Here is a 115343-nt window from a genome sequence, read left to right on the forward strand (position 1 = left end):
GCAGCGGCAGGTCCGGGTCCTTGTTCATGTCGACCAGATAGAACTCGAGCTCGGGCGCAATAACCGGCTTCCAGCCTTTGGCCTTGTAGAGTTCGAGCACGCGGCGCAGCACGCGGCGCGGCGAGATCGCGACGGGCGTGCCATCGAAGTGAACGCAATCGTGGATCACCTGGGCGGTCGGGTCGACTGCCCACGGAATCATGCGGATGGTGCTGGCGTCGGGAACGCAGACCATGTCCGGGTCGGTGACGCCGGTGAGCGTGCCGTCTTCCGGATAGTCGCCTGTGACGGTCTGGATCATCACCGCCTGCGGCAAGCGCATCGATTCGCCGGATTCGAACTTGCTGCGCGGAATGATCTTGCCGCGTGCGATCCCGGCCATATCCGGAATGATCGCTTCGATTTCGGTGACGCGGTTCTTCTTCAGGAAGTCGTCGATTTCGTTCATGGCTCTTTATCCGTCCTCCACCCACCGGCGCGACGCACAACGTCTCCTGTGCGCGCGGCTCTTGCAACATGGCGTTCCTGGTCCCGCAAAACCTCCAGATACAAGGGCTTTACGGCGAACGATGGATGGAGCGTAGCATCGCCCATTTATTGAATAAAAATAGTTTTCCTACCTTATGGATAGTTTTTTAAGATGCAAAAACGCGTCGCAGCTTTCCGCCTATTAGTAGCCGGTTCACAATCTGTTCCGGCATTTGCACAACGAAACCGTGAAAGAAATCAGCAAGGAATGCAACTTTGAAAATGGATAGGAAAAACAGATGCAATGGAGAGCAAATTTGTTCTTTCCGGTCCCTTTTTGTTGGTCGACAGTACGGTGTCAGAACAGTAGCTGTCGCAATCATTGATATAGGAGAGGGGCAGATACGCCTGCCTGTCTCCAGACCGGAGTCAAGCCTTGAGTCATTCTTCATCTGATATCCACACCCATGCGGACTGGCGGCGACTGGCCGCAGACGTTCTCCCGCGCGCGCAGGCACACATTGACGGCCGGTTCACGGACGCTCAGGACGGCAAGACCTTTCAGGCGATCAATCCGGCCACCGAGACGGTGATTGCCAACGTTGCATCCTGTGGCGTTGCCGAGGTTGACGATGCCGTTCGTGCTGCCCGTGTTTCGTTCGATGCTGGGCACTGGTCGCGCTGTCCGCCGGCGGAACGCAAGCGCGTCTTGAGCCGCCTGGGTGCATTGATTGCGTCGCACGGCGCGGAGCTCGCCCTGCTCGACTCGCTCAATATGGGCAAACGCGTGGCCGACGCCTTCGACATCGACGTGCCGGCCGCCAGCAGCCTGTTCTGCTGGTATGGCGAAGCGATCGATAAGGTGAACGGCGAAGTCGCGTCGACCGATCCAGGCAATCTCGCCGTTGTCACGCGCGAGCCGCTCGGCGTGGTGGGTGCAGTCGTGCCGTGGAATTTCCCGCTCGATATGGTGGCCTGGAAAATTGCCCCGGCCCTTGCGGCAGGCAATAGCGTCGTGCTGAAGCCCGCGGAACAGTCCCCGCTATCCGCCTTGCGTCTTGCGGAACTCGCGCTCGAAGCCGGACTGCCGCCAGGCGTGCTGAACGTCGTACCCGGCTTCGGCGAGACGGCGGGGCGCGCGCTCGGCTTGCATCCGGACGTCGATGTCCTGGCGTTTACGGGGTCGACGGCCGTCGGCAAGAAGTTTCTCGAATATGCCGCGCAATCGAATATGAAGCAGGTCTGGCTCGAATGCGGCGGCAAGAGCCCGAATCTGGTTTTCGAAGACGCAGACGATCTCGATCTCGCAGCCCGCAAAGCGTGCTTCGGTATTTTCTTCAATCAGGGCGAAGTCTGCTCGGCCAATTCACGACTGCTGGTGCATCGCTCGATCCACGATGAATTTGTCGATCGCCTGATCGCGCAGTCGCGCGACTTCATGCCGGGCGATCCGCTTGATCCTGCCAGCGGCATGGGCGCAATCGTCGACCGCACTCAGTTCGAGCGGGTTAAAGAATGGATCGCACGAGGGCGCACGAACGCGACGCTGGCAACCGGCGGCGGAACCCGGCTTGTCGACGGCAAGGGGTATTTCATCGAGCCGACCATTTTCGTCGACGTGAACGCAAACGATCCGATTGCGCGTGAAGAAATCTTTGGACCGGTGCTGTCGGTTCTCAAATTCGATACCGAGGACGAGGCGATCGCGCTCGCCAACGATTCGATTTATGGACTCGCTGCTTCGGTCTGGACGGGCGGTCTATCACGCGCACATCGCGTGGCGTCACGCTTGCGGGCCGGCACGGTTTCCGTCAACACCGTCGACGCACTCAGCGCGCAAACTCCGTTTGGGGGTTTCCGTCAATCGGGATTCGGCCGCGATCTGTCCTTGCATGCACTCGACAAATACACCGGGCTAAAAACGACGTGGATCAGCTATTGATCCGTCGCGCCGCTGCCAAAACAAATCTGCAATAAGCCTGAGCGTAAAGCCTGGGTGCGGACGACTCGCCGCACCGGGACGTGAAAAAAGAAAGCCGTCCGTTACACAACTGGAACCTTGAACATGAATGCTCCTAATTTCCCGCACCGCGCCACCCGCGATTACCAACAAAGCGATGCAGCCCACCATCTGCATGCCTTCGTCGATCAGAAAGCCCTGAACAACGAAGGGCCGCGTGTGATGGTTCGGGGCGAAGGTGTCTATCTGTGGGATAACGATGGAAACCGTTACATCGACGGCATGTCTGGCCTCTGGTGCACCAACGTCGGTTACGGCCGTCAGGAGCTGATCGACGCAGCGTCACGGCAGATGAAGGAACTGTCGTACTACAACATGTTCTTTCACACCACGCATCCCGCAGTGATCGAATTGTCGGAACGGCTGTTCTCGCTGCTGGGCGATCGTTTTAGTCACGTCGTGTACACGAACTCAGGCTCCGAGGCGAATGAAGTCCTCATTCGTACGGTGCGCCGGTACTGGGACATCATGGGCAAGCCCGGCAAAAAGGTATTGATCGGGCGAATCAATGGCTACCACGGGTCGACCGTCGGCAGCGCGTCGCTGGGCGGCATGGCCTTCATGCATGAGATGGGCGACCTGCCGATTCCCAATGTGACACACGTCGATGAACCCTACTGGTACGCGAACGGTGGCGATCTGAGCCCTGAAGCGTTCGGCAAGCAGGCCGCGTTGTCGCTCGAAAAGAAGATTCTCGAACTGGGCGCGGACCGGGTCGGCGCCTTTATCGCCGAACCGTTCCAGGGGGCGGGCGGCATGATCTTTCCGCCGGACGGCTACTGGCAGGAGATCCAGCGCATTTGCCGTCAGTACGACGTGCTGTTGTGTGCGGACGAAGTGATCGGCGGTTTCGGGCGAACCGGCGAGTGGTTCGCGCACCGGCATTTCGGCTTCGAGCCGGATCTGATCTGTATTGCCAAGGGTCTGACGTCGGGCTACGTGCCGATGGGCGGTCTGGTGATGAGCCGGCAAGTTGGCGAGGCGCTGGTCGAGAAAGGCGGTGTCTATGCGCACGGATTGACCTACTCAGGTCACCCGGTTGCGGCGGCGGTTGCGCTGGCCAATCTCGATGTCCTTCAGAACGAGCATCTGGTCGAGCGCACGAAGAGCGATACGGGTCCGTATCTGCAGAAGGCGTTGCGTGACGCATTCGCCGATCACCCGTTGATCGGTGAGATCCAGGGCGTGGGGGCGGTGGCCGCAATACAGTTCGCGAAAAACAAGGCCACGCGTGAGCGCTTTAGCGACGAAGCCGAGTTGACCTGGCATAGCCGGTCTGTCGGCTTCGAACTGGGCGCCATCGTACGCTCGACGAACGGCCGGCTGATCGTCGCCCCGCCGCTGGTGATCGACCACGCGCAGATCGACGAACTGGTCGACAAGATGCGGCAGGCCGTCGATGCGACTGCACAGAAGGTACTCGGCAATAGCCGTTGATCCTGCTTTGACGCGTGTGCCGTTTCAGCCCGGCGCGGGTAGCTGAACGGCACACGCCACATATCAAAGCGGACGCAAGCTCATCAACCGACGCATGCCGTCGTGCCCGGCAATATCCTCCAGGACCAATCGCGCCGCCGCGCGCGATTCTCGCCATCCGCTTCGCCAGATCCCGTTCGAATTGCACACGGCAATATGTATCCGCCGTTACGTTTTGTCACCAGAGCATCGTCAACTGCTGTCTTCCGGCCAACGTTAAACCGGCAGCGCTGAAACATTTCAGCCGCGACACAAAGAACAACCGGTTTAACCAGGAGTTACATCATGAAGACGCTTTTCGCTGCTCTCGCTTCCGCTCTGGTCGTGTCGACTGCATTTGCCCAAACTGCAGCACCGGCGGCCGCGCAACCGGCGCAAACGCAACCTGCCGGTCAAGCGAATCTGAAGGCGAGCACCGCCGTGCAAACCGGCGCCACGGATGAAGGCGCCGCCACGACAAAAGCGCCGACCAAGGCGGCGACGAAGGCGCACGTGAAAAAGGCTTCCACCAGCCACACGGCAAAGGCCCATAAGGCCGTCAAGAAGACCGCCGTTGAAGCAAGCGCGGACAAGACCAAAACGGAGAGTGCGAAAGAGGCCAGCAATGTCCCGGCAAAAGCCGACGGCGCAAAGACCGACGCGACGAAAACGCAATAACACGTGATCGGTTTTCGGCACACACCGGCCACGCATCTGTAGTTAATCGAAGCCGAACGCTGCCGTTCAGGGAGGGCGAGTCTCACGACTCGCCTTTTTTTATGGGCATGTCGAATGAACGGGTTTGAAGTCCGCGCAACGTTAAATTGCCAGCGCGGCGCCTGATTCAATTCGAGCACCACGTCGAACCCGCATGATTTTTTCAGCGGATACCCCAATTTTTGCACTGCGTTTACTCGTACACGTCTAATCTCGAACTGTCCTGATCAACCATGGCGTCAACGAACGCCGCATCAAATGGCACTCACGCAATCCATCGACAACGTCGAAACGCAGCCGCTCAGCGCGCCGCCGGTCCAGCGCAACAATGTTCTTTCCTTCCCCGTTGGTCGCGCCCGCTTGCAGGTCACCCTGCCTCATCCCCCGCACGATCTTCCCGGCACCCAACTCAGCACGCTGCTTCATTCTCCGCTCGGCGTATATGTGGTCAGCACGGAGGCCGTGCGTGAAGAAGTGCGCGTGCAACTCGACATCGCGCTCGACGACCTCGATTTCACCTTGCATACGCTGATTTCGACACTCCCTGCTGCACTGATCGGACCATTGAAGCGCCGCCATGCCGTCGCAAAGGCATGCTAATCATGTTCTCCGGAATCTGGTTGCCCATCGTTACGCCGTTCCGGAATGGTGAGGTCGACGTCGACGCGTTACAGCGTCTCGCGAACTACTATCTCCGCACGGAGATCAGCGGTTTTGTCGCGCTGAGCACGACCGGCGAAGCCGCTTTGTTACAGGAATCCGAACGCCTCACCGTCTTGCAAGCGCTAACCGATGTGATCGGTTCCCGTCTGCCGATGCTGATCGGCGTTGGGGGCGCCAATACACGCGACGTCCTGCACGATATTCAGCGCTATGAGCGCTGGGACTGCGCGGGCTACCTGGTATCTCCGCCGTCATACGTATGTCCGGATCAAGCCGGCGTGCAATGGCATTTCGAACAGGCCGCACTCGCCACCGAACGCCCTATCGTTCTGTACGACGTGCCGCACCGCACCGGCGTGACGATCGCGCCGGACACGGTTGCCCGTCTGGTCGAATGCAGCAATATCGTCGCGATCAAGGAATGCGTAAAGGATCATTTCAGCAAGCTGCGCGGCCTGCCGATCAATGTGCTGTGCGGCACCGATGAAGCCTTGGACGACTGCCTGCACAACGGCGGCACAGGTGGCATTCTGGCAAGCGCACATGTCTGCGCGGACTTGCTGGTCGCAGTACAGGAATTGATCCGCACCGGCCGCGACCCGGACGAACGCAATCTGTTCGCGAGTTTGTTGCCCGTGTTGCGCCTGCTGTTCGCCGCGCCCAATCCGTCCGCGATCAAGGCGATGCTGGCATTCGATCATGCAATGACCGACGAAACGCGCATGCCGATCACGCGCGCGTCGGCACAACTCGTCGAGCGATTGAGCACCGCGCGCGACAGGTTGCAGGACCTGCGCGCCGAGTTTGCTGAAGCGATGAGCTAAAGCAGCCACAAGAAGGTTCGAGGTGGAATGCGCCGCGAATGAGTTCATCATCGCGAATCGCTAAAGAAATAGAAGTGCGCCGTAAGATGCTTATAAAGATGCAGCGGCGCGTGAGTAGACGTGTAGGGGAGACAAAGATTGAGCTTTGCGTGTAGATCGAGGCGATCAATCCGCGGACGGATTCAGATCGGCTAGCGCCCTGAGCTTTTGCACATCGGTAATGTCGATTTCCGCATAGCCCAGCTTCAACGCGCCCTGCGCTTCGAACTGCTTGAGCACCTGATTGATCGTCTGCCGCGACAACGCCAGCATCATCGCCAGGTCCTCCTGCGGCACCTTGAGGACGCGCCGCAATGCGCCGGGTTCGCCGTAGCCGCCTGCCATCAACAGCAAACGGCGCGCCACGCGCTGCGCGGCGGGCAGCAAGGCGGCTTCTTCAATGGCGTCGAAAGCGAGGCGCAGCTTTTGCGTCAACAGCAAACCGAAGGCATGCCAATATTCGGGCATACGTTCGAGCAGTTCGGCAAGCGCGGTGCGTGGCACATGAAACAGCTCCGAATCGCGTTCGGCATACGCGTTATGGGTTCGCGGCCGGTTATCGAACAGCGCGATCTCGCCGAACCAGTTGACCGGCTCGATAACTGCAAGCAATGCCTCTTTGCCGGCCGAACTCGCCGCGCCGATTCTCACGAGACCGTCGAGCACGCAATAGAGGCCGTCGTCGGAATCGCCGCGCGTGAAGAGCCGCTCGCCGGCCGCGAGGCGCTCCACACGCCCCGCTTCGATCAGCCGCGCCCGCATGGCAGCGGGCGCCGAGCGAAACCACGCGCTGCGTTCAAGCAGCGCGGCAAGCTCATTCGATGAAAAACTCGCAGTCATAGGACGGTGTCCGTGCCCGATTGTCGGCTACCCGATGGTTTCAAATTCCGCTGCCCGCGATTATGCTGACTTTGATTGAGGAGCGGCATCCATGAGAACGCTGACGCAACAGCTGACGCAATACGCGGCCTACCACCGCGACCGGCGCAATATCGCCACGCATTTCGTCGGCATTCCGATGATCGTGCTGGCGCTGGCGGTATTGTTGAGCCGGCCTGCTTTCAGCTTCGGCGCGCTACCGTACACCTTATCGCCCGCTTGGGTATTGTTCGCCGCGGCGACCCTCTACTACCTGGTACTCGACGTGCCGCTCGGCGCGATGATGGCCGTGGTATCGGTAGTGTGCATCGCTTGCGGGCAGTGGCTCGCCGCGCAAACTACCCTCGTCTGGCTCGCCTCGGGTATCGGACTCTTTGTGATCGGCTGGGTGTTTCAATTCATCGGCCACGTGGCCTACGAACATCGCAAGCCGGCCTTTGTCGACGATGTGATCGGTTTGCTGATCGGGCCGCTATTCGTTCTCGCTGAGGCGTTGTTTGGGTTTGGCTGGCGGCCGGCGTTGCGCGAAGCGATCGAGGCACAGGTCGGCGCAACGCGCATCAATACGGATCGCACGGCAGCGCACCGCTGAATTGCGCTGCCTGATTCAGCGGGCCAAGCTCAACGCTGCGTGCAGTCCCAGCTCAACCACCCGCCGCGTTTCAACCAATGCAGCTCAATCCACGCGCCTCAACGCGGCGCTAACCGAACGAGCCGCACGCTATGCAAAGCCGTCAGCGCAACCGCCATCCAGATCGGAATATACGTGGCTAACTGTCCGGCGCTGAGCGTCTCGCCGAGCAACGTGATCGAGACAAATACAAGCAATACCGGCTCGACATAGCCGAGAATGCCGAACAAGGCGACCGGCAATAGGCGGCTCGCCTTCAGATACGAAGCCAGCGCAACCGTGCTGAGCGCGCCGAGCCCCGGCAACAGCAAGCACCACATGTCGATCCGTCCGCCGATCATGGTCAACGAACCGCCTATGATGATGAACACGGCCGCCGCAGGCAGCAGCAGCGCCATTTCCACGGTGAACATGGCGAGCGAATCCTGGTTGATTTTGCGGCGCAGCACAAAATACGGCGGATAACCGAGCGAGACGAGCAAGGTAGGCCACGAAAAGGCACCCGTCATCCACAGTTCATGCACGACGCCCAATACAGCGCAAATCACCGCGAGCCATTGCAGACCGTCGAGGCGCTCGTAATAGTAGAAGCGCCCCACCAGCACCATCACGAGCGGCAGCAGAAAATAGCCGAGCGAGACTTCGAGCATGCGTCCATGCAGCGGCGCCCATAGAAACACCCATAGCTGCACACCCAGCAAGGCCGCGCTGACAACCATCGCTGCGCCGAGCTTCGGCTCTGTCACCATGCGGCAAAGAAGTTGCCGGAGAATCGGCAGGCGTTTGCGCAACATGATCAGCAATAGCGCCCCGGGAACAGTCCACACGACCCGCCACGCGAAAATGTCGAGACCGCTCAACGGCTCGAGCAGCTTGGCGTAAGCGGACAGTAAAGCAAACAGCGCCGACGCGCCGACTGACAACGCGATACCGCGCTTTGGGTCATACTGGTTCATTGCGCGGCCCGTGGCGCTATCACTTCGACGTGCGGTGCAGGTACGCGAGCGGAGCGGGATGCAGATGTGTGCGGCGCAGCATAAGGCTGTGCGCCTCGATTTGTTGTCATTAGAGGTGAAGTCTCACAAGCAGGCAGTGCGGCTGATAGTGCGTATCAAGCGCCGCATTTTTATCTTCGATAGGCGATGCAAGCGGGCATTCTAGACGGGTTCCTCGCCAGCGTGTCCGCGCGGTCCTTTCAGCAAGCTGCAATTTTTCCCGTGCGCATCGCGCGCCGATGCACTAGAACATAACTTCACGCGCGATAGGCGAATTCGCAACTGCAACGCCGGCAACTGCCCATGCCGTTGCTCAAGCGCGAATCTTGCTACGAAGTCGGGTGGCACCGTTGGCAAGGTCTTCCAGGACGTTCTGGAGATCCGTCGCAACCGTCAATCGTCATTTGCAACCGTCATCTGCAGCACCAATGAGCCGGGCCAATCAAGGCAGTCCACGCGGACCGGGCCCGTCCGTCTTCCCGCTGCATGCATCACTTGTGTTTCGTTGCACCTGCCACCATCCGGCCAGCCATCCCACTCATCGAATGTGACTACTGGAGCCAGCATGACCCAGCCAGCCCTCTCACACGACACATCGCCCGACCTGCTACGCGCGGCCTTCGCCGCCGACGTTCGCGCTGGACTCACGCACACGCCACAAAAAGAGTTGCCGTCCAAGTACCTGTATGACGAAGTGGGCTCAGCGCTGTTTGAAGTGATCACCGTATTGCCCGAATACGGTGTGACACGCGCCGAGGAGCGGCTGCTCGCTAAGCATGCCGCGGACATCGTCGCGCATTTGCCGCACGACGTGACGGTCGCCGAACTGGGCAGCGGCAGCGGCCGCAAAACGCGGCGCATTCTGGAAGCGCTGTGTAAAAAGCGCCCCACTTCTTACTGCCCGATTGAAATTTCGCGCAGCGCGTTGCAGCTGTGCAGGCGCGAACTCGGTGACATCGAACGGATTTCGATCGTCGGCTATGAACGCGATTATCTGGCCGGACTGGCCGAGGTGAGCAAGAACCGCGCGGCAGACGAGCGCTTACTCGTCCTGTTTCTTGGCAGTACGATCGGCAATTTCGGCCGGCTCGCGGCGACGCGTTTTCTGCGCGATATCCGCAACATGCTCGCGCCCGGCGACGCGCTGCTGCTCGGCACGGATCTGATCAAGCCGACGCCGGTGCTCGTGGCCGCGTATGACGATTCGATCGGCGTCACCGCATCGTTCAACCTGAATCTGCTGGCGCGCATCAATCGCGAACTCGACGGCGATTTTCCGCTCGATGCGTTCGAACACGTCGCCCGCTTCAATCCGGACGCGCGCAGCATCGAGATGCATCTGCGTGCGAAGCGCGATGTCACCGCGCATGTGGGCGCCGCGCAATTGACGGTCGCGCTCAAGGCAGGCGAAACGATCTGGACCGAGAGCAGCCACAAATATCGCGCGGACGAGATGCCCGCGATCGCCGACGACGCAGGCTTCGTGTGCAGCCATCAGTGGATCGAAGACGGGTGGGGGTTCGCTGAGAGTTTGCTGGTGGCGCGATAAGGGTTCAGTGCTGCTCGAACCGCTCGTAACGCTTTTCGGTCGCGCGCTCTTCGCCGGTCACTTCGGTGACGCGCGCCGCCGGCGGCCCGTGACGCAGCCACGACAGCATCCGGTCGACCTGGTTGGCCGAACCCTGCAACATGGCTTCGACGGAACCGTCGTCGAGATTCGCCACCCATCCCTTGATACCGAGCGCATGGGCCTGCCGTACGGTGGCGTGGCGAAAGCCCACGCCCTGCACGGTGCCGCGCACCCGCACGTAATACGTTTCGATCCGTTGATCCAGATCCGGGGCCATGCCGTCCTCTCTCACAATCTTTCAAGCCGGCATTCTAGCCGCGTCGCGACGAGAATGCTCGGCGTCTCTTGAACTCGCCCGCACGCCGAGGCCGCCCGGCGCGACACACGGCACGCGCGACACGTACAATCCGTCGACTGTCACGCAGGGAAAGAAAGAGAATGACCGAACAGAATCGCGATCTCGTGCTCGTGACCGGCGCATCCGGCTTCGTCGGCTCGTCGGTGGCGCGCATCGCGCAGCAGAAGGGTTTCAAGGTGCGCGTGCTGGTGCGCGCCACCAGTCCGCGCAAAAACGTCGAGGCGCTGGATGCGGAAATCGTCGTCGGCGATATGCGCGACGAAGCGTCGATGCGCAGCGCGCTGCGCGGCGTGCGCTATCTGCTGCACGTCGCTGCCGACTATCGCCTGTGGGCGCCGGACCCGAGCGAAATCGAGCGCTCGAACCTCGAAGGCACCGAGGCGACCATGCGCGCGGCGTTGAAGGAAGGCGTCGAACGCATCGTGTACACGAGCAGCGTGGCCACGCTGAAAGTCACCAGTTCCGGCCAGTCCGCTGACGAAACGTCGCCGCTGAAAGCCGATCAGGCGATCGGCGTGTACAAGCGCAGCAAGGTGCTGGCCGAACGCGCGGTGGAGCGCATGATCGCCGAAGACGGCCTGCCGGCTGTAATCGTCAATCCGTCCACGCCAATCGGTCCGCGCGACGTCAAGCCGACGCCGACCGGGCGCATTATCGTCGAAGCGGCGCTCGGCAAAATTCCCGCATTCGTCGATACGGGGCTGAACCTCGTGCACGTGGACGACGTGGCTGCCGGCCATTTTCTTGCGCTCGAACGCGGCAAGATTGGCGAGCGCTATATTCTCGGCGGCGAGAATCTGCCGCTGCAGCAAATGCTCGCGGATATCGCCGCGCTGACCGGCCGCAAGGCGCCGACGCTGAGTTTGCCGCGCTGGCCGCTCTATCCGCTCGCCGCAGGCGCCGAAGCGGTCGCCAAGATCACGAAGCGCGAACCGTTCCTCACTGTCGACGGCTTGAAGATGTCGAAGAACAAGATGTACTTCACGTCGGCGAAGGCCGAACGCGAACTCGGCTATCGCGCGCGGCCCTATCGGGAAGGGTTGAGCGATGCGCTCGATTGGTTCAGACAGGCCGGGTATTTGAAGCCCTGAATGAAGCCCTGAAGTGAGGCCGAATCCAAGGCTGTACTTTTCGCCCGCACGAACGACCTGACGCGTGCGGGTCCATCAGGTCAGGCCGCTCAAGTCGCGGCATGCAAGCCACGCCGGGCGATCCAGCGCGGCCTGCACGCACTTTGTTACAACGTCACTGTGTTTGCGACAGGTAAAAGCCTACGCGCAGCAGGTAAAATCGTGGGTCTTACCAGAGAAACCTCGCATGAATCTTCATGAACAGCTCGGCGCGCTGGAAATGGGCGTCGATCAGCTCATCCAGGCTGTCGTGGCCCCGCGGGCCGAAAACATTCCCGAGACACCCGCATTAACCGCAGCGCAGGAAGCGCCGGTGGCGGATCACGTCGCGTCCAGATCGAAAGCAGAAGACGTTGCGCCTGAAGCAGCGGCGGCCGTGGTAGAAGCGGCGGAGACGACGGAAACGACGGAAACGGCATCTGCGCCCGCGCCTGGTGAAGAACCAGCCGCCCAGGCGCTGCCCACCCTCGAAATCAACCGCCCGGCGCAGAACGAAATCACGATGACGATCGGCGGCCAGACGGTCGCGCTGCGTGCCGAGCAGATCGGCCAGCTGATCGAGGAATTGTCGAACGCCCGTGCCTCGATGACGCCGGAACCGCCGCCCGGAATCCCGCCGGGTTGGCGCTTCGTATCGACGAAAAATCCCGTCATGGCCGTGCAGAAACAGTCGAACGGCGACCGCCTGCTGGTCATGCGCCACACCGGCCACGGCTGGGTGCCGTTCACGTTCTCGCCCGATATGGTGATTCAGATGTACATGATGCTCACCAACGCCTGATGTCCCCGTCGACGTAAAAAAAGCGGCACCCGAGCGCCGCTTTTTTTCGTCCGACACATTGCGGGACAGGCGCGTCTCAGCGCTCCTGCACGGGCGCCTGCACCCGCGCCTTCCATTGGCCACCCTTGCCGCGCCAGTAGCGCACCGCCGACGCAAACGTCGCGCCGACATAGAACAACGCAACCAGCGGCAGAAACGGCGCCCACAGCGGCGAGCGGCGGTAATAGCTGAGCATCGGCGCATAAGCGCAGCACATGAGCGCCCAGGCAAGCCACGCGGGCCAGCCCAGGGGACCGAGCACCAGTGCGGCGGCCGGCGGCACCAGGTAGATGATCGTCATACCCAGCAGCGTACCGGCCAGCAACAGCGGCGAGTAATGCAGCTGCGTAAAAGCCGTACGCGCGATCATGTTCCAGATCTCACGCCAGCTATCGTACGGACGCAGCGACACGCTGCGCGCCGCCACATCCAGACGGATCGGGTGACGCCCCGTGCCGCGATGCTTGATTCGCGCGGCGAGGCTGCAATCGTCGATCAGCTCGGCGCGAATCGACTCGATGCCGCCCGCTTCTTCGAGCGCGCTGCGCCGCACCAGCATGCAGCCGCCCGCCGCCGCTGCCGTGCGGTTGCGCGGATTGTTGACCCACGAGAACGGATACAGCTTGGCGAAGAAGAACACGAAGGCCGGAATCAGCGCCTTCTCCCAGAACGAATCGCAGCGCAGACGGACCATCAGCGAGACAAGGTCGCGCTTTTCCGCATCCGCACGGGCGACGAGTTGCGCGACGGCGTCGGCGGGATGGCCGATGTCGGCATCGGTTAATAACAGGAAATCGGCGGGCAGGCCGAGCGTGCGCACCGCCTCGATACCTTGCGACTGCGCCCACACCTTGCCCGACCAGCCCGGCGGCAGCGGCTTTGCGCTCAGCACCGTCAGGCGATCGGGGCATTGCAGTTGCAACGCGGCGGCACGAGCGGCGTCGGCGGTGCCGTCGGTGCTGTGGTCGTCGACGACGATCACGTGGAAGGCGCCCGGATAGTCCTGCTCGAGCAAGGTGGTGACCGCTTCTGCGATCACATCGACTTCATTGCGTGCCGGCACCACGGCGGCAACCGCCGGCCACGTTTCGCGCGGTTCAAGCGTGAGCGGCGCGGCGGGCCGCGCCCGCCAGAAACCGCCGCGCGCAAACAGCAACACGCACCAGATCAACAGGGACAGACAGGACAGAAGAAACAGAACCACCACCATTAAGCATTTCCCTCAAGTGAACCCGCTGGCACGCCGACGCGCCGCGACAGGCGCATCACCAGCGTGCGTATCGCGACGACACACCAGTCAAATGTGTTGAGCACCGGCCGCTGGCGAAACACGTCGTAGCCGGCCTTTTCGATCCGCTCGAGGATGCGCAGGCCGCCGTGGATGGCGCCGCACAGTTCGATCCCCAAGCGCCCGGGAATGCGCAGCGCGAGCGGCGCGCCACGGACCAGCGTGGTCCGCACGAACGAAATTTCGTAGGCCATCAGCTTCGTCCAGGCGTCGTCGACAACGCCTCTCGCAATCTGCGCCTCGGTCACGTTGAAGCGCCGCAGATCCGCGAGCGGCAGATAGACACGGTCTTTTTCCCAATCGGCCGCGACGTCCTGCCAGAAGCTGATCAGTTGCGAGGCTGTGCAGATCGCATCGGCGTCGGCGAGATTCTCCGGCGTGGCTGCGCACACCAGATGCAGCATCAGATGCCCGATCGGGCTAGCCGAGTGGCGGCAATAGTCGAGCAAGGCGGACCGGTCGGCGTAACGGCGGGTGTCGATGTCCTGACCGCAGGCGTGGAGCAGGTCGTAGAACGGCGCGAGCGGCAGTTTATACTGCGCGATCACGCCGGCGAGCTTGCCGAACAGCAGCGGGTGTACCGGCGCCGCGCGCCGCTCCGCCACCGCGTCGAGGCCGGCGCGGAAGTCGGCCAGGCGGGCATGCCGCTCGGCCGGGCTCCAGTCGCCTTCCTCGGCAATGTCAGCAGCGGTGCGGACAACCTGATAGATAATGCCGACTGGCGCGCGCAGCGCCTTTGGCAGCAACACGCTCGCGACCGGAAAATTTTCGTATTGATCGACGTCCATCCAGCGAGCCTCGAAACCTTTTTGTAATGCGGCCGCCAACGTGCGCCGCAGGACCATGTAGTTTAAGGGTTCCGCCAAACCGGTGCAGCGTGTAATCATTGCCGCATGCGCCATAGGAGCGGCGCCGGGCGGCGAGCCCGCAGCGCGGCGGCGTACCAACACCCTGACGGGCCCGCCAAAGCAAAGCCGGCCTGATAGCGTTAGAATGCGCGTTTGGTTTTGCTGTACCGGCTGGTCGCCGGGGCTCAAGACGTCAACTAAATAGATGATCGCGGCGATAAAGTCATAGTTACCGGCTTCTTCGAAACCCGCGTCAGTCGGAGTTCGCCCATTTATGCGAGTCATCCTTGCTCAACCCCGCGGTTTTTGTGCGGGTGTTGTACGTGCAATTGAGATCGTCGATCGCGCGTTACAGCAACACGGTGCGCCCGTGTATGTTCGCCACGAGATTGTTCACAATCGGCACGTGGTGGATAACCTGCGCCAGAAAGGGGCGCGCTTTGTCGAAGAACTCGATGAGGTGCCGCATGGCGCCGTGGCAATTTTCAGCGCGCACGGTGTCGCACAGACCGTCGAGCGCGACGCGGAGCAGCGCGGCCTCGACGTGCTCGACGCGACCTGCCCGCTCGTGACCAAGGTCCACGTGCAAGGGCGCCAATATGTGGCCGCGGGTCGTACCCTGATTCTGATCGGCCACGCGGGCCATCCGGAAGTGGAAGGCACGATCGGCCAGATTCCCGGCAAGGTGCTGCTGGTGCAGAGCGAGGCTGAAGTCGCGCATCTGGACCTGCCGCTCGATACGCCGCTTGCGTACGTCACGCAGACCACGCTATCGGTGGACGACACACGTGGCATCATCGATGCCCTGCTGCAGCGTTTTACCGACATCGTCGGTCCCGACACGCGCGACATCTGCTACGCCACGCAAAACCGTCAGGCGGCGGTGCGTGAACTGAGCAAAGAGGTCGAGGTACTGCTGGTGGTAGGTGCAACCAACAGTTCGAACTCGAACCGGCTGCGCGAGATCGGCAGCGAAAGCGGCGTGGCGAGTTATCTCGTCGCCGACGGTTCGGAAGTGAAGCCGGAGTGGTTTGCGAACGCGCAAACCGTCGGCATCACGGCCGGTGCTTCAGCGCCGGAAGAAATGGTAAAGAACGTAATCGATGCGCTGCGCGCATTGGGGCCTGTCGATGTCACGACGATGGCGGGCCGTGAAGAGAAAGTCGAATTCAAGTTGCCATCGAAACTGATGCAACCACTCGCTGCACGCGAAGTTTAAGGAGGACGTCTTGTCTATTCCGCTGCTACAGAAAGTCCGGGTCGGCGCATACATCATGCGTCAGCATCTCTCTGGCAACAAACGCTACCCGCTCGCCTTGATGCTGGAGCCGCTGTTCCGCTGCAATCTTGCCTGCAATGGCTGCGGCAAGATCGATTATCCGGATCCCATCCTGAATCAGCGTCTGTCGCTCGAAGAATGCCTTGGCGCAGTCGACGAATGCGGCGCACCGGTTGTTTCGATTGCAGGCGGCGAGCCGCTCCTGCACAAGGAAATGCCGCAGATCGTGAAGGGCATCATCGCGCGCAAGAAATTCGTGTACCTGTGCACGAACGCGCTGCTGATGGAAAAGAAGATGGACGACTACGAGCCGAATCCGTACTTCGTCTGGTCGGTTCACCTGGACGGCGACGAACAGGCGCACGATCACTCGGTGTCGCAGGAAGGCGTGTACGTCAAGGCCGTCGCAGCCATCAAGGAAGCGAAGCGCCGTGGTTTCCGCGTGAACATCAACTGCACGCTGTTCAACGACGCCGTGCCGGAACGCGTTGCCGCGTTCTTCGACACGCTCGGCCCGATGGGCGTGGACGGCATCACCGTCTCGCCGGGTTACGCGTACGAACGCGCGCCGGATCAGCAACACTTCCTGAACCGCGACAAGACCAAGCAACTGTTCCGCGAGATTTTCAAGCGTGGCAACAACGGCAAGAACTGGTCGTTCAGCCAGTCGGGCATGTTCCTCGACTTCCTGGCCGGCAATCAGACGTACGAGTGCACGCCTTGGGGCAACCCGGCGCGTACGGTGTTCGGCTGGCAGAAGCCGTGCTACCTGGTCGGCGAAGGCTACGTGAAGACCTTCAAGGAATTGATGGAAACCACGGAGTGGGAAAAGTACGGTACGGGCAACTACGAGAAGTGCGCGGATTGCATGGTGCACTGCGGCTTCGAAGCGACTGCCGTGATGGATACGGTGGCGCACCCGTTGAAGGCGTTGAAGGTTAGCCTGCGCGGCCCGAAGACTTCCGGCGCCTTCACCAAGGATATTGCTTTGGATAAGCAGCGTCCGGCTGAGTACGTGTTCTCGCGGCACGTCGAGATCAAGCTCGAAGAAATCGGGCGTGCCGGCAAGGGCAAGAAGGTGCAGACGGCTGCGTCCGCGCACTGAGACTTTCAGGGGCGTTTTGCGCGCCCCGGGTCGTGCATCTTATAGAAGCGCGGTGGCTGGATGGCCACCGCGCTTTTTCTTTGGGTCATCGGCGTGCGCAGCGCGTTTGCTATGCACAGCCGAACGTGCGGTGCCGCTGCGAAGCGGCAGAAAATCTTAGCCCGCGCTCCGCGCGTTATGCGCGGTCAGGAACTTGATCAGTCCATCCACGCCGCCCTTGGAAATCTGATCGGCAAACTGCGTCTGATACACCTGAATCAACCAGGCGCCCATCATGTTGATGTCGTAAATCTTCCAGCCGTTGGCGCCCTTGGTCATCCGGTAATCGATGGCGTCATCGCCGCCATTGCTGATCACGTGCGACTGCACCACCAGGTCCTTGGAGCCAGCCGCCGCGTCGACAGGTAAAAATTTGAACTTCACATCCTGATCCCGCAACTGCGACAGCGAGGCGGCGTAGGTCCGCACCAGCAGCAGCGTAAACTGGTCATAGAGCTGCTTTTGCTGCTCAGGGGTCGCCGTACTCCATGCCTTCCCTACCGCGATCCGCGTGGTCCGCTGAAAATCGGTAGCCGGTACGAATCGCGTTTGAACCAGCTCCGTAATTTTGGCCATATCGCCGCCGCGCGCCTGCGGATCGGCCTTCATCGCGGCCACCGTGCCTTCGACGGCGCTCTTCACCACCGCATCAGGCGCGCTTTGCGCATAGGCCGCCGTGGACACCACAGCCGCAGCCAGAAAAGCAGACAGATAACGTTTCATACGCTCGCCAAAACCCCAGGAAGTAAGTGCCGGCAGGCTCGCAAGCCCGCAGCGAAAGCAGGATAGACCAGTATACCGATATTGCGTTCCCGCCCCAGCCGCGCCGCCCGGGTGTCGTCCTTGCTACCGAAGTGGAGCCGAGTCGCTCCGGCTCTGTATACTTGTGCACTTTCGTCAAAAACGCCACTCGTGATAAGGCCACCTCCGCCTACATGCTGAAGTCATCTATTGTCCGTCTCGTTGCCTATTCGGTGCGCCATCCGTCACGGATCATCGCGCTGTCGCTCGTGCTCGCCGTTTTGAGCGGCTTCTACGTTGCCCACAATTTCAAGATCAACACCGATATCAGCAAGCTCGTCGAGACCGACAAACGCTGGACGTCGCTCGAACATGCCATGGACGAGGCCTTCCCGGATCGCGGTCAAACCGTGCTGGTGGTGGTCGAAGCGCGCGCCCCGGAGTTTGCCGATGCCGCCGCCAATGCCCTGACCGCCGCGCTCAAAGCCGATCCGAAGGAGTTCGTCGCGGTCTCGCAGCCCGCCGGCGGGCCGTTCTTCGAACACAATGGTCTGTTGTTCCCGTCAACCGATGAGGTGTTGTCGACCACTTCGCAGCTCGTTCAGTCCCGCCCGCTCGTCAATGCGCTCGCGCACGATCCGAGCCTGACCGGCCTCGCCGGCACGCTCACCACGAGTCTGCTGCTGCCGCTGCAACTGGGTCAGGTGAAACTGGCCGACATGAGCCATTTGCTGTCGCAAAGCGCAACCACGCTCGACCGCGTGCTGGCCGGCCAGCCGGCCGCGTTCTCATGGCGCGCACTGGTCGACAAGAGCACGGCCACGGATCCGGCGCGCGCCTTCGTCACGGTACAGCCGGTCGTGAACTACGACGCGCTGGAGCCGGGCGCAACCGCGTCGAAAGCGATCCGCGACACCGCCGCTTCGCTGCACCTCGACGCGCGTTATGGCGCCACGATCCGCCTGACCGGCGAACAGCCTCTCGCGGACGAAGAATTCGCGTCGGTCCAGGACGGCGCCGTGCTCAACGGTATCGGCACATTCATCGTCGTGCTGATCATTCTGTGGCTGGCGCTGCGTTCGGGCCGCATGATCCTCGCGGTGTTCATTACGCTGTTTGTCGGGCTCGCCATCACCGCGGCGCTCGGCCTGCTGATGGTCGGCGCGCTCAACATGATTTCGGTCGCCTTCATGGTGCTGTTCGTCGGGCTCGGGGTCGATTTTGGGGTGCAGTTCGGCGTCAAATATCGTGAGGAGCGTAATCGCGACAACCGTCTTTCGGCCGCCCTCATGCATACCGCGCACAGCATCGGCGTGCCGCTGACGCTCGCGGCCGTGGCGGTCGCGCTGAGCTTCTTCTCGTTCCTGCCGACCGCTTACCGCGGCGTGTCGGAATTGGGCGAGATCGCCGGCGTCGGCATGTTCGTCGCCTACTTCACCAACATGACGCTGCTGCCGGCGCTGCTGAAAGTCTTCAACCCGCCGGGCGAAGCCGCTTCGCCCGGCTTCAAGCAACTCGCCCCCGTCGACGATTTCCTCGACCATCACCGCAAGCCGGTGCTGATCGGCACGCTCATCGTCGTGATCGGCGCGTCGCCTTTGCTGACGCATTTGCGCTTCGACTTCAACCCGCTGCATCTGAAAGATCCGCATACGGAATCCATGGCCACGCTGCTGTCGCTGAAGGATTCGCCGGAAGCGGCGGTCAACAACGTGCATGTGCTCGCGCCTACGCTGGCCGACGCGGACCAGAAAGCCGCGCGCCTGCGCGCGCTGCCGGAAGTGGGCCGCGTCACCACGCTAACCACCTTCATTCCGACCGAGCAGCAGCAAAAGCTGATGCTGATTGCCAGCGCCGCGCAGCAACTGCTGCCCGCGCTGCAGCAACCGCCCTCGCCTCAAGCCACGGATGCGGTACGCGTCGCCGCGTTGAAGCGCGCGTCGAACCAGCTCTCGCTCGCCGCCGACGACCACCCGGGCCCGGGCGCCGCCGAAGCCAAGCACCTGTCCACGACGCTGCAAAAGCTGGCCGCCGCCGACGCCGCCACGCGCGACCGCGCCGAAACCGCGATGTCCGAGCCGCTGCGCATCGCGCTGAAGCAACTGGCGGATCTGCTGCAACCGACCGAAATTACGCGTGACAACCTGCCCAAAGAGATTTCCACGAGCTGGGTCTCGAAGGACGGCCGCGCGCTGGTCGACATTGCGCCGAAGGTCAAAGCCGGCACTGATCCGAATGACGACGCCATGCTTGCCCGTTTCGTTCATTCGGTGAAGAAGGCGGAGCCGGACGCGATCGGCGGCCCGATTTCGATCCTGAATTCGGCGGACACGATCATCAAGGCGTTCCTGCAGGCTGCCGGCTATGCCTTGCTGTCGATTGCGATTCTGCTGTGGATTGCACTGCGGCGGGTCAGCGATATGCTGCGCACCCTGGTTCCGCTGCTGGTATCGGCGCTGGTGACATTGGAGTTGTGCGTGGTATTCGGCATGCCGCTGAACTTCGCGAACATCATTGCGTTGCCGCTGATGCTCGGTGTCGGCGTAGCATTCAAGATTTACTTCGTGATGGCGTGGCGCAACGGGCAGACTGGCCTTTTGCAGTCGAGCCTCACGCATGCCGTGTTGTTCAGCGCGGCGACCACGGCGACGGCGTTCGGCAGCCTCTGGCTGTCGCACCATCCGGGCACGTCGAGCATGGGGCGCTTGCTGGCACTCTCGTTGTTTTGCACGCTGATCGGCGCGGTGGTGTTCCAACCCGTGCTGATGGGCAAGCCGCGCCAACGTCGCGCGAAGCGTAAAGGAATATAAGCATGAAGCTGCGAACCACGGTGCTGGCGCTGGCCGCCACCGGTCTGATTTCTGGCTGCGCGACCGGCCCCGACCGCAAGCCTGGCGACCCGTTCGAACCGGCGAACCGCGTGATTTTCAATTTCAACGACGGCGTGGACCGCTTCGTCGCCGTCCCGGTCGCCAAGGGCTACCAGAAGGTGACCCCGCAGCCGTTGCGCACGGCGGTGAGCAATTTCTTCTCGAATCTGGGCGACCTGACCAACGCCGCCAACAACCTGTTGCAGCTCAAGATCACGGACGCGACCGAAGACCTCGTACGTTTCGCGTTCAACTCGACCTTTGGACTCGGCGGCCTGCTTGACTGGGCGACGCCGGCCGGCTTGCCGAAACACCACCAGGACTTCGGCCTGACGCTGGGCCACTGGGGCATTCCCTCGGGCCCGTACCTGGTCCTGCCGCTATTTGGTCCGAGCACGGTACGCGACAGCATGGGTCTGATCGTGGATGTGAAGTTCAACCCGCTGAACTACATCGAACCAGCGGTACGCAACCCGCTCTACGTGCTGCAGTTCGTGAGTGTGCGTTCCGACCTGCTGGGCGCATCCAACCTGCTGCAACAGGCCGCGCTCGACAAATATTCGTTCGTGCGCGACGCCTACACCCAGCAGCGCAAGGCGCGCCTGCGCGGCACCAGCGACAACGCCGCCCCGCTCCCGAACTACGACGACCAGGACGACTCCGGCGCCGCCGCGCCCGCCAAGGGCGCTTCGGGGGCGGCCGCAGGCGCTCCGGCGGGCTTACCCAACTATGCGGACCCGGGCGACGCCGCGGAAGCCCCGAACGCGGCCTCCGGAAGCGCCACAGGCGCCCCGGCAGGCGTACCGAACTACACCGACCCAGGCGAGACGCCGAGCGCCCCAGCGGCAGCGCCTGCTGCGGCGTCGAGCGCAACGACGCCGACGCAGCAAACCGCGCCGACGGACAAGCAACCGCAGGAAGCCGTACCGGCAGCCCAATAAAAGGGATATGAGTAAGAGACCGGCGCGCGTGGAGCGCGCCGCGGGCAGCCCGAAGAGCACCGAACGATACGCGCAAGCAAACCAGACGGTTTTAAGAAGTACGCTTCGGCGCGCGCAGCGCCGCCGGAAGAATGATGCCTTTGTCACTGGCGCCGAATGTGCGGGAACACAGATTCCAGATGCACCACTACCGTAGCTGCGCGGGAGACCCACTTAAGAATTAGCGGTGTGAGCCGCTTTCTCTTGCTTACTTCTCTTTGCGGCGGCAAAGAGAAGTAAGTGCCGCCCCGCACAGGGGCAACACTAATAAACCACTAACAATTCAAGAAAAGGCCAACACCCCACCCTCCCCCATCGCATGCCGCGCCTGCACCAGCGAAGTCCGCGCCGCCCGCGCATCGACAGCAACCTGAATCAACCCCGCAAGCTGTGAAGGCTGCCGCACCAACTCCCGCAAAATCGGCCCCACCGCAGTAGTCCCATCATCCCGCAACCCAGCAATTGCAGCAGAAGGCAACGTCCGCCAGGCCGGATCAACAACCGCCCGGCAAACCGCAAACGGCAACCCATGCGCGGCAGCCGTCGCCCCGGCAATATGCGATTCCATATCGACAGCCAAAGCGCCCGTAGAACGATGCAACACACGCTTATCGTCAGCCGTAACCAAAGGCGCAGTCACCGCAGCTATCAGCCCGCGCCGCAGACGCGCCGCCAACGGCCCTGTCGCCAGCGCGGCGGCGAGCCGGTCAGCCCATGACCGATCGGTCTCAAGCCGCCCAAACGGCCCCACGACAGCGTCCCCGACAATCAGCGCGCCCGGTTCGAGATCAGGCGCCAACCCACCCGCCGTGCCGAAACTGACGATCCCCGAGCAGCCACGCGCGACTGCCGCGCTCAAGGCCCGCTCAAGCAGATCCGCGCGGGCCGCGTAGACCACCTCGACGCCCTTGCCGCGCGCGATGCGCGCTTCGAACGCCATGCCCGTCACCACGACCACCGGCAAAGTGCCGCGACCGGTGTCGGCTGACGCCGTTGTCGAAAGCGGCATCCGTTACATCCCGACCGCGACGCGCGTCAGCCCGTTGCGCTTCAGATGACGGAAGCGCGCCAACGCCCACAACGGGAAGAACTTGCGATAACCGTGATAGCGCAGATAGAACACCCGCGGGAAACCGGTCGCCGTGAAGCGCGTTTCGTCCCACAGACCGTGCTCGCGCTGTTCGCGTTGCAAATACTCGACACCGCGCGCCACCGCCTCGTGATTCACCTCGCCCGCCGCCATCAGGCCCATCAGCGCCCACGCAGTTTGCGAAGCCGTGCTCGGCGCGCGCTCGTAGCCGCGATAGTCGAGCTTGTAGCTCTCGCCGCCCTCGCCCCAGCCGCCGTCTTCGTTCTGGATCGACAGGAGCCACTGCGCGGCGCGCTTCATGCGCGGGTCGTCGTGCGGCAGGCCTGCGGCGTTCAGCGAACACAGCGCGGTCCACGTGCCGTAGATGTAGTTCAGACCCCAGCGGCCATACCAGCTGCCATCCGATTCCTGTTCCTTCAGCATGTAGTCGAATGCGCGTTGCGCCGGCTCGCTGCCCTGCGGAAACTCGCCGAGTTGCGCAAGCATCGACAGGCAGCGGCCCGACACGTCCGCGGTCGGCGGATCGAGCAAGGCGCCGTGGTCGGAGAACGGAATGTTGTTCAGGTAGTACTGGGTGTTTTCCGGCTCGAACGCACCCCAGCCGCCGTCGCTGCTCTGCATGCCGACCACCCATTCGCGCGCCCGCGCAATGGCGTCACGATCGACATCCGATTGCGTCAACGCCGCCGAGCGTTGCATCGCCATCGCAACCACCGCCGTATCGTCGACGTCCGGATAGTGCGCGTTGTTGTACTGGAACGCCCAGCCGCCAGGCCGCACGTTCGGACGGCGCGAGATCCAGTCGCCGCGCACGTCGAGAATCTGCAGCGGACGCAGCCAGGCGAGCCCGCGCTCGGCCGCCTGTTCGGCATGCGCCTCGCCGGTTTCGAGCAGCGCATGCGCCACCAGCGAGGTGTCCCACACCGGCGACAGGCACGGCTGGCAATATGCTTCGTCATCCTTGATGACGAGCAGCTTTTCGATCGACTGACGCGCGATTGCGCGATTCGGATGATCGGCCGGATAGCCGAGCACGTCGTACATCATCACCGAGTTGGCCATCGCCGGGAAAATCGCGCCGAGGCCGTCTTCGCCATTCAGCCGTTCGTCGACAAAGCGCACCGCCTCGCGCACCGCGTGGTCGCGCATCGCCTTGGGGAACAGCCCGTCGACCATGCGCAACATCACGTCCACACCGCTGAAAAAGCGGAACCAGCCCTGATGCTGATGCGGCGCCCGCTCGCGCATGCCGGTGTTGACCGGCGCGCCGCGGAACAGCTCGTCGATCCGCACGCGGCGCGGGTTGCGCGCCACCGGCCGCTTCGCGTTCAGCGCCAGCAACGGCACGATCACGGTACGCGCCCAGTACGACACCTTCGACAGATGGAACGGGAACCATTGGGGCAGCAGCATGATTTCCACGGGCATCATCGGCACGGCACGCCACGACACCACGCCGAACAGCGCGAGCAGAATCCGCGTGAACACGTTCACCGTTTCCGCGCCGCCGTTCGCCAGAATCGCTTCGCGCGCACGGACCATGTGCTCGGCATCCGGTGCGTCGCCGATCATCTTCAGGGCGAAGTACGCCTTCACGCTGGCGCTGATATCGAGCGCGCCGTCGGTGAAGAGCGGCCAGCCACCGTCCGCGAGCTGGATGCGGCGCAAATAGCGGCCGATCTTCTGCTCCAGTTCCACGTTCGGCGTTTCGCCGAGATAGTGGACCAGCAGCACGTATTCGGCGGGAATCGTCGCGTCGGCTTCGAGTTCGTAGACCCAGTGGCCGTCCGGATTCTGTGCGCCGAGGATCGCGTCGGTGGCACGCGTGATCGCGGCGTCGAGCGGCGTTGCGGACGCTTGCGGCGCAGCGCTCGACTCAGTCGGCACCGCATCGGCGATTTCGGGCAGGACGGCGTCCAGCGGCTGGGCTTGAGATAAGTCGTTCATCGGCGTTCCATCGGTTGATTCAGCAGCGTGTCCGCGGCCTTCTGGCCGGAGCGGATCGCGCCTTCAATCGTCGCGGGCAGGCCGGTGGCCGTCCAGTCGCCCGCGAGCATCAAGTTGTTCCAGCGAGTGCGCGTGCCGGGGCGCAGTGTTTCCTGATCCGGCAACGCGGCAAACGTCGCGCGTTTTTCCGTGACGACCTGCCAGACCGGCATCGGCTCGGCGGGCAAATTGGCAGCCTGAGCCACTTCGGCCCAGATGGTTTTCGCCAGCGCTTCATGCGGTGTGTCGAGTAAGCGCTCGGCGGCGTTGACCGTAACCGACACGCGACCTTCGAAGGCGAACAGCCAATCGGCCGTAGCATTCAGCAGCCCCGTGATCGGCGCCATGCCGAACGGCGGCTCGACCGCGAAATGCACGTTGATAGTCGCGGCGAAGCGATTCGGCGAGCGCAAGCCGGGCACGAGCGTCCGTGCAATGTCCGGCGGTACCGCGAGCACCACGGCCTGATTGGCTTCGATCGCGATGCTTTCGTCCGCGAAATTCAGCGCCGAGACACGGCTGGGGCCGGTGTCGGCAAACACCATGTCCGTCAGGCGCGAGCCGAGCCGGATCGCCGCGCCGCCATGTTGCAGCAGACGCAGCGCAGGGTCGACAAAGGCGCTGCCCAGACCGTTCTTCGCCACCAGAGGCCGGCACGCCAGACCGCCGGCGAGCAGCGTCTCCCGGACCATCGCGGCCGTGAGTTCCGCCGACGCTTCACGCGGCTCGACGTTGAGCAGCGCGAGAAACAGCGGCCGTAGCAGCCGGTCCCACAGCGGGCCATTGCAGAGCATGGTTTGCGCCACACTGCGCCCGGGCTTGGCGAACAGCAGCGGCACGAGCGCCAGATAATCGCCCGGGCCGGTATTCGGCACACGCGCGTTCGGGTCGAAGATCCACCAGGGCAAGCGGCCAGGCGACATGCGCACGGTCCAGCGTGCCCGCGTCGCCAGATCCACAAACGGATACTCGGGCTGAGCCGGGCCGACCAGCTCGTCGGCGGCGCCGATCACACGCACATAGTTGAGCGTGGCGACATTGCCGGACAGCACCATGTGATTGCCGCTATCGATAGTGGCGCCCAGCTTCGGATCGTAATACGACCGGCAACGACCGCCGGCCTGGGGCGCGGCTTCATGCAACACGACTTGTGCGCCGCGCCGCTGCAATTGCACCGCGGCGGCCAGGCCGGCGAGGCCGGCGCCAATCACATGGACGAGCTTCGGCATCAGCTCAGAAGAGCGCGTAACGCGCGACGATCCACAGCATGCGCAGTTTCGGCTTGCTGACCTTCGTACGCGGAATGTCGAAACCGCGCTCGAGCGTGCGTTCGAGCAGCACGCGATAGACGCCCGACATGATGCGCGGCGCACGCACGTGGCTACGCGGCTCACGGTCCATGATCGCGTCGGAGGCGGCGAAATGCTCCTTGGCGCGCTCGGCAAGCGTGGCGCAGACACGCGGCAGCGACGGATCGTCGGCGATCTGCGCCGGGCTCTTCACCGCGATGCCTTCGCGCGCCAGCAATTCGTGCGGCAGGTAGCAACGGTTGATGCCGGCGTCTTCGTCGATATCGCGCAGGATGTTGGTCAGTTGCAGCGCGCGGCCGAGATGGTGCGCCAGCAAACGGCCCGGCTCCTCCTGCATCCCGAATATCCTCACCGATAGACGGCCCGCCGCACTCGCGACACGGTCGCAGTACAGGTCGAGCGTGGCTTCGTCGGGGGCGCAGATGTCGGCGGCGGCGTCCATCGCCATGCCGTCGATCATCGCGTGAAAATCTTCGCGTTGCAGTTGAAACGTATGAATGTGCCGCGTCAGCGCGCGCAAGGAGGCGCGCGGTGCGCCGGCGTAGCACGCGTCGATGTCGGCGCGCCAGCGCTCGAGCCCCGCGGCGCGTTCGGCGCGCGGCATGTCGCTGTCGGCGATATCGTCGACGGCGCGGCAGAAAGCGTAGACCTGATACATCGCATCGCGCTGCGCGGCCGGCAGGATGCGCATCGCGAGATAAAACGAGCTGCCGGAGGTGGCGGCAGCGGCGTCGATTTCTGTATCGTCCACGACAAGATTGGAAACAGCCAAGACGATCTCCGCTGGAGGCGCCCGCTGAAAGGCGTTCAAGAAGTTTTAAGACCTACCCGCTGGGTAAGCGGCCCGCGCGCGCGGACACGCGCGAAACACCCGGCCAGGAGGCCGGAAACGGCGAAAAGTATAACAATCTTTGTGAGATGCCGCAGTTTAGGGGTGAATAAGGGGCCGGAAGAAGGACCCTGCACGAGGCACGCCGCGGGTCGGCTTTCGGGAAATCGTCCGACAATACATGAGGAAGGACCTGCCTGCGCCATACGGCGGCCGGGCGGAAATCTCAGGAAAAAGCCACCGAGCGGTTGCGTCCCTGCCGCTTGGCGCTGTACAGCGCCGCGTCGGCTTCGTTGATGAGCACGTCGTACGCGGGCACCCCCACGCGCGCTGCCGCACCGCCGACGCTGGCGGTCACCGGCACGCTCGTGCCCTGCACTTCGATCGGCGTGTCGGCGATCGTGCAGCGAATTTTTTCCGCGACCCGCATGGCGTCTTCGAGCGGCGTGCACGGCAACAACAAGGCAAACTCCTCGCCACCGAAACGCCCGAAAGTATCCTGCGCCCGCACCACCCCGGCGACTCGCTGCGCCATCACGCGCAACACCGTATCGCCGACGCCATGGCCGAACTGGTCGTTGATTTTCTTGAAGTGATCGAGATCGAACAGCAGCACGGACATCTCGCCGCCGTAGCGCTGCCAGCGCGTGTATTCATCGCGCAGGCACGCTTCGAAATAACGCCGGTTGGCGATGCCCGTCAAACCGTCGCGATCCGCGTATTCCTGCAACTTGGCAACCGCCTCTTCACGCTCGCGCTGCACGATGCTGACGTGCGTGACATCCGAGATGGTCACGCACACGGCCACCACTTCGCGATCGCGCATCAGCGGCATGAACGTGCAGTCCTGCTGCATGAAATCGACGCCACCGGTAATCGGCCGGTCGTGATCGAACTTGAAGAGATAGGGGCGCTGCTCCCACGAACTGAACGCGAAACTGCCGAGCTGGAACACGCTTTCGATCTTGCGCGACAACCACACGCGCGGCAATTCCGGAAAGTGCGTGAAGAGCGATTTGCCGACCACCTGTTCCGGCAACAAGCCGCTGTGATCCTGCATGAAGCGATTCCACATGAGCACGTTCATATTGCGATCGAGCACGAAGATGCCGAAACCGACACGTTCGACCACCAGATCGCTCAACGAGTCCACGGGCACATTCATAGGCTGGACAACAGCTCGTCGAGCGCCTCGTTCATATGGCGGATCGACTCTTCAGCCATCAGCATCACGAGGTGCGCGCGGAAACTCTGATCCTCGAGCGCGAAATTGACTTCGACCAGCAGCGCGACTTCCCATTGCAGCACGTCCGGCTGGAACACTTCATCGAGCGTCATCGCTTCGCCGAGCAGGCCCGGCGCGGAGAAGACCGGCGTGCGGCCGAGCTGGTCGAGAATGCACGAGACACACGCGCCCGTCAGCACGTTCGCGACGTCGAACACGAGTTCTTTCTGGCTCACCGCCTCATAGCTCGAGCGCGAATACGGATCGCTCACGAGCGAACACAACTGGTCGATGCTGTCGCTGCGGCAGATCACCAGCGCTTCGCCCTTGATATCGGAACGAAAACCCTGGCGCACCGCGCTCACCGTGTCCTCGATCCCGGTCATTTCGCGCAGCGCCTGCGCCGCCTCGCTCACCGCCACCACCTTCACGCGCGGCACCGACAATTCGATGAACGCATCGAGCAGGCGCGCGAGGCGCGTCGCGGCCTGGCCCATCGCCAGATTGGCGACCTCTTGCAGCGCGTCGCGCCGGTCTTCGGTGAGGACTGGCTCAGACATACAACCCGTACTCCTTGAGGATGGGAAGTACCGCCTCGGGCGTCACGGGCTTGGCGATGAAGGCGGCGGCGCCGAGCGCGCGCACGCGCGACTGGGCCATCGGCTGAACATCGGCGGAGACGACAATGACGAAGGTGTTCAGATCCTCATGCTGCAAGGCTTCCAGCACCTGGTAGCCGGTCATGTCCGGCATCGTCAGGTCGAGGAACATCACCGACGCTTTGCCTTCGCGATACAGGCCAAGCGCTTCGCGGCCGTTGGTCGCGTAGGACACGTCGACATCCCAATCCGGCGGCAATGCCTTGGTGAGCACCTTGCGGGCAAGCAATGAATCGTCGGCGATCACAATGGGCAAGGGCATGGGCGGGTCAGTAAGCGGAATTAGCTCTTGCGCGTTAACGGCGGGTAGAGGTGGTTTCTTTAGCGCGCGGTCTGCCGACCGGCGGTGAAGCGGGCTGAAGCTTGCGAGAATGCAGCTTGCAAACGAGCGGGGGGCACGCGCAGCGAGGCGCTTGTGACGGAAGCCGTGGGCGCGCATGGATGCGCGCAAGCACGGTGGACGACGGCTATGACCGGCATGTTCGAAGCCTACCCCGTAGATGAATCCGCGCGGCTCCACGGATCGGGCTGGTCCCCTTGCCGCGCGCGCTGTTTCCGCGAGCGCCTTCGGTCACGCGTTGTGCGCGTTGTCAGGCGGTCCTCGCGGCAGATGCATCCGAACATGGCGGATGCATTATTTATGATGGCATTGATTTTCGAAGCAAACGGGCGGAAAGGCAACTCGCCAATTTCGCTTTGATTAAAGAGATTTTCCTGTTAAGTACTATTTTTGGAAATATTTCGGTAGATTTGGAAGGCATCCTTTTACATTTATACTTTTGTGTACGTTTGCGCTTCTCGATTTGTCACTGATTCAAACGGCCGGCAAATCAGCGGCCGATTTGTTTGCCACGGTAACCAGTCCCGCTGTTGCGTGTCTATGCTTTTCGTATGATCCCGGCTCCCGGCCCCTTCGCCCAGAACGACCTTAGCGTTATCGACCATGACATCAGAACGGTTCGACCCGCCCGAAGCGAGCCGCCCTCCCGCTAGCCGCCCGGACGAGGCACGGTTTCCAGCCGTACCGGAACAGAATTTCCACGTCCGGCGCATCACGCTGATCGCGCTGCTGATCGCAGCCATCGTGTTCCCGTGCGTGTACGTCGCGGCCACGGCGTTCAGCGATCTGCGCGGGCGCATGGCCGACGCGACCGACGTCACGCTGCGCACCGTGCGCGTGGCGGAAGAACACGCGCTAAAAGTGTTCGACATGAACGAAACGCTCGACGCGCGCATCGTCGATCTGACACAAGGTCTGGATGACGACGGCATTCGCGCCAGAGAGGGCGAGATCCACGAGAAGCTGCGCACCATGGGCGGCGGCTATCCTCAAGTGGCAGCCGTTTCGATCTTCGGCCATGCGGGCGATCTGCTCGCCACCAGCCGCTTCTATCCCGCGCCGGTGGTGTCGATTGCGGATCGCGAAGACTTCATCGGCATTCACGACGGCAAGGGTCTTGAACACGTTTCGAGGGTGATGACGGGGCATGTCGTGGGCGAGCAGGTATTCAACACGGGCGTGCAGCGGCTCGACGCCAATGGTTCGTTTGCCGGGGTCGTCTCGGTGGCCCTGCGGCCCAGCTATTTCGACGCGTTCTACCGGGAACTGCTCGGCGGCAGCAACAGCACGCCGATGACCATGAGCCTCGTGCGCACCGACGGCGCGATCCTCGCGCACTATCCGCGCCGGCCGCACGAGCCGCTGGCAATGGCGCCGACCTCGCCGCTGGCCGAAGCACTGGCGCAAGGGCGGCGAGCCGGCGTCGTCCGCATGCATTCCGACCTCGACGGCGACAACGTGATCCTCGCGTTCCGGCGTATCGGCGCCTATCCGGTGTACGCGCTGTGCAGCTATCGCACCTCCGCGATCTGGGCTGCGTGGTACCGGCACCTAAGCGTGCTGATCCTGTCGATGTTCACGCCGTCCATCGTACTGTGGTGCGTGATCTGGTTGTCGCTGCGGCGCCTCGGCGCGGAAGAGGAAGCATGGGAGCGCTGGCAGGCCGAAGCCTCGATGCGCCGCTCGATCGAATCCGCTTATCGTCAGTCGCGCAAGATGGAGGCCCTCGGCAATCTGGTCGGCAGCGTGGCGCACGATTTCAACAACCTGCTGATGATCGTCTCGGCCAACGTGCAAATCGTGCGACGGCGGGGCACACCGGGGCTCGACCGCGAATTGTCGGCGATGGAGCGGGCGCTCAAGGGCGGTCAGTCGCTCACCCGGCAATTGCTCGGCGTCGCGCGCAAGCAGCCGTTGCGCAACGAGACGCTTGCGCTCGAGCGCTGGCTGCCGGCGTGCCGCGAGCTGCTGCGCGCCTCGCTCGGCGCGAAGATTTCGCTGGTGATGGACATTGGCGTCGATATCTGGCCCATGCGTGTCGACGTCGCCGAGCTCGAACTGGCGCTGATCAACGTCGCGGTGAACGCGCGCGACGCCATGCCCAACGGCGGCCGTTTCACGGTTCGAGCCGCCAATATCAACTTCCGCCACCAGGACGGCTTTCCGCTGATGGGCGACTTCGTACAGTTGTCGCTCGAAGACACCGGCGGCGGCATGCCGCCCGAAGTGCTCGCGCGCGCCTTCGAACCGCTTTTTACGACGAAGCCGAAAGGCATGGGCACCGGTCTCGGGCTGCCGCAGGTTTTCGCTTTCTGCGAGCGCTCCGGCGGGCTTGCCGCGATCGACAGCGCGATCGGCGCGGGCACCTCGGTGCGCCTCTATCTGCCGCGCGCCACGGCCGCGCCAGAGGCCGAGTTGCCGGCTGAACCGGGCGTCGAGGAAAGCGGCGCGCCGCACGGTCTGCGCATCCTGCTGGTCGAGGATAACGACGAAGTCGCCGCCGGCACCGAGGCCCTGTTGCAGATGATGGGCCACCAGGTCACGTGGGTGTTCAATGCCGATACCGCGCTCCGCCTGTTCGACGACGCCCACGCGAGGCAGGCGCGCACCGGCGAGCCGCTGCCGTTCGATCTGGTGCTGTCGGACATCCACATGCCCGGCACGATGAACGGCATCGACCTGGCCGAAGCCGTGCAGGCTTTCGACACCCAACTGCCGGTCATTCTGGTCACCGGCTACGCGGAAGAACTCGACCGTGCGCGGCATGTGAACGTGCGGGTGCTGTCCAAACCCTTCGATATCGCATTGCTGGAAGCGCTCCTGCAGGCGATCCAGCGCGATCTGGCGCACACGGGCACCGATCCAGCTGCGGCGGCGCATCCGGCCGGCTGAAGCCGGCCTAGGCGGGCTTGGGCGGCCCTCCCTAATGGCGTCGTGGCCAATTACCCGCAGTTGTAAAAACGCGGCAGCCGCCGGCCACGGTAACTCGGTGACCCAATCGGCGCAGGCGGCCAGCAGCAGGCGAGGCGAGCCCATCACGCCGCTCCGGCACGATCGTTGCGGGGTTTTCGGGGAAAGAGACCGACGCGTTCTTGCGCGGTTCTATCCACCTAAAACCGTCGGGAGACAGCCATGCGACATACCGTGATTGGTTTATTCGACACCTATTCTCAAGCTGAGGCCGCGCGCGACACGCTGGTACAGACCGGTTTTGCACGCGACACGATCGAGTTGCAGGCGAATCCGGAACCCTCCGTCGGCTCCGCCACCGACGAGGTCGCCAGTTCCGGCGTGCTCGCCAACATCGAGCGTTTTCTCTCGAGCCTGTTTGCAACCGGCCCGCGCGCGCCCGAAACGGCTCGCTACGCTGAAGCCGTGCGCCGCGGCGCGGTGCTGGTCTGCGTGAGCGCGGCAAGCGAATCACACGCGGAACTCGCGCGCAATACCTTGACGCGGCTGGGCGCGACCGACATCGGCGAGCGCTCGCCCGAGTGGGATGCGCCGCCGGAATCGCGCCGCGATCATTCGATACTCGACGAACTCGGCATTGGCGCGGTAACGCCCGGCACGCCACATACTTCGAGCGTCGCGACGCCCGGCGCAGCGGCGCCCGCTTCAACCATACAGCCTGAAACGACAGCCGATTCACTCTATCCGCCACCCCTCATGGGCACCGACGCGGAGCCGTTCGTCCCGCCGCCGCTGGCTGAGCGGCCGGTGCGCGATCCATACAATGACCCACTGAACGATCCGGTCACCGACCCGCTGGTCGGTGATGCGGGACATACCGCGATCGCGGCCGGTTCGATGCCAGGCTCAGGCGCCGTCTTGCAACCGTCGTCGGAAATCGTCCCCGAAATGGGACAGCCGGCCGCCGGTTCAGGCGCCCAGATTCCAAACGAGTATCTGGAATACGAAGAGGATTTCCGCACGCACTACGACGAGCAATATGCCGCCGAGAACACGCGCTATGAAGATTACGTGCCGGCCTATCGCTATGGCGCGGAGATCGGTCAGGACGCGCGTTTTCGCGACAGGTCGTGGGACGACGTCGAGCCGGAAGCCCGGCGCCATTGGGAAACCACTTCGCAGGACAGCAGCACGTGGGAGCGCTTCAAGGTCGCCGTGCGCCACGGCTGGGAACGCGTGACGGGGCATCACCACGTCTAGGCGAACGCAGTGGCAGCGCCGATGTGCCGTAAAGCTGCGGCAACATCGGCGCTTTCAATCGGGTAGACGCTTGGATTGGTGGCCCGAATGAACCGTCAGACGGCGTTTTGACGCTTGACCCATGCGACATAGCGGTCGACGAAATTCTGCAAAAACTTGCGGGTGCTGTCGTTCACGATCTCGCCTTTTTCGTTGATGGCCGCCGGGTCGTGTTTGATGAACATTTCAGGCTGGCCAAGCGTAGCGACATCGAGGTAGGCCAAGACGTTACGCAGATGCTGTTGCGCCAGTGCCGTGCCGGTCGCGCCGACCGAAGTGCCGATCACCGCGCCGGGCTTGTTGCTCCACGAGTTGGTGCCCCACGGCCGCGAGCCCCAGTCGAGGGCGTTCTTCAGAACGCCCGGGATGGAGCGATTGTACTCGGGCGTGACGAACAGCAGGCCGTTGGCGGCTTCGACGCGCTGCTTCAGGTGTTTGGCGACTTCAGGGAAATCAGCGTCGTAGTCTTGGCTGTAGAGCGGCAAGGCGCCGATCTCGATGAACTCGAAGGTGAAATCCGCGGGCGCGAGTGAGATCACGGCTTGCGCCAGTTGGCGATTGAACGACTCGCGGCGCAGGCTGCCGACGACCACTGCGATGTGATAGGCCATGGTTCGCTTCCTTGAGGTAAGGCGCTGACGCGCAAAGGGTACGAACTGTCCATCATAGGCAATAGCCGCGCGGCATGGCGACATCACGTGCAAAAACTGCGGCGTCTGGCTGCGCAGGCCTCGGCCTCGAAAAGTAGCGAGCGGTGGATAACCCGGCAGCGACAAAAGTTATCCACAGATTCACTGAATAACCTTGTGGATAACTGGTACTTTTGCCTTGTCAATCAAGCATGCTTTCGGCCTAGTACGATTTGAGGCAACTGGACATTCTTCGCTGTCATTCCGGAACGGCGATGTCGCCATCCACAAGCTGCCAGCCGTACGTCTCGGCAAACACCTGAGCAGCATCCGCATTTTCAAAAAACGGCATGTCGGCATGGCCCTGGAAGGGATAGATCACGCGCTCGTCGCTCAACCGGATCACTTTCAGCGTCGGCACCGTCCCGCTGGAGGTTCGACGCGACGACACGGCGACCTGATAATTCGCCCGGCCGGTCAGCGGCGTGGAATTCGCGCCCTGCGAGCGCCTGGAAACGTGGCTTGCCATTGGTGCGCGCATCAGAGCCCAGCGATCGACTGGCCGGCAACCATGCCGTCGATCACCCGCTCCGCGTAACTCGCTGAGGCAATGCGTGCGTCGCCGGCCGCGCCAAATGGAGAACGGCTCGGCACCTGAAAGACCCGGCTGGTGGTCAAGGTGTCGTCGGTGCCGCGCCGGCAGATTCGCACGGCGGCGTCGAAGCCCGAATCGTAATGGCGGGCGCCATCGGCAGAACGCGGCTGATGCGGATAAACCAGTGGATAAATCTCGAGGCCCCGGTAACTTCTGATCGTATTGTTCATGGTGGTCGTCTCCTGTAGAGGATCTCGCTTGAAGCATGTCGCTGCGGATTCGGGGTAACGCCGGCGAGTCGCAGCGTTCAGCGAAAAACAAGTGTTGGTCGACGATGTGCGCGTGAAGAGCGGCTGCGTCTGTCAGGCCACGCTGACGACACCGTCAAGCGAAGTAGAAGGAAAGGACCCCGTTCAATTCAGGGCACTGAGATGAGAGGCTGATGCCTGAGGGACTGCGCAGGCCGCGCAGGAGAACTGCAAGCTGTTGGCTCACTGTAACACGTTAGAAGACTGAGCATTAGCCGCATTTGCGCGCCGGGCGCGGGTGTTGCTTCGGCGTGCCGTGTATTGCTTACCGCTTTCGGTTTCCCGGCACTCGCACGGCCCGCGGCCCTATGCCGTGGATACGCCAGTTGCATGTCAACCGTGCGGGATTAAATGAAAAAAGGCGCCTTTTATCAGCGCCTTTTTTGACTTCGAGAACCCACCTCATCGGCAGATTTGCGCCGGACAGATGTCCGGCTGCGTCCGCCAGACGATTAGTTGCCGAAGAACACGTTGCAGTACGATGCCGGACCATTGCATCGGGCCGGTGCTGCAGCCTCGGCTGCGCCCGAAGCAGCAGCAAACAGGGCGACGGAAGCGATCAGGGCGGTAAGAATGCGTTTCATGGTGTGACTCCTCTTCAGCGTTTGGTTCGCGATCGGGCTCGATCGATGGACTGAAGAATAGCGATTCAGTGTCCGCATAAAAACACTGAAGACAAGAAGACTTTTTCTCAGATAGTGAAATAATCCGGGCGCGTATTTCCGGCGAGCTTGGACTTGCCTGACTGTATGTGTGTTCTCGCTCATACGTCTAACGCTACAGCGCGCCGCCACAGCCCTGATTTCATTTTTTGCAACAATGCTTTTTGCTGTCATAAAGCCCGCTACCGCACGACTAAAGTCATCAGGTCATCGCTTGTCGGCGGGCACATGTTCAATACCGATTCGCTTGTGCTGCAACGTGCGGGAGAATGGCGCACCCGTCCAGGAACGGCGCGAGGAGACCGATCCGCCTATGAACCACAACGATTCACGAGAAAACGTGCGACAACCGCGAGCGCGGCGATGGAGCCTGCCATGGCACAAATAGGCGGCCCGGCGCTCGACGATCCCGTCTATCTGACGCAACTGCGGCGCGACCTGTTGCGCTTCGCCCGTTTGCAACTGCGCGACGCCGCTGCCGCCGAGGATGCCGTCCAGGAGGCACTGGCCGCCGCGTGGACACAAGCCGACCGGTTTGCCGCGCAATCGGAACACAAGACCTGGGTGTTCGGCATCCTGCGGCACAAGCTCGTCGACACCTTGCGCGCCCGGCAACGCACGGTGAACCTGTCGGCGCTCGAATCCGAAATCGACGGCGAAGCGCTGCTCGATCGCGAGCTCTTCAAGGACAACGGCCACTGGTCGCGCGAGACCAAGCCGCAACCTTGGCCGGCGCCGGAAACCGCGCTGCGTCAGCAGCAATTCTGGACTTTGTTCGAGATGTGTCTGGACCATCTGCCCGAGCACATCGGGCGCGTGTTCATGATGCGCGAATTTCTCGACCTCGACACCGAAGCAATCTGCGCCGAATTGCAGATGACCGCCAATCATTGCAGCGTACTGATCTACCGCGCGCGGCTGCGCCTTCGCACTTGCCTGAGCGAAAAAGGCCTATCCAGAGAGGATGCGAATGGGGAAGTGTAAGAACATCACGCGTCTGTTGTCGGACGCGCTCGACCGCCCCTTGAAAACCGGCGAATGGGTCGCGATCCGGCTGCATCTGCCGACTTGCAGCGGCTGCCGCAATTACCGCAAACAGATTCGTCTGCTGCGCGTGGCGGCGCAGACGGTGAGCGGGATTGCGACGCCAGGGGCGGGCGGCAGCGACGATTGACGCGGCGGCTGGGTATCTGGCCTTTGGCCTTGGGCGGCGCATCGAGCGCCGGCCCGGTAGGCGGCAATGGAAGGCGGCTGTCTTGAATGCCGCGTTGTGCTCGTGGCCTCGATTAGCGCTCGCCGGGTGGTGTGTTCCGGTAGCGCTCGAAGAAGCTTGCGTGCGACGCTTCGTCGATGGAGACGGGATGCGCTTCGGCGCCAGCCGGATGTTTCGCCAGCTGTGCGCGCGTACGGATAGGCCGATGCTGAAAATTGCCGCCGCAGTTCGGACACACGTTGCGCAGCGTGCTGAGCGCACACACCTCACAGAAAGTGCATTCGTACGTGCAGATCATCGCGTCGGGCGCGTTCGGCGGCAGGGATTTACCGCATCCTTCGCAGGACGGTCTCAGTTCAAGCATGGTGGCTCCGCGTCGGCAGGGAAACGAGGTACGGGACTGCACCTCGTCTGTATCGAAGCAGTGTAAGCGGACGGGGCTGTGCGGAATTGACAGCCCGGCGTCAATTTCTGCCACCGTTTGCGATCCCTACGCCGGCCTCAGGTCAACACCGTCCACAACGCGAACGTCAGGACGAGCCCGACGACGGAGACGATCGTCTGCAACACTGACCAGACCATCACCGTCTGCTTCAATTGCAACCCGAAGTACTCGCGCACCATCCAGAAGCCCGCATCGTTCACGTGGCAGAAAAATACGGAACCGGCGCCGATTGCGAGCGCCATCAGCGAGTTGTGTGTCGCGCTCAGACCCGCGACGACCGGGGCGACGATCCCCGCGGTCGTGGTCGTCGCAACCGTCGCGGAACCGGTGGCCTGCCGCAGCGCGACGGCAATCAGCCACGCCAGCAGAATCAGCGGCACGTGCGCGCCAACCGCGATCTTGCCGATCGTCGTGCTGATGCCCGCCACCACGAGCGCCTGCTTGAGGCCACCGCCCGCGCCGATGGTCAGCAGCAGCGCGGCGATCGGCGGCAGGCTCTTGCGCAGAATGCCGCCGACCCGATCGCGCGCCATGCCACGCGACCAGCCTAGCGCCACCACAGCAAACAGCACGGTGAGTCCAAGCGCGACCAACGGCTCACCGAGAAAATTAAGCGCGTTGAACAGGAAGGTCTCGGGCTGAAGCAGCAGTTTGGCGACCGTGCGGCCCAGCATCATCACTACCGGCAGCAGGATCGTGATGAGCGAGATCGCGAAACTCGGCGGCTCACCGGTGTTTGGCGACGCGGTGAAAAGCTTGCCCATCTCCTCCGGCTCGACCACGTGCATCCGTTTCGACAACCAGATACCGTAGACCGGGCCCGCGAGAATAACCGCGGGAATCGCGACGATCAGGCCAAGACCAAGCGTCAGGCCGAGATCGGCATGCAGCGCGCTCACCGCGATCAGCGGCCCCGGGTGCGGCGGCAGCAGAGCGTGCAGCGTGGTCATGCCAGCGAGCGCGGGAATCGCAATCCGCAGGATCGGCTGTTGAGAGCGGCGCGCCATCACGAAGATGATCGGCACCATCATCACCAGGCCGACCTCAAAGAAGAGCGGCAAGCCGACGATGATCGCCACCAGCGCCATCATCCACGGCAGCGTGCGCGGCGTGGAATGTTTGAGGATGGTCGAGACGAGCCGGTCGGCCGCGCCTGACTCCGCCATTAGCGCGCCGAGCATCGCGCCGAGCGCGATGATGATACCGACGTCTCCGAGCAGCGCGCCGGCGCCTTTGCTGAATGCGCTGGCCACCGCTTCCAGCGGCAGTCCGGCCGCAAAGCCCGCTGCGAACGTGCCGACCAGGATCGACAGAAACGGCGCGAGCTTCAGCACGCTGATGAAAATGATGATCAGTGCGAGCCCGAGCACGCACGACAGGATCAGTTGAGTGTCGTGGGATGACCACGGCGCGAGTGTTGTCGTCAGATGCACGATGTTCCTTTTTCCGATTGACGCAACCGCGACTGCATGCGGATGACGGATTGTAGCGGGGCGCGGTGACTGGACGCTGTCAGACGCGCAGATTGGGGCCACGACGGGCGCCCCGGACGCTTCGGCGTGATTTGCTTATGCGAATTTATCGGTTCGTCCAGGCTTGCAGACGAATTATCGTCAGAGCCAATCGGTCCGTTTTGCGTCCGTTTTTTAACGAGCACTTTTATGTCCCGTCATCCGCAGCTCAAGCGCCGCGCGTTTATCGCCGGCGTGGGCGCCTCGCTGGCCGCCTCGGTCTTGCCCATTGTCTCCACGTCGGTCTTCGCGGCGGATGCGCATGCGAAGGAACTTCGTATCGGCTATCAGAAAGCGGCCAACACGCTTGTGTTGCTGAAGGCGCACGGCACGCTAGAAAAGCGGCTTGCACCGCTTGGCGTTACGGTCAAGTGGACGGACTTTCCCGCCGGGCCGCAATTGCTCGAAGGATTGAATGTCGGCGCGATTGACTTCGGTTACGTCGGCGAGGCGCCGCCGGTGTTCGCGCAGGCGGCCGGCGCGAATTTCGTCTATACCGCGTATGAAATCCCGACGCCGCATGCCGAAGGGATCCTCGTCCATCAGGACGCGCCGATTAAAACGCTAGCCGATCTGAAGGGCAAAAAGATCGCGCTCAATAAAGGTTCGGACGTTCACTGGTTTCTGGTCGCCGCGTTGCAGAAGAGCGGTGTGAAGTACAGCGACATTCAACCCGTTTTTCTGGCGCCCGCCGATGCGCGCGCGGCCTTCGAACGCGGTGCGATCGACGCATGGGCGATCTGGGACCCGTTCCTCGAGGCGGCAAAACGCCAGCCGAATGCCCGCTTGCTCGCCGACGCTGAAGGTATCGTGAGCCACCATCAGTTTTTCCTGAGTGCGCGGCCGTTTGCGGAACAAAACGGCGACGTGCTCGCGATCGTGATGGACGAGGTGAGTAAAGAGGGCGCGTGGGTACGCGGTCACTACAGCGAAGCGGCTGCTCAGCTCGCGCCGATTCAGGGTCTCGACGCTGGTGTGATCGAAGCGGGCTTGCGGCACTATGCGCACATCTACAAACCCGTCGATGCGAACGTGCTGGCAGAACAGCAGCGTATCGCCGACACATTCAGCGAGCTGCGCATCATCCCGACAAAGATCGTGACGAAGGACGCGGCATTACCCTCCAAGGCCTAAGGTCACTTGGGCCGCGATGTTTCGACGTCTAGGCGAATAGCACTTCGACGTTTTCCGGCGGGCGGCCAATCACGGCCCGCCCGTTTCGTACGACGATCGGTCGTTGCAGGAGAATGGGGTGTTGGGCCAATGCTTCGTATAACTGAGCGTCGCTCAGCGTGGTGTCGGAAAGATCAAGTGCTTTGTATTCGGCCTCGGTGTCGCGAATCATTTCGCGGACTGTGCAACCTAGCTGCGCGTTGAGTTGCTTTAACTGGGCGACCGTAAGCGGCTGCTTCAAGTATTCGACAATTTCCGTTGGTTCGTTCGCGCTGTTGTAGGTGGTTGCGATCAGGTCGCCTGTGGCTCGCGATTTTGAGCAGCGGGGGTTGTGGTAGATGGTGATCATGGTGGGTTGGGTAAGGGTTGCTTGGGGCGGGTTGCCGGGTGTTTTTTGTGGGGGATTTTAGCGGGTGCGGCGGGATGGCTGCAGGGCGTAGCGCGGGTCGGCGGGGTCGGAATTCTTAGGGGCAGGACAGTGGCGTTGCCCGTTGGTGATTATGTCGTTCGGTTTATGCGCATAAAGCGCCTGTGGGAAGTTGTTGTCACGTGCCGCCTTGGCGGCGGGTTCGACGCTCTGCTGAATGCTTCGACTCATATTGGGTGCCGGCAGCTATTTGCGTGAATGCCGTGCTTCGTGCGGCCGCCCCCCCAGTCCCAGTCCCAGTCCCAGTCCCAGTCCCAGTCCCAACGTGCCGTGCCGTGCCGTGCCGTGCCGTGCCGTGCCGTGCCGTGCCGTGCCGTGCCGTGCCGTGCCGTGCCGTGCCGTGCCGATAGGATCATGCATCGATCCATACGGTCAAAGTCCAGAGATGTTGGCGCCTCCACCTCACGCGTGAGTAATTCCCGACAGGTTTATGCGCATAAAGGTCAGCGCGCGAAATAACTCACGCTCCATGTTCGCGCCCAGATGTACCTCGCAGCCGTCAACCGCGAGATCATGCAAAAGCGATGCGTTGCGCCAACGCGGTCTTGATCAAGCAGGGCAGTGTCGAATGCAAGATGACTGCTCCCGCACAAGCTGAACCCAAAGACGTCGGCCCCAGCATCACGCTGGACCATGTAGCCGCCTCACGCTTCCGATACCTCATAGCGCAAGACATCTCCCAGACGTCGCACGCGCGTCGCCCCTGATAAGCGCTTCACAGCCTCTGCGCTTTTGCTCCGCTACCTTATGCCACGCTCTTTATGCGCATAAACCTATCCCGATCGGCTAATTCTTCTCGCGTTTACACAAAAACGATTGAAATGCGAATTCATCCAGGTAAAATCCTTTTGCGTCTAAAAAGAGGAGGTGAAGATTGGCAGCAGAAATCATCGCGGTAACACAGCAGAAGGGTGGGGTCGGGAAGAGCACAATCGCGATGCACCTCGGGGCTGCGTTCCATGAAAAAGGCAAACGCGTCCTTGTCGTAGACGCAGACGGTCAAAACACATTGGTCCACTGGGCCAGTGCATCATCAGACGGCGAAACCGGCATCCCCTTTCCAGTCGTCAACCTCTCCGAAGCCGGCAGCCAGATCCATCGCGAGATCAAGAAGTTCGTGGCTGACTACGACATTATCGTCGTCGATTGCCCGCCCTCCATCACCGAGAAAGTGTCCGGCGTCGTGTTGCTCGCAGCGAGCGTCGCGATTATGCCGACGTCGTCATCACCCGCCGACTATTGGTCGAGCGTCGGGCTGGTGAAGCTCGTGCAGCAAGCCCAGGTCATGAACGAGGACCTGCGCGCAGTCTTTCTGCTGAATAAGACCGAAGAGAAACGGATGCTGACGCGCGAACTGAAGCGCGCGTTGGAAGAGCTCGGCTTCCCATTACTTAAGACTCAGATCCCAACGCGCGAAGCCTATAAACAGGCCATGGCGTTAGGGCAGACAGTGCTTCAGATGAACGATCGAGGTGCCAAGCTCGCCGCGATCGAAGTACGGGCGTGCGCCAACGAGATCGCAGCCCTGCTCCCCTGAATTTATGCGCATAAAGGACCCTGAATGAAACCCTCCCAATTCGCCAAAGGCTTTCAAGCACGTCCTGATACGACCAGCAGCGAGAAACGAACCGCCCTTGATCGTCTGAACGCGATCGACGGTTTGGTCAAGAATGGCGCCACGACTGGCGATGTGCCGACCCGTACAATCCAGCCGGTCATGTCCCAGGACCTCGCGGAAGTCGAAGCCGCCGATATCGCCAATGAGTCCGCGGCCTACCGCGCCTGGCGGATCGAGCACGCTTACCGGCCCGGTCAGGTCATCGAGCTTGCGCTCAAAACGATCAAACCGAGCCCGTTCAATCCGCGCCATTTCTATCTGAAGGCATCGATTGCCGAGCTTGCCGTCAATCTGGCGAAGCAAGGCCAGCAGCAGGCGATTCACGTCATCCCCGATTACGACAATCCCGGCACCTATTTCGTCAGCGACGGCGGCCGGCGTGTGCGAGCGCTCAAAGAAGCAAACAAGGAATCGGTGAAGGCGATCGTGATCGATCTGCCGATCGGCATACAGAGCTATAAGCTCGGCTACGACCTCAACGTCCAGCGCGATTCGCAGACCGTATTCGACAACGCCGTCGTCTGGAAACGCTTTCTGGACGATCGCCATTTCCAGAGCCAGAAAGAGCTCGCCGAGCATCTCGGGCTGGACGAATCGACCATCGCGGTCGCCCTGTCGATCGCAAAGCTACCCGAGGCGGTCATGCATGAAATGGTCGCAAGGCCTGACCGCTTCGGCTCGAATATGGCGTATCAGGTGGGCCGCTATCACACTGCTCGCGGCGCCGACGCTACGCTGCGCCTGATTAACAAAATCCTCTCGGACGATCTCAGCACGCGACAAGTCGCAGACATCGTGAAGGGCAGGGCAAGCGCACAGGAAAGCACCAAGCCGGCAGGCCGGCAACGCTATGCACAGCGTCTGGAAATCAAGCTCGGCGGTGTCTCAGTCGGCGATCTGAAATCGTATGGCGATGATCGGATCGAACTACGCTTGAAGGGCCTCACGCGTGAGAAGCGCGATGACATTCTTCGTCAGATTGAAAAGATGCTGAAGTAACAGAGGGAGCAGCATCGGTAGGAAAAAAAACGGCGGCACACAAAAGTGTGCCGCCGTTTTTCTTGATGTGATCTTGATGAATTACGCCGCGCGCGATTGGCTCAACGTGAAGGCGAGCAGATCGCCATCGGTGGGTTCGCCCCACGTTTTACGAGCCAGCCAATCGAAGAACGCCGTTTCAACGATCTTCGAATCCAGCCCACGACGGCGCCAGTCGTCGCGCATGTGCGTGCCGAGATCCGGCAACTCATCTTCCTCAAACGATTTCCGCGCGATCTCCCGTTCGGACTCACCTTGCTCGTCGTAGAGCTCACGCGCTTCCTTGCGGCGAACCGCCGAGTACTCACCAAGCAGACGCGCTTTCAGGTCATCCGCCGGCGCAGCGACCGCGGCTTTGCCACCGCTACCGGAGGGCAGCGCCTCGACCGGCGGCGCATAGCCTTTCTTCAACGCGTCCTTGAACAGAGCCGGTGCGCTGCGCACAGCGGGCAACGACGTGCTGCGCATGCGTTGCTCGGTCATCTGCAGAGCCGCGCGAATTCGGTTTTCTTCGCTATCGGCATATAGCGTTTGCGCTTCTTTCAACGGAATACCGATCTTCACCATCCGGTCGACCAACGTGCTGTCAAACACATTCGGGTGTTCGTCGAGTGCAAGCATGGGCTGCTTGCGCTCGGTCACGCGGAACTGGATCTCGGCGACACGGCGCCCTTCCCGGTGCTCGATCAATTCGACAAAGATATTGGTAACCGCATTCACCTCGGCGATGGCCGGGCGCAGGTAATCGCGCTTGAAGTACTTGTACTCGCGCTTCGCTTCGTCGCCCGCTTCAGTGTCGGGCGTACCGGAGAGGATGGGGCGCCACCATTCCCATGATTCGCGCATCGTCAGATGGCTCGGGTTGGTCAGGTAGCGAACGCAAATCTCGTAGAGTGCGAGACCCGCGCTACTGCGCAGCTGGCTCTGGAATTGCAGGCTCAGCCGTGCATACTGAACCGGATCAAGCAGCTTCTTCTTGATCTTCGGTGCAAACGAAAATTCCACCCACACGCGGCGGGTGGTGGGATCTTCAAGAATTTCCGCGTCGGCAATCAGCGTGGAAATACCCCATTTACGGCCCGGTTTCTGGCTGGACGTACCGGTGCTCCATTCGACCTGCACCGACACCATGCGCCGCAAATGCTCTTTCACGAGCGCCGTGTCGTTCGAATCGAATGCCGAATTGGCGACGATATCGGACAGCAAGGCACGATAAGTGTCGCCGGACTCGTCAGCCTGCTGGGCAACAGCGAGGAGAACGTTGAACAGCTTACGGGTGAGGAGCGTGATCTTGCCGCTCTTGGGCTGGATCGCAATCGCCTCAACGGCCTTGCGTAATTCGGCCGAGCTCGGGCTGACTACATCGGTCTTCTTCGCGCGCTTCGTGGCCATGCGTCTGGTCGAGGAGGGATTTGGCGAGAGCATACCGGCTGTGGTGATACGCGTCTATAGCATGCGTCTCACCGTTCCCGGTGAAGTGAGTTTACGAGGCGCAACTCACCTCGAGCAACTCCCGAAAACCCTCACCTCATCCGTTTCACGCCAGGTTCGGGGCATCCTTACAGGTCGCGGCCTTCCGAAAAGTCGACCGATTTCTGACCTGCCGCGAACGGGAGTCATTTGATCCCGAATCTTCTCACCTCAAAAAATTTTCGTGAATTTTGGCCGTACGCACGGTGCGAGCGGAGCGCACGAGCACTCAGTTGGTGGCGCGAGCGCGCTTCGGCCAATTTCAGCGGATAGGGGAGGGGACCAGGGGAAAACTTGTGGCAACCGCAGTCGACTTCATCACCGGCGCAGCAAGCGCGCCGAGCCGCCCCTAGCCAGACGGGCGTTGCCACGAAGCTCACCGGCATGCAACCACGCGTCGATTGCGGTCCCAAAGCCTTCGCCGCACAGAAGCGCACAGTAATCGCCGTATATGCATTTGAGCAAAGGCCACCGAACCTGGCAGCGGAACACCTCAAGCAGAACACCTCATTCACTCGAGAGCGAAATCGGAGTCGCGGCAACCTTCCCCGAAAAAGCTCACCTTAACGCCAGCTGAACGCTCGGAACGACGCGGCCTCCAGACCTGGGGCGCTGAAAAAACACCGAAAAATACCCCCGAAAAGCCTCACCTATAGGTCCATAGACGGCTTGCGCAGGCTATGAAAAAGTCCTCCTGAAAAACCTCACCTTTGCGCAGCGCAAAAAAATTATTCAATGATTTCATTGAGTTACCGGGTAACCATTAGCTAAGCCACAGCCACGACCTCCCGTATATCCTCACCTTTAACGGCTTTTCGGTGAAATCTGACGTTTCCGGCCGCAACCCAAGAGGCCCCGAAAAACCTCACCTTAGAATTTCAATGCCCGCGAAACCGGAACGGCTCCGACAACGTCCGTAGGGCTTTTCCGCCCTGTTGTGGCGATTTTGGTCCTGTATTTCCTCACCTTAGCGATCACAAGCGTCCAAAAAGGCTCCCGAAAAATCTCACCTTTGGTCCAAAACACGCATTTCGGCAAGCCGGCTCACGCCTCGATCCACGCCTCCCGAATTCGCTCACCTTTCCACAAGGATGACCAAGGACCCCTATTGATGCAACAGATCGAATTTCGGCCAGAATCCAATTCAACTCCCGAAAACACTCACCTTTGGGCCCGGAATGCACAAAATTGAGGCAAAAAAGGCACCTCGGCCCCGGAAAGTCTCACCTTCGGTTCGCGTTTTCTCCCGTCTTGACTCACCAATGGGGTTAACGAGGCCCAAATAAGGTCAAAATCCAGGGTCCGCAGTGGTCCCGAAAGCGCTCACCTTCGGGCCAATCGGGCTCCGCGCCCACTTTTGAGCGCCGCCGGGCGATCCCGGACGCTCAGGTCCCGCAAAATCTCACCTTTGGGCAAATCGCACTTTGGGAGTAGCTCCCGAACCCGCTCACGTTCTGTCCCGGACCCGCTCACCGAGGCCCCCGAACCTCATCACTCAACACTCCCGCAAGACCTCACCACCACTCCCGTAAAGCTTCACCTTGTCGGGCTGGAACCCCTGCCAGATAAGGGTTTGCCATGGCGTTAACGTTTTTAACATGGGTTCAAAGGTGTTTACTTTTATTACTCTCTAGACTTTCCCCGCGTGTCCTTCGGACAAGACCTTTCCACCCACACCGCTCCCATCACACGTTCGTGAAACAGTGAGCGATCAGAAAGAAACTACTGAAATTCCTTTAATAACAATAGTTTATTGGCTAATCTTAGTTTTGTTTCACGGAAACCCGCTGCTGGCACCGATCTCCTGAAGCATCGTTCGCCCCAAAACACTGCACCTGACCCAACAACACCCGCCACAAACAAATACGTAGCAAACAATACGTAAATTGTTATGATTCATCCAATTCGAGCGACATCGAGGTATACATGAATCTGGATCAGGAACGGCAAGCCATTCGCGACGAGCTTGAATCGTTGAGGGCTAGCGGGGCAAGGCGGCAAGAATTGTCACTCCATGCGTGCAAGCGACTTTTCTTCGATTTGGGAATTCGTCCGTCCATGGCCGCCGTTCGCGACCTGACCCAAACAGGCAGCGCAAGCGATATCCCGAAGGACATCGACCACTTCTGGGAACGCATCCGAACGGTGTCACGCGTGAAAGTTGGAGCGGGAGCTATTCCAAAAGCCCTGGAAGATCGGGCCGGCGAACTGTTGGGCGTCCTGTTTGAGGAAGCCGTCGTGCATGCCCGTTCGACCCTCGACGGTGAACGTGAGGAGATTCGAGCCCAGGTCATCGCAGCCGACCAACGCGCGCGAGAAGCAGAAATTCGCTGTGACGTATCGGAAGAAGCGATCAAGCGGAGCGAACTCAGGGCCGAAGCCGCATGGGAACGCGTTCGCGCGCTCGAGACCGAGCTATCCAGCGCCACGACACATGGAACAGCCCACCAGGAAGGCTTGCAAGCCACGGTGCGCCGACTCGACGGCGAAAACGAAGCGCTACGCCAACGCCTCGATACCGAGCAGGCGACTAATGCGGCACTCCGCGACCGGATCGATGCACTCCATGTCGAATTGCGCCAAAGCACCGAACACTATGCGCAACAGATCAAGGACGCCGTCGCCGAAGCTGAACGGCGTGTGAAGCCGATGCTGGTCGAGCTCGATTCTTTACGCAGCATGGCGGCGACCTACCAATCGGGAGTGCGTGACGCGAGCCGCAAGGAATTCGAATTTATCCAGCAACTCGCCACAGCCAAGGCGCGTGGTGACCGGCTCGACGCCCAACTGCGCGAGCAATCCAACGAAGTGGATGTTTTGACGAAAGAAGTTGCTGAGCTACGCAGCCAACAGGGAATCGATCCCGCGATCGCGAACCTGTTGTGTTCACTGGTCGAAGCGGGCAGGCTCACGGCCGACGAGCTGGCGGCGATCGGCACCGCGGCGGACGGCCATGTCACGTTGCCACTGCGCTGCCCAAAATGTGAGGAAGGTGAACCCGAGTTGTCGCAAGTGGATCACCGTTTCGAGTTGCAGTGTCCGGAATGCGATCACTCGTCAGGACCCGGCGGATCAAGGCTGGAAGCGGTCAGCCGGTTTTTGGCGAGCGGTTCGATTGCAGCGCCGGTATGACTGTCTCAATGCGGGCGTCATAGCGGATAAATCGCCAAAGGTGAGGAAATTCGGGACGCGAAGGGTGAGTATTTTCAGGGCTTGCCCGATCCCCCTTTTCTCGTCAAACGCCCGCCCTGCCTAGGTGGGGATAGTGGAGGCGCCGCTGGATCCGGGACATCGGCAACCGGCGAATCCTGTTGATCCGTCCACCTTTGCCACGCTCGATACAGACGGTTGGCAGACACTGCCTGTACAAATCCCAGCCATTGCCCGACCAGTTCCGCTTCAACCCCGCTCTCGAACAGATCTGCCGCGAAGGTATTGCGCAAAGTTTGCGGACTGGCACGCGAGGTTCGCGATGCGGCAATGCCTGCTGCGTCGATCAAGGCATCGACTGCGCGCAACATGGTTGCCTTGTGCATTGGGCGTCCTGAAGGTGACGCGGGAAAGACCAGATTGCCGGCCAGTTCGGAAAGCCGCCGTTCGGCAAGCCATGCGTCAAGAATGGCGGCCGCGAAGGACGCGAGCCGCGTACGCCGCGTCAGCATTGGATTCGCGGACTCGATCGTCACCCACGGCGAGCCGACATTCACGCAACTAACTGTAAGCGCAGCAGCCTCGCCGGTCTTAATGCCGCCGCCGAGAAACACGGCGATCAATGCCCGGTCGCGGCGCTCCCTCCAGCGCTGCGCGACAGATAAGGCCGGTAAGGGCGAAAACAGAAGGGCAATGAGCGCGGCGCGTTCGGCATGGTTGAGGAATCCGGTCGGCTCGTTATCGCGTGCGTTCCGCCATGCTGCTTCGCCATCCTGAGCAATGAAACGTGCAGGATTGGTCGATGCGGATTCGATTTCTCGCACGTGGTCCAGCACTTGTTCGATGAGCCGCAAATACCGGACACGTTGTGGTTTTCGGATCGCGAGGCCGCCCACGAATTCAGCGATGGTTTGCGTATCGACCGTGACCAGACTCTTCTGGCGAACTGCAAGCCAGTCGAGGAAAAGTCCCCACTGCGCTTGATAGACTTCAGCGGAAGAGCGCCTGAAATGTTGTTTGGCAAGCCACGCGTCGAAAGCGATTTGCGGATCGCGGCGCCAGTCTTCGCGTTCCCGATCGAAGAGATCGGTCGAGGGTGCCGGGCGCGGGACCGGGTCGGACAGATGAGGAGGTGACATGAGCTATCTTTCCGTTAGTTGCGCATATTGTAGGTGGCAACCGACGAAAGTACAGCACCTAAGTCAGTCGCCCCACGCCCGTGCGTGCTTTATCGGCGCGCCTTTAGACGCGGGTTGCGCGGCGCGGCGTGCCGCCTCTTCATAGGCCGAGACGGCGAACGCAAACACGGCCGGCAATGCGGTGGATGTGCCGAAGTCCACCGCCTCGTCCGTTTCCGGATAGGGCAACTCGGACGGGCGTTGGAACAGGCCAAGCATGATCGCGTCGTGCCGACTGGCAAACCCGAGATCCGCCAATGCTTCGGCTTCGATTGCATGGAGCAGGCGCCACGAGAGCGGCACCTGCTGGACGATGTAGCGCGCGGCGATGTTGCGCACAATGTGTTCAAGATCGCGCGCCGCGGTTTGATAGCGCAACGCGGCCAGAGCATGCTCGGCTTGGTCGGTGGTCAGGTCGTTCATTATCGGCTCCAGTCGATACCCTGTACTGTACAAATATACAGTGTCTCGTGCAACCTTAGCCGAACGACCCATCCAGCCCATTTCCGCCAACAGCCAGCAATGGTGCGGCGCCCCTCAGCCGTGAATCACCACCAGCAGCGCTTTCGCCTCGCTCTTGCCGGCGTTGCGGATCGCGTGCGGCTCGTCGGCGACATAGCGCGCGGTGTCCGCGGCCTTGAGCCGTTTCGTTGCGCCCGCGGCTTCGATCTCGATCGATCCCTGCAGCACCGTCAGGTGCTCACGCGTGCCGGGTTCGTGCGCGTTCGACACCAGCGCCCCGCCCGGCTGCAGCGTCAACTCGTACCACTCGAACTTGCCGGCCAATTCGATCGGCCCCCAGACGCGCAACTGATACTTGGCCTCATGCCCACTCAAAGTCGGGATGTCGTGCGGGCCGGAGACAGCAATCGCCTCCGGCGCCTTCTGCGGCGCGAACAGTGAATCGAGATTGACGCCGAGCGCGTTCGTCAGACGCCAGGCGACCGCGATCGTTGGATTGGCCTTGTCGCGTTCGATTTCCGAGAGCATCGATTTCGACACACCGGCCGCGCGCGACAGATCGTCGAGCGTCATGCGCCGTTCGGCGCGCAGGCGCTGAATCTGCTCGCCGACGCGAGGCGGTGCAGCGATCGCCGGAATCGGATTCGCGCCTGAAGGGGGGGCCGCGGTGGCTGCTGCGCGGCGGATTCCCGAACTTGCCATTTACTGACCTATCGTTTAGAGTTGTTCGACATACCGGATTTTAGTTCGGAAAAACGAAAATATCCGATAAAACTGACAGCCGACTATAACAGCCCGCCTCGAGGTCGAACATGCCGGAAATACCGGGCATGTCGCCGATGGGCGCACCACCCTTTCAGGAGTCTGGTTCATGCGTGACCTTTACCTCGCCCATCTGCGCGGCACTCTCGAGCAGATTCGCGCTGACGGTTTCTACAAGAACGAGCGCGTGATCGCCAGCCCGCAGTCGGCGGACGTGCGTCTCGCGAACGGTACGGACGTGCTGAATTTCTGCGCGAACAACTATCTCGGTCTCGCCAACGACGAGCGGCTGATCGAAGCCGCCAAACTTGGTCTGGATAACGACGGTTTCGGGATGGCGTCGGTGCGTTTCATCTGTGGCACGCAAACCGTGCACAAGGACCTCGAAAAAGCGCTCGCCGCATTCCTGCAAACCGACGATTGCATTCTCTACTCCAGCTGTTTCGATGCGAACGGCGGTCTGTTCGAAACCCTGCTCGACGACAACGACGCCATCATCAGCGACGAACTGAATCACGCGAGCATCATCGACGGTGTGCGGCTTTCAAAGGCCAAGCGCTTTCGCTACAAGAACAATGACCTCGCCGATCTTGAAGCCAGGCTGAAAGAAGCCGACGCCGCCGGCGCACGCTTCAAACTGATCGCCACCGACGGCGTCTTCTCGATGGACGGCATCATCGCCGACCTCGCAGGCATTTGCGATCTCGCCGACCGCTACGGCGCGCTGGTGATGGTCGACGATTCGCACGCAGTCGGTTTCGTAGGCGAGCATGGGCGTGGTACGCCGGAACATTGCGGTGTGCTGTCGCGCGTCGACATCATTACCGGCACGCTCGGCAAAGCGCTGGGCGGCGCATCGGGCGGCTACGTTGCCGCGCGTCAGGAAGTGGTCGATCTGCTGCGTCAACGCTCACGCCCCTATCTGTTCTCAAACACGCTGACGCCGAGCATTGCCGCCGCCTCGCTGAAAGTACTCGAATTGCTCGCCAGCGACGAAGGTGCGCAGCTACGCGCGCGCGTACGTGAAAACGGCGCGCATTTCCGCCGTGCGATGAGCGCGCTCGGCTTCACGCTCGTGCCCGGCGAGCACCCGATCATTCCGGTCATGCTCGGCGACGCGCAACTCGCATCGAATATGGCCGACGCGTTGTTGAAGGAAGGCGTGTACGTGATCGGCTTCTCGTTCCCCGTCGTGCCCAAAGGCCGCGCGCGAATCCGCACGCAAATGAGCGCCGCGCACACGCCGGAACAAATCGATCGAGCTGTCGATGCATTTGCGCGCGTTGGCCGTCAACTCGGCATCATCTGAAACTGAGGCGCATATGAAAGCATTGGCAAAACTCGAACGCGCACCGGGTCTCACGTTGACGGATGTGAAGAAGCCCGAAGTCGGTCACAACGACGTGATGATCCGCATCACGCGCACCGCGATCTGCGGTACCGATATCCATATCTGGAAGTGGGACGACTGGGCGCAAAAGACGATTCCGGTGCCGATGCATGTCGGCCATGAATACGTCGGCGAAATCGTCGAAATGGGTCAGGAAGTGCGCGGCTTTGCGATCGGCGATCGCGTGTCGGGCGAAGGGCATATCACTTGCGGCTTCTGTCGCAACTGTCGTGCGGGACGCCGGCATCTGTGCCGCAATACGGTGGGCGTCGGCGTGAATCGCGAAGGTGCATTCGCCGAATACCTCGTGATTCCGGCCTTCAACGCATTCAAGATTCCGCCTGAAATCTCCGACGACCTCGCGGCGATTTTCGATCCGTTCGGCAATGCCACGCATACGGCGCTGTCGTTCAACCTGGTCGGCGAAGACGTGCTGATCACCGGCGCCGGACCGATCGGCATCATGGCGGTGGCGATTGCGAAACACGTTGGCGCACGCAATGTGGTGATTACCGATGTCAACGACTATCGCCTCGAACTCGCGCGCAAGATGGGCGCAACGCGGGCGGTGAACGTCTCGCGTGAATCGTTGCGTGACGTGATGGCCGATCTGCACATGGCCGAAGGTTTCGACGTCGGGCTCGAAATGTCCGGCGTGCCGAGCGCTTTCACGAGCATGCTCGAAGCGATGAACCACGGCGGCAAGATTGCGCTGCTCGGCATTCCGCCCGCGCAGACCGCAATCGACTGGACTCAGGTGATTTTCAAAGGCCTCGAAATCAAGGGCATTTATGGCCGCGAGATGTTCGAGACCTGGTACAAGATGGTCGCGATGTTGCAAAGCGGTTTGGACCTGTCGCCGATCCTCACGCACCATTTCAAGGTAGACGACTATCAGGAAGCGTTTGCCACGATGCTTTCAGGCGAGAGCGGCAAGGTGATTCTCGACTGGACCACTGCGTGAGTTGAAAACGCGCTGCGCTCGAGCGCAGCTGCTGAAACAAAACGCCCGCGCTTAACCGCCTGCGGGCGTTTTTTCGAACTCGGCTTGAACGCGCACATGAATATCGTCGCCGACAGCCGGATACCACGTCGCCAAACCGAATTTCGCGCGGCTGAAATGACCGTCCGCGGAAAAGCCGAGCGTGTCTTTTTTCGTGAGCGGATCGGGAGCGAAGCCATTGAAGGTTACGTCGAGCGTCACGGGTTGCGTAACGCCGTGTATCGTCAGATCGCCGGTCAACGTGCCGCGCGATTCGCCGGTGCGCTCAAAGTGCGTGCTGGTGAATCGCACTTCCGGATAGCGCGCGACGTCGAGCATGCTCTCGCTTTTTACCATCTTGTCGAGTAGCGGCACATTCGTATCGATGCTCGCGGCGTCGATTGTAATCGCCACGGTACTCTTGTCCATCCCGCCTTCGTTCCAGTCGAGTTGCCCCTGCTTGCGATCGAAGCGCATGGTAAAGCGCGAATACTTGAAGTGATCGATGTCGAAGGTAATGCTGCAATGATCCCGATCGAGGTCGTAGCGGCCGGCCGGCACGCGTGCTTCGTTCTGGCTGACGGTATGCGTGAGCACTTGCACGGGCGTGCAGGCCACCGAAGTCAACAACGTTGCGCTGAGCAGCGCACGCACCAGCGTTGCGCGGACAGGAGAGCGGCTCATGAGATTCATCCCGGTTGATCGACCGTCATCACAATAGCAGCAAGCGTACCTGGTCCGCTGAAGCGAACAAAAACTTGACGAAGGAGAATGATCGTTCTACCCTTCGTCCATGGCTGCTCAAACTCAAACCCAAACTGAATCGGCTGCATCAGGCAGCGCTCGTGAAAGGCTGCTTGATGCCGCGGAGGCGTTGATCTACGCCGGCGGCATCCATGCCACCGGTGTTGACGCGATCGTCAAGCAGTCCGGCACCGCGCGTAAAAGCTTTTACACGCACTTCGAATCGAAAGACGCGCTTGTCGCCGCTGCGTTGGAGCGGCGCGACGAACGCTGGATGAAATGGTTTATCGCGGGCACGCTGCAGCATGGCGAGACGGCGCGCAAACATCTGCTCGGCATGTTCGATGTGCTGCGCGAATGGTTTGCATCGGAGGATTTTCATGGTTGCGCGTTCCTGAACGCGGCCGGCGAAATCGCCTCCGCAGAGGATCCGATCCGGATCGTCGCGCGTGAACACAAGGAACGCCTGCTCGCGTTCGTGCGAACCCGGTGCGATGACTACGCGGCTGAATCGGGCATGGACGCGCGCCGCGCCGCGCGCTTGTCGCGCCAATGGCTGATCCTGCTCGACGGCGCTATCGCCGTGGCGCTGGTGAGCGGCGAGGCAGACGCCGCACTCGATGCACGAGCCGCCGCGGAAGCCTTGCTCGATACCGAGTCCGCAAGCGAATCGAACCCACTCGCGGGTCAATCCGCGCGTAAAGCCCCACGCAAACGACCGCCATCCCGGCGCACCGCAACCTGACTGAGGAACTACCATGGCCGACCCGATCGAAACCCGCCCGCCGCTACCGCCGTTTACACGTGAGACCGCGATCCAGAAAGTGCGCGCCGCGGAAGACGGCTGGAATACCCGCGATCCCGAACGCGTATCGCTCGCCTACACACCGGATAGCATCTGGCGCAACCGCGCCGAATTCACGCACGGCCGCGCGGAAATCGTCGGCCTGTTGCGCCGTAAATGGGCAAAGGAACTCGACTACCGTCTGATCAAGGAACTATGGGCGTTCACGGACAATCGCATCGCCGTGCGCTTTGCCTACGAATGGCACGACGACTCGAACAACTGGTTCCGTTCATACGGTAACGAGAATTGGGAGTTCGATGAGCACGGGCTGATGGCGCGCCGTCATGCCAGCATCAACGATCTGCCGATCCGCGAGGCCGACCGTCTTTATCATTGGCCGCTCGGGCGTCGCCCCGACGATCATCCGGGCCTGTCCGACCTCGGCCTTTAGACCTCTCCCAGAGATTGAGGTGGGCACCTGCGGGTGTTCACCGCTCTGCCATCGGTTCTCCGTTATCGTTGCATCTGCGCTGCGCGGCAGGTCCTGTGCCCGCGCGCCCGAGCGTGTCCTCCACATCGCCAGTGCGGGTTGAGGTACAGTGCGCGACGGACGGCAAGCAAAAATACCTAGAACATGGATGACACCGACGCTCGATCGGTGGCGGAGAACATATGCATTTTCGGCTGATCAAGAAGAACATTCGGCGTACCGCCGTGGCGCTTGTCGCGAGTCTGGCCGCAGCGTCCGCTGCGCACGCGGGCAATTGGTGCGACGGCGGCGTATGGGTCGATGCGATGCTCGGCTCGTATCACATCAACCCCGACCCCAACACGCATTTCGAGCAGTTCAATCCCGGCCTCGGTGTCGAATGCTGGCTCAACAACCAATGGGCAGTGACTGCCGGCGGCTTTCGCAACTCACTGCGGCGTCCTTCTTATTATGGCGGGGGTGTCTGGGCGCCCGAGTTCGCGCACTGGGGCATCGTGCGGATTGCGGCGATCGGCGGGATCATCTCGGGCTATAACTACGGCAACTGGGGCTTGGGCCGCAACCATACGATCGGACCCGTGGTCGCGCCGATTGTGATGGTCGACTACAAGCGTGTCGGGGCTAACTTCATTGTGATTCCGCCGATCCCCTCGGATGATCTTCCGTTCACGATCGGGTTTCAGTTGAAGGTGAAGTTTTAAGTAAGCGTAGCGGGGCAATAAAGTTGCGACTTTTGGAAAACCGCCTGAATAAGGTGAGGTTTTTCGGGAGCTGAGGCCTACGGTTTGAAAGAGAGGCCTCTGAGCCGATTCATTCGGTTGCTTCAGCTCCTGGAACTCCTCACCATCCTGAATAAACTCACCTTCAAGACGACTGAACGATTTTTGGTACGTCAGGCGTGAGCGCTCGGCCATTGCCTACAGCAACGCATTTGCGCTGCCATCTGAGGCGAATGCGCCTGGAACCTTCAGCATGGATCTACTCATCGAGATACGGCAGAATGCGCGCCGCAAACGCCAATTTGGACTGATCGTTCAAGATGTGATACGATAAATCCATGGTTAGGAAAAAATCATTTGATCGTGGCGAAGCCCTGGCTGCAGCAATGCAAGTTTTCTGGGAGCATGGCTATGAGCCGACTTCGACGGACATGCTTACTGAAGCGATGGGCATCGGACGCCAGAGTCTGTATGACACTTTCGGCGACAAGCGAAAGCTCTATCTCGAAGCGCTGAGTCTGTACAGCGCGCAGAGCGTTTCGCAACTGATTGCACAGTTTCGCGCGGAGGCGTCGTCATTGCAGGCACTGCGTGCGCTCCTTTCGTCCCCTGCCCGTTTGCCCCCTGACCGGCGAAAGCTCGGCTGCATGGGGGTCAACGCAATCGGTGAATTCGGGCAAAGCGCGGATGACGTATTGCAAGCAATGGGTCACAGTGGGTCGGTGCTGGATCTTGTGCTGGAGAACCTCGTGCGTGAAGGCATTTCTGCAGGCGAAATATCCACAGGTATCAAACCGGAGTCGGCTGTTCGGTTTCTGCTCAGCGTGCGATCAGGATTAATGATCGCGGCACGGGGAGGCGCAACGCCGGAGCATCTGCAGGAGGCGGCCGAAGTCGCCTTGAACGCGCTGCGCGCGAATGTGAGTGGCTGACAGGGTATATTGCGAATGACTCAAACCAGATCGAACGTTCCAAATAAAGAGCAGCGTCGCGTGGCCTTCATCACTGGGGCGTCAGGGGGTGTCGGCAAGGCGACCGTCGAGCACTTCCGATCACAAGGTTGGGCAGTTGCAGCCACGTCACGTGATCCGCGAACTCTGCGCCCGCAGCAAGGCGACAATGATTTCCTCGGCATTCGTCTCGATCTTTCGGACCATGCATCGGTGAACGCCGCAGTCGCAGAGGCGGAGGAACGGTTCGGACATATCGATGTGCTGGTGAACAACGCGGGAACCGGGCTCGCAGGACCACTGGAAGCGATGGCGATCGCAACATTGAAAGAGCACTTCGAGACAAACGTGCTGGGTTCAACGGTAGTCACGAAGGCGGTGCTGCCGGGAATGAGGCGGAGACGCAAAGGAACCATTGTCAACGTTACCTCCATTGCCGGCCGGCTGGGTTTGCCGTTTATGGCACCTTACGCGGCAGCGAAGTTCGCTCTGGAAGGTTTAACCGAGGCAATGCGTTACGAATTGATGCCCTTCGACATCAAAGTCAGACTGGTTGAGCCTTCCGGCATCAGGACCGGGTTTGAGCATACGTGGATGACAGACGCGCCCTATGAGCGCGAGGTATCCACTATTCGCCGGCGCATGTCCGTGAGTGCCGCCAAATCCTTGTTGCCGGAAAAGGTAGCAGATGTTATTTATCAGGCATCGGTCAGCACCGGTTCGAGGTTGCGATTTCCCACCAGCGATACGGCGGCGTTGCTACTGCTCAGATCGTTACTGCCGGATTCGATAGTTCAGCGATTACTTCGCTCGGCGTTCCTGAAAGAGGGGCGGTAGCCGAATAACAGGAACAGGCGGGGTGCCGGCGTGCATGTTTGCGGCGGAACTTGGATTACCTTAAATGATAACTCGAGCGAGAGAAGAGGAGTCCGCCCCCATCGTCTACGTGGTCGACGACGACGCCGCGGTGCGCACATCTCTTGACACGCTACTTCGATCGGTCGGCTGGCAGGTGCATACCTTTGCCAGTACCGCGGAATTCCGCGCAAGCCATGCCGAAGACCTGCCCGGCTGTCTGCTGCTCGATGTCCGCCTGCGTGGCGAAAGCGGCCTTGTGTTCCAGCAACAGACCAACGGTCAGCCCCATGTGCCCATCATATTCATGACGGGCTTCGCAGACGTCGATATCTGCAAGCGCGCGATGAAGGGCGGAGCGGTCGATTTTCTGGTGAAGCCATTCGCCGACCAGGAAGTGATCGATGCCGTCAACGCGGCGTTGCTGCTTGACGAGAAGCGGCGCACAGCGGACAAGGCGCGCGGTGAATTGCACCGCGCCTATGAAACGCTGACCCGGCGTGAGCGCGAGGTGCTCTCCTATGTCGTTAGCGGCGTCTTGAACAAACAGATCGCGTGGGATCTCGGTCTGAGTGTCATCACTGTGAAACTGCATCGTGCGGCGGTGATGCGAAAGATGAACGCTTCGTCGCTAGCGGATCTGGTTCGCAAATCGGAAGTGCTTGGCGTGCCTGCTCGGCCCGCGGCTGAAACATCCGGCCATTGACGGAACATCGTTTATCGGATTGCTTGTATCGGCAATAGCCCTCGCTTTGCCCACCAAGATGCCCATCAGGAGACGGCATGGACGCGTACGTCGATAAGACCGACTCGCCGGCGGCGGCAGAACACCGTTCGTTGGGTGTGGAGCCGGGTCGTCGGGCGCCGCTGACAAACGCGAACATCTGCGCCCTCGTCGCAGCCAATACGCTCGAGTTCTTCGACTTCTTCGTCTACGCGACTTTCTCAGCCTATATCGGTCGCGCGTTCTTTCCGCATCTGGCGGGGCAAGGAAATCAGCTCCTTTCGCTCGCGGTGTTCGCCGCGGGATATCTGTCGCGGCCACTGGGGGGATTCGTCATTGGTCTCTACGCGGACCGGCGGGGGCGTAAGCCAGCAATGCTGCTGACGGGCTCGATCATCACGATCTGTACGTTGGGCATCGCCATTACGCCTTCCTATGCTTCCTTGGGGATCGCGTCTTCATTCATTGTTGTGGGCTGCCGGATCATGCAGGGTTTCGCGATCGGCGGTGAAATGGGGTCGTCCAGCGCGCTGCTGGTTGAATATGGCCCGGCAGGACGCACGGGCTTGTACGGTGGCTATCAGATGGCTGGGCAGGGCGCCGCATTGGTGTGCGCAGGTCTTTGTGGATTAGGGCTCGTCCATTTGCTTGAACCTGCCGATCTGGCCGCCTGGGGGTGGCGGATGCCATGGGTGCTCGGCGCCATCATGGTCCCTATTCAGATCTATCTGCGCCGTTCCATACGTGAATCAATTCCGGCGAATCCGGCAGGATTGGAAAATCATGACGCTGGCGGACGCGCATGGTGGTCCATGCCGACTCTGTTTGCCATCGCGCTGATTGTCGGTGGGACGGTGCCGACCTATGTTGTTATCTATGTGATCACCTACGGTGTGTCAGGGCCGCCGCCGACTGTGTCGGCATCGTTCATGACGACGTGCGTGGTAGGCGTCGTGACACTGGTTGCGTCGTTGCTGGGTGGCGCCCTGGCGGATCGCTTTGGCAAGAACACTTTGCTGGCTCTATGCCGTGTCGCGACCGCGCTGCTGGTCTACCCGGCTTTCGCAACGGTAGTTGCTCATAACACGCATGTAACTGCGATGGCGATGATCTCGCTGGTAGCGGGTGCGTCTGCGCTTGGCGGCGGCCCCACCATCGTCTTGATACTGCAAAAGTTCCCACGCATAGGGCGCGCAACGGGCTTGTCGGTGTCCTACGCGACGGGCGTCGCGCTGTTCGGCGGAACGGCTCCCCTTGTCGTTGCCTCCATGACGAAATGGACGGGCGATGCGTTGGCGAGTGCCTGGTATGTTGGTCTTGCCTCACTGGTGGCGTTAGCCGGACAAGCGGTTGCGCTGAAATGGCGAAACTACCCGCTCTGATCGCGTTGCTTGCGGTGCAGCAGCAAGGCCGGTTTTCGCCACAGGCCTGCGTATAAGGATCCTCAGTCGGACGGAAGCGCAACCGGTTGATTGGCCGGGAGCGCAAAGCGGAAGCAGGTGTGTTGGCCGGGCTGACTTTCCGCCCAGATGCGGCCGCCGTGGCGTTCGACAATGGACCGCGCGATGGTGAGACCCATGCCCATGCCGTCGGCCTTGGTGGTGAAGAATGGCTGGAAGAGCGATTGAAGCGTCTCGCTATTGATCCCGCAGCCGGAGTCTTGCACCGCGAAAACAGTCGCATCGGCACCATCGGCCTGAACGGATATCGAGAGTTTTCGACGGTCTGCCGGAACGGAATCGATTGCATGAATGCCGTTTACCAGCAGATTGACGAGTACCTGCTGGACCTGCAACGGGTCGGCGAAGACCTTGATGCCGGGTGTGACGTTCGTTTCGACCGAGATGCCCTCCGAGTTGGCTTTCGGCGAGATCAGAAAAAGCGCCGAGTCGACGGCTTCCACTGCATCGAACTGGACCGGTCGCTCAGGTACCTTACCCAGAAAGCCTCTCATTTTGCGGCATATCTCGGTGGCGTCTTTGGCCCAGCGGCTCGCATCGCGTATCGCCCGTACTGCTTCGGCGATCTCTGGCGTGTCCCTCTCCAGCCAGCGGAGTGCGGCGTCAGAAGACGTTCTGACGCCTGAAAGCGGCTGGCTGATCTCGTGAAGAATGGACGCCGCCAGTTCGCCGAACAGCGAAACGCGAGAAGAGCGCGCCATTTCCGCACGCAGTGCCTCCAGCCGGTCGCGATTTTCTTTCTGTTCCGTTACATCAAAGGCATAGAAGAAAAGGCGCCGATAGCCTTCCAGATCGTTCGGCAGAGAGCAGCGCCAGACAATCGGCACCTTGCGGCCAGAGAAGGTCACGAGCGTACGTTCTCCCTGGCAGGCCGTCCCTCGTTTGAACATGGCCCGGTAAACCGCGCTGTTGCTGTTGCGATTGGCCGGCAGCATGTCGCTCGCCTTCGCCATGAAGTGTTCCTTCGAATCCGCTTCGAACAGACGTACCGCAGCGTCGTTGGCATCCACGAAACGGTGCAGTTTGCGCAGTTCGCCAACTGCATCCGGATGTTCGTCGAAGTAGCGGTCGATGTCGGTCACACCGCTTTGTTCTAATGCGAGCAGCGCTTTGAATACCTGCGACCAGTCTTCAAGCAGGATGGGGATCGGCGCAGCGGCGAAGAGATTGACTTGCGTGGCGTCGGCGGACGCGGCGACATCGGCCTTGGGACCATGTGACAACTGTACGCGGTGCGTTGTACTCATGTGACTCGAAAGACAGTGTAATGGACCGGAATGGTGACACCGGGGCACTGCGACACGGACAGTTTTCGATGGTGGATACCAATACTATACCTAAGGATAGTGACATGACGCATCGCGGCAAGATAGTCTGCAGATGTAATTTATCCGCTTCGAGACTCGAATCCGCGAGCCTGGCTTTACACGAGAAGACCCGTGGGCGATAAAACCGTTTGCGTCATAGACGATGAACTGTCGGTCCGACAATCCACCGAGGCCTTGATCCGCTCAATGGGTCTGCGCGCCAGGATGTATGAATCGGCCGAAGACTTTCTCTTGCGAGGCATCGGCGAGCCTTGCGATTGCGTGGTCTGCGACATCCGGATGGGGCCGATGTCGGGTCTCGCGCTGCTCGCGTATCTTCGCAGAACCGGACATCTTGCTCCGTTCATCTTCGTCACGGCCCATGCCGCGCCGAGTGTTCTGATGGAAGCGGCTCGCAAGGGCGCACTGTGCGTGCTGGAAAAGCCGATCGACCCTGAAGAGTTGGCTAGTTGGCTCATACGCGCCATTCAGGCGCCGTAACCGTCGGACGGCTGCGACCGAAACCCCCCTTGTCAGTGTGACCTATGACCGCCCGCCAGGAGGCGGGCGGTCATAGGTGTACCGTCTGCAGTAACGCCCAATGTGTCTAGTTTCCCGAGCGGGTGGTCCACGAACGCGTGTTGCCATTGCGAGCACGAGCAATCGTCGCGGCGCACGAGATGTGCCATGTCCTATCCGCTATTCCCGGGCTCAAGAAAAAAAAACATGTAGCGGTTTACCCATTCCAAACCAAGGTATAGCGCGATGTCGACCACAGTGTGATGGAGTGATTCGTCGCTCCCGCCTAGACTGATCAGTATCAGTTGCAGACCACGCGTGGAGTTCAGTCAATCAAATTATAAAGAGTCCTACTCATAAAAATATGAGCCAGCGTTGTGAACACTTGCCGATGTCTTTTCATTACCCAAACTCATGGAGCACGAAAATGAAAACAACCTCATCTGTAACCCGTATCGCTGCTGCACTTGCCGTTTCCTTTGCCGCTCTCGGTTCGCATGCAGCGATGGCCGCGCCGGTCAAGAACATTGTCCTGGTCCACGGATTTTTCGCCGATGGTTCGGGCTGGCAGGCCGTGTCAAAAATCCTGACACGCGACGGCTACAAGGTCTCTGTCGTGCAGGAGCCGGAAACGTCTTTCGACGAAGACGTGAAGGCGACCACCCGGGTGATCGACCAGCAGGATGGTCCGACGATTCTCGTCGGCCATAGCTACGGTGGGGCGGTGGTGACCGAGGCTGGCAACGACGACAAGGTGGTCGGCCTCGTTTATGTAGCAGCATTCCAGCCCGATACGGGGGAAAGCCCCCTCGATCTGACCAAGACGATGCCGCCCGCGTCTAAATCCATCAAGCCGACTGCGGATGGCCACCTGTACATCGAGCAGGCGATGTTCCACGAAGACTTCTGTGCAGATTTGCCCACGGCCGAAGCAAACTTCATGGCTATCTCACAGGTAACGCCCGCGGCCCAGGCGTTCGGCGTTCCGATCCAGCAAGCAGCCTGGAGAACCAAGCCGAGTTGGGCCGTCGTCGCAACGGCAGACCGCGCGATCAATCCCGAGCTGGAGCGCTTCATGACCAAGCGCGCCGGAAGCACGACGGTTGAGATCAACTCGAGCCATGTGGCCTATATGTCGCATCCCGCCGAAGTCGCGAAGCTGATTGAGCAGGCTGCGGCAAAGTCCAGCAAGCAATGATCGAACGCGATACGCCGCCTGTGATTTGAGCGAGTGTCAGGCGGCGTTCGCGCCAGTCTCACGGCGAGACCTGAAAGCTCGATCGGGCTAAGCGATTCGACTTGCGGCCGTTGATGCCGACGGATGGCCTCATGCGGCTCAGTTGAGCGTAGACGAGTTCTTGCGCTCAATTCGACATTCTGAGCGGCGTAACGTTTCGATTGCATGAGCCTGACAAAGTCATGGCGCGCTGGCAGGAGCAGATACGGATGTTACGAACGTACGAGTGAGCTGCCGGTGGCGCTGCCCTTTGCGCGGCGGCCCCTGCAACTCTGCCGCATCATCGTCCTGAGTTGCTCGTCCCGGTCCAGTTCACACATCGTCAACCGTAGTGCATGCATGACACATGCAGCCCTCGATAGCTAAAGGTGAGGAATTCCAGGAGACCCGGCTATCTCGACGAAAGGTGAGTTGTTCCAGGGGTTGTGGCATCACGTCGATGAAAGGTGAGCGATTCCAGGAGGCGAGCAATTGTCATGTCGAACACGCACTTGTCATAAGGTGAGGATTTCCAGGAAATCCACCACTACGACGGTAGGGAAGGCGCCCAAAACCGATAGGTGAGAATATTCGGGAGCGGCCGAGGTGAGAATATGGCTACCTGTCTATGCACTCCAAACTCAAAGGTGAGGGAATTCGGGAGCAGGTACCCGTACCCTCACCGATCAGTTTTCCAGCGAGCTTGACAATGGTTTCCTAGGAAACTAATATTCGATCAACGCTCCTCAAATACCTGTACCCCCTCGATGCCCAGTCCTCACCACAAAGGCAACATTGCCAGTTCGGCTAGCAGGAAAAAGAAACCGGTTAGCGACCTCGAAGCGCACGTCGGCTATTGGTTGCGCTTCGTGTCGAATCACGTATCGCATGGTTTCCAGATGAAAGTGGAAGCACATGGCGTGACGGTGTCCGAGTGGGTGCTGCTCCGCGAAATTTACGCTTCGGGTCCGACGTCCGCCACGGCATTGGCCGCGCGCATCGGCATGAGCAAAGGTGCCGTATCGAAACTGCTGGCGCGTATCGAGGCCAAAGCGCTTCTCGAGCGGGCGACAGTCGAAGACGACCGCCGCAATCACGTCGTGGCGCTGAGCGCCGCAGGAAAGATGCTCGTCCCCGAACTGGCGCAACTGGCCGATCAAAACGATGAAGAGTTCTTCGGCCACCTACCCGCTTCGGTTAAAGCGGCGATTGTCGACGCCATGAAAAACGTCGTCGCAGTCCATGGTCTGAAGGCGGTTCCAGTCGAATAAACACTCAACCCTGTTGGAGATGGACATGTCCGCAAACCTGAACGAGGAAAGCCGCCGCATTGCTGAAGATTGCGCGCAACGCTCCCATGCCGGCTCGATTGACTTCGGCTCGGTCGTCCGTGCGCTTAGCGAGGCTGGCATCGAATCGTATTTCACCGACTACCGGCGCGGTGAGCACACTTACTATGCCGCCGGCGGCGAGACGTATTCGATCTCGCTACCGGGAGCGGAAGTCGCTATCGCCGACGCGTTCGATGCCGATGCCGTCAATCAGGCCGTGCGTGGCGCACAGAGCGGTACGGTCAAATATCCGGAGTTTGTGCATCGAACAATGGCCGCGGGATGCGTGGGATATTTCGTCTGGATCGCGGGACGTCAGGTGCAATATTTCGGACGGCGCGGCGAAATTCATGTCGAGCGCTTTCCCCAATGACGCCCGGCGCCATCGGTGAAGAGATCAGGGCGGCACTCGAGCCGCACGCTGACCCTCAGCGCGCGCTTGCGATGCGCGCCTATATGCGTAACCACTTCGAGTTCATCGGTGTGCCGACACCGTTGCGGCGGCAAGCGGTATTGCCGGTGTTCAAGCGGCTGCCGGTGGAGAGCGCCGATCATCTGCTGGCCTGCGCGAATGTTCTGTGGTCGATGCCGGAACGCGAATGCCAATACGTCGCGACCGACCTGTTGGCACGCAAATGGAAGACGCTTGCGGCCGCAGACATCGCACACTTATTGACGCTCGCGAAGCGGTATCCCTGGTGGGATTCGATCGATCCGCTGGCGGGTGTTGTCGGAGACGTTCTGAAAGCAGCGCGAGCGCATACCCCAGGGGTGCAGGCAGCGATGGACGCGGCACTCCAGCACGAATCACTATGGGTTCGGCGCATTGCCATGATTCATCAACTAGGCTGGCGCGAGCATACCGACGAAGAGCGACTTTTCGGGTACGCGCGTTTGCTGGCCGCGGAGAGTGACTTCTTCATCCGCAAGGCTATTGGTTGGGCGTTGCGGGATTACGCGTGGCATCAACCGGACGCAGTGAGCGCCTTTCTTTCCGCTTCGAAGGACATCATGTCGCCGCTTACGCTGCGTGAGGCGTCGAAGCATCTGCCGTCGATCCGCTGACACGTCCGCGCGGTTAACGTATCTAGTACATCCGGCGCAGAACATTTGCATTCACAGTGCGTGTCAACGCAACCCAACGCAACCCAACGCAGCGCTTTGGCAAAAGCGCTGCGCCCCGCAACGCGCAAATCAACGGGGCATCGTTAACGGCATAAAAACCTGAAACTTTAGAAGAATATTTAACCTCCCGGGCGTGCTCAAAAACCGTGTAGTCATCGCTTAGTAATATGCGTCAGCAATACTCCGCAGCGCTACAAGCTTGACTCAAATTCGTAAAAAACGCGCTGCTCCGATCGAGGGCTGACGCGAAGGCCATACCCTCGGGGGTTCACATGACTATCCGTCATCGCATCACGCTATTGGTTGTCTTGATGTTCGTCGCCCTATCGGCGATTGGCGGCTACGCTGTCTATCAGACGCGCGGAAGCGCAGCCGAAGTGCGCAAAGTGACCGAGGGCGTCGTCCCCAGCGCACTGGCTTCTGCTGACCTCGTTTCGCAAGTCAAGGACGTGCAGCTCGCGACCATGACGCTGGTCTACGCGCCGGACGCCAACATGGTCGCCCAGGCCCAGGACGAACTGAAGAAGAAAAAGGCCTCGTTGCAACAGGCCCTCGCGCTGCAAGGTAAAGATGCCGCGAGTCATGCCCAGCAAGGTCTCGTCTCCCAAGCCAACGATAGCCTCGAGAACTATTTCTCCGCGATCGCCGAGACGGCGAAAATGAAGGCCGACGGCAAGAACGAACTCGCGCAAGCGTATCTGTTCGCCAATGTCGCGCAGTATCGCGATGAACTCGAAGGCATTGTGGAAACCCTTCGCGTCGAGAAAAACCGCCAGAAAGACGAGGCGATCACCACACTGAACGCCACGCTTTCCACCACGACGACGGCCATCGCTGCAGTCACCGGTATCGCGATCATTCTGCTGACCTCGATCGGCTCGCTGCTTTACCGTCAGATTACCCGCCCGCTCAGCCGCATGCAGGCCATGATGAGCGAGATCGCATCGAGCCAGGACTTCACGCGTCGCGTGCCGGTGGGCCGGCTGGATGAGATCGGCCATTCGATCGTCGCCTTCAACGGCATGATCGAAAAGATCCAGGAAAGCTCGGCGCAACTCAAGCAGAAAACCGCCGACATTCAGGCGATGTTGCAGAACATGCAGCAAGGTATTTTGACGGTGATCGACGGCGCCGTGATCCACTCGGAATACTCGGCGTATCTGGAAGACATCTTCGAAACGAAAGACATCGCCGGGCACGGTCTGATGGACCTGGTGTTCTCGGATACCGATCTCGGCTCGGACGTGCTTTCGCAAGTCGACGCGGCTGCGCATGCCTGCCTCGGCGAAGACTGCATCAACTTCGCGTTCAATCAGCATCTGCTGGTCGGCGAGATTTCGAAGCGCATGGCCGATGGCCGCGTGAAGATTCTCGACCTCAGCTGGTCGGCGATTACCGACGAAAACGACGTTATCGTGCGATTGATGCTGTGCGTGCGCGACGTCACCGAACTGCGCAAGCTCGCTGCGGAAGCCAGCGAACAGCGCCGTCGTCTCGACATGATCGGCGAGATTCTCGCGGTGAGCGAAGAGAAGTTCCATCACTTCATTGAAAGCTCGGCGGGTTTTGTCAGCGAAAACGAACGGATTATCCGCAAGCATTCGGAAGCGGACCATGCCGCCATCGCTGAGCTGTTCCGCAACATGCACACCATCAAGGGCAATGCGCGGACGTACAACCTGGCGCACCTGACTAACGTCGTCCATGAAACCGAGCAGAGCTATCACGAACTGCGTCAACCGGATGCCGACCGCTCGTGGGATCAGGAACATTTGATGCAAGAGCTGACGCGTGTGCGCGAAGCGATCGAGAGCTACGCGAAGATCAACGAGCATAGCCTCGGCCGCAAGGCGAAAGCAGGAGCGAACCACGCGGGCAATGCGGGCCGCTACGTGATGGTCGAGAAGGACCAGATTCAGCGGACCCTGAACATGCTGGACAAGACCAACGCCGGCGAACTCCACGAGTTGCAATCGATGCGCGATGCGATGCGCCAGACCTTGCGCGCCCTCGGCAGCGAAAGCGTGCTCGATGCGCTGTCCGGCGTGCTGGACTCGCTGCCTTCGTTGGCGCAAGAACTGGGCAAACCGGCGCCGACCGTACGCATCGACGACAACGGTTATCGTCTGCGTGGCCAGGCAGGCGGCACGTTGAACAACGTGTTCATGCATCTGCTGCGCAATTCCATGGACCACGGCATCGAAACCGCCGAGGCGCGCAGCGCGCACGGCAAGACGCCGGCCGGCACGATCGATATCGAAGTGGGCGTGGACAGCGGCGCGCTGCAGATCACGCTCAGCGACGACGGCCGCGGCCTTGCGCTCGAACGGATTCGCGGCATTGCCGTCGAGCGCGGCTGGATCGGCAGCGACGAACGCCTGAGCGACGAAGCCATCGCCGAGTTCATTTTCCGGCCGGGCTTCTCGACTGCCGCAACGGTCACGGAAGTGTCGGGCCGTGGCGTCGGCATGGACGCCGTGCGCGACTTCCTCAAGCGCGAGAACGGTCGCATCGAACTGCGCTTCACCGACGACCATAAGGGCGCCTCGTTCCGTCAGTTTCAGACGATCGTTTGTCTGCCGGATAGCATCGCCGTCGATACGCTCGGCGTGGACGCGCGCGGTGATGCCGGTGAACTGCAACTCGGCGCGATGGCAGATTGAACGTTAGCCAAGCGTTGATTGACGCGCTTCGCGACGGACTTCGGAAGGATAGGGTGTGATTCAACAGTACGTATTGGCGGCGGTGACAGGCAGCGCGGTAACCGCGCTGCTGGCATTCGTCGCGCACAAGTTGCACAGCACGAGGCTGACGGCACGCTTGCGTGACGAAGCAGAGGCGCGGATCAAAGCGTTGTCGGCGGAACAGGCGGACCAGGGCGAGGCGATTCGCGAACGCGAACAGGCCGTGCAGGAGATGGAAGGCTTGGCCGCTCAGTTGCGCGAGGAACTGAGGCAGCAATCGGCCAGTGTCGACGAACTGCGCTCAACGCTGAAAGCGGCGACTGACGACAAAGACCAGTGGGCGCATCAGGCGCAACAGATTGCCGGCGAAGCGGCGCGCCTGAAGAGTCTTGGCGCGACATTCGAGCGTTGGCACGAGCAGATGATCTCGCTGATGACGCAGAACCACGACATGCACGCGAAGAATCAGGAGCTGTCGTCGATCGTCCGGCATGTGGTGATCGTGTCGCTGAACGCATCGATCGAGGCCGCGCGCGCGGGTCCGGCCGGACGCGGTTTCGCGGTGGTGGCGAGCGAGGTCAGGGCGCTCGCCGCGCGTTCTGAGGAATTGTCGAAGAGCTATCGTGACAGCTTGCACCGCAACGATCTGACCACCACCTCCACATTCCAGGACATCCAGGCGGGCGGCAAGATGATCGCGGCGTCGCTCTCCAGCGTCGAATCGCTCGCCAATCAGTTTCATTCGAAGCTGCACCAGGTGCCGGCGTGATTACGAGCCAGGCGAAGGACAGCTTCGAGCGCATTTTCCGCAAGGCGGCGCAGGCGCGCTTGCCGCAGGATTCCGGCGACACGTGCGAGATCGTGCCGCTCGCGGAGGCCGGCACGGGCGCAATGAAGGACACGCAGGTGGTCGTGCTGACCATCTCGTCGATCGTGTTCAGACTGCTGCTGATTCTTCACTTCGACGAAAACGACGAGACCCGCAACTACTATCTGAGAGAGGCTGACGAGCGGCCATTTCAGGAAGTTTTTCTGGAAATCTGCAATCTGTGCTGCGGCGCGATGAATCAGGAATTGCTGCATTATTTCCCGGATCTCGGCATGTCGACGCCTTATGTGTTGAGCGCGCGTTGTCTGGGGCATTTGCCGGCATTGAAGCCGGCATTGCTGTCGTCGTATTCGGTCACGCTTAACGGTGCCGTGCAGCTTGCCGCGACGGTATGCGTGTGCGCGCACGCACCGATCGACTTCCTGGCTGACACGAACGCAATCGAAGAATCCAGCGGCGAGCTGGAGTTGTTTTGAGTGTTGAGCTTTGACCGTGACGTCGATATCCGTTGTGAGCAGGAACGCGAAATGAACATGAACAAGCCGGTCAGCAAGGTATTGGTGCTCGACGATTGTCCGGTGCACAAAGAGGCGCTGAAGCGCTTCTGCGACGAGAACAACTTGGTCGGCGTGAAAGTCGGCAAGAACCGTCTGCAGTCGGTGCTGCGCTCGAACATCGACCTGGGCGCGGTTCTATTCGCTGAGGGTTACGGCGGCTCGGCCGAGGCGAGCGCCGAGATCGCGATCAGGATCAACGCGGTGCGCCCCGAATTACCGATCATCATGCGGCGGGATGAAGATCCGGGCGTCGACGGTTTGCCGGAGAGCTTGCGGCGCGTGGTCTGCGCGGCCTATGTCGCTCACGATATGGCGCCCTTACGCAAGGTGATCGACGAATACATCTTCAGCCTGGATTACCCGAACGCGCTGGTGCGCGGCATCGCCGACATGACGCAGGCGATTCTCGGCGACGTGTTCAAGGACCTGACCATCACCTGCGACACGCCTTATATCGTGCGCGACCGCATCATCTTCGGCGAGGTGTTCAGCCTGATTCCGCTGGAAAGCGCGTGGTGCCGCGGTTACATGATGATGCAGGCGGAAGAGGCGCCGATTCTCGAATTGCTCGATCGCTATCGGATGATCGAGAACGCGGAAGACGGCGAAGCCAATTTTCGCGATCTGAATGGCGTGCTCGGTGAAGTGACCAATCTGATCTGGGGTTCATTCAAGAACCGCTATGTCGGCGATGCGGACGCCTGGCTGCGCAGCCAGGTGCAGGTGCCGTTGCTGGTGAATCACAAGCACAAGTACATCTCGTTCGGCAGCGGCAATCCGCAACTGTGTTTCATGTACTCGCTGACGGACCCGCGCTCGGGCCAGTCGGTCAAGCTGCATCAACGTTTTGTGTTCAGCCTGAGCTGGTCGCCGGAGGACTTCAAGGAAGTCACGGACGATGTTGGCGCGATGGTCGAGGCAGGCGAACTGGATCTGTTCTGAGTGTTGTCATAGGAAAAAACATGTCGAAAATTCTGGTGGTGGATGACTCGAGCACGGTGCGCGACGAAGTGGCCGGCTTTCTGAAGAAGAATGGTCTGGACGTCGACACGGCGGTGGACGGCAAGGACGGTCTCGCGAAACTGAAGGCCAGCCCGGGCATCAGGCTGGTGATCAGCGACGTCAACATGCCGAACATGGACGGCCTGACGATGGTCGAAAAGATTCGCGGCGAACTCGCGAACACCACCGTCAACGTGATCATGCTGACGACCGAGAGCAGCCCGGCGATGAAGGAGCGCGGCAAGGCGGCCGGCGTGAAAGGCTGGATCGTCAAGCCGTTCAAGGGCGACGCGGTGCTGGAAACGTTCCGTAAGCTGGCGGGCTAGAAGCTGCACGCATGGCGGGCCGGGCAAAGGTGAGGATTTTCGGGAGCCCGCGCGCCGATGATTTGCAAAGCATGATTCGCTATAACGGTGGCGGTTGAAACACGCTAGTCTCCCAGTGACTGTGAACAACTGGGACGACACGTGATGGCCGCGAAAACTTCAAAAAGCGCTGGCACCGCAACCGCGGATGTCGTCACGGTCACGCACGTCCCGGCTCAACGGGTGTAAGGCGGCGCCGGACATGTGCCAACTGCTCGCCCTCAGCTGCGCCGAACCCACCGACGTCAGTTTCTCGCTGACGGGCTTTGCCGCACGCGGTGGCCTCACCGACCATCACGTCGACGGCTGGGGTGTGGCGTTCTACGAAGATCGCGCCTGCCGCGTGTTCGTCGATGACAAGCCCGCGTGTCAATCGCCGGTGGCGGAGTTTCTGAAGCGCAATCCGATCAAGTCGCGCAATGTCGTCGCGCATATTCGCAAGGCGACGCAAGGCGGCGCGCGCGTGGAGAACTGCCACCCGTTCATGCGCGAGTTGCGCGGTCAGCAATGGGTGTTCGCGCATAACGGCGATCTGCAACCGCTCGGTGAACCTGAGCAAGGTCCGTATGCGCCGGTCGGCACGACCGACAGCGAAGCGGCGTTCTGCTTCATCATGAATCGCCTCTACGCGTATTTCGCCAATCACGCAGACACGCGCGCGGACGTGGACGATATCGACGCCGTGTTCGACGCCATCGAGCAGGCGACGCGCGCGCTGAACCCGTATGGCATTTTCAACTTCGTGCTCTCGAACGGCACGGCGCAATTCGCCTATTGCTCGACGCGCCTGTCGTACGTGATACGTCACTGGCCGTTTTCAAGCGCGCGTCTCGTCGATGGCGACCTCTCGGTTGATTTCGCCGAGCGCGGCACGCCGGCAGATCGCACGGCGGTGATCGCCACCACGCCGCTCACCGACGAAGTCTGGACCACCTGCGGATCGGGCGATCTGCTGATGTTCCGGAGTGGCGCGCTGTTGCGGCGCGCGCATGTCCCCGTTCCCGCCGAAGTCCTCGCGACGGCGAAATACGCGCCCTCCGAATTGTCCGCCGTTCCGGCGTGACATCTTCAACACACGTAAACGTGTCGCCTTAGAAGTCATCGCCGGATTGTTGCTTTCATATTCATCGAAGAATTAGTTGGTTTGCTGCTGCAAACCGGTCTCGTATCGTTTCGCCAGTTTTAAACAAATACGACACCGATACGGGAACTCGAAATGAAACGTCTTTCTCTCCTCGCATTGCCCGCTGGTCTTCTGCTTGCGGCCGGCGCTCAGGCACAAAGCAGCGTCACCCTCTATGGCATCGTCGATGCCGGTATCGCCTATGTGCACAATGCGCAAGGCGCGAACGGCCAGAATCAGTCGACGCTCGTGAAGTTCAGCAGCGGCAACCTGTCTGGCAGCCGTTGGGGTCTCAAGGGCACGGAAGATTTGGGCGGCGGCCTTGCCGCGGTGTTCCAGCTCGAGAACGGCTTCAACGTGGGGACGGGCGCGCTCGGCCAGGGTGGCCGTGAATTCGGCCGCAAGGCGGTGGTCGGCTTGTCGAGCGGCACGTGGGGTACGGTCACAGCGGGACGTCAATACGATCCGATCGTGGATCTGGTTCAAGGCCTCACGGAAGACAACTACTTCGGTGGCGTGTTCGCCACGCCCGGTGACCTCGACAACTACGACAACAGTCTGCGCGTCAGCAACTCGGTCAAGTATGTGAGCCCGTTGTTCGCCGGCTTCCAGGTGGAAGCGTTGTACGGCGTGGGCGGTGTGGCCGGTGCGAGCGGCAATGGTCAGACGTACAGCTTCGGTGCGGCCTATGCGAATGGACCGCTGTCGCTCGGCGCCGGCTATTTCTACGCGAATGGCGGCAACACCACCACGGCGAATGTGCGTACGTGGACCAGCAGTTCCGATACGCTTTTCAACACGGTGATCAACGCGGGCTTTGCGAGTGCGAAGTCGATTCAGATCGTACGTGTTGGCGGCCAGTACGTAGTCGGCGCGGCCACCATCGGCGCGGCTTACTCGAACACGCAGTACGCGAATGATGCGTTCTCCGCGTTCCGCGATACGGCCAAGTTCAACAACGGTTCGGTGTTCTTCAACTATCAGATCACCCCGGCCGTGCGCGCCGGCGTAGGCTATAACTACACGTCGCTCACGGGTCCGAGCTCGGCGCACTACAACCAGGTCAACCTCGGTGCGGATTATGCGCTGTCGAAACGCACCGAACTTTACGCGCTAGCGGGCTACCAGAAGGCGAGCGGCAACACGTTGAACGCGAGCGGTAAGGTGGTGAGCGCGCAGGCTTCGATCGGCAGCTACGGCGTGAATTCGGGGACGAACAGCCAGGAACTGGCGATCGTCGGCATCCGCCACAAGTTCTGATTGCCTGATTGAACGGACCGGCGGCCTTAATGGAGGCCGGTCCTTCGAATGCCTTCAAAAAAGTGCAAAGGTGAGAACATTCGGGAGCCGGCGTACAATCGGCGACCCGTGAGTTCCCACGCATCATTCCGCCTCACCATCCAGCAATTCCGACGACGACTCCCGCAAGCATTCGCTGAAAAGATCCGCCGCCGGCGCGGAGGTATCCGCGCGCCACACCAGCACCACTTCACCTAACGGTTCGAGCGGCGCAAGCGGCAGCACACGCATGCGTCCACGACTCACGTGATGCCGCGCGACCGACAGCGGCAGGATCGATACAAAGTCCCCGCCGATCAGCAGCGACAGATTCAACGTCAAGGAACTCGATTCGACCGCGCCGCGATCGAGCGGGATGCCTTGCTCCGCTAGCGTCTCGGCCAGCGTCGCAAAAGCGGGTGAACCGCGCAATGGCGTAATCCAGCGTACCGAGCGCAGATCGTTCCAGCTCACCGGCATGTCCACTTTGCCGAGCGGATGGTTCGTGCCCACAACAAACACGAACGGTTCGCGATGCAACGTCTGCTGGCGCAACAAGCCCTTGTTGTCGGCGAGCCGATTACGGCCTAATGCGAGATCGAGCTCGCCTTCGTCGAGCATCTTGATCAGCTTGTCGAGCGTCGTTTCCACGAACGACAGTGTCGCCGACGGCGCGCGCCGCATGAACAGCTCGACTGCATGCGCGATCAACGGCTGCGGAATCGTTACGACCGCGCCGAATCGCACATGACCGGCCGTGCCGGTGGTCAGCGCGCTGACGTCACGGCGCGCCAGTTCGATGTGCCGCAGGATTTCGCGGCCACGCGCGGCCATCACCTTGCCGATGCTGGTCAACTCGACCGCATTGCCGACCCGGCGCGCGACCTGTACGCCGAGCGCTTCTTCGATTTCGCCGATCTGCTTTGAAATGGCCGGCTGTGTGACGTGGAAGGCGGCCGCGACGCGCGTCACCTGCCCAAGCTCCGCGAGGCTCACCAGAATACGCAGATGCGGCAGCTTCAGGCCGCTGCGGAAGAAGCGATCGATTGCGTTGTTTTCGGTGGTTGCCATTCGTGTTTACTCGGTTTACATAACTGAATAGTAATGACCTGTGCCGAAACGGTGATTTGCGGTGCGGTGCTCAACCCGGCTAATCTTCCCTATCGGCAGCGCGGTAGAGCGTGAAGCGGGTGGATCGAGCATATCAGTTACGCTTTGATCCTATGACTCAGGGTATAACCGGAGCCGCTCCATGCGCCGCATCGCCACGACCACAGCGCGCATCCAAGCGCGCGGAAGGAGACAAGCATGAGCACCCCTCTCTACGGCGGCGCCGAGCGGCCCGCTGTGCCTAATGAACCCGCAGAATCCGCAGAACGCACGGCGCTGTATCGCAAGCTTGCCTGGCGCATCGTGCCGTTTCTGTTTCTCGCGTTTATCGTCGCGTATATCGATCGAGTGAACGTGAGCTTCGCCAAGTTGCAGATGCTCACTGATCTCTCGTTGAGCGAGACCGTGTACGGCGCGGGCGCCGGCATCTTCTTTCTCGGCTATTTCATTTTCGAAGTGCCGAGCAACCTCATCTTGCATCGCGTCGGCGCACGCATCTGGATCGCGCGGATCATGGTGACGTGGTCGATCGTATCGTGTCTGACGATGTTCGCGAGCGGCGCGACTTCGTTCTACGTGCTGCGCTTTCTGCTCGGCGTTGCCGAAGCGGGTTTTTTCCCCGGCATCGTGCTGTATCTGTCGACCCGGTTTCCGTCGAACAGACGCTCGCAGATTATCGCGCTGTTCATGGCGGCGATTCCGGTGTCGGGTGCGATCGGCGGTCCTGTGTCGGGCTGGATCATGCAGCAACTGGCCGGTGTGCATGGGCTCGCCGGCTGGAAGTGGCTGTTCCTGATCGAAGGGATCGCCTCCTTGCTGGTGGGCATCGCGGCGTTTTTTGTTTTGCACGACCGCATCGAGTCGGTGAGCTGGCTGAACAAAGAGGAAAAGGCGCTGCTCGCGCGCGACCTCGAAGCCGATGCGCAGACCCGTGCGCATCAAACGGTGAGCGGCGCGTTCGCCAATCCGAAGGTGTGGCTGCTCGGTCTGCTGTATTTCTGCATTGCGATGGGCAACTACGGACTCGTCTTCTGGCTGCCGACCATGATCCGCATGAGTGGCGTGGTGAGCGTGGCGAATATCGGTTTGCTGTCGGCCGTGCCGTCGCTGATCAGTGCGGTTGCGATGATCCTGATTGCGCGTCACGCCGACAAACACGACGAACGGCGCAAGCACGTGGCCGTGTGCGCGGTACTGGGTGCCGTCGGCATGCTGGCGTCGGTGTTGCTCGGTCAACACGTGTGGCTCTCGATGGTCGCGCTCGTGGTCGCGGCGATCGGTATCAATTCCATCGCGCCGGTGTTCTGGGGCATTCCGACCGCGCTGATGGGCGGCGTGGGCGCGGCGGCGGCCATCGCGGTGATCAATTGCACCGGCAATCTGGCGGGCTTTGTGAGCCCGTACGTGATCGGCTTCCTGAAAGACACGACCGGCACCTTGCTGCCCGGCATGATCGTGCTCGCCTGCGCGCTGGTGCTGGCTGCCGTGATCGTGCTGGCGATGCCGGCCACGCGTAAAACAGCATGAGGAGGGCAGCATGACGCAGCAGATCTGTATGGTCACCGGCGCGGCTACCGGCATCGGCGCGGCCACCGCGTTGCGCTTTGCGAGCGCCGGTTGGGCGGTGGCGATCGGTAACTTCGACGACAGCACGCGTGAAGCGGCGTTGGCTGTCGAAGCGCAATGCAAACAACTCGGCGCCGAGACGATGGTGTTCGACGTCGACGTTGGTTCCGACGCTGCGTGCGTGAAAGCGGTCGATGCGGTGGCCTCGAAATGGCAGCGCATCGATGCACTGATCAACTGTGCCGGCACGACGCGCTTCATTCCACACGGCGATTTGGCCGCCATCGACGACATGGAGTTCGAGCGCGTGTATCGCGTGAACCTGATCGGCATGTTCCAGATGACGCGCGCCGCGGTGCCCGTGCTGCGAGATTCGTCGACCGCTTCGCATAGCACGGCGGTGATCAATATCTCGTCGCTGGCCTCACTGAACGGCACGGGTTCTTCCATTGCCTATGCAGCGTCGAAGGGCGCGGTCAATACGCTGACCCTCTCGCTTGCCCGCAATCTCGCGCCGCATATTCGCGTGAATGCGCTGGCGCCCGGCATGGTGGACGACGGCTTGCCGCGTCGTGTGCTCGGAGAAGAGGCGTACGCGAAGATCGTCGCCAGCATGACGAATGTCGCGCCGCTCAAGCGCGTGTCGCAGCCTGGCGAGATCGCCGACCTTGCCTGGTTCATCGTCGCGCATGCGCCTTCGATGACCGGCCAGGTGATCGCCGCCGAGAACGGCATGCTGCTGAACGGCTGAATGCACAGCACACGAATACGTACAGGAAAAAACATGAGCAATCTCCACAAACACCGCTCGCGCACTGTCACCGAAGGCATCACGCGCACGCCGCATCGTGCATTCCTGCGAGCGACCGGCATGGACGACGCCGCGATCGAAAAACCCTTCGTTGCGATTGTCGATACGTTCGGCGAAAACACGCCGTGTTCGATGTCGCTCGCGGCCGTTTCCGACAACGTGCGCCTCGGCGTTGCGGCAGGCGGCGGCGTGCCGATTCGCGGCTCGGCGATTTCGGTGTCGGACGGCACTTCGATGAATCATTCGGGCATGCGTTTTAGCCTGGTGTCGCGGGAGATCATCGCAGACAGCGTCGAGGTTTTCGTGCGCGCCCATTGCTACGACGCGTTCGTCGGCGTGGCCGGTTGCGACAAGACGCTGCCCGGCATTCTGATGGGCATGGTGCGAGTAAACGTGCCGGGCGTGTTTCTGTTCGGTGGCGCGATGCTGCCGGGCATCGCACCGGACGGCACGCAGGCAACAATTCTGACCGCGATCGAAGCAGTCGGTGCCGCGCAGCGCGGCGACATGTCGCTCGAAACCTTGCGCGGCATCGAGAAGCGTTGCACGCCGGGTGCGGGTTCGTGCCCTGGACAATTCACCGCCAACACGATGGCGATGGTCGCCGAAACGCTCGGTCTCGCCCCGCTTGGTTCCGCGATGGTGCCTGCCGTCTACAGCGAGCGTATTGCGATTGCACGGCGCGCCGGCGAAACAGTCATGAATACGCTAAAAAACGGCGGTCCGCTGCCGCGCGATCTGGTCACGCGCAAGAGCCTGGAGAACGCGTGCGCCGCAGTGGCGGCCACCGGCGGTTCGACCAACGCAGCGCTGCACATTCCAGCGATCGCGCACGAAGCGGGCATCCGCTTTACGCTGGACGATGTCTCCGAGGTGCTTGCCCGCACGCCGTTGATCGGCGATCTGCAGCCGGGGGGCAAGTATCTCGCGTTGGATCTGTATCACGTTGGCGGCGTGCCCGCGGTACTGAATGCATTGCTTGCGGGCGGTTTCCTGCATGGTGACACGTTGACGCAAACCGGTGAAACGCTCGAAACCGCGCTGAAGGCGTTTGCGGGCCCGGATGGCCGCGTCGTTCGTCCGCACGACGAGCCGCTAAGCGAGAACGCCGGGCTGGTGGTGTTGCGCGGCAATCTCGCGCCGGATGGCGCGTGTCTGAAGACCGCAGGCTTGAAATCGCTGGTATTCAGTGGCATCGCACGCGTGTTCGAAACCGAAGAGGCATGCATGTCGGTCGTGTCGAAGCGCACCTATCAGGCGGGCGACGTACTTGTGATCCGCAACGAGGGGCCGAAGGGCGGACCCGGCATGCGCGAGATGCTCAGCGTGACGGCGGCGATCTACGGTCAGGGAATGGGCGAAAAAGTCGCGCTCCTGACCGACGGACGGTTCTCAGGCGCGACGCGCGGTATGTGCATCGGCTACGTCGGACCGGAAGCGGCGGCAGGCGGCCCGATTCGTTTGCTGAGAGACGGTGACCGGATTCATATTGACGCGCACAAAGGCACGCTCGACGTCGAATTGAGCGATGAGGAACTCGAACGGCGCAGCAAGGCGCTTGTGCCGTTCGCGAGAGGGCGCTTAGGCGGCGTACTGGAGAAATACGAGGCGCTGGTGCGGCCGGCGAATCTCGGTGCAGTGACGCACTCGGGCGCCGTGGAGTGGCCGTATGAGGCGTCGATCGGCGAGGACGTGGCATGAGCGCCACCCTTGCGCCGGATGCGGTGCGTGTCGGTTTTTGCGGCATCGGCAAGATGGGCGCGCCGATGGCCTCGCGGTTGCTCGCGGCCGGGCACGCGCTGCGAGTGTGGAATCGATCGCCGGTGAAGCTGGCAGCGCTGGCAGCGGAGGGTAGTATCGTCAGCGACTCACCCAGGCGGCTGGCCGAGGCAAGCGATGTCGTGATGCTGTGTCTCGGCGATGCTCACGCCGTTGAAGAAGTTGTCTTCGGTGAACAGGGGCTTGTGCATGCGGCTGCAGCACCGCGTTTTCTGATCGACCATTCGACCATCGCGCCCGCCGAGACCCGGCGCTTCGCCCGGCGTTGGCACGAACTGACGGGTGGCGCGTGGATCGATGCGCCCGTATCCGGTGGTACAGCAGGTGCCGCGGCGGGGACGCTTGCGATCATGTGCGGCGGCGGCACGAACGATATCGCCGTGGTTGAATCGCTGCTGCGTGCCTATGCTTCGCGTGTCACGCGAATGGGCGCCACCGGCGCGGGACAAGCGACCAAACTCGCGAACCAGGCGATTGTCGTGACGACCATCGCAGGCATTGCTGAAGCCTGCGTTCTAGCGCAACGCGCCGGCATCGACACCGCTGCGGTACCGGCCGCCTTGCAAGGCGGCTGGGCCGATTCGGTGCTGCTGCAAACCTTGATGCCGCGGATGCTGACCCCGCCGTTGAGTCCATCGGGCACGATCAGGACGATGCTGAAGGATCTCGATGCGGTGGCGGAGTTGGCGCGTGAGGCTAACGCGCCGTTGCGCGCTGTCGGCGAGGTGCGCAAGCTTTTGCAGGAAGCTGTTGATCGAGGACTCGGCGAGGAAGATATCTCGCAGATCGTGCGGGTTCTGCTCGATCGGCCTGTGGCGCATGGGTCGTGAATAAGTACGACTTCTTACCTGGGTATGCAGACTACTCATCCCGCCAAAGGTGAGGGTTTGCGGGAGTAGCCTGTTTCGAAACACGAGCGCCACGCCCAGCATGCCTTTGCGGCCTGCCCCCAAGCTCGAAAGGTGAGCGTTTTCGGGAGTGGCTCGAGGTGCACTGCACGCCTCGCCCCACCCCCTCCGTGCCAAAGGTGAGGTTTTTCGGGAGCCGATGTGCGCATCGGCCAATGACTTTGCGAACCGTCTCTTATCACGTTCCATGTTGAAAGAGTTGGGAAGAAATTGCCAACCTTGGGGGTTGTTCCCCGTTTTGAGAACACCTGCATACAGGGAAGATGGCGACGCGGACGACAAGCGGTCAGCGGATTTGCTATTCCTGCAAGCCATCGCCTGTCTCTGAAAACCGATCGTCTCCTGGAATCAGTTGGATGAGTCAGCACATTCTCTTTGTTGGCGCCGACGCCGGCTTAACGGCCGTGGTGGGCGAATCTTTACGCGGACAAGGCTGCGGCGTGTCCGCTCGTCCGCATCGCGCTGGCTTGAAGCACGTGATCGAGACGGAACGGCCGGCACTGCTGGTGCTCGACGTCTCGGCGCCGCACGGTGACGGCCTTGCTGTATTGCGCGACTTGCGCATGAGTGGCAATGACGTGCCGGTGATTTTGCTGTCGCTGAGCAGCAAGGCGATCGATCGTGTGATTGGTCTCGAGCTCGGTGCCGACGATTTCATGAGCAAGCCCGCCGACCCAGCCGAACTGCTCGCCCGCATTCGCGTATTGCTGCGCCGGCGCGGCGCGCTCGCGCCGGGCGCGCCGGAAACGCGGCCGCCGTATCGCTTCGGACGTTGCGAGCTGAACTTCTCCGCGCGCGAATTGCGTCGCGATAACGAGCACTTCGCGCTACGCAGTTCCGAGTTCGCGTTGCTGAAAATCTTTGTCAATCACGCGATGACTGTGCTTACGCGTGTGCAACTCAACGAGAAATTACGCGGCAATAGTGTGCTGCATCAAGGGCGCAGCCTCGACGTATCGATCTGGCGGCTGCGGCGTTTGATCGAGATCGATCCTTCCGAGCCGCGCTACGTTCAGACGGTGTGGGGACGCGGCTATGTGTTCGTGCCGCACGGCGAGATTGGGGCGGCCGAGCGCGGCGCAATGGTCGCGTCCGGCGTGTGAGTATCGGCGGATCAGCCGAAAGGTGAGGTTTTACGGGAGCGTTGCGCTTGCGAGTCAGCCTTGCTTCGCGACCTCGCGAATATCGGCCACCGGCACTTGTCCGAATGCTTCGCTGAACGCGTAATCGAGCAACTGGGTGGCGCATTGTTCGGGCGTCGAAAGCTGGCCGTTGCGTTTGAGGTCTTCGAATTTTTCGCGCAGCGGGAACTGCTCGGTACCGCTTCCGCGAATTTCCGCCTGCATATTCGTATCGATGACCCCCGGCGCCAGGCTGCAAATACGCAGTGCGCGATTCGCGTCGAGCGTAACGGCGCGTGCGTGATGATCGAGCGCGGCTTTGGTCGCGCAGTAGATGCTCCAGCCGGGATACGCATTGCGCGCCGCGCCGCTGGAAATATGCATGACGCGCCGATCGGTCGCCTCGACACTGGCTGCGGCGAGCGCGCTCGCCAGCATCAGCGGCGTGGCCACGTTCAGACTGACGGCGGTCGCGATGTCCGTGGCGTTCTGGCCTTCGATCGGACCGATCGGCTGAACCATGCCCGCGTTGTTGATCAGCAGTACGCTTTGCGCACCGCTGACGAAGCTGCGCAGTGCATCGGTTGCGACCCATTGGGCGACGCGCGCAGGATCGGCCAGCTCCAGTTCGATTTCTTCGAGCAGCACGGGGAAGCGCTCTTTAAGCGAGGCGTGACGTGAGCGGGACAAGCCCAGTACCGCGACGCCGCGCGCCAGCAGTTGTTCCGCAAGAGCAGCGCCGAGGCCGCGAGTGTGGCCTGTTACGATCGCGCGGATCGGAGAAAAAGTGGGCATGTCGTTCCTTGTGATCGTTGCGTGAGAAGACCGTCATTTTCTCACGCTATGTCTGATGCTTGCAGCGGTGCTGTCTGTCCTCCAGTGCACATTCCGGCGGCGCGCTAGATGTTCCCCTGCAGCGTGTTTCCGGCACCGTCAAACGCTCTCCACATCGCCATCATGTTTTCATCACGCAGAGCGAAAGCGCTCGCGATATTGCATCGGCGTGACGCCGATCCGTTTTGCGAAGACAATGCGCATCCGGTCGGCCGTGCCGAAACCGCAGTCGTAGGCAATCGTCTTGAGCGCCGCGCCGCTGCTCTCCAGCAACTTGCGCGCCGCATCCACGCGTGCACGTTCGACGAATTCGTGCGGCGTCACCTTGGTTTCCTGCACGAATACGCGGGCGAAATTCCGGGCGCTCATTCCCGCGACATCCGCCAGCTGTTTGACCGTGAAGCTTTCGCGAATCCGCTCCATTACGTGCGCCTGCACTTTGGCGACCGGTGAAGTTTCGTCGGCTGACGCGATCAGGTAGGGGCTGAACTGCGACTGCCCGCCTTGCCGCTGTGCAAAGACCACCAGGCGTTTGGCGACCGCAAGCGCCGTCTGTGGCCCGTGATCTTCGGCGACCAACGAAAGCGACAGATCGATGCCCGCCGTCACGCCCGCCGACGTGACCAGGTTGCCGTCGCGCAGATAGATCCGGTCGAAATCGACACGTGCTTGCGGAAATTGCTCGGCGAGCTGCGCCGCGTGTTGCCAGTGCGTGGTGACATTGCGCGCGTCGAGTAGTCCGGCGTGACCGAGTGCGAATGCGCCGGTGCAGATCGAGCCATAGCGCTCGCATTGCGTGGCGGCTTGCGACAACCACTCCAGCAACCGTGGGTCCGGCGCGGCATCGTTGGGCAGCGCGGGGCCGCCCGCCACCAGCGCAAGATCAAACGGGCGGCGCGCCTTGTCGAAAGTAGCGTCGGCGGTCAGCGTCATGCCGTTGGACGCACGCAGCGACCCCGGCTCCGCACTGAGCAGCGTGACCTCGTAGCGATCCTGCGGCGCGATGAACCGATTGGCTTCGGAGAACACATCGAACGGACCGGCGACGTCGAGCGCCTGCACACCAGGAAAAATCGCGATCGCGACGGTAGGCATCGAATAATTTCCTTTGACGATGGACGAAGTCCGCAGGCCGCGGCAGTCAACGTGGTGCGTTTGGCAGTGTTCGACGGTGCACGGCGATTGCCCGAGACAGCGCGCTGACCAATACTGGGCTTTATCGGATGCGTTGCCTGAACGCTCACAAAGCGCATCGCGGACCAGCATACCAAACGCGTGATCGCCTCACAAAGACTGCGCGTCCAGTTTATTCAAGCCTTTCACGGAGCACTTAACATGACCACGATCGCAGGCATCCAGATTCCCGACAGCGTGATGGCGCGCGAAGCGACGCAACTCGTGCGCGATACCGAAACCGAACTGTTGTATCACCATTCGCGCCGGGTGTTCCTGTTCGGTTCTCTGGCCGGCGCGCGCAAGCAACTCAAATACGACGCAGAACTGCTGTACATCGGTGCGATGTTTCATGACATGGGACTCGTCGCACCGTATAGCAGCGAGCATGATCGATTCGAAGTGGATGGCGCGAACGCGGCGCGGGATTTTCTGCAGCGGCACGGTATCGGCGAAGACGATATCGAGCAGGTGTGGAATTCGATCGCGCTGCATACGACGCCTGGCATTCCGCAGTATATGAAGCCGGTGGTCGCACTTGTCACGGCGGGCGTTGAAATGGACGTGCTCGGTCTCGCTTACGACGAGTTCAGCGAACAGCAACGGCATGAGGTCACGCATGCGCATCCGCGCGGCGCGCATTTCAAGGAAGGCATCATCGATGCATTCGCGCACGGCACGATTCATAAACCGGAGACGACTTTCGGCAATGTGAAAGCGGACGTGCTGGCGCTGAAAGACCCGCATTACCATCGTGAGAATTTTTGCACGATGATTCTTGGGTCGGCGTGGAGGGATTAAGAGGCGTTTTCACGTTCGCAGATCGCCTGCGCTTACGTCGACAGTGACAGAGCGCGGCGGTGCATTGCAAACGCGATGCTGGCGGCCGACGCTCATCCTCGGCCATGCAGCGCCGCGATTTCCTGCAAATCCAGATCGTGTTCGAGAATGGTCAGCAGTTCGTCATGAATCAGACCCGTTCGATGCATACGCAATAGTTCCGCGCGTCCTGCGGAAATGGCGGCGAGGACGACGTCGTAATGCGCCGCGCGGACCTCGGAAGGATAGGCGGCTTCGTTTTGATAGGCCTCGGTCATGCGTGCGCGATAGCTGTACTGCTCCAGCAATCGCGGATGAATCACACTGCCGTCCGGCCCGTGCACCAGCGGTTGAATCGCGGCGAGCTGCGCTGTCTCCAGCCGCGCCCACGCTTGCGGCTCGTTCAGATGCCGCGCATTTCGCTCGGACGCATGATCAGGATTGACCCACTTGATCAACGGTCCAATTGTCGTGCCTTGGCCCAACACCGTCACCAGGATGACCGCGAACGAGGCGACCAGAATCAGATCGCGCCCGGGCATTGTTTCAGGCAATGACAAGGCGATGGCAAGCGTGACCACGCCGCGCATCCCTGCCCAGCTCGTGACGGTGGCCGAGCGCCAGTCAGGCGTCGCGTCCTTGCGGCGCATCACGCTGCACAGCAGTCCCTTCAACGATTCGACGGCGAACACCCATATGAAGCGCGACAGCACGACTGCCGCGATCACCGCGCCGACGGCGGGGGCAAACATGATCAACGTGTCGCCGACACCCCCCAGCCGCACGATCACGCCGCGCAGCGACAGCCCGATCAGAATGAACACCAAGGCTTCCATCAGGAAGATCAGGACCTGCCAGAAGGCCGTGCCGCGCGTGCGCACCGAGGCCGAAAAGACTTCGTGCTGGTGCCAGCCCAGCACCATGCCGCAACTGACGGTGGCGATCACGCCTGACACGTCGAGCATGTCGCCTGCGATATAGCTGATCCACGCGGAGAGTACGGACGCGGTGATGATCAGGTAGGCGTCGTCGAGATAGCGCAGCAACCTGACGACCACGAAGCCGACTGCGATGCCGACCGCGACGCCACCCAGCCCAAGCACCGCAAACCGTCCAATCGCATGTTGCGTGCTGAACGTGCCGGTTAGCGCTGCCGCGACGGCGAAGCGGAACAGGACGATGCCAGCGGCGTCGTTGAGCAGGCTCTCGCCTTCGAGTAGCACCATCAATCGACGCGGCAACGCGACGCGTTCAAGCACGGCTTTTGCCGCGACCGCGTCCGGTGGCGAGACGATCGCGCCGAGCGCGAAGCATGCGCCCCACGGCAACGCCGGCACGACCCAATGGACGACCAGGCCGACGGCGAGGGTGGTGAACGCGACGGCACCGATGGCAAGCAGCAGGATGCCGCCAATGTTGCGCTTGAATTCGTCCCACACGGAGAAGTACGCGCCATCCATCAGGAGTGGCGGCAGGAACACGATCAGGACCAGTTCGGGATCGAGGTTGATGGGCGGCAATCCAGGCACGAAGGCCATCGCCGCTCCGCCGACCAGAAGCGCCGCGGCGGGAGGTAGCCGCAGCCGCTTGGCGAGCAGTTCGAGGCCGATCATTGCGGCAAGCGACAGCAGGACGAGTTTGAAGGCCATGACGGAGGACATGCGGGGCCTCGATGGGTGGCAAAAGGGGGGAGGGTTTCCTTTTATCACACGAAGGTGTTTCTGCTTGCGGGTGAGCCGTCGGCGATACCGCTTTCCGTTATCGCTGACGGCAGGCGGTGATGTCTGACAGGTGGCTGCGTGATCTCCTACGGGTTGTTGTGAACGTCGTCGAAAGCATTTGTTGTGCAAATCCAGGGCATTCGTAATTTTAGGAATTGTCGGATAGTGGGAGTGGAATGCTCCTTATAGGGTGCTTAGGCTTCAAACAAGTACAACCAATAAGGATGACTATGAAAAACAACGGAATTACTGGGAGTCCAGCGGGCATGGCGATGCGTCTGCTGGCTGCATTCATGCTGCTCATCCTTGCGTTTGGCGCCAATGCGGCTGATTGCAATGCGGTGTGGGCAGCAACCGGCGCAAAACCAGGCTCACCCACCTGCCGGTGGGATGCCTATGCGGGTGTACCAGGTGGCATGCAGTACTACAACTGCGTTAGCTTGCCGCTTATCGACGCGTGGTGCGCTACACCGACTAATGAAGAACCCGAAGCGAGCTGCCCCGTCGCTGACCCGGTGTATCCAGGCAATGGTGCTGTCACCCTGACTGAAGCGGACTTTGTCAGCGGCGATGACATTCCGATGCGGTTCACACGGACCTACCGGTCGAGGTCACTGGGCAGTTCCGCCACGGCTATGGGACCGGTCTGGTTCCATAACTGGCAACGCAACCTGGGACTCGCAAACGCCAACAGCGGTAGCTCGTCCAAAGTGCTTGCGTATCGCGAGAACGGTGAACCAGTCACATTCAACTGGTCAGCCGGCACCTGGCGTACAGCGGGTTTTACCGGTCTTGCACTGACACAGAGCGGCTCCGGATGGACGCTGACCGATCTCAAGACCGATACCGTCGAATCATATTCGGCCCAAGGCGTTCTGCTTTCGGAGAGCACGAAGACAGGATTTGTCAGAACGCTGACCTATGACGGCTCAGGGCTGCTGACCACGATCACGCAGCATGCAGCAGGCACGGACGCGAATAACGACATTGCGCTTCGCCTCGATTACGACGACAAGAACCGGCTGTCACGCCTGAATGATCCCTTGGGCCGCATGACGCAATACGGGTATGACGCGAATGGCAATCTTGTCTTTGTTACCTGGCCTGATGGCTATGTCCATCGTTATGTCTACGACGACACGCGCTGCAAGAATGCGCTGACTGGCGAGATTGATGAAGCTGGTAACCGCATTGCGACGTGGAGCTATGACGCGCAGGGTCGTGCGGTGGGGGTTAGCCATCCCATCGCCACGCAGAACGCGCAGTTCGCCTACAGCACGGGTTCGACCGTTATCACGGGGCGGAAAGGCGCGACTACGCTGAATATGTCGTCGATTGGCGGGGTGCTGCGGCCTACCGGGACCACGTCTGCTGCAGGCGACAGCAACTCTGCGTGGGATGCGTCGGGCAATCTGCTGAAGGATGTTGACGCAAGCGGCGGCACCACCGAGTACAGCTACGACGACACCGGGCGACCAGTTCGGGCGACAGTGAAAAATGCGTCAGGCACATCGATCTCCACGATCCGCTATGCCGACGCAACCAGTCTGCGTCCGTCGATGATTGCGTCACCGAAGTTGATGCAGTCCTTCGTGTATGACGCGAACGGCAATGCGACTGGGGTTAGTGAGACACCGACTAACGACGCGACCGGCGCCAGTGCCTTCGACGCTGGAAAGGCGGACGGCGTGACGATCGCGTACGGGATGACCTACGACGCAAGGAATCGTCTCGCCTTCGTTCAGCAGATGGCTGACGGAAAAGTCACGGCACAGTGGAGGATCACTCGCGACGCCACTGGCAATGCGTTTGCCATTATCGCTTTGGGAAGCGATCTTGACGTGACGGAGATGATCTCGCGCGATGCCGCTCACCGTGTTCTGTACGGTTATAACCCGACGGGAGACTTTTATCTTCGTTACGACCGGCGTGCTCGTATTGACCTCTTCAAGTTCAATGAATATGCGAGTCCGGCGAACGGTGGTATCCGCCGTGTGTTCAAGGTCAAGTTCGGTTATTCACCGGACGGCCAGGTCGTTTCACGTACAGGCACCGTTGCGAAGAACGGCAGTGTTCTTGACCTGAACGATGGAACGGATATTCCGATCGGTAGCGATGAGATCAATCAGTGGATTGATAACTACAACTACGGTGACTCTCCGGTAGGGCCGCCCGCCAATCTCCAGGGCGCAAGTCGGTTGCTCGGAGACAATTTCCTGGGCACGTCGACCGTGTGCAGTGGTTGCCACTTCTCGGCGGGACTGATTGACGGTGGTCTACGCATTCTTGTCTATCGGCTTCTGCAGAACCCGGTAGTCAGGTATGGCATCGGTCAGGGAGCGAGGAAGGTTGCGGAAAACTGGGAGCGCATCAAGGAGATGTGCAAGCCCGCGGCGGAGACGGAGGTGGACGGGATTCCACCTGGGCGGATTACTTCAGAATATACCGACATCACAACGGGGGGCAGTATTCGCAACATTCGAACTGATGTTGACAAGGTGGAGTTCGAGGCTAACCTTGTAGAGAGCGGCTATGTGCAGTCTCTTAGTAAGGATGGTAGAGCAGATATCTTTTCAAAGGACGGAGCGCGCTACACCGTCAGGGAAGATTCAAATGCGGGATATCCTACCGCTGAGTATGTTCCTGCTGGTGCACCGCGCGGCACAATTAAGATACGACTTCCAAAATGAGCGATATGGACTTTATTGTTGATTCTGCGACCTTCTTACCGCTTTGGGAGCGTGCGAATACGAGTGTGACAACGCTGGCCGACATTCCATCGACCGAGTTGCTTTATTTTGATTCCGTGGATATATCGACTCAAAAGTTCTTTGAGCTTATTCGTGCCATGCTTGCGTTCAAGGGCGCAGCGGACTTTGCTTCGCTAGTTATGAAGCCAGACCCGTTTTGTTATTTTCACTTTCATTTTGGCAAGTATCCAGGTTTTATACATCGTGCAGAACATACCGATGATGACTTCTTTGAGGCTTGGCAAAAAGACCCGGGCGACAGCCCAGCGGACTGTCTTTGGGCGAACTCAGAACGATATGCCGTCTTGCCGATCCCCGGAGACTGGTTCGTATATGCAGATAGAAAATGGGAGATGGGCGTTTTGTCGGGCCCCCCAGATATTATTTCGTTTGCCCGCGACTTTTATCCATTTTTTATCGATCCAGGGGACGGCTTCAAAATTGTTGGCTAAGTTAAACTGAAGCAGACATGTATCAGATGCGGAAAGGGTGCAATTGATTGCACCTTTTCCGTTTACTCGACGGGTACTCTATTGCAGTGCGTGAATCGTGGGCGCCAGCATGATGGGCTGCAATCGGTACAGCTGAATCACCCCGATCGCATTGCGGATTGCGATGCAGTCCACAAGAATGTATTGCACATCAACGGCTTGATACAGTTGCAGGGCAATTGTCCACGGGCTTGCGAACAAAATCTGGGGTAACTTTAGGTGTCCCCCTTGGACGGCTAGCCACCTTAGCATCCGCCCAGCAGGTCGCCGCGCCCACGCATGACCGAGTGCAGGGCGGGCGCAGCCTGAAGGTTCAGTGGGCATGCTTGTGAGTCGACGGACTTCACCGGTATCTGCATAACGAATCAGCTCATATGCACTACGCTTGCCGACCCGAGGAATAAGCATTTTCTTGCGCTGGGCAGAGCAAAAGCGTTCGAAAGATAGGGGGTATTGATGGCTAAACATCCGCCGTATCCCATGGTTTTGACCTACAACGAAAATCTACAGCAACTAATCGTGTACACCGTTGATCCAAACGATCTCGCCCCGCTCGTCGCCGGGAGAATGGGCGTCGTGATGGCCGATGAACAAGATTTCAAGCTTGACGATGAATTCGCGCGACAGCTTGGAGTTGGATTACTGAACACGATCGCGCTAGGTCAGCCGGACATCAAGCAGTACATGGCTGTCACGCAGGAACCAAGCGACAGACCGCCAACCCAATAGTTGACCGCTCCATACACGCTGCCAGGAGCAACCTGCAGGAATGTATTCACATCAATGCCTTAGGGCTGTTGTCGGAGTGTTATCCACACCCTTGCCAACATTTTCTGGGGACAAGTTTTTGTCCAGGCAGCGCGCCTCTTCTTTCGGGCCTGCAACATAGGAAAACAGAAGAAGCCCAACGCCGCAAGCGCGCAACCCATGCCGCACCCCAAAGCAAAATCCGCTCAAACCTTCAACACCGACCCCGCCACCTCCTCCCGCGACTGCACTTGCAAAACCGCATCCCGCTTATCCAGCAAATGCTGCCGAAGAATCGCGCTCAGTTTCTTCCCATCGCGCGCCTCAAGCGCCTTCAACATTTCATCGTGATCATGAATCGCGCTATCCCACTTGGGGATCTGAAAATTCGACCGGAACCGCAACGCCTGCAGGCGCCGGTTAACAGCGACATAAGTCTGCCGCAGCGCTGAATTTCTCGCCGCCTCATTGATCTTGTCGTGAATCGCCTGATTGCGGCTGTAGTACCCAGCCAGATCGTTCTGCGTCCGGCAAGCCAGCATCGCGTAGTGCAGCGCCTTGATCTCCGCAAGCTCGGCAGCCGTCATTCGCTCCGCCGCCAGTTCGCCGGAGAAAGCCTCAAGACCACTCATTAATTCGAAGGTCTCGCGCAACTCCGCTTCCGACATCTTCGACACCGACGCGCCGCGGTTCGGCGAAATCTCGATCAGCCCTTCGGCGGCCAACACCTTCAGCGCCTCCCGCAACGGCGTGCGCGAAATCCCAAGCGTCTCGCACAACTCACGCTCGTTCAGTTTCTTGCCCGGCTCGAGCACTCCCTCGACGATAAAGCGGCGAATATGCTCCACCACCGTGTCGTGCAAGCGCTGACGCTCGACCTTCGGCATCAGCGGGGAAGCGGCCACACCCGCGTCGAAATCCGAATTTTGCATACAAAAACCCTCGCCATCACATTAGTGCGATTTTATCGGAAGCTCACACATTAGTTAAGAGCGCGGGTAAACACCGGTCTTCACAGGCGATTTTCGCCTTGGGGGCGTCGCAGTTCCTCTGATATAGTTTTTTGCATGCAAAATTCAATCGGAGGAGCCCAATGCTCAAGCTAGACTTTCACCCCGCTGGCCGTCACTTCCTGCAGATCCCGGGTCCGAGCCCGGTGCCCGATCGCATTCTCCGTGCGATGAGCTACCCGACCATCGATCACCGCGGTCCCGAGTTCGGCGAACTGGGTCTGAAGGTGCTCGAAGGCATCAAGAAAATCTTCAAGACGCAGCAACCGGTCGTGATTTATCCGGCCTCCGGCACCGGCGCGTGGGAAGCGGCGCTGTCGAACACACTGAGCCCCGGCGACAACGTGCTGATGTTCGAAACCGGTCACTTCGCGACGCTGTGGAAAAAGATGGCGGAAAGCCTCGGGCTGAAGCCGGAGTTTCTTGGCCTGCCTGGCATCGAAGGCTGGCGGCGCGGGGTTCAGCCGCAGATGATCGAAGAGCGTTTGCGCGCCGACACCCAGCACGCGATCAAGGCGGTGTGCGTCGTGCACAACGAAACCTCCACGGGCGTCACCTCGGATATCGCCGCCGTGCGCCGTGCGATCGACGCCGCCGGCCATCCAGCACTGTTGCTGGTCGACACGATCTCGGGCCTCGCCTGCGCCGACTATCGCCATGACGAGTGGGGCGTGGACGTCACCGTGTCGGGCTCGCAAAAGGGTTTGATGCTGCCGCCGGGTATCAGCTTCAACGCGATCTCGCCGAAGGCTCTAGCCGCCAGCAAGCACGCCAGATTGCCGCGCAGCTTCTGGGACTGGACCGACATCGTCGAGATGAACAAGACCGGCTACTGGCCGTACACGCCGAACACGAACCTGCTGTATGGGCTCAATGAGGCGTTGGAGATGATTCTCGGCGAAGGGCTCGACAACGTGTTTGCCCGTCACGAACGTCTCGCCGAAGCCACCCGTCGCGCGGTCCGCGCGTGGGGGCTGGAGATCCAGTGTGCGGATCCGGCTGTGTATAGCCCGGTGCTGACCGGCGTGATGATGCCCGAGGGCATCGATGCCGACGCCGTGCGCAAGGTCATCTACGAACGCTTCGACATGTCGCTCGGCACGGGCCTCGGCAAGATGAAAGGCCGCATGTTCCGCATTGGCCACCTCGGCGACTGTAACGACCTGATGTTGCTGGCGACGCTGGCCGGTTGCGAAATGGGCCTGCGGCTCGCGGGCGTGCCGCTCAAGGACAGCGGCCTGCCTGCCGCTATGGAGTGGTTGAGCCAGCCGACACATGCATCGGGTCTGAAAGCGGCGGCTTAAGCGCCCGGCCGCGTCAGCGCATTGGCACCGTAACGGCGCTAAAGCGCACATCGGTGCAGCCGCGGACCGGCGCCTCGCACATCGGTGCGTCAGCGCAACAAGCAACAAACAACAGGCATCTCGCAGCAAGGGAAGGCGGGAGCACTTCCCTCACGAAGCCGCGCGTAGAACGCGGCCCCTGAACAACATGCGATGTTCCCGCAGCGTATGCCGCTGACGGGCGCGATGCAGCGCGCCATTCCAGGCGCGCCGTCGATAGACTGCAATGGAGAGAGACGATGAAGCGGTTTCGTGTGAGCAGTGCGACCAGTATCGTTCTAGTGATGCTATGCATCATGTACTTCATCACTTACCTGGACCGCGTCAACGTCAGCACCGCGGCAGCAGGTTTCGGCAAGGAGTTCGGCCTCTCCCATACGGAAGTGGGGCTCGTGTTTTCCGCCTTCGCCTATCCGTATCTGATTTTTCAGATCATCGGTGGCTGGGTCAGTGACCGCTTCGGTGCGAAGCGCACGCTGATTTTCTGCGGCGCCATCTGGGGCGTCGCGACTTTGCTGACCGGCCTCGCCGGTGGGCTGGTTTCATTGCTGGCGGCACGCGTGCTGCTCGGTTTCGGCGAAGGCGCCACGTTTCCTGCCGCCACCTCGGCAATGGCCCGCTGGGTCGCGAAAGAGAAACGCGGCTTCGCGCAGGGCATCACTCACGCGGCGTCGCGTATCGGCAATGCGGTGGCGCCTGGCTTGATCGTGCTGGTGATGGCGACGTGGGGCTGGCGCGAATCGTTCTATATCTGCGGCGTGTTCAGCCTGCTGTGGGTGGCGGTGTGGTCGTTCACGTTCACCGAACATCCGAAAGATCATCCGCGTATCACGACCGAAGAACTCGACGTCTTGCCCGCGCCGAAGCCCAAAGTGGCCGGTGTGCCGTGGGGAAAGCTGTTTCGCCGCATGTGGCCGGTCACGATCGTGTACTTCTGCTACGGCTGGACGTTGTGGCTGTTCCTCAGCTGGATTCCGCAGTACTTCCTGCATAGCTATCACCTGCAACTGCAAAAGTCGGCGATCTTCGCATCCGTGGTGTTCTTTGCCGGTGTACTCGGCGACACGCTCGGTGGCATCGTGACCGACTGGATCTTCACGCGGACCCGCAGCCTGAAGCGTGCCCGGAGCTGGATGGTATCGGTATGCATGCTGTTCTGTCTGCTCTCGCTCATTCCGCTGATGTTCACACACAGCCTGTATCTGTCGATGGCGTGTCTTGCCTCAGGCTTCTTCTTCGCCGAAATGACGATCGGGCCGATGTGGGCGATTCCGATGGACATCGCGCCGGAATACTCAGGCACCGCGAGCGGCATGATGAACACCGGCTCGGCATTGGCCGCGATCATCTCGCCGGTGGTCGGCGGGTTTCTGATCGACTACTTCGGCAGCTGGGAGTTGCCGTTCGTCGGCAGCATGCTGTTGATGGCGATCGGCGTGGTGCTCGCGTTCCGCATGCAGCCGGAAAGCAAGTTCGAACTCAACGCAGCCGACAAAGCGCACGCCACCACGGGCGTGGGTGCATAAGCAGACTGCACCGTTCCCTCTCTTCGTCTTAAAACAATGACAACATCACTGAGTCAACGTCTCGCCGACGCGCGCCGCCATCACCTGACGCTCGACGCGTTGCCGCCGGAGCAAACGCCCGCCGACGGCGCGGCCGCCTACGCGATCCAGCACGACATCCTGCGCGTGCTGGACGCACCGATCGGCGGCTGGAAGATCGGCGCGAAATCCGATAGCGGCCCGATCCAGGGCGCGCCGTTGCCGGCGAACGATCTGCACGCCGACGGCGCACGCTTGCCGCGCGACGCCTTCGTGCCGCTGGGACTCGAACTGGAGATCGCATTCCGCTTCGGCCGCCGCTTCGAGCCAACGACCACGCCCTATAGCGAAGCCGACGTGCACGCAGGCATCGGCGCGATCGGCGCGACCATCGAGATCGTGGCGAGCCGTTACGCTGCCTGGCCCACGGTCGACAAGCTCGCTCAACTCGCGGATTTGCAGAACCACGGTGCGCTGATCGTCGGCGAATTTACACCGTATCGCGAGGATTTTCCGTTTGTGGCGCCGTCGGCCCGTTTCAGTTTCGAAGGGCGTGACGTGGTCGAGACGACGCCCGCCAATCCGGCCGGCGATCCGCGGCGCCTGCTGACATGGCTCGTCAATCACGCCACGTCGCGCGGCATCGCGGTCACGCCTGAGATGGTCGTCACCACCGGTTCCTACACCGGCATGTTTTTTCCGCAGAGCGCGGGCACGGCCCGCGGACTCATTGAAGGGCTCGCGCCGGTCAGCCTGACGTTGTACTAGCCCGCTTTCCTATACGCCGACGATATGACGAACCCCACTTCCGCTTTACTCGTCAAGCCGATCCATCTGGTCCCGTCCGCCGCGCGCCTGACCACACCGCTTGCGCAGCATCTGCGCAAGTCATTGCGCGGCGACGTGTTGTTCGATGCAGCGAGCCGTGGCCGTTACGCGACCGATGCGTCGATCTATCAGATCACGCCGATCGGCGTGGTGGTGCCGCGCGATCAGGACGATCTGCGCATCGCGCTGGAAATCGCACGCAGCGAGAAAGTACCGCTGCTCGCGCGTGGCGCGGGCACGAGCCAATGTGGCCAGACTGTCGGCGAGGCGCTGGTGATCGACACCAGCAAGTGGCTGAACAACATCGTCGCATTCGATGCGGCAGAGCGGACGGTGACGGTCGAGCCGGGCGTTGTGCTGGACCATCTGAACGCATGGTTGAAGCCGCACGGCCTGTGGTTTCCGGTCGATGTCTCGACAGCGGCGCAATGCACGATCGGCGGAATGGCGGGCAACAACTCGTGCGGCTCGCGCTCGATCGAGTACGGCAACATGGTGCACAACGTCGAAGCGATTGACGCCATTCTCGCCGACGGCAGCGAAGCACGTTTCGCCTCATTGCGCGAGGCGCCGCAAGGCGCGCGCTTGCAGCAGATCGTCGAAGGCGTGAAGCAGATTGCCCAACGTGAGCGCGATGAAATCGTGGCGCGCGTGCCGAAAGTCTTGCGGCGTGTCGCGGGCTATAACATCGACGTGTTCGATTGCCAGAACCCGCGCGCCTATACCGACGACGGTATCGCGAATCTCGCGCATCTGCTGGTCGGTTCGGAAGGCACGCTGGCGTTCAGCCGGCAACTGACGTTGAAGCTTGCGCCGCTGCCCACGCATAAGACGCTTGGCGTGGTCAACTTCCCGACCTTCTGGCAGTCGATGGATCTCACGCAGCACATCGTCAAGCTGAAGCCGGTGGCCGTGGAGCTGGTCGATCGCACCATGATCGATCTGGCGATGAGCAATCCCGCCTTCCGGCCGGTGATCGAGAAGGCGCTGGTCGGCGAGCCGCAAGCCATCCTGCTGGTGGAATTTGCGGGCGAGGACCGCGACCAGCAACTCGCGTCGCTCAAGCAGCTCACCGAACTGATGGCCGATCTGGGCTTGCCCGATTCGGTCGTCGAGATGCCGGCTGCGAACGAGCAGAAGGCGCTGTGGGAAGTCCGCAAAGCCGGCTTGAACATCATGATGAGCATGAAGGGTGACGGCAAGCCGGTTTCCTTCATTGAAGATTGCGCGGTGCCGCTCGAACATCTGGCGGAATATACGAGCCGTCTGACCGAAGTCTTCCACCGCAACGGCACGGAAGGCACGTGGTACGCGCATGCGAGTGTCGGCACGCTGCACGTACGGCCGATTCTCGATATGCGGCGCGACGGCGCGCTGAAAATGCGCGCCATTGCCGAAGAAGCGGCGGCGTTGGTACGCGAATACAAGGGCGCGTATTCCGGCGAACACGGCGACGGTTTGTGCCGCGGCGAATGGGTTGCGTGGCAATACGGGCCGCGTCTGAATCAGGCGTTCACCGAGATCAAGGCGCTGTTCGATCCGGACAACCGTTTCAATCCCGACAAGATCGTGCGTCCGCCGAAGATGGACGACGCGCGCAATTTCCGCTTTGCGCCGGGCTACGAAGCGCGTCCGATCGAAACCGCACTCGACTGGTCCGCATGGAACGTCGAACGCGATCCGCTGACGGGGCAGGAGACGCTGCCGGGCAGCGGCAACGATCTGTCGGGTGGTCTCGCGAAGGCCGTCGAGATGTGCAATAACAACGGCCATTGCCGCAAGTTCGACGCGGGCACCATGTGCCCGAGTTATCGTGTGACGAAGGACGAGCAACATGTGACCCGGGGACGCGCGAACACCTTGCGTCTGGCGATTTCCGGGCAACTCGGCGAAGCCGGACTTGCCAGCGACGATGTCAAGGACACGCTCGATCTGTGCGTCTCGTGCAAGGGTTGCAAGCGCGATTGCCCGACGGGCGTCGACATGGCGAAGTTCAAGATCGAGGCGCGGGCGGCGCGCGTCAAACGGCACGGACTGCGTCTGCGCGACAGGTTGGTGGCTTTCATGCCGCGCTATGCCGCTGCGGCGAGCCGCGTGCCGGCATTGATCGCATTGGTTGACAACGTGCCGGTGTTGTCGGCGTGGTTCAAGCGGACAGTGGGTTTTGCTCCGGAACGAACGTTGCCGCGTTTCAGGAAATCGTTTCTATCAGGCGCCGCGACGGCCAAACCGCCTCAAGGCGGCGCGCTGAAAGAAGTGCTGTTGTTTGTCGACACGTTCAACAACAACATGGAGCCTGAAAACGCGCGCGCCGCGCAACAGGTGTTGGAAGCGGCCGGTTACACGGTGCATTTCAATGTGCGCCAGGGCGAACGTCCAGTGTGTTGCGGGCGGACCTTCCTCGCGGCCGGTCTGGTCGATGAAGCGAAGCAGGAAGCGCGGCGCATGCTCGATCTGTTCAAGCCTTTTGTGGAGCGCGGCGTGCCGATAGTCGGGTTGGAGCCGTCGTGTTTGCTGTCGCTGCGCGACGAGTTTCTGCACTATGGTTTCGGTGACGAAGCGCAACGTCTGTCGAAACAGGCATTTCTCTTCGAAGAGTTTCTGGTGCGCGAGGAAAAAGCCGGGCGTTTGCAGCTTGCGTTGAAGCCGTTGGCGAAGGAGCAGGCGCTTGTACACGGTCACTGCCATCAAAAGGCCTTCGACGCGTTCACGCCCGTGCAAACGGTGTTGAACTGGATTCCTGAGTTGAAAGTGTCGACGGTTGAGTCGTCGTGCTGCGGCATGGCGGGCAGCTTCGGTTACGAAGCCGAGCATTACGCGACCTCGCAGGCAATGGCGGAATTGTCGCTACTGCCCGCAGTGCGCAAGATCGACGGCAATACGGTGATGGTTGCGGATGGCACGAGTTGCCGGCATCAGATTCATGACGGCGCAGGCGTTGACGCGATCCATGTGGCGCGCGTACTGGCGATGGCTTTGCAGTGAGGGCGGTTGATCAGGTTTAAGCCGGGGCAGCTCGGCCTCAGGGCTCAGGCGGCGCGGGGCAGCCAACTCAGCCCGGAGCTGCCTGGATCAGCGCGCCAGGCATTATTGCGCGCCGACCGCCTGCCGATATGCCGTCGGCGCCACGCCAACGCTTTCACGAAAACGGTGGCTGAAATGGCTGGCGTTCGCATAGCCGCATTGTTCGGCGACTTGCGCGAGCGGCAGTCTCGTGGTGCGCAGCAGCGTGCGTGCGCGTTCGAGCCGTTGTTGCGCGATCCATGCGGCAGGCGGCAGTCCGAACGAGGCGCGGAACATGCGCGCCAGATGAAACTCCGACAGCGCAGCCACACCGGCGAGCTCGCCGAGTGTGAGTGGTTGCGCGAGACGATTCTCGATGTAGTCGCGCAAGCGCCGCCGGGTCGCGACCGACAGACCACCCTTGAGCGACATATCCGTGCGGCGCACGCCTTGTGCACGCAGCAGCAGACTCAACACCTGATGCGCGGTTTCATTGGTGCGCAGCAGGCCATCGGGATCCTGCCAGTCTTCATTGGCGAGTGATTGACACAGGCTCGCGATGCGGGCGTCTTCGAAATAGGTGCGATCGGCCAGGGTCAACTCGCGCGGCTCGCGATCGAGTTCCTGCACGGCGCGCTGCGTGAAGTGTTCGGGCAGGAAGTAGAGATGCATGAAATGCATATGGCCGCGCACCCACCAGCGCGACTCATGCTCGCCAGGCAACGCGCAGAGCCGCGACGGCGCGCCGTAGCGCCCGGGCATTTTCTGACGCTCGGTGCGATAGCCGCCATCCAGATAGCACGACAGCGTGTGATGACCGGGCTGCTCGTAGACGGTCTCGGTTTCCTCGGTGTCGCGGGTCCAGACGGCGATGGCGAGCCGGTCGCCGAGCCACGCGAACCGTTCGAGATTCGCGTTGGCGCTCTGCAGCGTGTGACAGACCGACTGAAGGCCGAACGGCGTTTCGGTGGATTCGATCACGGAGGCGGGCAGTCTGGCGTTCACGGAACGAGCGGGATGCATTCGATGATGGGGTAAGCGCCAGTATAGGGCGAGCGGTGGCCGGCGGCGCGTCCCCCCGAAAAAGTGCGCAATCCTGGACAAGTGCCGCCGCCGGCGCTGCAGCACAGTGGGCTTCCGCTTTTTGCTGCCGCAGGCTCCGTTATGAATCTTTCGCTCTATGCCGTCACCGTTCTGATCTGGGGCACCACGTGGATCGCAATCAAATGGCAGTTGGGCGCCGTGCCGCCGCCGGTGTCGATTGCGTGGCGTTTCTGGATCGCGGCGCTGGTGCTGTTTGCGCTGCTGCGCATCATGCGCCGGCCGATCTGGCCGCCGCGCGCCGCATGGCGCTTCCTGGCCGCGCAAGGATTGGCGCTCTTCTGTCTGAACTTTCTGTGCTTTTACTATGCCGAGCAAGTCGTGCCGAGTGGTCTGGTCGCGGTGGTGTTTTCCACCGCGCCGCTGCTGAATTCAATCAACGGCCGGCTGTTCATGGGGCGTCGTTTGCAACCGTCGGCGATTGCCGGGGCGGCGTTGGGGCTCGTCGGCGTGGTGTGCCTGTTCGTCCAGCAGATGGCAGGGCACCTGGGCGATCACGCGGTGTGGTTGGGACTCGTTATCGCGTTCCTTGGCACCTTGTGCTTTTCGGCGGGCAATCTGCTGTCGAGCCGGATGCAATCGATGGGCTTGCACCCGTTCGCCACCAATAGCTGGGCGATGCTGATCGGCGCCGGCATTCTGACGGTGGGAAGCGCGCTGGCTGGCTTCTCTTTCTCTATCGAGTCTGATGCACGTTATCTCGGCGCGCTTGCTTATCTGGCCGTGTTCGGCTCGGTGATCGGCTTTACCGCGTACCTGATGCTGGTCGGGCGCATCGGGCCGGAGCGCGCCGCGTATTGCACCGTGCTGTTTCCGATTGTGGCGCTGGCGGCGTCGACGGTATTCGAAGGCTACCGATGGTCCGCGCTGGCGGTAGTCGGACTCCTGCTGGTGGTGGCGGGTAATCTGGTGGCGTTCGATTTGACGCGACGCATTTTTGTGCGGCGGGTGGGGGCACCCTGAGTGCGACGGCAATCCCGCAGGATGGCACTCAGGACGACCGCACCTGGAAGAACGGCGGCGCTGACGGTGGGCCCTTTCGAGAAAACGCTTCGCTTCGGAGGACGCGTTTTTGAGGGGCAACGCCCCTAATCCGCAGCCGCCCACTCCGGCCGCTTCCCCAAGCTGTCGAACAGTTCGAGGATCGTCGTCTTGACCTTCTGCACCGCATTGCTGAGCAGCGCTGTGTCGTGCCAGCAGAGCGACAGGTCGCGCGAGAATAACCGGTGATCGACCTTGGCAAGCTTGAGCTTGTGCTCATCGAGTTCGACGTGCGCAGCCGTCCATGGCAGGATCGTCACGCCCAGCCTCGCCATGACCGCCGCGAATAACAATGCGGTGGAGCTGGCCTCGAACAGAATCTCGCACGGCAGCCCGGCTTCGCGCAGTGCCCACTCGACGCGGCTGCGAATCGTATTCGGCGCGCTCGGCAGGATCAGCGGCATGCGCGCGAGTTCGGCGATCGACACCGGCTCGCTCGGCATCTGGAATTCCGGCCACGCAATCAGATAGAGCGCCTCGGTGAGCAACCTTTGCGCGGCGACCCCGCGTGTTTCGACCGCGTCCACCACGACGGCCAATTCCACCCGTCCGCTACCGATCAGACTGCCGAGTTCCGCGCTCGGTGCTTCGATTAACTCCAGCGCGATGCCGGGGTAACGGTCGCGGATCGTACGTGCAAGCGGGATCGCCACCATCCGCGCCGTGCTCGACGGCATCGCGACCGACACTCTGCCTTGCGGCAACTCGGCGTCCTGCCGCAGGAGTTCGCGCGTGCTGTCGGCCTGCCGCAGCAACTCGATCGCGTGCCGGTAAAGCGTTTGGCCGGCTGCGGTGGGCGCTACGCCCTGCACGCTGCGCTCCAGCAATTGCATCCCCAGATCGCGCTCCAGATTACGCATCTGCTGGCTGATCGCGGGCTGCGCGATATGCAGCGCCTCGCTCGCGCGGGTGACGTTGCCGCACTCCACCACTTTGACGAAATACCGCAGTTGCCGCAGGTCCATGCGTGTCGCTCGCTCCTTCATCCCATAACGAAATCCGATTGAGCTAGAGAAATATCATATTTTTCGATTATCGAGTGCGTTCTTATACTCAAGCCACAAAAAACCGAAGCGTGCCCAGCGTGAGCTGTCCGGCACCGCTTCAAAACTGCCGGCTGCTGCCGGCGGTAACCCTGTTGCATGGGACCCGGGTAAGTGCTCTGCATGGGACCTGAGTAGCGAGCTTTGCATGAGATTGGAGTAGCGCTAAAGCGCGAACTCCGATCGACAGCTAAAGCGCGAACCCAGGTCGACACGCCAAAGCGTCAACTCGGGTCGACATAGGAGACAAGCATGTCCAAAGCGATCGCTGCATCGGCGGCCGGGCTCAAGCCCCGGCGCACACCTCTCACCCGTGAGCAGATCGGCGGCTTCTGGGCGGTTTACTCGGGATGGGTGTTAGATGGCGTGGATTCCGTGATCTACGCGTTGGTCCTGATCCCCGCGCTCACCGAGTTGCTGCCCCACTCCGGTATTGCCGCGACGCCCGGCAATCTCGGCATGTATGGCTCGATCCTGTTCGCGTTGTTTCTGATCGGCTGGGGGCTGTCGTTTATCTGGGGGCCGCTCGCCGACCGCTTCGGGCGGGTCAAGACGCTGGCCGCGAGCATCCTCATCTACTCGGTGTTCACCGGCGCCGCGGCGTTCGCGCACAACGTCTGGGAATTGGCCGCCTTCCGGCTGATTGCCGGTATCGGCGTGGGCGGCGAATGGGCGCTGGCGGGCACCTATGTCGCCGAGAGCTGGCCGGAGGATCGCCGCAAGATGGGCGCGGGCTACCTGCAGACCGGTTATTACCTCGGGTTCTTTCTTGCCGCCTTGCTGAACTATACGGTCGGCGCGACGTACGGCTGGCGTGCGATGTTCCTGTGCGGTCTCGCACCGGCATTGCTGGCGATTTTCACGGTGCTCAGAGTGAAGGAGCCGGGCCAGTGGCGCAAGGCCACGCATGGCGTCGGTCAGACGAACGTCGCGGCGGTGGCCACGCGCCGGCCGCTGATGGAGATATTCGCGCCGGCTTACCGGCGTCGTACGTTGACGAGTGCGAGTCTCGTGGGCGTCGCGATCATCGGCTTGTGGGCGGGGTCGGTCTACGAAGCGAGCGCGGTCGTGACACTGGCGACGCGCGCCGGCATCGATCGTGTCGGGGCGGTGCATCTCGCGTCGATCGGGGCGGCGGTGTTGTCGGTCGGGACGATCCTCGGGTGTCTCGTCGCGCCGTGGCTGGCGGAGCGGCTGGGGCGCCGCGTCGCGCTCGGGGTGTATTTCGCCGGTATGGCGGCGTCGATCGTGTTCGCTTTCGGTTGGGTTTTCTATCTGCCGAACGGACTCAACCTGTTCATGGTGTCGCTGCTGTTCCTTGGTTTTTTCGGCGGCAATTTCGCGATCTTCTCGTTGTGGCTGCCTGAACAATATCCGACGCGAATCCGCGCTACCGCGTTCGCTTTCAATGCGTCGGTGGGGCGCCTGCTTGGCGCCGGTGTGAACTTCCTGCTGGCTGCCGCGATTCATTGGCAAGGTTCACTCGGGTTGCCGATTGCGTGGACTGCGGTGGCCTTTGTGATCGGCCTGCTGATCTTGCCGTTCGCAGTGGAGACCCGTCATCAGACGCTGCCGGAATGACGCCTCGTTGAGCGACCGCTCGCGCTATCCGCATCGGTCCTCAGACGCAGCTGGCATAAGCGCAAGCCCATCACTCAGGCTGTCCGCAGCCGTCATCAATTCGTTGGAGCACTGAATGCAAGCGTTAAAAGGAATCAAGGTTGTCGAACTGAGCCGCGCCCTGTCGGGGCCGTTCTGTTCGATGGTGCTGGCTGATCTCGGCGCGGACGTCATCAAGGTCGAACCGGGTCCGGGCGGTGACATGAGCCGAACCTGGGGACCGTTCGACCGCGGCGTGAGTACCTACTATCTATCCTGCAACCGCAACAAACGCGGTGTATGCATCGACTTTCGCAACCCGGAAGGACTGGCCGCGATTCACCGCCTGATCGACGATGCCGACGTGGTGATCGAGAACTTCAAGCCCGGCACCATCGACAGCATGGGACTCGGCTATGACGTGCTCAGCGCACGCAATCCGCGGCTGGTGATGGGCAGCATCAATGCGTTCGGCGCCGACGGCCCGATGAGCGGCTGGCCCGGTTTCGACCAGATCGCGCAAGGTTATTCCGGCCTGATGAGCCTGACCGGTTTCGCCGATGGCGACCCCACGCGCACCGGCACCGCAATCGGTGACTTGAGTTCGGGCATGTGGCTCGCGATGGCGATACTGTCCGCGTTATTGGAGCGCGAGCGAACGGGGCGTGGCCAGCATGTGAGCACCTCGTTGCTCGCGAGTCTGGTGGGGCTCCTGAGCGTGCATGGCCAGCGCTACCTGAGCCTCGGCGATATTCCGCGCCGTACGGGCAACGCGCATTCGGTGATTGCACCCTACGGCGTATTCGAAACCGCCGACGGCCCGCTCAACATCGCGCCGATCACGTCGGACATGTGGCTGCGCCTGTGCCAATTGCTCGATTTACCTGCGTTGCCGAACGATCCGCGCTTTGCGACGAACGAAGCGCGCGTCGCGCATCGCGATGAATTGAAGGCTGCGTTGGAGGCGCGTTTGAAGACCCGTGGAAAACGGGAGTGGACAGAACTTTTCATCGGCGTGGGACTGCCGGCGGGGCCGATCAACACATTGGACGAAGTGTTCGCCGACCCGCAGGTGCAGCATTGCCGGCTGGTGGAAACAGTCGAGCACCCGACGCTCGGCGCGCTGCGCCAGGTCGTAACGCCGGTGTCGAGTTCAGCGGTAACGGGCGAAGCGTCGCGTCACGTCAGCCGGCATGCGCCGCCCGGTCTGGGCGAACACACGGTCGACGTATTGCGCGAGGCGGGTTTCGATGAAGGCTCGATTGAGGCGTTGCTTGCCGCTAAAGCGGTGCATCAACAGGGCGAATGTTTGCCGCCGGAGAAGGATCGCGAACGTGCGGTTGGCGTTACGCTGTGAGCGTCGACGCAAAACTCGAAACCGGGCTACGGAGGTGTGCGCCAAGCGCGCCGCACAACGTGGAATGCAGGGCGGGAATTGAACAATGAGCGGGCCACAAATCTTGGAACATGCTGCAGAGGTCACACAATGAACACGCCGAACGCATCGCCGTTTACGGTAACGGTCGATATAGTGGATGAACGGATCGCACGTTTGACGTTCAGTCATCCTACCCGCCGGAATGCCCTCAGCGCGGAGTTGTTGCACGCGCTCGACTCGCACCTTTGCGAGCTTGCTGCACAGCGTATACCGGTCGTGATACTTGGCAGTGGCGTCGGGCAGGACGTCTGGAGCGCGGGCCACGACCTTGGAGAGTTGGCGCACGACCGTGATCCGATTGCCTACGGCAAACCGTTGGAGCAGGTGTTGCGCCGCGTGCGTGCTTACCCGGGCGTCGTGATCGCGATGGTGTCGGGCTCAGCGTGGGGCGGCGCGGTCGATCTGGCGATGAGTTGCGACCTCGTTGTCGCCGACGGCAGCGCGCGTTTTGCGATGACGCCGGCGAACATCGGCTTGCCCTATACAACGAGCGGGCTGCTGCGTTTCTTCAACAATCTACCGATTCATGTGCTGAAGGAAATGTTTTTCAGCGCACAACCACTCGATGCCGCGCGTGCAGAGCGTTTCGGCGTGATCAACCGTCTGGTCGATAGCGAGAGGCTGGAAGCAACGGCCCTTGAAATGGCGCGCGGAATCGCAAGTAAAGCGCCGCTGGCTATTCAAGCCGTGAAGGAACAACTACGGATACTCGAAGACCTGCAACCCATGCCTGTTCAGGCGATGGAACAGATTGCCGAACTGCGTCGGCAGGCATGTGAAAGTGCGGATTTCAGTGAAGGGTTGGCGGCGTTTTCGGAGAGGCGGCCACCGGTGTTCAGGGGTAAGTAAACAAGACGTCTGCCGGAGTCCATGAAGATGTTTGAGGCTGACGGTTCAAGGAACGGTGATGTCTTGAACAATCATGCCTGCACCGGTCGCGTTAAAGGTGAGTCTTTCCGGGGGCAGGAAAGTGAATGAAAGACACCATCGGTGAGCTTTTCCGGGAGCGATAAACTCGCGCGCGAAAATCCTGATGTATCGGTGCACACCTTGACGTATATCGCATGGATCGCGCTGAGTCCGAGCACGAATGGACGCCAGAGCACGATCGGTATATAACAACGTGAAAGGATGGTTTTGTTCACTGATGCACCAAATGGAGAGAAGTTTCATCATGACGCAAGACGTAACGCCTCAGCCGCCCACGGGCGACCGGCCCGACCTGGAACACCTCGATGCAGCGCTGAGTCACGTGGACCAGCAGGTGTCGTCTGGCAGCATTGCTTCCGGTGCCGCAAAGGGCATTCTGTATAGCCTGATCGAAACCCTTGGTGCGTTCGTCGGCGATCCCGATCTGCCGGAGCACGCCCGTTCGGGTTATGAGGGACTGCTGGAAACCGCTCGCGAATTGCGCGCGAAACTCGACCACTGAAGGCGGTGGCGCGCCACCTGCGGGCGGCGTCGTTCGCATCGCAAGCGCCGCTACATGTCGGCGGCGCGGTTCTCTGTGATAAAAAGGCGCATTGTTTCCAACAGTGCGCCTTTTTTATGCTTTCCACGTCCGCTATCGCGTTGCTGGCTATCGGCATTGTCGTCGTGCTGATTACGCCGGGTCCGACCAATACGCTGCTCGCGGCCGCGGGGTTGCGCCAAGGCGTGCGGCGCTCGTTGCCGTTGATCGCCGCCGAACTGGCCGGCTATCTCGTGTCGATTTCCGTGTGGGGACATTTTCTCGCGCAAGCCGCGCACGCGCTGCCGTGGTTGCCGTCGCTGCTCCGCGTGGCGGCCGGCGTTTACATCGCGTATCTTGCCGTCGATATGTGGCGCGCGGCGGTGGCCTTGCCCGATTCGACGCAGCGGGCGAGCGGCATGCGCACGCTATTCGTGGCGACGCTGCTCAATCCGAAAGGGCTGCTATTCGCCGGTACGATCTTTCCCGCCGTCGCGTTCGCGCATTGGCCCGCGTATGTCATGGCGATGCTGATGTTCGCCTGCCTGCTTGGGCCGATCGCGCTTGCGTGGATCGCGTTCGGTGCGGCGCTCGGCGGCGGTAAGCTCACATGGCTGAATCCGGTGAAGATGCAGCGCGGCGCGTCGATCGTGCTGGGCGTGTTTTCCTTGTCACTCGCGTGGGCGGCGCTGCATTAAGACCGCTTCTGGTGCCGCGCGCTCACGCTTCCAGGCTGCTGTCTACGCTCAACGCCTCGAGCCAATCCGGCGGCGCGGACGTGATGTCCAGTTGCGGTGTGCCATGCCAGTCCGCACAACGCTGCAAAGCGCGGCGCAGATCGCCGGCAAGCCTCGCACTGAGTCGCACGCCGGGTTCAATGTGCAGCGATTTCAGTTCGAACACGCCGGTGGTCCGATGCGCTTTTGCGTCCACGCGGCCGACCAGACGCCCCCGGCTCAAAAGCGGCAACACGAAGTAGCCGTATTTGCGCTTCGCCGCCGGCGTATAGCATTCGATCGCATAGTCGAAGTCGAAGAGCGCGGCGGCGCGCTTGCGGTCCCATACCACGGGATCGAACGGCGACAGCACCGTGGTGACGGTCGACACGAGCTTGCCGTTCGCCGCGTCGTCGATCATCGGCGCGAATTCATGATGGACGAAGGTGTCCTGCTTCCAGCCATCCACTTGAACCGGGATCAGTTCGCCGCGATCAGCGAGCGCAGACAGTTCGTCACGATAGGGGCGGCGCGGCAGCCGGTAATAATCGGCGACCCAATCGGCGCGGACGACACCGAGCGCGCGGCAGGTTCGCCGCAACGCTTCCTCGGTGACGGTTTCACGTGGCGGGAGGTCGCGCGCGTCGTCCCAGCCGGGTAACACGCGCTCGGTCAGATCGTAGACGCGATGAAAATTGCGCCGCTCGGCCACCATCAATTGCCCGATCGCGAACAGCACTTCCAGATGGCGCTTCTCCGGCTTCCAGTCCCACCAGCCATTGCCCGTGCCGGCCTCGCGGGCGAAGTCCGCTGAACGCACGGGGCCGGTTGTACGGATATGCGCGAGCAGCTTCTCGATGTCCTTGCGGTGCTTCTTGTGCCATTCGGCCGCGTATTTCCAGCCCATGCCGCTCGGGTCGAGCATGCGATGGCGCAGCAGCCCGTAGTCTTCGGTCGGGACAAAACAGGCTTCATGCGACCAGTATTCGAACAGTTTGCCTTCGGCAAGATGCTCGTCGAGCCACTGCTGCGGATATGCGCCGAGCCGGCTGAACAGCACGAGATACGGACTGCGCGCGACCACGTGGATCGTGTCGATCTGCAACTGCGCCATGCGGCGGATCGCGTCGAGCACGTCGTTTTTGACGGCTTTGCGGCGCGGCGGCGTCAGCAAACCTTGCGCGGCCAGATGCAGGGTGCGCGCGGCGGATAGCGGAAGAGTCTTCACGCGGGCGTCGGTTATGGGCTTGGGTCGATGAAGGGACGGCGAGTGGAGCGGGCGCGAGGCCGCGTTCAGGCCCCCAACGCGACCGCTTCTCCCGCCGATACCGCTAGCAGCTGGTGGATCTGTGCGACCACCGCCGCCCCTTCTCCGACGGCCGCCGCGACGCGTTTCGTCGACCCGGCGCGCGCGTCGCCGATCGCATACACGCCTTCAACAGTCGTCGCGAGATCGCAGACGGAGGTTCCGTCCGCGCTGGTGCCGGTTAGCACGAAGCCCTTGTCGTCCAGTTCCACGCCGCAGGTGCGCAGCCAGTCGGTATTGGGATCCGCGCCGGTGAACAGGAACAGATGCCGCGTATCGAAGCTTTGGGTGCCGTCCGGCAACGGCTTTTTCAGCGACACCGACGCCAGCCCGATTTCGTCCGCCTCGAGCTGGCCGATTTCCGAATTCGGGTGCACGAATACATTCGGCAGCGAACGGATGCGGTCGATCAGGTAGCGCGACATGGTGGCTTCAAAGCCGCTCCGGCGGATCAGCACATGGACCTTGGCCGCATGCGTCGCCAGATAGACGATCGCCTGCCCCGCCGAATTGCCGCCGCCCACCAGCACGATCTCCTGGCGCTTGCACAGCTTGGCCTCGACCGGCGACGCCCAGTAATACACGCCGCGCCCATCGAAACGGTCGAGCCCTTCGAGCGCCGGGCGCCGGTAGACCGCGCCGCTCGCGATCACGATGGTGCGGGCAGTGATCTTGCCGCCGCACTTGAGTTCCAGCCGGTACGGCGATTCCGCGCAATGCAGCGCCTTGACGTGGACCGGAATCGCGACGTGCGCGCCGAATTTCTGCGCCTGCACGAATGCGCGGCCCGCCAGCGCCTGACCGGAGATGCCGGTCGGGAAGCCGAGATAGTTTTCGATCCGCGAACTGGCGCCCGCCTGGCCGCCCGGCGCGCGGCTGTCGAGCACGATGACCGAGAGGCCTTCAGATGCCGCGTACACCGCAGTCGCGAGGCCGGCCGGTCCCGCGCCGACAATCGCGATGTCGTACACATGCGAATCGTCGAGATCGGGCAGCAAGCCCAGGCAGGTGGCGAGTTCCGGCATGCTCGGATGACGCAGCACCGAGCCGTCCGGGCAGATCACCAGCGGCATGTCTTCTTTCTGCGCGGCGAATTGCTCGATCAGACGCAGCGCGTCTTCGTCGCGTTCGTCGATGACCGAATGGGGATGGCCGTTGCGTGACAGGAAGCCTTGCAGCATGACGAGCTGCGCGTTGCCGCTGTTACCGATCAGGATCGGCCCGCCCGCGCCTTTCTCGATCAGCGATACGCGCCGCAGAATCAGCGCGCGCATGATGCGCTCGCCCAACTCAGCCTCGGCGACGAGCAGCGCGCGCAGCTTGACCGGCGGAATCAGCAACGCGTCGACCGGGCTGAGCGCCATGCCGTTGACCAGCGCGCGCCGCCCGGATAACTGGCCGACCTCGGCGAGAAAATGCCCGGCGCCATGTTCGCCAATCAGAACTTCACGCCCGATGCCATCGCGCTGGGAGACCCTCACGCGCCCATTCAGCAGCACGAACATGCCCGGGCCGGTGTGGCCCGTCTCGAACAGCAGTTCATCGGCTTCCCAGTGGCCTACTTCGCCGAACCGGCGCAGACGATCGATTTCTGCACACGTGAGTTCGGGGAACATCTGATGCATGCGCGTCGCGAGCGACGAAAATGGCGCGTCGGCGACAACGGCTTGTTGTCCTTCAGCTTCTTGAGTCGACAGCATTGAACCGCTCCTTCTGTGTTCTTCCTGATTGATCGACACGGGGGGCGAAGCGGCGCGGGCGCGCGAGGGCGCCGATATGAATGCGCTGCTGCGCTACACGGCCTTCGGCGCGATATCGTCGACCGCCACCTCGGGCGCCGGCATGTCGGGCAGCGCGTCCACCGTCTTGCCCGAGTCGCGCCAGGCTTCCATGCCGCCGCGCAACGGCAGCACGTCGGCGAAGCCGGCTTCGTTCAACTGTTTGGCCATCCATGCCGCGGATATTTCATTCGGACACGAACAGTAGATCACCAGCTTCTGATCGTGCGGGTATTTCGCGACGATTTCGTTGAGCTGCCGCTCGTCGGCAAATTGCGAGCCCGGAATCACGAACGGGTCAAGGGCGCGCTTTTCCTGCGAGCGGATATCGAACACCACCGGTGTTTTGCCGGCCGCGACCAGCGCTGCCAGCTCCTCGACTTCGATCCGCTGGGTTGCGAGCGTGGAAATCAGCTGGCGCCGGCGAATCCAGCGATAGGCCGCATACAGCAGCAGCAACGCGACGGCGACCAGCGCGGCTGTGCGCCCGAGGCGTCCGGCCATGGCGAAGAGGATGTCGATCTGCTTGGCGAACAGCGCACCGATGATCAAACCGGTACCCGACCACAAGGCGGCGCCGATACCGTCGTAAGTGAGAAACGTCCGGTAGCGCGTGCCCATTGCACCGGCCATCGGAATCGACACGATCGACAGGCCCGGCACGAACTTCGCCACCGCCAGCACGCGCACGCCCCAGCGGCCGAAAAAGCGTTCGGTCTTTTTTACACAGGTGTCGCGCGACAGCGAAAGACGGCAGATCGTTTTCAGCGTGTTGCCGCCGTACAGACGGCCGGCGAGATACCAGGCGCTGTCGCCGATCAGCGTGGCGAAGATCGACAACACAAGGACCGGCATCAGTTGCGTGCCCACTGACCCGGGATGCATGGCCGCCATCGCCCCAAACAGCACGAGCGACGGCATCGCCGGCACCGGCAGCCCAAGCGAGGCGGCCAGCACGTTGGCGAAGACGAGCGCCGGTCCATATTGCTCGACGAGATCATGTAGCATCGGCTTACATCCGCAGCCCTTTCAGGCACGGAGCAGGTAGGAGAAGCAACGGAGGATGTAAGGATTATGGACGCATTTTCAAGACGTGCAAATGTCCGGGAACGCGGTCCATTATTCGCGAGTTAAAAGCGCGGCTGTGGCTTGCCTGACGGGCTAAAGGCGTGGAATAGAAACCCGAATGGAACAAGGCGAAACGGATTGAAGCTTTTGCGGCAAGCAAGCGACGAATAACGGCTTACGGATGTCCGTAGGCCGTTATTCGATACGCAAACAAAAAGCGGCGTGTAGAAACGACGTACGGCATTCGCGCGTCAGCGCAATAAATACCGTGCGCGCCCGCTTTATTGACGATGGTTGTGCTGTTCGCCCGGTAACTCCGCGCCATGCGCGCGAATCGCCGCAATCAGTTCGGCCGGCGTGATTTCGTAACGCACTTCGCGGTGGATGCCTGGTTTGCGCTCATCGACCTCGATCAGAAGAATGCCTTTGCCGTCTTCTGTCGATTCGAGGCGCAGCGAGCGAAGTTCGCGCGCCGTTGCGTCGTCGTATTCGGTGAGGAGGGCCATTGACCCGGAGGACCCGGTAGTGCGCATCGAGGTTGTCCTTGTTCCGTTGATGATCGAACCATTGTACGGGCAGCGTGTCGCGCCGTCTGTCGCACAGCGCTCACACGGGGGAATCTGCCCGCCACCTATCTGCTTGCCGGGACGCCACGTCACACCGCACGGCATTCGCCAACGGCTGGCGAGGCCCGCCGGGCAATACAAGCCGTGGCGCCCGGCTCTAGCAACCAGTTTAACGCGACTCCCCGCCACGACGGCTGCATTTTTCGTGCCCCGGGACGGTGCAATCCTTCTCCCCGGCTGTCACGGTGCTGACGCGCGCATCGGCTAGGAACCGGCGCAACAAGAGAAACACGCCGCAAAAAAATAGCCCGTCCTTGAGGGGACGGGCTGCTAAACGCCGTTGTTACTCGGGTCAGCCTGCCCTTGCAACTTATTGGGCGCTGACCATGCCATCCTGAAGCGTCAATTCTGGACTGTCGAGGTGGGAGTAACGCCGATCTATCAGATCAATGTCCATTCTTCCTGCCCAGATTCGTGCGCCTCCTGCACCCCGTGTGCGGCGGCGCGCCTGAATTCGGGCGCTGGCTTGTGCGTTGGCTGATGCGCCGGATGTCGCGCCGCATTGTGCGTGGCGGCCTGCCGCAGCGATTCTGCGCCGCGCTGCGCGGGCGTTGCATCGGCGACGGTGAACAGGCGCACCGCTTCGTCCAGCACGTCGGCCTGTTCCGCGAGACGTTGCGCCGTGGCTGCCGCCTGCTCGACCAGCGCCGCGTTCTGCTGCGTGGCGCCGTCGAGATGCGAGACCGCCTGGTTGACCTGGCGAATCCCTTCCGCCTGTTCGCTGCTCGCATTCGCCACTTCGACGATGATCGACGACACGCGGCTCACCGCTTCGTCGATCACCCGCATCTGCGAGGTCGTGCGTGCAACCAGCTCGGTGCCGAGCGCCACCTCGGTTGCACTCGCCTCGACCACCGACTTGATTTCCTTCGACGACGCCGCGCACCGTTGCGCCAGCATCCGCACCTCGCCCGCGACGACTGCGAACGAGCGGCCCGCTTCGCCCGCGCGGGCGGCTTCGACGGCGGCATTCAGCGCCAGGATGTTGGTCTGGAACGCGATGCCGTCAATGACGCCGGTGATGTCCGCAATGCGCTTCGACGCCGCGGTGATGCCCGCCATGGTCTGCTCGACCTGACCCGCGATATTGCCGCCGACGGCCGCCGCCGCTTGCGCCTCTTTCGCCAGATCGAGCGCGCGCACACTGGCGTCGGCGTTGGCTTGCACGGTGGTGGTCAGTTCTTCCATGGTGGCCGCCGTTTCTTCGAGCGACGCCGCCTGCAACTCGGTGCGGCGCGCCAGATCGACATTGCCGCTGGAGATTTCACGCGCGTTGTCGAGCATGCCGGTGATTTGCGCGCGCACGTCGTAGACGATCGCCGCCAGATTCGCCTTCAATTGATTCAGCGCTTGCAGCACATCGCCGAGATCGTCGTGACGCGCGATCACCAGATCGGCGGTCAGATCGCCCGCGGCAAGGCGAGTCGCGAAGCCGGACATGCTGCGAATCGGTTCGGCGAGTTGCCGCGTCAGCATCCGCCATGACAGCAGACTGAATGCGGCGGTGACGCCGAACGCAATCCAGAACGGCACGGGCGGTGTGCCTTGCCACGCAGCGAGGCCGGTCAGCAGCAAAGCCAGCGGGGTGATCGCATAGCCGACCGCCGCGCGCGTCGCAACCGGCAGACGCATCAGCGATTGCACGCGGCCGGGCAACCCCGTGCGCACGACCAGGCCGCGATGCAGCTTGAACGCCCGCGACTCGCCGGTGCGGATGCGTGTGTACAAGGCTTCAGCGGCGCGCACTGCGTCGCGTTGCGGTTTCACGCGCACGCTCAGATAGCCGACCACCGCGCCTTTTTCGACAACCGGCGTGACGTTCGCCTGCACCCAGTAATGATCGCCGTTCTTGCGGCGGTTCTTGACGAGCGCGGTCCACGGGCGGCCGTCGCGGATCGTCGTCCACATGTCGGCGAAGGCTTCGCGTGGCATGTCCGGATGACGGATCAGGTTGTGCGGCTGGCCGATCAGTTCGTCGCGTGTGAAACCCGAGACGGCGATGAAGGCCGGATTGCAATACTGGATGCGGCCGGTCAGGTCGGTCGCGGAAACAAGCATCTGTGACGAAGGGAATTCGTACTCGTGCCCGGTGACAGGCTGATTGTTGCGCATGGCTTTCCTTGCAGGTGCGGATGCATGTCCGCACGGTCCTTATAGCTATGCAAGGAATAACGGCATTAACCCCGCGGGCTTTAGGGTTTCCCAGTAAACCACTCAGGTTTATGACGTGCGGCGCCGTTATCGCAGGGTTGTCTCGATGCGTGCTGCGTCGCCTTGGAAACGGGTGCCAGATGCGTTTCGCCGTACCTTCAAAAGCGTTACACTGCGCCGGATGAGGCCTGCAGACGCATCTCGTCCTTCGACACCGCAGCGGTCTGCCTGCGTGAATCCGCTAATCAAGCGAGCTGATGCAGAAGATCCTCGACCGTACTCAGGAGTCACTGGCCCACGCGTTCGCTTCGCTCGCGCAAAGCACGAAGCGTCAACGGCGGGCCTACTTGACGACGATCGTCTTGCTGATGCTGATCGCGGTTTTATTCGCGCTGCTGCTGGCTGCGCTTGCCATGGGCAAGCAACTCGAATACCGGCGCACCATCGCCTTTCAGAACGCTGCGGATATCTCGCTGGTGCTGCACCGTGAAGAGTCGGTGCTACGCCGCGCCGAATTCACGCTCGACTACTATCACGACACGTATAACGTGCTGAACGTGCCGGATGGCGTCGAGCAATCGGTCATGCGCACCGGCGTCGGGCGCGGCACGATCGACAGGGGCAGCGAGCAATTCGACATCCTGGTGAGCGAAGCCACGCGCAAGGCGTGGGGACCGGAGCTCGGCGTGAAGCTATGGCGCCTGTACGACGCGGCCAAGTCCATACTGGTGACCCAGTTAGCCTTCGAATTGCAACAACGCGCGGTGCTGATCGGGTTGAACGAAGATTATGCCGCGATCCTGCCGTCACTCGCGCCACCTGCGCCAGGCGCAGCTGCCAATGCAGCGCTTACGCGGGCGCTGGAACCGACGCTCGTAAGCAGCCTGCGCGACGCGCTTGAACGCGAACTGTTGGCGCAAACCGGCAAGCGTGTACCGGGCAAGGGCGAGCGCATCTGGCTGGGCCCATATCGCGATCCACTGCAAGGCATCCCGGTGATTTCGGCGGTGAGCGTCCACTACAACGGCGACACGCCGACCACGCTGATCGTGATGAGCGTTCCCCTCGACGCGCTTTCGGCGCTTCTCGCCCGGCCCACCAACGAGGGAACCTTGCTGCTGATGGCCGCGGATCATCGCTTGATCGTGGCATCGCCGCCACTCGATGGATCGGCGGGGAAAGCGCTGCAGGCCGCTATCGCTAGCGCACCGGCCAACACCTATCACTACACTCGAGACGGCGTAATTCTGAGCGAGCCGCTCACCTCGGGCTTCGGCTCGCTGGTCGGCTATATCTCGTGGCGCGCAATGGTTGCCGCGCTCAGTTGGCATCTGGCAACGCTTGCCTGCCTCACGCTGCTGATCCTGCTGGGGATCGCGCTAATCGCCCGCTACTGGGGGTTGCGGCTGTTGCAGAACACGTTTGTGGAGACGTCGCGGGCGCTGGAGAGCGAAACCATCAATCACATTCTGGTCAGCGCGACGCCGGTCGGTTTGTGCATTGTCCGGCAAAGTGACTACTCGATCCTGACCGCCAACGCGCTCGCCGTTGAGTTGCTGGGTCTGGAATCCGGCAGCGATCGCTTGCCGCCGCATGTCGCCGGGGAGTTTCTGGCGCAGGCGCCGGATAAGCGATCAGCATCCCTCTTTGCGAAGATCGCTGCGTTTGTCGTGCCGGTGGCGGCTTCGCGATTGCCGTCACAGTCGCAAGCTGACGGCAGCGATGCGGTGCACACCCAGTTTCTCCAGTTCACCTATGCGCCGGCGCGCTACGCCGGCGAGGACGTGCTGTTCTGCGCGATTCTCGACGTGACCGCTCAGCATGAACTTGAACAGCAGTTGCGGCTCGCCCAGCAGACATCGGACACCATGATGCGGGCGCGATCGAATTTCTTCGCGTCGATGAGTCATGAAATCCGCACGCCGTTGAACGCGCTGCTGGGCAATCTCGAACTGTTCTCGCGCACGCCGGGCCTGGAAGCGCACTCGCAACGGCTCGCCACGCTAGGCGTCGCGGCCGACGCGCTGCGCCGTATCGTCAACGACATTCTCGACTTCTCGAAGATCGACGCTGGCGAGATGAAAGTGGTGACCGAATCGTTCCGGCCGATCGACGACTTCGAAAATATTGCGCTCTCTTATGCGCCGATGCAGGCCGACCGGGCGATCCGTTTTTATTCACATCTCTCGCCCACGCTCGACCAGGTGCTGTGTGGAGATCGCACGCGCATCGCACAGATCGTCAACAACCTGCTGAGCAACGCATTCAAGTTCACGTCGTGCGGCAAGATCATTTTGAATGCGGAAGTGAAAGACGATCTGCAAGGGCGCCCGATTCTGATCTGCCGTGTCTGCGACTCCGGGATCGGGATGGATCAGGCGCAGGTGGCGCGCATCTTCAATCCGTTCGTTCAGGGCGAAGCGAGCACCTCGAGCCGCTATGGCGGTACTGGCCTGGGTCTGTCGATCTGCGCGCGGCTGTGCGAATTGATGGGGGGGCATATCTCGGTCGAGAGCGTACAGGGAGTGGGCAGCGCATTCACTGTTTCACTACCGCTCGCTCTCCCGCCGGATAACTTGCGCGTGGCCACGGTCGAACCGGTATTCCGCGGCAATGTGCTGGTGCTGTGCCAGGAGCGCGAGTCGGGAGAACTCCTCGAAGGCTGGTTGCATCGGGCGGGCTGGGCGGGGCACACGGTGTCGTCGATGCAAAGCGCGCAAGCCTGGTTGCATGTGAACCGGCCGGACGCGATGATCATCACCGGCGAATACGGCCTCGACGCCATTGCCGAATTGCGTGCGGTGCAGCCGATCGGCGCGGTGTGGATTACGCGCATGGGACCGCATCACCCGGTGACGCGCGGGGACGGTGTGCTTGAGACTACCGAATTCAGTCGTACGGCGATTCTGTCAGCCGTCGAACTTGCGGCGGAAGGCGCCGACGCTAGCAGCAGGATTGCCGCGCTGCCCGGCGACGGTTCCCCGGCGCCGCAGCCGACGGTCAATCCGGCGCTGCATGGTCTGACGGTTCTGGTCGCCGAAGACAACCCGCTGCTCCAGACATTGATCGTTGAGCAACTCGATACGCTTGGCTGTCTGCCGACAATTGCCGGCGACGGGCGGCAAGCGTTGGCGGCATTCGAGCAGGGGCACTTCGAAGTCGTGCTCACCGATATCCACATGCCGGTGATGGATGGGTACGCACTGCTGGCGGCATTGCGCAAAGCGCAAGCGGATTTGCCGGTGCTGGCTTTCAGCGCCGTCACCGACAACCAGCAAGAGAACGGTTGGCGCGAGCGCGGTTTTACCGGCTATGTCCCGAAGCCGGCGTCGCTGGGCGATCTGGAGGCGGCTTTGCTCGCGGCGACGTCGGCGCGAGCAAGGCCGCCGCGCGAAACAGGAACGGCAGCGCCGGCATCAGGTGCGCGCCCACAGGCGGGTCCGGCGACTTCGGCTGCGGCCGGCACAGCCGCTGATCCGGCCAATGCGCTGAGCGCGCACGACAAGACGCGGTATACGGCCATGCTCAAGGAGCATCTGCAAAACGATCTGCCGAGATTGCTGGCAATTGTCGAAGAGGAAGACCGGGAAGCATTGGGCGGCTGGGCGCATAGCGCGGGAGGCGCGTTCCTTGTCGTGCAGGAGCGGCAGTTCGCGCAGCAATGTCGTGAGTTGCAGCGGCTATGCGAGAGCAGCGAGCGTTGGAACACCGAGATGGACGCACGCGCGATTTCGCTGCATGAGGCCGTATGTGAACACTTCGGGCTGGATGAACAGCCAATGCCGTGACGCGTGCAGCGGCGACCACTGCCGCCGGCCGCTGTTGTGTAATCCGACCACGAGCCGTGCCGCCTTTTTAGCGCGCCCGGCTCGGAATCGGCTTCCCCTATAAGGCGGAATTAAACCAGCCCGGTCATGTAATACACCGCGATCACAAAGAAAACCGCCAGCGTCTTGATCACCGTCACCGCGAAAATATCGCGGTACGACTGGCGGTGCGTCAAACCCGTCACCGCCAGCAAGG

Annotated in this window: 102 protein-coding genes and 1 pseudogene (1 of these 103 running past the window's edge); 62 read left to right on the top strand and 41 right to left on the bottom strand. The window is 61.5% G+C overall.

The window, feature by feature from the left end; translation table 11 throughout:
* Positions 1-448: pseudogene (locus tag PQQ95_RS17780) on the bottom strand (glutamine synthetase); the annotation flags it as partial.
* A 456-nt stretch (positions 449-904) separates the two neighbouring features.
* On the opposite strand from PQQ95_RS17780, the gene PQQ95_RS17785 reads away from it, so the two are divergent.
* The 5 genes from PQQ95_RS17785 (at position 905) to PQQ95_RS17805 (ending at position 6147) form a co-directional block, all read left to right on the top strand.
* Positions 905-2410, top strand: coding sequence for an aldehyde dehydrogenase (locus tag PQQ95_RS17785; RefSeq protein WP_408438731.1), 1506 nt, complete (start codon positions 905-907; stop codon positions 2408-2410).
* A 123-nt stretch (positions 2411-2533) separates the two neighbouring features.
* Positions 2534-3925: an aspartate aminotransferase family protein gene (locus PQQ95_RS17790; protein WP_408438733.1), complete on the top strand. Its 1392-nt coding sequence runs from the start codon at positions 2534-2536 to the stop codon at positions 3923-3925.
* Between the two features lie 324 nt (positions 3926-4249).
* Positions 4250-4621, top strand: a complete 372-nt coding sequence (locus PQQ95_RS17795; protein WP_408438734.1) for a hypothetical protein — start codon at positions 4250-4252, stop codon at positions 4619-4621.
* Positions 4622-4918: 297 nt separating this feature from the next.
* On the top strand, positions 4919-5260 hold the full coding sequence (locus PQQ95_RS17800) for a hypothetical protein (protein ID WP_408438736.1): 342 nt from the start codon (positions 4919-4921) through the stop codon (positions 5258-5260).
* Between the two features lie 2 nt (positions 5261-5262).
* Positions 5263-6147 carry a 4-hydroxy-tetrahydrodipicolinate synthase family protein gene (locus PQQ95_RS17805; protein ID WP_408438738.1) on the top strand — a complete coding sequence of 295 codons (885 nt, stop codon included), beginning with the start codon at positions 5263-5265 and terminating at the stop codon, positions 6145-6147.
* 165 nt (positions 6148-6312) lie between these two features.
* Here PQQ95_RS17805 and PQQ95_RS17810 read toward each other — a convergent pair whose 3' ends face one another.
* The gene (locus PQQ95_RS17810) at positions 6313-7026 is read right to left on the bottom strand and encodes a Crp/Fnr family transcriptional regulator (RefSeq protein WP_408438740.1); all 714 of its coding nucleotides are present in this window, start codon (positions 7024-7026) and stop codon (positions 6313-6315) included.
* Positions 7027-7117: 91 nt separating this feature from the next.
* On the opposite strand from PQQ95_RS17810, the gene PQQ95_RS17815 reads away from it, so the two are divergent.
* Positions 7118-7657, top strand: a complete 540-nt coding sequence (locus PQQ95_RS17815) for an Mpo1 family 2-hydroxy fatty acid dioxygenase (RefSeq protein WP_408438741.1) — start codon at positions 7118-7120, stop codon at positions 7655-7657.
* A gap of 98 nt (positions 7658-7755) precedes the next feature.
* Here PQQ95_RS17815 and rarD read toward each other — a convergent pair whose 3' ends face one another.
* Positions 7756-8652, bottom strand: coding sequence for an EamA family transporter RarD (rarD, locus tag PQQ95_RS17820; protein WP_408438743.1), 897 nt, complete (start codon positions 8650-8652; stop codon positions 7756-7758).
* A 604-nt stretch (positions 8653-9256) separates the two neighbouring features.
* On the opposite strand from rarD, the gene egtD reads away from it, so the two are divergent.
* On the top strand, positions 9257-10240 hold the full coding sequence (egtD, locus tag PQQ95_RS17825) for an L-histidine N(alpha)-methyltransferase (RefSeq protein ID WP_408438745.1): 984 nt from the start codon (positions 9257-9259) through the stop codon (positions 10238-10240).
* 4 nt (positions 10241-10244) lie between these two features.
* Here egtD and PQQ95_RS17830 read toward each other — a convergent pair whose 3' ends face one another.
* Complete coding sequence (locus PQQ95_RS17830; RefSeq protein WP_063500556.1) at positions 10245-10538, bottom strand: acylphosphatase; 294 nt, start codon at positions 10536-10538, stop codon at positions 10245-10247.
* 161 nt (positions 10539-10699) lie between these two features.
* On the opposite strand from PQQ95_RS17830, the gene hpnA reads away from it, so the two are divergent.
* Together hpnA and PQQ95_RS17840 are read left to right on the top strand one after the other, a co-directional pair.
* Positions 10700-11710 carry a hopanoid-associated sugar epimerase gene (gene hpnA, locus PQQ95_RS17835; protein WP_408438747.1) on the top strand — a complete coding sequence of 337 codons (1011 nt, stop codon included), beginning with the start codon at positions 10700-10702 and terminating at the stop codon, positions 11708-11710.
* 226 nt (positions 11711-11936) lie between these two features.
* Positions 11937-12530: a hypothetical protein gene (locus PQQ95_RS17840; protein ID WP_408439117.1), complete on the top strand. Its 594-nt coding sequence runs from the start codon at positions 11937-11939 to the stop codon at positions 12528-12530.
* 76 nt (positions 12531-12606) lie between these two features.
* Here the strand turns inward: PQQ95_RS17840 and PQQ95_RS17845 are convergent, their stop codons facing one another.
* Positions 12607-13779, bottom strand: coding sequence for a glycosyltransferase (locus PQQ95_RS17845; protein WP_408438749.1), 1173 nt, complete (start codon positions 13777-13779; stop codon positions 12607-12609).
* Positions 13779-14645: a squalene synthase HpnC gene (gene hpnC / locus PQQ95_RS17850; protein ID WP_408439120.1), complete on the bottom strand. Its 867-nt coding sequence runs from the start codon at positions 14643-14645 to the stop codon at positions 13779-13781. Before hpnC ends, PQQ95_RS17845 begins: the two co-directional genes overlap by 1 nt.
* A 334-nt stretch (positions 14646-14979) precedes the next feature.
* Between hpnC and ispH the strand changes: the two genes are divergently transcribed.
* On the top strand, positions 14980-15924 hold the full coding sequence (gene ispH, locus PQQ95_RS17855; protein ID WP_408438751.1) for a 4-hydroxy-3-methylbut-2-enyl diphosphate reductase: 945 nt from the start codon (positions 14980-14982) through the stop codon (positions 15922-15924).
* Positions 15925-15934: 10 nt separating this feature from the next.
* A complete protein-coding gene (hpnH, locus tag PQQ95_RS17860; protein WP_408438753.1) occupies positions 15935-17089 on the top strand; it encodes an adenosyl-hopene transferase HpnH in 1155 nt (384 codons plus the stop codon).
* 156 nt (positions 17090-17245) lie between these two features.
* On the opposite strand, the gene PQQ95_RS17865 is transcribed toward hpnH, so the two are convergent.
* Positions 17246-17851: an MlaC/ttg2D family ABC transporter substrate-binding protein gene (locus PQQ95_RS17865; RefSeq protein ID WP_408438755.1), complete on the bottom strand. Its 606-nt coding sequence runs from the start codon at positions 17849-17851 to the stop codon at positions 17246-17248.
* 212 nt (positions 17852-18063) lie between these two features.
* On the opposite strand from PQQ95_RS17865, the gene hpnN reads away from it, so the two are divergent.
* Together hpnN and PQQ95_RS17875 are read left to right on the top strand one after the other, a co-directional pair.
* Positions 18064-20679 (top strand): hopanoid transporter HpnN, encoded by a 2616-nt coding sequence (hpnN, locus tag PQQ95_RS17870; protein WP_408438757.1) that lies wholly within the window; start codon positions 18064-18066, stop codon positions 20677-20679.
* Between the two features lie 2 nt (positions 20680-20681).
* Complete coding sequence (locus tag PQQ95_RS17875) at positions 20682-21680, top strand: MlaA family lipoprotein (protein WP_408438758.1); 999 nt, start codon at positions 20682-20684, stop codon at positions 21678-21680.
* 322 nt (positions 21681-22002) lie between these two features.
* Here PQQ95_RS17875 and PQQ95_RS17880 read toward each other — a convergent pair whose 3' ends face one another.
* From PQQ95_RS17880 to PQQ95_RS17910, 7 genes are all read right to left on the bottom strand, one after another.
* Entirely contained in the window at positions 22003-22728 is a 726-nt protein-coding gene (locus PQQ95_RS17880; protein ID WP_408438760.1) for a phosphorylase, read from the bottom strand.
* Positions 22729-22731: 3 nt separating this feature from the next.
* Entirely contained in the window at positions 22732-24756 is a 2025-nt protein-coding gene (gene shc, locus PQQ95_RS17885) for a squalene--hopene cyclase (RefSeq protein WP_408438762.1), read from the bottom strand.
* Positions 24753-26024: a hydroxysqualene dehydroxylase HpnE gene (gene hpnE / locus PQQ95_RS17890; RefSeq protein ID WP_408438764.1), complete on the bottom strand. Its 1272-nt coding sequence runs from the start codon at positions 26022-26024 to the stop codon at positions 24753-24755. Before hpnE ends, shc begins: the two co-directional genes overlap by 4 nt.
* A 4-nt stretch (positions 26025-26028) precedes the next feature.
* A complete protein-coding gene (gene hpnD, locus PQQ95_RS17895; RefSeq protein ID WP_408438766.1) occupies positions 26029-26877 on the bottom strand; it encodes a presqualene diphosphate synthase HpnD in 849 nt (282 codons plus the stop codon).
* A 283-nt stretch (positions 26878-27160) separates the two neighbouring features.
* Complete coding sequence (locus tag PQQ95_RS17900; RefSeq protein ID WP_408438768.1) at positions 27161-28099, bottom strand: sensor domain-containing diguanylate cyclase; 939 nt, start codon at positions 28097-28099, stop codon at positions 27161-27163.
* Entirely contained in the window at positions 28096-28719 is a 624-nt protein-coding gene (locus PQQ95_RS17905) for a chemotaxis protein CheC (protein ID WP_408438770.1), read from the bottom strand. The genes PQQ95_RS17900 and PQQ95_RS17905 overlap by 4 nt, the downstream gene beginning before the upstream one ends.
* Positions 28712-29080 carry a response regulator gene (locus PQQ95_RS17910; protein WP_028195969.1) on the bottom strand — a complete coding sequence of 123 codons (369 nt, stop codon included), beginning with the start codon at positions 29078-29080 and terminating at the stop codon, positions 28712-28714. The genes PQQ95_RS17905 and PQQ95_RS17910 overlap by 8 nt, the downstream gene beginning before the upstream one ends.
* A 681-nt stretch (positions 29081-29761) precedes the next feature.
* Between PQQ95_RS17910 and PQQ95_RS17915 the strand changes: the two genes are divergently transcribed.
* Both PQQ95_RS17915 and PQQ95_RS17920 read left to right on the top strand, forming a co-directional pair.
* Positions 29762-32050 carry a hybrid sensor histidine kinase/response regulator family protein gene (locus PQQ95_RS17915; protein WP_408438771.1) on the top strand — a complete coding sequence of 763 codons (2289 nt, stop codon included), beginning with the start codon at positions 29762-29764 and terminating at the stop codon, positions 32048-32050.
* Between the two features lie 240 nt (positions 32051-32290).
* Complete coding sequence (locus PQQ95_RS17920) at positions 32291-33328, top strand: hypothetical protein (protein WP_408438773.1); 1038 nt, start codon at positions 32291-32293, stop codon at positions 33326-33328.
* 95 nt (positions 33329-33423) lie between these two features.
* On the opposite strand, the gene PQQ95_RS17925 is transcribed toward PQQ95_RS17920, so the two are convergent.
* From PQQ95_RS17925 to PQQ95_RS17940, 4 genes are all read right to left on the bottom strand, one after another.
* Positions 33424-33978 (bottom strand): NADPH-dependent FMN reductase, encoded by a 555-nt coding sequence (locus tag PQQ95_RS17925; protein ID WP_408438775.1) that lies wholly within the window; start codon positions 33976-33978, stop codon positions 33424-33426.
* 277 nt (positions 33979-34255) lie between these two features.
* On the bottom strand, positions 34256-34525 hold the full coding sequence (locus PQQ95_RS17930; protein ID WP_408194945.1) for a DUF6723 family protein: 270 nt from the start codon (positions 34523-34525) through the stop codon (positions 34256-34258).
* Positions 34526-34536: 11 nt separating this feature from the next.
* Positions 34537-34821, bottom strand: coding sequence for a hypothetical protein (locus PQQ95_RS17935; RefSeq protein WP_408438777.1), 285 nt, complete (start codon positions 34819-34821; stop codon positions 34537-34539).
* A gap of 530 nt (positions 34822-35351) precedes the next feature.
* Positions 35352-35483, bottom strand: coding sequence for a hypothetical protein (locus tag PQQ95_RS17940; protein ID WP_408438779.1), 132 nt, complete (start codon positions 35481-35483; stop codon positions 35352-35354).
* 453 nt (positions 35484-35936) lie between these two features.
* Here PQQ95_RS17940 and PQQ95_RS17945 point away from each other — a divergent pair, with 453 nt between their 5' ends.
* Positions 35937-36545 (top strand): RNA polymerase factor sigma-70, encoded by a 609-nt coding sequence (locus PQQ95_RS17945; protein ID WP_408438780.1) that lies wholly within the window; start codon positions 35937-35939, stop codon positions 36543-36545.
* Positions 36526-36735, top strand: a complete 210-nt coding sequence (locus PQQ95_RS17950) for a zf-HC2 domain-containing protein (protein ID WP_408438782.1) — start codon at positions 36526-36528, stop codon at positions 36733-36735. The genes PQQ95_RS17945 and PQQ95_RS17950 overlap by 20 nt, the downstream gene beginning before the upstream one ends.
* Positions 36736-36847: 112 nt before the next feature.
* Here PQQ95_RS17950 and PQQ95_RS17955 read toward each other — a convergent pair whose 3' ends face one another.
* On the bottom strand, positions 36848-37138 hold the full coding sequence (locus PQQ95_RS17955; protein WP_408438784.1) for a DUF1272 domain-containing protein: 291 nt from the start codon (positions 37136-37138) through the stop codon (positions 36848-36850).
* A gap of 137 nt (positions 37139-37275) precedes the next feature.
* The gene (locus tag PQQ95_RS17960; protein WP_408438786.1) at positions 37276-38652 is read right to left on the bottom strand and encodes a GntT/GntP/DsdX family permease; all 1377 of its coding nucleotides are present in this window, start codon (positions 38650-38652) and stop codon (positions 37276-37278) included.
* 228 nt (positions 38653-38880) lie between these two features.
* On the opposite strand from PQQ95_RS17960, the gene PQQ95_RS17965 reads away from it, so the two are divergent.
* Entirely contained in the window at positions 38881-39864 is a 984-nt protein-coding gene (locus PQQ95_RS17965) for a sulfonate ABC transporter substrate-binding protein (RefSeq protein WP_408438788.1), read from the top strand.
* Between the two features lie 28 nt (positions 39865-39892).
* Here the strand turns inward: PQQ95_RS17965 and arsC are convergent, their stop codons facing one another.
* Positions 39893-40252 (bottom strand): arsenate reductase (glutaredoxin), encoded by a 360-nt coding sequence (arsC, locus tag PQQ95_RS17970; protein ID WP_408438790.1) that lies wholly within the window; start codon positions 40250-40252, stop codon positions 39893-39895.
* Between the two features lie 245 nt (positions 40253-40497).
* Positions 40498-40686: a hypothetical protein gene (locus tag PQQ95_RS17975; protein ID WP_408438792.1), complete on the bottom strand. Its 189-nt coding sequence runs from the start codon at positions 40684-40686 to the stop codon at positions 40498-40500.
* Positions 40687-41204: 518 nt separating this feature from the next.
* Between PQQ95_RS17975 and parA the strand changes: the two genes are divergently transcribed.
* Together parA and PQQ95_RS17985 are read left to right on the top strand one after the other, a co-directional pair.
* Positions 41205-41867 (top strand): ParA family partition ATPase, encoded by a 663-nt coding sequence (parA, locus tag PQQ95_RS17980; protein ID WP_054034704.1) that lies wholly within the window; start codon positions 41205-41207, stop codon positions 41865-41867.
* A 24-nt stretch (positions 41868-41891) separates the two neighbouring features.
* Positions 41892-42947 (top strand): ParB/RepB/Spo0J family partition protein, encoded by a 1056-nt coding sequence (locus tag PQQ95_RS17985; RefSeq protein WP_408438794.1) that lies wholly within the window; start codon positions 41892-41894, stop codon positions 42945-42947.
* Between the two features lie 81 nt (positions 42948-43028).
* Here the strand turns inward: PQQ95_RS17985 and PQQ95_RS17990 are convergent, their stop codons facing one another.
* On the bottom strand, positions 43029-44378 hold the full coding sequence (locus PQQ95_RS17990; RefSeq protein WP_172172610.1) for a replication initiation protein: 1350 nt from the start codon (positions 44376-44378) through the stop codon (positions 43029-43031).
* Positions 44379-46382: 2004 nt separating this feature from the next.
* On the opposite strand from PQQ95_RS17990, the gene PQQ95_RS17995 reads away from it, so the two are divergent.
* Positions 46383-47588 (top strand): DNA-binding protein, encoded by a 1206-nt coding sequence (locus tag PQQ95_RS17995; RefSeq protein WP_408438796.1) that lies wholly within the window; start codon positions 46383-46385, stop codon positions 47586-47588.
* A 74-nt stretch (positions 47589-47662) separates the two neighbouring features.
* Here the strand turns inward: PQQ95_RS17995 and PQQ95_RS18000 are convergent, their stop codons facing one another.
* The 3 genes from PQQ95_RS18000 to PQQ95_RS18010 all read right to left on the bottom strand — a co-directional run bounded on the left by PQQ95_RS18000 (position 47663) and on the right by PQQ95_RS18010 (position 49948).
* Entirely contained in the window at positions 47663-48745 is a 1083-nt protein-coding gene (locus PQQ95_RS18000) for a tyrosine-type recombinase/integrase (protein WP_408438798.1), read from the bottom strand.
* Between the two features lie 63 nt (positions 48746-48808).
* Entirely contained in the window at positions 48809-49207 is a 399-nt protein-coding gene (locus tag PQQ95_RS18005; RefSeq protein WP_408438799.1) for a DUF2471 family protein, read from the bottom strand.
* Positions 49208-49321: 114 nt separating this feature from the next.
* Positions 49322-49948 (bottom strand): helix-turn-helix domain-containing protein, encoded by a 627-nt coding sequence (locus PQQ95_RS18010; RefSeq protein ID WP_408438800.1) that lies wholly within the window; start codon positions 49946-49948, stop codon positions 49322-49324.
* Positions 49949-50117: 169 nt separating this feature from the next.
* On the opposite strand from PQQ95_RS18010, the gene PQQ95_RS18015 reads away from it, so the two are divergent.
* Positions 50118-51317 carry a glycine C-acetyltransferase gene (locus PQQ95_RS18015; protein ID WP_408438802.1) on the top strand — a complete coding sequence of 400 codons (1200 nt, stop codon included), beginning with the start codon at positions 50118-50120 and terminating at the stop codon, positions 51315-51317.
* A gap of 13 nt (positions 51318-51330) precedes the next feature.
* The gene (tdh, locus tag PQQ95_RS18020) at positions 51331-52362 is read left to right on the top strand and encodes an L-threonine 3-dehydrogenase (RefSeq protein ID WP_154566436.1); all 1032 of its coding nucleotides are present in this window, start codon (positions 51331-51333) and stop codon (positions 52360-52362) included.
* A gap of 51 nt (positions 52363-52413) precedes the next feature.
* Here tdh and PQQ95_RS18025 read toward each other — a convergent pair whose 3' ends face one another.
* Complete coding sequence (locus PQQ95_RS18025) at positions 52414-53064, bottom strand: YceI family protein (RefSeq protein WP_408438804.1); 651 nt, start codon at positions 53062-53064, stop codon at positions 52414-52416.
* Positions 53065-53173: 109 nt separating this feature from the next.
* Between PQQ95_RS18025 and PQQ95_RS18030 the strand changes: the two genes are divergently transcribed.
* The 7 genes from PQQ95_RS18030 (at position 53174) to PQQ95_RS18060 (ending at position 59031) form a co-directional block, all read left to right on the top strand.
* Complete coding sequence (locus PQQ95_RS18030; protein ID WP_408438806.1) at positions 53174-53869, top strand: TetR/AcrR family transcriptional regulator; 696 nt, start codon at positions 53174-53176, stop codon at positions 53867-53869.
* Positions 53870-53882: 13 nt separating this feature from the next.
* Entirely contained in the window at positions 53883-54362 is a 480-nt protein-coding gene (locus tag PQQ95_RS18035) for a nuclear transport factor 2 family protein (RefSeq protein WP_408438808.1), read from the top strand.
* A 221-nt stretch (positions 54363-54583) separates the two neighbouring features.
* Positions 54584-55102: a hypothetical protein gene (locus PQQ95_RS18040; RefSeq protein WP_408438810.1), complete on the top strand. Its 519-nt coding sequence runs from the start codon at positions 54584-54586 to the stop codon at positions 55100-55102.
* Positions 55103-55506: 404 nt separating this feature from the next.
* The gene (locus tag PQQ95_RS18045; RefSeq protein WP_408438811.1) at positions 55507-56052 is read left to right on the top strand and encodes a TetR/AcrR family transcriptional regulator; all 546 of its coding nucleotides are present in this window, start codon (positions 55507-55509) and stop codon (positions 56050-56052) included.
* Between the two features lie 15 nt (positions 56053-56067).
* Entirely contained in the window at positions 56068-56907 is an 840-nt protein-coding gene (locus PQQ95_RS18050) for an SDR family oxidoreductase (protein WP_408438813.1), read from the top strand.
* 64 nt (positions 56908-56971) lie between these two features.
* Positions 56972-57631: a response regulator transcription factor gene (locus PQQ95_RS18055; protein ID WP_408438814.1), complete on the top strand. Its 660-nt coding sequence runs from the start codon at positions 56972-56974 to the stop codon at positions 57629-57631.
* 77 nt (positions 57632-57708) lie between these two features.
* Positions 57709-59031: an MFS transporter gene (locus tag PQQ95_RS18060; RefSeq protein ID WP_408438816.1), complete on the top strand. Its 1323-nt coding sequence runs from the start codon at positions 57709-57711 to the stop codon at positions 59029-59031.
* 62 nt (positions 59032-59093) lie between these two features.
* On the opposite strand, the gene PQQ95_RS18065 is transcribed toward PQQ95_RS18060, so the two are convergent.
* Positions 59094-60191 carry a PAS domain-containing sensor histidine kinase gene (locus PQQ95_RS18065; protein ID WP_408438818.1) on the bottom strand — a complete coding sequence of 366 codons (1098 nt, stop codon included), beginning with the start codon at positions 60189-60191 and terminating at the stop codon, positions 59094-59096.
* A 357-nt stretch (positions 60192-60548) separates the two neighbouring features.
* On the opposite strand from PQQ95_RS18065, the gene PQQ95_RS18070 reads away from it, so the two are divergent.
* The 12 genes from PQQ95_RS18070 (at position 60549) to PQQ95_RS18125 (ending at position 72427) form a co-directional block, all read left to right on the top strand.
* Positions 60549-60917 (top strand): response regulator transcription factor, encoded by a 369-nt coding sequence (locus tag PQQ95_RS18070; protein ID WP_408438819.1) that lies wholly within the window; start codon positions 60549-60551, stop codon positions 60915-60917.
* Positions 60918-61362: 445 nt separating this feature from the next.
* On the top strand, positions 61363-62133 hold the full coding sequence (locus PQQ95_RS18075) for an alpha/beta hydrolase (RefSeq protein ID WP_408438821.1): 771 nt from the start codon (positions 61363-61365) through the stop codon (positions 62131-62133).
* A gap of 785 nt (positions 62134-62918) precedes the next feature.
* Positions 62919-63422 (top strand): MarR family winged helix-turn-helix transcriptional regulator, encoded by a 504-nt coding sequence (locus PQQ95_RS18080; RefSeq protein ID WP_408438823.1) that lies wholly within the window; start codon positions 62919-62921, stop codon positions 63420-63422.
* Positions 63423-63447: 25 nt separating this feature from the next.
* Positions 63448-63855 carry a DUF1398 domain-containing protein gene (locus PQQ95_RS18085; protein WP_408438825.1) on the top strand — a complete coding sequence of 136 codons (408 nt, stop codon included), beginning with the start codon at positions 63448-63450 and terminating at the stop codon, positions 63853-63855.
* Entirely contained in the window at positions 63852-64547 is a 696-nt protein-coding gene (locus PQQ95_RS18090; protein ID WP_408438827.1) for a DNA alkylation repair protein, read from the top strand. Before PQQ95_RS18085 ends, PQQ95_RS18090 begins: the two co-directional genes overlap by 4 nt.
* A gap of 332 nt (positions 64548-64879) precedes the next feature.
* Positions 64880-67270: a HAMP domain-containing protein gene (locus PQQ95_RS18095; RefSeq protein ID WP_408438829.1), complete on the top strand. Its 2391-nt coding sequence runs from the start codon at positions 64880-64882 to the stop codon at positions 67268-67270.
* Between the two features lie 55 nt (positions 67271-67325).
* Positions 67326-68060 (top strand): methyl-accepting chemotaxis protein, encoded by a 735-nt coding sequence (locus tag PQQ95_RS18100; RefSeq protein WP_408438831.1) that lies wholly within the window; start codon positions 67326-67328, stop codon positions 68058-68060.
* A complete protein-coding gene (locus PQQ95_RS18105) occupies positions 68057-68596 on the top strand; it encodes a hypothetical protein (protein WP_408438833.1) in 540 nt (179 codons plus the stop codon). Before PQQ95_RS18100 ends, PQQ95_RS18105 begins: the two co-directional genes overlap by 4 nt.
* Before the next feature lie 51 nt (positions 68597-68647).
* A complete protein-coding gene (locus PQQ95_RS18110; protein WP_408438835.1) occupies positions 68648-69619 on the top strand; it encodes a chemotaxis protein CheX in 972 nt (323 codons plus the stop codon).
* Between the two features lie 20 nt (positions 69620-69639).
* A complete protein-coding gene (locus PQQ95_RS18115; protein ID WP_408438837.1) occupies positions 69640-70005 on the top strand; it encodes a response regulator in 366 nt (121 codons plus the stop codon).
* 241 nt (positions 70006-70246) lie between these two features.
* Complete coding sequence (locus PQQ95_RS18120; RefSeq protein WP_408438838.1) at positions 70247-71107, top strand: class II glutamine amidotransferase; 861 nt, start codon at positions 70247-70249, stop codon at positions 71105-71107.
* A 153-nt stretch (positions 71108-71260) separates the two neighbouring features.
* Positions 71261-72427 carry a porin gene (locus PQQ95_RS18125; RefSeq protein ID WP_408438840.1) on the top strand — a complete coding sequence of 389 codons (1167 nt, stop codon included), beginning with the start codon at positions 71261-71263 and terminating at the stop codon, positions 72425-72427.
* Between the two features lie 123 nt (positions 72428-72550).
* On the opposite strand, the gene PQQ95_RS18130 is transcribed toward PQQ95_RS18125, so the two are convergent.
* Positions 72551-73516, bottom strand: coding sequence for a LysR family transcriptional regulator (locus PQQ95_RS18130; RefSeq protein ID WP_408438842.1), 966 nt, complete (start codon positions 73514-73516; stop codon positions 72551-72553).
* A 237-nt stretch (positions 73517-73753) separates the two neighbouring features.
* Here PQQ95_RS18130 and PQQ95_RS18135 point away from each other — a divergent pair, with 237 nt between their 5' ends.
* The 5 genes from PQQ95_RS18135 to PQQ95_RS18155 all read left to right on the top strand — a co-directional run bounded on the left by PQQ95_RS18135 (position 73754) and on the right by PQQ95_RS18155 (position 79722).
* Positions 73754-75082 carry an MFS transporter gene (locus tag PQQ95_RS18135; RefSeq protein WP_408438844.1) on the top strand — a complete coding sequence of 443 codons (1329 nt, stop codon included), beginning with the start codon at positions 73754-73756 and terminating at the stop codon, positions 75080-75082.
* Between the two features lie 10 nt (positions 75083-75092).
* Entirely contained in the window at positions 75093-75872 is a 780-nt protein-coding gene (locus PQQ95_RS18140) for an SDR family NAD(P)-dependent oxidoreductase (protein WP_408438846.1), read from the top strand.
* Positions 75873-75905: 33 nt separating this feature from the next.
* Positions 75906-77633 carry a dihydroxy-acid dehydratase gene (gene ilvD / locus PQQ95_RS18145; protein WP_408438847.1) on the top strand — a complete coding sequence of 576 codons (1728 nt, stop codon included), beginning with the start codon at positions 75906-75908 and terminating at the stop codon, positions 77631-77633.
* Positions 77630-78541 carry an NAD(P)-dependent oxidoreductase gene (locus tag PQQ95_RS18150; RefSeq protein ID WP_408438849.1) on the top strand — a complete coding sequence of 304 codons (912 nt, stop codon included), beginning with the start codon at positions 77630-77632 and terminating at the stop codon, positions 78539-78541. The genes ilvD and PQQ95_RS18150 overlap by 4 nt, the downstream gene beginning before the upstream one ends.
* 434 nt (positions 78542-78975) lie before the next feature.
* Positions 78976-79722, top strand: a complete 747-nt coding sequence (locus tag PQQ95_RS18155) for a winged helix-turn-helix domain-containing protein (protein WP_408438851.1) — start codon at positions 78976-78978, stop codon at positions 79720-79722.
* Between the two features lie 54 nt (positions 79723-79776).
* On the opposite strand, the gene PQQ95_RS18160 is transcribed toward PQQ95_RS18155, so the two are convergent.
* Together PQQ95_RS18160 and PQQ95_RS18165 are read right to left on the bottom strand one after the other, a co-directional pair.
* A complete protein-coding gene (locus PQQ95_RS18160; protein WP_408438853.1) occupies positions 79777-80535 on the bottom strand; it encodes an SDR family oxidoreductase in 759 nt (252 codons plus the stop codon).
* Positions 80536-80706: 171 nt separating this feature from the next.
* Complete coding sequence (locus PQQ95_RS18165; RefSeq protein ID WP_408438855.1) at positions 80707-81669, bottom strand: GlxA family transcriptional regulator; 963 nt, start codon at positions 81667-81669, stop codon at positions 80707-80709.
* A gap of 240 nt (positions 81670-81909) precedes the next feature.
* On the opposite strand from PQQ95_RS18165, the gene PQQ95_RS18170 reads away from it, so the two are divergent.
* A complete protein-coding gene (locus PQQ95_RS18170; RefSeq protein ID WP_408438857.1) occupies positions 81910-82548 on the top strand; it encodes an HD domain-containing protein in 639 nt (212 codons plus the stop codon).
* Between the two features lie 92 nt (positions 82549-82640).
* On the opposite strand, the gene PQQ95_RS18175 is transcribed toward PQQ95_RS18170, so the two are convergent.
* Positions 82641-84227 carry a Na+/H+ antiporter gene (locus PQQ95_RS18175; RefSeq protein ID WP_408438859.1) on the bottom strand — a complete coding sequence of 529 codons (1587 nt, stop codon included), beginning with the start codon at positions 84225-84227 and terminating at the stop codon, positions 82641-82643.
* A 290-nt stretch (positions 84228-84517) separates the two neighbouring features.
* Here PQQ95_RS18175 and PQQ95_RS18180 point away from each other — a divergent pair, with 290 nt between their 5' ends.
* The 3 genes from PQQ95_RS18180 to PQQ95_RS18190 all read left to right on the top strand — a co-directional run bounded on the left by PQQ95_RS18180 (position 84518) and on the right by PQQ95_RS18190 (position 88257).
* Positions 84518-86977 carry a DUF6531 domain-containing protein gene (locus PQQ95_RS18180; RefSeq protein ID WP_408438861.1) on the top strand — a complete coding sequence of 820 codons (2460 nt, stop codon included), beginning with the start codon at positions 84518-84520 and terminating at the stop codon, positions 86975-86977.
* Complete coding sequence (locus PQQ95_RS18185) at positions 86974-87489, top strand: hypothetical protein (RefSeq protein WP_408438863.1); 516 nt, start codon at positions 86974-86976, stop codon at positions 87487-87489. The genes PQQ95_RS18180 and PQQ95_RS18185 overlap by 4 nt, the downstream gene beginning before the upstream one ends.
* Before the next feature lie 495 nt (positions 87490-87984).
* The gene (locus tag PQQ95_RS18190; RefSeq protein ID WP_408438865.1) at positions 87985-88257 is read left to right on the top strand and encodes a hypothetical protein; all 273 of its coding nucleotides are present in this window, start codon (positions 87985-87987) and stop codon (positions 88255-88257) included.
* Between the two features lie 224 nt (positions 88258-88481).
* Here PQQ95_RS18190 and PQQ95_RS18195 read toward each other — a convergent pair whose 3' ends face one another.
* A complete protein-coding gene (locus PQQ95_RS18195) occupies positions 88482-89207 on the bottom strand; it encodes a GntR family transcriptional regulator (protein ID WP_408438866.1) in 726 nt (241 codons plus the stop codon).
* 161 nt (positions 89208-89368) lie between these two features.
* Between PQQ95_RS18195 and PQQ95_RS18200 the strand changes: the two genes are divergently transcribed.
* From PQQ95_RS18200 to PQQ95_RS18215, 4 genes are all read left to right on the top strand, one after another.
* The gene (locus tag PQQ95_RS18200; protein WP_408438868.1) at positions 89369-90589 is read left to right on the top strand and encodes a pyridoxal-phosphate-dependent aminotransferase family protein; all 1221 of its coding nucleotides are present in this window, start codon (positions 89369-89371) and stop codon (positions 90587-90589) included.
* A 278-nt stretch (positions 90590-90867) separates the two neighbouring features.
* Positions 90868-92154 (top strand): MFS transporter, encoded by a 1287-nt coding sequence (locus tag PQQ95_RS18205; protein ID WP_408438870.1) that lies wholly within the window; start codon positions 90868-90870, stop codon positions 92152-92154.
* A gap of 36 nt (positions 92155-92190) precedes the next feature.
* The gene (locus PQQ95_RS18210; protein ID WP_408438871.1) at positions 92191-92940 is read left to right on the top strand and encodes a 2-keto-4-pentenoate hydratase; all 750 of its coding nucleotides are present in this window, start codon (positions 92191-92193) and stop codon (positions 92938-92940) included.
* 24 nt (positions 92941-92964) lie between these two features.
* On the top strand, positions 92965-95985 hold the full coding sequence (locus PQQ95_RS18215; RefSeq protein WP_408438873.1) for an FAD-binding and (Fe-S)-binding domain-containing protein: 3021 nt from the start codon (positions 92965-92967) through the stop codon (positions 95983-95985).
* Between the two features lie 102 nt (positions 95986-96087).
* On the opposite strand, the gene PQQ95_RS18220 is transcribed toward PQQ95_RS18215, so the two are convergent.
* A complete protein-coding gene (locus tag PQQ95_RS18220; protein ID WP_408438874.1) occupies positions 96088-97026 on the bottom strand; it encodes a helix-turn-helix domain-containing protein in 939 nt (312 codons plus the stop codon).
* Positions 97027-97167: 141 nt separating this feature from the next.
* On the opposite strand from PQQ95_RS18220, the gene PQQ95_RS18225 reads away from it, so the two are divergent.
* Positions 97168-98067 (top strand): DMT family transporter, encoded by a 900-nt coding sequence (locus tag PQQ95_RS18225; protein ID WP_408438876.1) that lies wholly within the window; start codon positions 97168-97170, stop codon positions 98065-98067.
* Positions 98068-98192: 125 nt separating this feature from the next.
* On the opposite strand, the gene PQQ95_RS18230 is transcribed toward PQQ95_RS18225, so the two are convergent.
* A complete protein-coding gene (locus tag PQQ95_RS18230) occupies positions 98193-99110 on the bottom strand; it encodes a LysR substrate-binding domain-containing protein (protein WP_408438878.1) in 918 nt (305 codons plus the stop codon).
* A 330-nt stretch (positions 99111-99440) separates the two neighbouring features.
* Between PQQ95_RS18230 and PQQ95_RS18235 the strand changes: the two genes are divergently transcribed.
* The 5 genes from PQQ95_RS18235 to PQQ95_RS18255 all read left to right on the top strand — a co-directional run bounded on the left by PQQ95_RS18235 (position 99441) and on the right by PQQ95_RS18255 (position 104373).
* Entirely contained in the window at positions 99441-100769 is a 1329-nt protein-coding gene (locus PQQ95_RS18235) for an MFS transporter (protein WP_408438880.1), read from the top strand.
* A gap of 115 nt (positions 100770-100884) precedes the next feature.
* Entirely contained in the window at positions 100885-102144 is a 1260-nt protein-coding gene (locus tag PQQ95_RS18240; RefSeq protein WP_408438882.1) for a CaiB/BaiF CoA transferase family protein, read from the top strand.
* A gap of 129 nt (positions 102145-102273) precedes the next feature.
* Positions 102274-103074 (top strand): methylmalonyl-CoA decarboxylase, encoded by an 801-nt coding sequence (scpB, locus tag PQQ95_RS18245; protein ID WP_408438884.1) that lies wholly within the window; start codon positions 102274-102276, stop codon positions 103072-103074.
* A gap of 325 nt (positions 103075-103399) precedes the next feature.
* The gene (locus PQQ95_RS18250) at positions 103400-103657 is read left to right on the top strand and encodes a hypothetical protein (protein WP_408438886.1); all 258 of its coding nucleotides are present in this window, start codon (positions 103400-103402) and stop codon (positions 103655-103657) included.
* A 116-nt stretch (positions 103658-103773) separates the two neighbouring features.
* On the top strand, positions 103774-104373 hold the full coding sequence (locus PQQ95_RS18255; protein WP_408438888.1) for a LysE family translocator: 600 nt from the start codon (positions 103774-103776) through the stop codon (positions 104371-104373).
* Positions 104374-104395: 22 nt separating this feature from the next.
* Here the strand turns inward: PQQ95_RS18255 and PQQ95_RS18260 are convergent, their stop codons facing one another.
* From PQQ95_RS18260 to PQQ95_RS18280, 5 genes are all read right to left on the bottom strand, one after another.
* Positions 104396-105619 (bottom strand): winged helix-turn-helix domain-containing protein, encoded by a 1224-nt coding sequence (locus PQQ95_RS18260; RefSeq protein WP_408438890.1) that lies wholly within the window; start codon positions 105617-105619, stop codon positions 104396-104398.
* A gap of 65 nt (positions 105620-105684) precedes the next feature.
* On the bottom strand, positions 105685-107397 hold the full coding sequence (locus PQQ95_RS18265; RefSeq protein ID WP_408438892.1) for an FAD-dependent oxidoreductase: 1713 nt from the start codon (positions 107395-107397) through the stop codon (positions 105685-105687).
* A 93-nt stretch (positions 107398-107490) separates the two neighbouring features.
* Positions 107491-108483 carry a DedA family protein/thiosulfate sulfurtransferase GlpE gene (locus PQQ95_RS18270; protein ID WP_408438893.1) on the bottom strand — a complete coding sequence of 331 codons (993 nt, stop codon included), beginning with the start codon at positions 108481-108483 and terminating at the stop codon, positions 107491-107493.
* A 341-nt stretch (positions 108484-108824) separates the two neighbouring features.
* Entirely contained in the window at positions 108825-109076 is a 252-nt protein-coding gene (locus PQQ95_RS18275; RefSeq protein ID WP_007178686.1) for a hypothetical protein, read from the bottom strand.
* Between the two features lie 474 nt (positions 109077-109550).
* On the bottom strand, positions 109551-111281 hold the full coding sequence (locus tag PQQ95_RS18280; RefSeq protein WP_408438895.1) for a methyl-accepting chemotaxis protein: 1731 nt from the start codon (positions 111279-111281) through the stop codon (positions 109551-109553).
* A 296-nt stretch (positions 111282-111577) separates the two neighbouring features.
* On the opposite strand from PQQ95_RS18280, the gene PQQ95_RS18285 reads away from it, so the two are divergent.
* The gene (locus PQQ95_RS18285; RefSeq protein ID WP_408438897.1) at positions 111578-115108 is read left to right on the top strand and encodes an ATP-binding protein; all 3531 of its coding nucleotides are present in this window, start codon (positions 111578-111580) and stop codon (positions 115106-115108) included.
* 110 nt (positions 115109-115218) lie between these two features.
* Here PQQ95_RS18285 and PQQ95_RS18290 read toward each other — a convergent pair whose 3' ends face one another.
* Positions 115219-115343, bottom strand: the 3' portion of a protein-coding gene (locus PQQ95_RS18290) for a GntP family permease (RefSeq protein ID WP_201126580.1). Its footprint extends 1276 nt past the window's final position; only the last 125 of its 1401 coding nucleotides appear in the window; its start codon lies off the right edge, out of view — the gene reads right to left on this strand; the stop codon is at positions 115219-115221.

It is taken from the genome of Paraburkholderia caffeinilytica, from assembly GCF_046030355.1.
GTDB lineage: Bacteria > Pseudomonadota > Gammaproteobacteria > Burkholderiales > Burkholderiaceae > Paraburkholderia > Paraburkholderia caffeinilytica_B.

Bases quoted from the DNA above. Each gene is read 5' to 3' on its own strand.
- PQQ95_RS18110 (WP_408438835.1), top strand. From the start codon at position 68,648: ATGAACATGAACAAGCCGGTCAGCAAGGTATTGGTGCTCGACGATTGT.
- PQQ95_RS18050 (WP_408438813.1), top strand. From the start codon at position 56,068: ATGACTCAAACCAGATCGAACGTTCCAAATAAAGAGCAGCGTCGCGTG.
- PQQ95_RS18215 (WP_408438873.1), top strand. From the start codon at position 92,965: ATGACGAACCCCACTTCCGCTTTACTCGTCAAGCCGATCCATCTGGTC.
- egtD (WP_408438745.1), top strand. From the start codon at position 9,257: ATGACCCAGCCAGCCCTCTCACACGACACATCGCCCGACCTGCTACGC.
- PQQ95_RS17990 (WP_172172610.1), bottom strand. From the start codon at position 44,378: ATGGCCACGAAGCGCGCGAAGAAGACCGATGTAGTCAGCCCGAGCTCG.
- PQQ95_RS17815 (WP_408438741.1), top strand. From the start codon at position 7,118: ATGAGAACGCTGACGCAACAGCTGACGCAATACGCGGCCTACCACCGC.
- PQQ95_RS18205 (WP_408438870.1), top strand. From the start codon at position 90,868: ATGAAGCGGTTTCGTGTGAGCAGTGCGACCAGTATCGTTCTAGTGATG.
- PQQ95_RS17950 (WP_408438782.1), top strand. From the start codon at position 36,526: ATGCGAATGGGGAAGTGTAAGAACATCACGCGTCTGTTGTCGGACGCG.
- PQQ95_RS18250 (WP_408438886.1), top strand. From the start codon at position 103,400: ATGACGCAAGACGTAACGCCTCAGCCGCCCACGGGCGACCGGCCCGAC.
- PQQ95_RS18125 (WP_408438840.1), top strand. From the start codon at position 71,261: ATGAAACGTCTTTCTCTCCTCGCATTGCCCGCTGGTCTTCTGCTTGCG.
- PQQ95_RS18195 (WP_408438866.1), bottom strand. From the start codon at position 89,207: ATGCAAAATTCGGATTTCGACGCGGGTGTGGCCGCTTCCCCGCTGATG.
- PQQ95_RS18220 (WP_408438874.1), bottom strand. From the start codon at position 97,026: ATGCATCCCGCTCGTTCCGTGAACGCCAGACTGCCCGCCTCCGTGATC.
- PQQ95_RS17930 (WP_408194945.1), bottom strand. From the start codon at position 34,525: ATGGCAAGCCACGTTTCCAGGCGCTCGCAGGGCGCGAATTCCACGCCG.
- PQQ95_RS18120 (WP_408438838.1), top strand. From the start codon at position 70,247: ATGTGCCAACTGCTCGCCCTCAGCTGCGCCGAACCCACCGACGTCAGT.
- PQQ95_RS18225 (WP_408438876.1), top strand. From the start codon at position 97,168: ATGAATCTTTCGCTCTATGCCGTCACCGTTCTGATCTGGGGCACCACG.
- PQQ95_RS18155 (WP_408438851.1), top strand. From the start codon at position 78,976: ATGAGTCAGCACATTCTCTTTGTTGGCGCCGACGCCGGCTTAACGGCC.
- PQQ95_RS18075 (WP_408438821.1), top strand. From the start codon at position 61,363: ATGAAAACAACCTCATCTGTAACCCGTATCGCTGCTGCACTTGCCGTT.
- PQQ95_RS17905 (WP_408438770.1), bottom strand. From the start codon at position 28,719: ATGTCTGAGCCAGTCCTCACCGAAGACCGGCGCGACGCGCTGCAAGAG.
- PQQ95_RS17880 (WP_408438760.1), bottom strand. From the start codon at position 22,728: ATGCCGCTTTCGACAACGGCGTCAGCCGACACCGGTCGCGGCACTTTG.
- PQQ95_RS17805 (WP_408438738.1), top strand. From the start codon at position 5,263: ATGTTCTCCGGAATCTGGTTGCCCATCGTTACGCCGTTCCGGAATGGT.
- PQQ95_RS18090 (WP_408438827.1), top strand. From the start codon at position 63,852: ATGACGCCCGGCGCCATCGGTGAAGAGATCAGGGCGGCACTCGAGCCG.
- PQQ95_RS17945 (WP_408438780.1), top strand. From the start codon at position 35,937: ATGGCACAAATAGGCGGCCCGGCGCTCGACGATCCCGTCTATCTGACG.
- PQQ95_RS18095 (WP_408438829.1), top strand. From the start codon at position 64,880: ATGACTATCCGTCATCGCATCACGCTATTGGTTGTCTTGATGTTCGTC.
- PQQ95_RS18135 (WP_408438844.1), top strand. From the start codon at position 73,754: ATGAGCACCCCTCTCTACGGCGGCGCCGAGCGGCCCGCTGTGCCTAAT.
- PQQ95_RS18115 (WP_408438837.1), top strand. From the start codon at position 69,640: ATGTCGAAAATTCTGGTGGTGGATGACTCGAGCACGGTGCGCGACGAA.
- PQQ95_RS17830 (WP_063500556.1), bottom strand. From the start codon at position 10,538: ATGGCCCCGGATCTGGATCAACGGATCGAAACGTATTACGTGCGGGTG.
- PQQ95_RS17995 (WP_408438796.1), top strand. From the start codon at position 46,383: ATGAATCTGGATCAGGAACGGCAAGCCATTCGCGACGAGCTTGAATCG.
- PQQ95_RS17865 (WP_408438755.1), bottom strand. From the start codon at position 17,851: ATGAAACGTTATCTGTCTGCTTTTCTGGCTGCGGCTGTGGTGTCCACG.
- PQQ95_RS18045 (WP_408438811.1), top strand. From the start codon at position 55,507: ATGCAAGTTTTCTGGGAGCATGGCTATGAGCCGACTTCGACGGACATG.
- PQQ95_RS18140 (WP_408438846.1), top strand. From the start codon at position 75,093: ATGACGCAGCAGATCTGTATGGTCACCGGCGCGGCTACCGGCATCGGC.
- PQQ95_RS18285 (WP_408438897.1), top strand. From the start codon at position 111,578: ATGCAGAAGATCCTCGACCGTACTCAGGAGTCACTGGCCCACGCGTTC.
- PQQ95_RS18035 (WP_408438808.1), top strand. From the start codon at position 53,883: ATGGCCGACCCGATCGAAACCCGCCCGCCGCTACCGCCGTTTACACGT.
- PQQ95_RS18275 (WP_007178686.1), bottom strand. From the start codon at position 109,076: ATGCGCACTACCGGGTCCTCCGGGTCAATGGCCCTCCTCACCGAATAC.
- hpnE (WP_408438764.1), bottom strand. From the start codon at position 26,024: ATGCCGAAGCTCGTCCATGTGATTGGCGCCGGCCTCGCCGGCCTGGCC.
- PQQ95_RS18080 (WP_408438823.1), top strand. From the start codon at position 62,919: ATGCCCAGTCCTCACCACAAAGGCAACATTGCCAGTTCGGCTAGCAGG.
- shc (WP_408438762.1), bottom strand. From the start codon at position 24,756: ATGAACGACTTATCTCAAGCCCAGCCGCTGGACGCCGTCCTGCCCGAA.
- PQQ95_RS18000 (WP_408438798.1), bottom strand. From the start codon at position 48,745: ATGTCACCTCCTCATCTGTCCGACCCGGTCCCGCGCCCGGCACCCTCG.
- scpB (WP_408438884.1), top strand. From the start codon at position 102,274: ATGAACACGCCGAACGCATCGCCGTTTACGGTAACGGTCGATATAGTG.
- PQQ95_RS18010 (WP_408438800.1), bottom strand. From the start codon at position 49,948: ATGGCAAGTTCGGGAATCCGCCGCGCAGCAGCCACCGCGGCCCCCCCT.
- PQQ95_RS17915 (WP_408438771.1), top strand. From the start codon at position 29,762: ATGACATCAGAACGGTTCGACCCGCCCGAAGCGAGCCGCCCTCCCGCT.
- PQQ95_RS17900 (WP_408438768.1), bottom strand. From the start codon at position 28,099: ATGAATGTGCCCGTGGACTCGTTGAGCGATCTGGTGGTCGAACGTGTC.
- PQQ95_RS18170 (WP_408438857.1), top strand. From the start codon at position 81,910: ATGACCACGATCGCAGGCATCCAGATTCCCGACAGCGTGATGGCGCGC.
- PQQ95_RS18165 (WP_408438855.1), bottom strand. From the start codon at position 81,669: ATGCCTACCGTCGCGATCGCGATTTTTCCTGGTGTGCAGGCGCTCGAC.
- PQQ95_RS18040 (WP_408438810.1), top strand. From the start codon at position 54,584: ATGCATTTTCGGCTGATCAAGAAGAACATTCGGCGTACCGCCGTGGCG.
- PQQ95_RS17845 (WP_408438749.1), bottom strand. From the start codon at position 13,779: ATGGTGGTGGTTCTGTTTCTTCTGTCCTGTCTGTCCCTGTTGATCTGG.
- PQQ95_RS18175 (WP_408438859.1), bottom strand. From the start codon at position 84,227: ATGTCCTCCGTCATGGCCTTCAAACTCGTCCTGCTGTCGCTTGCCGCA.
- PQQ95_RS18240 (WP_408438882.1), top strand. From the start codon at position 100,885: ATGCAAGCGTTAAAAGGAATCAAGGTTGTCGAACTGAGCCGCGCCCTG.
- PQQ95_RS17925 (WP_408438775.1), bottom strand. From the start codon at position 33,978: ATGGCCTATCACATCGCAGTGGTCGTCGGCAGCCTGCGCCGCGAGTCG.
- PQQ95_RS17920 (WP_408438773.1), top strand. From the start codon at position 32,291: ATGCGACATACCGTGATTGGTTTATTCGACACCTATTCTCAAGCTGAG.
- PQQ95_RS17940 (WP_408438779.1), bottom strand. From the start codon at position 35,483: ATGAAACGCATTCTTACCGCCCTGATCGCTTCCGTCGCCCTGTTTGCT.
- PQQ95_RS17955 (WP_408438784.1), bottom strand. From the start codon at position 37,138: ATGCTTGAACTGAGACCGTCCTGCGAAGGATGCGGTAAATCCCTGCCG.
- PQQ95_RS18060 (WP_408438816.1), top strand. From the start codon at position 57,709: ATGGACGCGTACGTCGATAAGACCGACTCGCCGGCGGCGGCAGAACAC.
- hpnN (WP_408438757.1), top strand. From the start codon at position 18,064: ATGCTGAAGTCATCTATTGTCCGTCTCGTTGCCTATTCGGTGCGCCAT.
- PQQ95_RS18160 (WP_408438853.1), bottom strand. From the start codon at position 80,535: ATGCCCACTTTTTCTCCGATCCGCGCGATCGTAACAGGCCACACTCGC.
- PQQ95_RS18190 (WP_408438865.1), top strand. From the start codon at position 87,985: ATGGCTAAACATCCGCCGTATCCCATGGTTTTGACCTACAACGAAAAT.
- PQQ95_RS18270 (WP_408438893.1), bottom strand. From the start codon at position 108,483: ATGCTACATGATCTCGTCGAGCAATATGGACCGGCGCTCGTCTTCGCC.
- ilvD (WP_408438847.1), top strand. From the start codon at position 75,906: ATGAGCAATCTCCACAAACACCGCTCGCGCACTGTCACCGAAGGCATC.
- PQQ95_RS17875 (WP_408438758.1), top strand. From the start codon at position 20,682: ATGAAGCTGCGAACCACGGTGCTGGCGCTGGCCGCCACCGGTCTGATT.
- PQQ95_RS18255 (WP_408438888.1), top strand. From the start codon at position 103,774: ATGCTTTCCACGTCCGCTATCGCGTTGCTGGCTATCGGCATTGTCGTC.
- PQQ95_RS17840 (WP_408439117.1), top strand. From the start codon at position 11,937: ATGAATCTTCATGAACAGCTCGGCGCGCTGGAAATGGGCGTCGATCAG.
- arsC (WP_408438790.1), bottom strand. From the start codon at position 40,252: ATGATCACCATCTACCACAACCCCCGCTGCTCAAAATCGCGAGCCACA.
- PQQ95_RS18025 (WP_408438804.1), bottom strand. From the start codon at position 53,064: ATGAGCCGCTCTCCTGTCCGCGCAACGCTGGTGCGTGCGCTGCTCAGC.
- PQQ95_RS18150 (WP_408438849.1), top strand. From the start codon at position 77,630: ATGAGCGCCACCCTTGCGCCGGATGCGGTGCGTGTCGGTTTTTGCGGC.
- PQQ95_RS17975 (WP_408438792.1), bottom strand. From the start codon at position 40,686: ATGATCCTATCGGCACGGCACGGCACGGCACGGCACGGCACGGCACGG.
- PQQ95_RS18280 (WP_408438895.1), bottom strand. From the start codon at position 111,281: ATGCGCAACAATCAGCCTGTCACCGGGCACGAGTACGAATTCCCTTCG.
- PQQ95_RS18180 (WP_408438861.1), top strand. From the start codon at position 84,518: ATGAAAAACAACGGAATTACTGGGAGTCCAGCGGGCATGGCGATGCGT.
- hpnA (WP_408438747.1), top strand. From the start codon at position 10,700: ATGACCGAACAGAATCGCGATCTCGTGCTCGTGACCGGCGCATCCGGC.
- PQQ95_RS17910 (WP_028195969.1), bottom strand. From the start codon at position 29,080: ATGCCCTTGCCCATTGTGATCGCCGACGATTCATTGCTTGCCCGCAAG.
- ispH (WP_408438751.1), top strand. From the start codon at position 14,980: ATGCGAGTCATCCTTGCTCAACCCCGCGGTTTTTGTGCGGGTGTTGTA.
- PQQ95_RS17965 (WP_408438788.1), top strand. From the start codon at position 38,881: ATGTCCCGTCATCCGCAGCTCAAGCGCCGCGCGTTTATCGCCGGCGTG.
- PQQ95_RS18235 (WP_408438880.1), top strand. From the start codon at position 99,441: ATGTCCAAAGCGATCGCTGCATCGGCGGCCGGGCTCAAGCCCCGGCGC.
- PQQ95_RS18230 (WP_408438878.1), bottom strand. From the start codon at position 99,110: ATGGACCTGCGGCAACTGCGGTATTTCGTCAAAGTGGTGGAGTGCGGC.
- PQQ95_RS18185 (WP_408438863.1), top strand. From the start codon at position 86,974: ATGAGCGATATGGACTTTATTGTTGATTCTGCGACCTTCTTACCGCTT.
- PQQ95_RS17795 (WP_408438734.1), top strand. From the start codon at position 4,250: ATGAAGACGCTTTTCGCTGCTCTCGCTTCCGCTCTGGTCGTGTCGACT.
- tdh (WP_154566436.1), top strand. From the start codon at position 51,331: ATGAAAGCATTGGCAAAACTCGAACGCGCACCGGGTCTCACGTTGACG.
- rarD (WP_408438743.1), bottom strand. From the start codon at position 8,652: ATGAACCAGTATGACCCAAAGCGCGGTATCGCGTTGTCAGTCGGCGCG.
- PQQ95_RS18085 (WP_408438825.1), top strand. From the start codon at position 63,448: ATGTCCGCAAACCTGAACGAGGAAAGCCGCCGCATTGCTGAAGATTGC.
- PQQ95_RS18030 (WP_408438806.1), top strand. From the start codon at position 53,174: ATGGCTGCTCAAACTCAAACCCAAACTGAATCGGCTGCATCAGGCAGC.
- PQQ95_RS18015 (WP_408438802.1), top strand. From the start codon at position 50,118: ATGCGTGACCTTTACCTCGCCCATCTGCGCGGCACTCTCGAGCAGATT.
- PQQ95_RS18265 (WP_408438892.1), bottom strand. From the start codon at position 107,397: ATGCTGTCGACTCAAGAAGCTGAAGGACAACAAGCCGTTGTCGCCGAC.
- PQQ95_RS18005 (WP_408438799.1), bottom strand. From the start codon at position 49,207: ATGAACGACCTGACCACCGACCAAGCCGAGCATGCTCTGGCCGCGTTG.
- PQQ95_RS17790 (WP_408438733.1), top strand. From the start codon at position 2,534: ATGAATGCTCCTAATTTCCCGCACCGCGCCACCCGCGATTACCAACAA.
- PQQ95_RS17935 (WP_408438777.1), bottom strand. From the start codon at position 34,821: ATGAACAATACGATCAGAAGTTACCGGGGCCTCGAGATTTATCCACTG.
- hpnC (WP_408439120.1), bottom strand. From the start codon at position 14,645: ATGGACGTCGATCAATACGAAAATTTTCCGGTCGCGAGCGTGTTGCTG.
- PQQ95_RS17800 (WP_408438736.1), top strand. From the start codon at position 4,919: ATGGCACTCACGCAATCCATCGACAACGTCGAAACGCAGCCGCTCAGC.
- PQQ95_RS18210 (WP_408438871.1), top strand. From the start codon at position 92,191: ATGACAACATCACTGAGTCAACGTCTCGCCGACGCGCGCCGCCATCAC.
- PQQ95_RS17985 (WP_408438794.1), top strand. From the start codon at position 41,892: ATGAAACCCTCCCAATTCGCCAAAGGCTTTCAAGCACGTCCTGATACG.
- PQQ95_RS18130 (WP_408438842.1), bottom strand. From the start codon at position 73,516: ATGGCAACCACCGAAAACAACGCAATCGATCGCTTCTTCCGCAGCGGC.
- PQQ95_RS17810 (WP_408438740.1), bottom strand. From the start codon at position 7,026: ATGACTGCGAGTTTTTCATCGAATGAGCTTGCCGCGCTGCTTGAACGC.
- PQQ95_RS18055 (WP_408438814.1), top strand. From the start codon at position 56,972: ATGATAACTCGAGCGAGAGAAGAGGAGTCCGCCCCCATCGTCTACGTG.
- PQQ95_RS18200 (WP_408438868.1), top strand. From the start codon at position 89,369: ATGCTCAAGCTAGACTTTCACCCCGCTGGCCGTCACTTCCTGCAGATC.